105 protein-coding genes (2 of these 105 running past the window's edge) are annotated in these 112,694 nt (G+C 67.6%); 41 read left to right on the top strand and 64 right to left on the bottom strand.

From position 1 onward, the window contains the following. The 29 genes from ACZ5Z2_RS06400 to tssB all read right to left on the bottom strand — a co-directional run. A protein-coding gene (locus ACZ5Z2_RS06400; protein ID WP_464761118.1) for a filamentous hemagglutinin N-terminal domain-containing protein crosses the window boundary here: on the bottom strand, window positions 1-2,166 show its start. The gene continues 9,969 nt to the left of window position 1, outside the view; only the first 2,166 of its 12,135 coding nucleotides appear in the window; its start codon is at window positions 2,164-2,166; the stop codon falls past the left edge of the window. 12 nt (window positions 2,167-2,178) lie between these two features. Continuing rightward, the gene (locus ACZ5Z2_RS06395) at window positions 2,179-4,224 is read right to left on the bottom strand and encodes a ShlB/FhaC/HecB family hemolysin secretion/activation protein (protein WP_464761117.1); all 2,046 of its coding nucleotides are present in this window, start codon (window positions 4,222-4,224) and stop codon (window positions 2,179-2,181) included. A 308-nt stretch (window positions 4,225-4,532) separates the two neighbouring features. Continuing rightward, the gene (locus ACZ5Z2_RS06390) at window positions 4,533-4,856 is read right to left on the bottom strand and encodes a hypothetical protein (protein ID WP_464761116.1); all 324 of its coding nucleotides are present in this window, start codon (window positions 4,854-4,856) and stop codon (window positions 4,533-4,535) included. Further along, window positions 4,853-8,554 carry a protein kinase domain-containing protein gene (locus tag ACZ5Z2_RS06385; protein WP_464761115.1) on the bottom strand — a complete coding sequence of 1,234 codons (3,702 nt, stop codon included), beginning with the start codon at window positions 8,552-8,554 and terminating at the stop codon, window positions 4,853-4,855. The genes ACZ5Z2_RS06390 and ACZ5Z2_RS06385 overlap by 4 nt, the downstream gene beginning before the upstream one ends. A gap of 15 nt (window positions 8,555-8,569) precedes the next feature. Next, window positions 8,570-9,286 carry a PP2C family protein-serine/threonine phosphatase gene (locus ACZ5Z2_RS06380; protein WP_464761114.1) on the bottom strand — a complete coding sequence of 239 codons (717 nt, stop codon included), beginning with the start codon at window positions 9,284-9,286 and terminating at the stop codon, window positions 8,570-8,572. Further along, the gene (tagF, locus tag ACZ5Z2_RS06375; RefSeq protein ID WP_464761113.1) at window positions 9,283-10,809 is read right to left on the bottom strand and encodes a type VI secretion system-associated protein TagF; all 1,527 of its coding nucleotides are present in this window, start codon (window positions 10,807-10,809) and stop codon (window positions 9,283-9,285) included. Before tagF ends, ACZ5Z2_RS06380 begins: the two co-directional genes overlap by 4 nt. Before the next feature lie 4 nt (window positions 10,810-10,813). After that, window positions 10,814-14,305 (bottom strand): type VI secretion system membrane subunit TssM, encoded by a 3,492-nt coding sequence (gene tssM, locus ACZ5Z2_RS06370; protein ID WP_464761673.1) that lies wholly within the window; start codon window positions 14,303-14,305, stop codon window positions 10,814-10,816. A gap of 22 nt (window positions 14,306-14,327) precedes the next feature. Beyond that, the gene (gene icmH, locus ACZ5Z2_RS06365) at window positions 14,328-15,665 is read right to left on the bottom strand and encodes a type IVB secretion system protein IcmH/DotU (RefSeq protein ID WP_464761672.1); all 1,338 of its coding nucleotides are present in this window, start codon (window positions 15,663-15,665) and stop codon (window positions 14,328-14,330) included. 37 nt (window positions 15,666-15,702) lie between these two features. After that, the gene (tssK, locus tag ACZ5Z2_RS06360) at window positions 15,703-17,043 is read right to left on the bottom strand and encodes a type VI secretion system baseplate subunit TssK (RefSeq protein WP_464761112.1); all 1,341 of its coding nucleotides are present in this window, start codon (window positions 17,041-17,043) and stop codon (window positions 15,703-15,705) included. A gap of 39 nt (window positions 17,044-17,082) precedes the next feature. Next, window positions 17,083-18,402 carry a type VI secretion system-associated FHA domain protein TagH gene (tagH, locus tag ACZ5Z2_RS06355; RefSeq protein WP_464761111.1) on the bottom strand — a complete coding sequence of 440 codons (1,320 nt, stop codon included), beginning with the start codon at window positions 18,400-18,402 and terminating at the stop codon, window positions 17,083-17,085. A 2-nt stretch (window positions 18,403-18,404) separates the two neighbouring features. Further along, a complete protein-coding gene (locus ACZ5Z2_RS06350; protein WP_464761110.1) occupies window positions 18,405-18,962 on the bottom strand; it encodes a DUF6931 family protein in 558 nt (185 codons plus the stop codon). A gap of 11 nt (window positions 18,963-18,973) precedes the next feature. Next, window positions 18,974-21,118 carry a type VI secretion system Vgr family protein gene (locus ACZ5Z2_RS06345; protein WP_464761109.1) on the bottom strand — a complete coding sequence of 715 codons (2,145 nt, stop codon included), beginning with the start codon at window positions 21,116-21,118 and terminating at the stop codon, window positions 18,974-18,976. Window positions 21,119-21,484: 366 nt separating this feature from the next. Then, on the bottom strand, window positions 21,485-22,429 hold the full coding sequence (locus tag ACZ5Z2_RS06340) for a hypothetical protein (RefSeq protein WP_464761108.1): 945 nt from the start codon (window positions 22,427-22,429) through the stop codon (window positions 21,485-21,487). Then, window positions 22,426-22,938 (bottom strand): hypothetical protein, encoded by a 513-nt coding sequence (locus ACZ5Z2_RS06335; protein ID WP_464761107.1) that lies wholly within the window; start codon window positions 22,936-22,938, stop codon window positions 22,426-22,428. Before ACZ5Z2_RS06335 ends, ACZ5Z2_RS06340 begins: the two co-directional genes overlap by 4 nt. 86 nt (window positions 22,939-23,024) lie before the next feature. After that, a complete protein-coding gene (locus tag ACZ5Z2_RS06330) occupies window positions 23,025-24,362 on the bottom strand; it encodes a tetratricopeptide repeat protein (protein ID WP_464761106.1) in 1,338 nt (445 codons plus the stop codon). 62 nt (window positions 24,363-24,424) lie between these two features. Continuing rightward, window positions 24,425-24,712 carry a PAAR domain-containing protein gene (locus tag ACZ5Z2_RS06325; protein ID WP_464761105.1) on the bottom strand — a complete coding sequence of 96 codons (288 nt, stop codon included), beginning with the start codon at window positions 24,710-24,712 and terminating at the stop codon, window positions 24,425-24,427. A 93-nt stretch (window positions 24,713-24,805) separates the two neighbouring features. Continuing rightward, on the bottom strand, window positions 24,806-25,819 hold the full coding sequence (locus ACZ5Z2_RS06320) for a hypothetical protein (protein ID WP_464761104.1): 1,014 nt from the start codon (window positions 25,817-25,819) through the stop codon (window positions 24,806-24,808). A gap of 271 nt (window positions 25,820-26,090) precedes the next feature. Continuing rightward, complete coding sequence (locus ACZ5Z2_RS06315) at window positions 26,091-26,351, bottom strand: hypothetical protein (protein WP_464761103.1); 261 nt, start codon at window positions 26,349-26,351, stop codon at window positions 26,091-26,093. A 258-nt stretch (window positions 26,352-26,609) separates the two neighbouring features. Beyond that, the gene (locus ACZ5Z2_RS06310) at window positions 26,610-26,846 is read right to left on the bottom strand and encodes a hypothetical protein (protein WP_464761102.1); all 237 of its coding nucleotides are present in this window, start codon (window positions 26,844-26,846) and stop codon (window positions 26,610-26,612) included. A 20-nt stretch (window positions 26,847-26,866) separates the two neighbouring features. Then, window positions 26,867-27,385 carry a hypothetical protein gene (locus ACZ5Z2_RS06305; protein ID WP_464761101.1) on the bottom strand — a complete coding sequence of 173 codons (519 nt, stop codon included), beginning with the start codon at window positions 27,383-27,385 and terminating at the stop codon, window positions 26,867-26,869. A gap of 128 nt (window positions 27,386-27,513) precedes the next feature. Next, window positions 27,514-28,098, bottom strand: coding sequence for a hypothetical protein (locus ACZ5Z2_RS06300; RefSeq protein WP_464761100.1), 585 nt, complete (start codon window positions 28,096-28,098; stop codon window positions 27,514-27,516). A 62-nt stretch (window positions 28,099-28,160) separates the two neighbouring features. Beyond that, complete coding sequence (gene tssH / locus ACZ5Z2_RS06295; RefSeq protein ID WP_464761099.1) at window positions 28,161-30,902, bottom strand: type VI secretion system ATPase TssH; 2,742 nt, start codon at window positions 30,900-30,902, stop codon at window positions 28,161-28,163. Between the two features lie 86 nt (window positions 30,903-30,988). Next, window positions 30,989-32,011 carry a type VI secretion system baseplate subunit TssG gene (gene tssG, locus ACZ5Z2_RS06290; RefSeq protein WP_464761098.1) on the bottom strand — a complete coding sequence of 341 codons (1,023 nt, stop codon included), beginning with the start codon at window positions 32,009-32,011 and terminating at the stop codon, window positions 30,989-30,991. Next, window positions 31,975-33,858, bottom strand: coding sequence for a type VI secretion system baseplate subunit TssF (tssF, locus tag ACZ5Z2_RS06285; RefSeq protein WP_464761097.1), 1,884 nt, complete (start codon window positions 33,856-33,858; stop codon window positions 31,975-31,977). The genes tssG and tssF overlap by 37 nt, the downstream gene beginning before the upstream one ends. A 69-nt stretch (window positions 33,859-33,927) precedes the next feature. Further along, window positions 33,928-34,431, bottom strand: coding sequence for a type VI secretion system baseplate subunit TssE (gene tssE / locus ACZ5Z2_RS06280; protein ID WP_464761096.1), 504 nt, complete (start codon window positions 34,429-34,431; stop codon window positions 33,928-33,930). Between the two features lie 16 nt (window positions 34,432-34,447). Beyond that, on the bottom strand, window positions 34,448-35,245 hold the full coding sequence (locus ACZ5Z2_RS06275; protein WP_464761095.1) for a type VI secretion system accessory protein TagJ: 798 nt from the start codon (window positions 35,243-35,245) through the stop codon (window positions 34,448-34,450). A gap of 54 nt (window positions 35,246-35,299) precedes the next feature. Further along, a complete protein-coding gene (locus tag ACZ5Z2_RS06270) occupies window positions 35,300-35,803 on the bottom strand; it encodes an Hcp family type VI secretion system effector (RefSeq protein ID WP_464761094.1) in 504 nt (167 codons plus the stop codon). A gap of 210 nt (window positions 35,804-36,013) precedes the next feature. Continuing rightward, window positions 36,014-37,507: a type VI secretion system contractile sheath large subunit gene (gene tssC, locus ACZ5Z2_RS06265; protein ID WP_464761093.1), complete on the bottom strand. Its 1,494-nt coding sequence runs from the start codon at window positions 37,505-37,507 to the stop codon at window positions 36,014-36,016. Window positions 37,508-37,509: 2 nt separating this feature from the next. Continuing rightward, window positions 37,510-38,028, bottom strand: coding sequence for a type VI secretion system contractile sheath small subunit (gene tssB / locus ACZ5Z2_RS06260; RefSeq protein ID WP_464761092.1), 519 nt, complete (start codon window positions 38,026-38,028; stop codon window positions 37,510-37,512). A gap of 425 nt (window positions 38,029-38,453) precedes the next feature. Here tssB and ACZ5Z2_RS06255 point away from each other — a divergent pair, with 425 nt between their 5' ends. The 19 genes from ACZ5Z2_RS06255 to ACZ5Z2_RS06165 all read left to right on the top strand — a co-directional run bounded on the left by ACZ5Z2_RS06255 (window position 38,454) and on the right by ACZ5Z2_RS06165 (window position 54,737). Further along, entirely contained in the window at window positions 38,454-39,557 is a 1,104-nt protein-coding gene (locus tag ACZ5Z2_RS06255; RefSeq protein ID WP_464761091.1) for a Glu/Leu/Phe/Val dehydrogenase dimerization domain-containing protein, read from the top strand. 266 nt (window positions 39,558-39,823) lie between these two features. Next, the gene (locus ACZ5Z2_RS06250; protein ID WP_464761090.1) at window positions 39,824-40,093 is read left to right on the top strand and encodes an acyl carrier protein; all 270 of its coding nucleotides are present in this window, start codon (window positions 39,824-39,826) and stop codon (window positions 40,091-40,093) included. A gap of 8 nt (window positions 40,094-40,101) precedes the next feature. Continuing rightward, the gene (locus ACZ5Z2_RS06245) at window positions 40,102-40,875 is read left to right on the top strand and encodes a glycosyltransferase family 2 protein (RefSeq protein WP_464761089.1); all 774 of its coding nucleotides are present in this window, start codon (window positions 40,102-40,104) and stop codon (window positions 40,873-40,875) included. After that, the gene (locus tag ACZ5Z2_RS06240) at window positions 40,863-41,474 is read left to right on the top strand and encodes a LolA family protein (protein WP_464761088.1); all 612 of its coding nucleotides are present in this window, start codon (window positions 40,863-40,865) and stop codon (window positions 41,472-41,474) included. The genes ACZ5Z2_RS06245 and ACZ5Z2_RS06240 overlap by 13 nt, the downstream gene beginning before the upstream one ends. Further along, window positions 41,471-43,900, top strand: coding sequence for an MMPL family transporter (locus ACZ5Z2_RS06235; protein ID WP_464761087.1), 2,430 nt, complete (start codon window positions 41,471-41,473; stop codon window positions 43,898-43,900). Before ACZ5Z2_RS06240 ends, ACZ5Z2_RS06235 begins: the two co-directional genes overlap by 4 nt. 448 nt (window positions 43,901-44,348) lie before the next feature. Further along, on the top strand, window positions 44,349-45,572 hold the full coding sequence (locus tag ACZ5Z2_RS06230) for a beta-ketoacyl-ACP synthase (protein WP_464761086.1): 1,224 nt from the start codon (window positions 44,349-44,351) through the stop codon (window positions 45,570-45,572). Beyond that, on the top strand, window positions 45,572-46,819 hold the full coding sequence (locus ACZ5Z2_RS06225; protein ID WP_464761085.1) for a beta-ketoacyl-[acyl-carrier-protein] synthase family protein: 1,248 nt from the start codon (window positions 45,572-45,574) through the stop codon (window positions 46,817-46,819). The genes ACZ5Z2_RS06230 and ACZ5Z2_RS06225 overlap by 1 nt, the downstream gene beginning before the upstream one ends. Next, the gene (locus tag ACZ5Z2_RS06220; protein ID WP_464761084.1) at window positions 46,816-47,562 is read left to right on the top strand and encodes a beta-ketoacyl synthase chain length factor; all 747 of its coding nucleotides are present in this window, start codon (window positions 46,816-46,818) and stop codon (window positions 47,560-47,562) included. Before ACZ5Z2_RS06225 ends, ACZ5Z2_RS06220 begins: the two co-directional genes overlap by 4 nt. Next, complete coding sequence (locus ACZ5Z2_RS06215) at window positions 47,538-48,332, top strand: lysophospholipid acyltransferase family protein (RefSeq protein WP_464761083.1); 795 nt, start codon at window positions 47,538-47,540, stop codon at window positions 48,330-48,332. The genes ACZ5Z2_RS06220 and ACZ5Z2_RS06215 overlap by 25 nt, the downstream gene beginning before the upstream one ends. Then, window positions 48,329-48,613: a phosphopantetheine-binding protein gene (locus tag ACZ5Z2_RS06210; RefSeq protein ID WP_464761082.1), complete on the top strand. Its 285-nt coding sequence runs from the start codon at window positions 48,329-48,331 to the stop codon at window positions 48,611-48,613. The genes ACZ5Z2_RS06215 and ACZ5Z2_RS06210 overlap by 4 nt, the downstream gene beginning before the upstream one ends. Further along, window positions 48,601-49,146 (top strand): COG4648 family protein, encoded by a 546-nt coding sequence (locus tag ACZ5Z2_RS06205; RefSeq protein WP_464761081.1) that lies wholly within the window; start codon window positions 48,601-48,603, stop codon window positions 49,144-49,146. The genes ACZ5Z2_RS06210 and ACZ5Z2_RS06205 overlap by 13 nt, the downstream gene beginning before the upstream one ends. Continuing rightward, entirely contained in the window at window positions 49,143-49,499 is a 357-nt protein-coding gene (locus ACZ5Z2_RS06200) for a 3-hydroxyacyl-ACP dehydratase FabZ family protein (protein WP_464761080.1), read from the top strand. The genes ACZ5Z2_RS06205 and ACZ5Z2_RS06200 overlap by 4 nt, the downstream gene beginning before the upstream one ends. After that, window positions 49,496-50,449: an LpxL/LpxP family acyltransferase gene (locus ACZ5Z2_RS06195; protein ID WP_464761079.1), complete on the top strand. Its 954-nt coding sequence runs from the start codon at window positions 49,496-49,498 to the stop codon at window positions 50,447-50,449. The genes ACZ5Z2_RS06200 and ACZ5Z2_RS06195 overlap by 4 nt, the downstream gene beginning before the upstream one ends. After that, window positions 50,442-50,903: an acyl-CoA thioesterase gene (locus ACZ5Z2_RS06190; RefSeq protein WP_464761078.1), complete on the top strand. Its 462-nt coding sequence runs from the start codon at window positions 50,442-50,444 to the stop codon at window positions 50,901-50,903. The genes ACZ5Z2_RS06195 and ACZ5Z2_RS06190 overlap by 8 nt, the downstream gene beginning before the upstream one ends. A 195-nt stretch (window positions 50,904-51,098) precedes the next feature. Further along, window positions 51,099-51,818, top strand: coding sequence for a class I SAM-dependent methyltransferase (locus ACZ5Z2_RS06185; RefSeq protein WP_464761077.1), 720 nt, complete (start codon window positions 51,099-51,101; stop codon window positions 51,816-51,818). After that, complete coding sequence (locus tag ACZ5Z2_RS06180) at window positions 51,815-52,996, top strand: beta-ketoacyl-ACP synthase (RefSeq protein WP_464761076.1); 1,182 nt, start codon at window positions 51,815-51,817, stop codon at window positions 52,994-52,996. The genes ACZ5Z2_RS06185 and ACZ5Z2_RS06180 overlap by 4 nt, the downstream gene beginning before the upstream one ends. Continuing rightward, window positions 52,993-53,460, top strand: coding sequence for a hotdog family protein (locus tag ACZ5Z2_RS06175; RefSeq protein WP_464761075.1), 468 nt, complete (start codon window positions 52,993-52,995; stop codon window positions 53,458-53,460). Before ACZ5Z2_RS06180 ends, ACZ5Z2_RS06175 begins: the two co-directional genes overlap by 4 nt. Further along, a complete protein-coding gene (fabG, locus tag ACZ5Z2_RS06170) occupies window positions 53,453-54,181 on the top strand; it encodes a 3-oxoacyl-ACP reductase FabG (protein ID WP_464761074.1) in 729 nt (242 codons plus the stop codon). The genes ACZ5Z2_RS06175 and fabG overlap by 8 nt, the downstream gene beginning before the upstream one ends. Before the next feature lie 121 nt (window positions 54,182-54,302). After that, window positions 54,303-54,737: an excinuclease gene (locus ACZ5Z2_RS06165; protein ID WP_464761073.1), complete on the top strand. Its 435-nt coding sequence runs from the start codon at window positions 54,303-54,305 to the stop codon at window positions 54,735-54,737. An 80-nt stretch (window positions 54,738-54,817) separates the two neighbouring features. Here ACZ5Z2_RS06165 and ACZ5Z2_RS06160 read toward each other — a convergent pair whose 3' ends face one another. Together ACZ5Z2_RS06160 and ACZ5Z2_RS06155 are read right to left on the bottom strand one after the other, a co-directional pair. Then, entirely contained in the window at window positions 54,818-55,321 is a 504-nt protein-coding gene (locus ACZ5Z2_RS06160) for a hypothetical protein (protein WP_464761072.1), read from the bottom strand. A 332-nt stretch (window positions 55,322-55,653) separates the two neighbouring features. Continuing rightward, window positions 55,654-56,583, bottom strand: a complete 930-nt coding sequence (locus ACZ5Z2_RS06155; protein ID WP_464761071.1) for a hypothetical protein — start codon at window positions 56,581-56,583, stop codon at window positions 55,654-55,656. Between the two features lie 295 nt (window positions 56,584-56,878). On the opposite strand from ACZ5Z2_RS06155, the gene ACZ5Z2_RS06150 reads away from it, so the two are divergent. Then, window positions 56,879-58,036 (top strand): isovaleryl-CoA dehydrogenase, encoded by a 1,158-nt coding sequence (locus ACZ5Z2_RS06150; protein ID WP_464761070.1) that lies wholly within the window; start codon window positions 56,879-56,881, stop codon window positions 58,034-58,036. A 17-nt stretch (window positions 58,037-58,053) separates the two neighbouring features. Here the strand turns inward: ACZ5Z2_RS06150 and ACZ5Z2_RS06145 are convergent, their stop codons facing one another. The 9 genes from ACZ5Z2_RS06145 to ACZ5Z2_RS06105 all read right to left on the bottom strand — a co-directional run bounded on the left by ACZ5Z2_RS06145 (window position 58,054) and on the right by ACZ5Z2_RS06105 (window position 62,276). Then, entirely contained in the window at window positions 58,054-58,719 is a 666-nt protein-coding gene (locus tag ACZ5Z2_RS06145; protein ID WP_464761069.1) for a hypothetical protein, read from the bottom strand. 35 nt (window positions 58,720-58,754) lie between these two features. Beyond that, entirely contained in the window at window positions 58,755-58,979 is a 225-nt protein-coding gene (locus tag ACZ5Z2_RS06140) for a hypothetical protein (protein WP_464761068.1), read from the bottom strand. 1 nt (window position 58,980) lies between these two features. Next, the gene (locus ACZ5Z2_RS06135) at window positions 58,981-59,184 is read right to left on the bottom strand and encodes a Ras family protein (RefSeq protein WP_464761067.1); all 204 of its coding nucleotides are present in this window, start codon (window positions 59,182-59,184) and stop codon (window positions 58,981-58,983) included. A 281-nt stretch (window positions 59,185-59,465) separates the two neighbouring features. Then, complete coding sequence (locus tag ACZ5Z2_RS06130) at window positions 59,466-60,137, bottom strand: endonuclease/exonuclease/phosphatase family protein (RefSeq protein ID WP_464761066.1); 672 nt, start codon at window positions 60,135-60,137, stop codon at window positions 59,466-59,468. 113 nt (window positions 60,138-60,250) lie between these two features. Beyond that, window positions 60,251-60,517, bottom strand: a complete 267-nt coding sequence (locus tag ACZ5Z2_RS06125) for a hypothetical protein (protein ID WP_464761065.1) — start codon at window positions 60,515-60,517, stop codon at window positions 60,251-60,253. Window positions 60,518-60,571: 54 nt separating this feature from the next. Next, on the bottom strand, window positions 60,572-60,919 hold the full coding sequence (locus ACZ5Z2_RS06120) for a hypothetical protein (protein WP_464761064.1): 348 nt from the start codon (window positions 60,917-60,919) through the stop codon (window positions 60,572-60,574). A 63-nt stretch (window positions 60,920-60,982) separates the two neighbouring features. Next, window positions 60,983-61,471, bottom strand: a complete 489-nt coding sequence (locus ACZ5Z2_RS06115) for a hypothetical protein (RefSeq protein ID WP_464761063.1) — start codon at window positions 61,469-61,471, stop codon at window positions 60,983-60,985. Between the two features lie 37 nt (window positions 61,472-61,508). Further along, window positions 61,509-61,826 (bottom strand): R body protein, encoded by a 318-nt coding sequence (locus ACZ5Z2_RS06110; protein WP_464761062.1) that lies wholly within the window; start codon window positions 61,824-61,826, stop codon window positions 61,509-61,511. 141 nt (window positions 61,827-61,967) lie between these two features. Then, the gene (locus ACZ5Z2_RS06105; RefSeq protein ID WP_464761061.1) at window positions 61,968-62,276 is read right to left on the bottom strand and encodes an FAD-binding monooxygenase; all 309 of its coding nucleotides are present in this window, start codon (window positions 62,274-62,276) and stop codon (window positions 61,968-61,970) included. 748 nt (window positions 62,277-63,024) lie between these two features. Here ACZ5Z2_RS06105 and ACZ5Z2_RS06100 point away from each other — a divergent pair. Then, entirely contained in the window at window positions 63,025-63,834 is an 810-nt protein-coding gene (locus ACZ5Z2_RS06100; protein WP_464761060.1) for a hypothetical protein, read from the top strand. Window positions 63,835-64,202: 368 nt separating this feature from the next. Here ACZ5Z2_RS06100 and ACZ5Z2_RS06095 read toward each other — a convergent pair whose 3' ends face one another. From ACZ5Z2_RS06095 to ACZ5Z2_RS06075, 5 genes are read right to left on the bottom strand one after another with little or no spacing between them, the layout of a single operon-like run. Further along, the gene (locus ACZ5Z2_RS06095; protein WP_464761059.1) at window positions 64,203-66,059 is read right to left on the bottom strand and encodes a beta-galactosidase; all 1,857 of its coding nucleotides are present in this window, start codon (window positions 66,057-66,059) and stop codon (window positions 64,203-64,205) included. 34 nt (window positions 66,060-66,093) lie between these two features. Next, window positions 66,094-68,157, bottom strand: a complete 2,064-nt coding sequence (locus ACZ5Z2_RS06090) for an alpha-galactosidase (protein WP_464761058.1) — start codon at window positions 68,155-68,157, stop codon at window positions 66,094-66,096. A gap of 2 nt (window positions 68,158-68,159) precedes the next feature. Beyond that, a complete protein-coding gene (locus ACZ5Z2_RS06085; protein ID WP_464761057.1) occupies window positions 68,160-69,122 on the bottom strand; it encodes a 1-phosphofructokinase family hexose kinase in 963 nt (320 codons plus the stop codon). Next, window positions 69,119-70,045 (bottom strand): carbohydrate kinase family protein, encoded by a 927-nt coding sequence (locus ACZ5Z2_RS06080; RefSeq protein ID WP_464761056.1) that lies wholly within the window; start codon window positions 70,043-70,045, stop codon window positions 69,119-69,121. Before ACZ5Z2_RS06080 ends, ACZ5Z2_RS06085 begins: the two co-directional genes overlap by 4 nt. After that, a complete protein-coding gene (locus ACZ5Z2_RS06075) occupies window positions 70,042-71,244 on the bottom strand; it encodes an SIS domain-containing protein (RefSeq protein WP_464761055.1) in 1,203 nt (400 codons plus the stop codon). Before ACZ5Z2_RS06075 ends, ACZ5Z2_RS06080 begins: the two co-directional genes overlap by 4 nt. A gap of 56 nt (window positions 71,245-71,300) precedes the next feature. On the opposite strand from ACZ5Z2_RS06075, the gene ACZ5Z2_RS06070 reads away from it, so the two are divergent. The 4 genes from ACZ5Z2_RS06070 to ACZ5Z2_RS06055 all read left to right on the top strand — a co-directional run bounded on the left by ACZ5Z2_RS06070 (window position 71,301) and on the right by ACZ5Z2_RS06055 (window position 75,349). Further along, a complete protein-coding gene (locus tag ACZ5Z2_RS06070) occupies window positions 71,301-72,218 on the top strand; it encodes a class I fructose-bisphosphate aldolase (protein ID WP_464761054.1) in 918 nt (305 codons plus the stop codon). A gap of 155 nt (window positions 72,219-72,373) precedes the next feature. Continuing rightward, window positions 72,374-73,591, top strand: coding sequence for an amidohydrolase family protein (locus ACZ5Z2_RS06065; protein WP_464761053.1), 1,218 nt, complete (start codon window positions 72,374-72,376; stop codon window positions 73,589-73,591). Next, window positions 73,588-74,391 (top strand): transcriptional repressor AgaR, encoded by an 804-nt coding sequence (agaR, locus tag ACZ5Z2_RS06060; protein WP_464761052.1) that lies wholly within the window; start codon window positions 73,588-73,590, stop codon window positions 74,389-74,391. Before ACZ5Z2_RS06065 ends, agaR begins: the two co-directional genes overlap by 4 nt. A gap of 112 nt (window positions 74,392-74,503) precedes the next feature. Further along, window positions 74,504-75,349 (top strand): DoxX family membrane protein, encoded by an 846-nt coding sequence (locus ACZ5Z2_RS06055; RefSeq protein ID WP_464761051.1) that lies wholly within the window; start codon window positions 74,504-74,506, stop codon window positions 75,347-75,349. A gap of 73 nt (window positions 75,350-75,422) precedes the next feature. Here ACZ5Z2_RS06055 and ACZ5Z2_RS06050 read toward each other — a convergent pair whose 3' ends face one another. Continuing rightward, window positions 75,423-78,242: a S8 family serine peptidase gene (locus ACZ5Z2_RS06050; RefSeq protein WP_464761050.1), complete on the bottom strand. Its 2,820-nt coding sequence runs from the start codon at window positions 78,240-78,242 to the stop codon at window positions 75,423-75,425. Between the two features lie 209 nt (window positions 78,243-78,451). Between ACZ5Z2_RS06050 and ACZ5Z2_RS06045 the strand changes: the two genes are divergently transcribed. From ACZ5Z2_RS06045 to ACZ5Z2_RS06035, 3 genes are all read left to right on the top strand, one after another. Then, window positions 78,452-79,636, top strand: coding sequence for a thiolase family protein (locus ACZ5Z2_RS06045; protein ID WP_464761049.1), 1,185 nt, complete (start codon window positions 78,452-78,454; stop codon window positions 79,634-79,636). Between the two features lie 131 nt (window positions 79,637-79,767). Beyond that, window positions 79,768-80,139, top strand: a complete 372-nt coding sequence (locus ACZ5Z2_RS06040; protein WP_464761048.1) for a hypothetical protein — start codon at window positions 79,768-79,770, stop codon at window positions 80,137-80,139. A gap of 216 nt (window positions 80,140-80,355) precedes the next feature. Next, the gene (locus tag ACZ5Z2_RS06035; RefSeq protein ID WP_464761047.1) at window positions 80,356-81,963 is read left to right on the top strand and encodes a carboxyl transferase domain-containing protein; all 1,608 of its coding nucleotides are present in this window, start codon (window positions 80,356-80,358) and stop codon (window positions 81,961-81,963) included. 4 nt (window positions 81,964-81,967) lie between these two features. Here the strand turns inward: ACZ5Z2_RS06035 and ACZ5Z2_RS06030 are convergent, their stop codons facing one another. From ACZ5Z2_RS06030 to ACZ5Z2_RS06020, 3 genes are read right to left on the bottom strand one after another with little or no spacing between them, the layout of a single operon-like run. Next, entirely contained in the window at window positions 81,968-82,312 is a 345-nt protein-coding gene (locus ACZ5Z2_RS06030) for a DUF6587 family protein (protein ID WP_464761046.1), read from the bottom strand. Then, window positions 82,309-84,144, bottom strand: a complete 1,836-nt coding sequence (gene feoB, locus ACZ5Z2_RS06025; RefSeq protein WP_464761045.1) for a ferrous iron transporter B — start codon at window positions 84,142-84,144, stop codon at window positions 82,309-82,311. The genes ACZ5Z2_RS06030 and feoB overlap by 4 nt, the downstream gene beginning before the upstream one ends. After that, the gene (locus ACZ5Z2_RS06020; protein WP_464761044.1) at window positions 84,141-84,383 is read right to left on the bottom strand and encodes a FeoA family protein; all 243 of its coding nucleotides are present in this window, start codon (window positions 84,381-84,383) and stop codon (window positions 84,141-84,143) included. The genes feoB and ACZ5Z2_RS06020 overlap by 4 nt, the downstream gene beginning before the upstream one ends. 121 nt (window positions 84,384-84,504) lie before the next feature. On the opposite strand from ACZ5Z2_RS06020, the gene ACZ5Z2_RS06015 reads away from it, so the two are divergent. The 3 genes from ACZ5Z2_RS06015 to ACZ5Z2_RS06005 all read left to right on the top strand — a co-directional run bounded on the left by ACZ5Z2_RS06015 (window position 84,505) and on the right by ACZ5Z2_RS06005 (window position 88,408). Beyond that, window positions 84,505-85,296 (top strand): enoyl-CoA hydratase-related protein, encoded by a 792-nt coding sequence (locus ACZ5Z2_RS06015; RefSeq protein WP_464761043.1) that lies wholly within the window; start codon window positions 84,505-84,507, stop codon window positions 85,294-85,296. A gap of 89 nt (window positions 85,297-85,385) precedes the next feature. Continuing rightward, window positions 85,386-87,374 carry an acetyl/propionyl/methylcrotonyl-CoA carboxylase subunit alpha gene (locus ACZ5Z2_RS06010; RefSeq protein WP_464761042.1) on the top strand — a complete coding sequence of 663 codons (1,989 nt, stop codon included), beginning with the start codon at window positions 85,386-85,388 and terminating at the stop codon, window positions 87,372-87,374. A 134-nt stretch (window positions 87,375-87,508) separates the two neighbouring features. Continuing rightward, a complete protein-coding gene (locus tag ACZ5Z2_RS06005; protein ID WP_464761041.1) occupies window positions 87,509-88,408 on the top strand; it encodes a hydroxymethylglutaryl-CoA lyase in 900 nt (299 codons plus the stop codon). A 19-nt stretch (window positions 88,409-88,427) separates the two neighbouring features. On the opposite strand, the gene ACZ5Z2_RS06000 is transcribed toward ACZ5Z2_RS06005, so the two are convergent. From ACZ5Z2_RS06000 to ACZ5Z2_RS05980, 5 genes are all read right to left on the bottom strand, one after another. Continuing rightward, window positions 88,428-88,751, bottom strand: a complete 324-nt coding sequence (locus ACZ5Z2_RS06000; protein WP_464761040.1) for a hypothetical protein — start codon at window positions 88,749-88,751, stop codon at window positions 88,428-88,430. Then, window positions 88,748-89,320: an RNA polymerase sigma factor gene (locus ACZ5Z2_RS05995; protein WP_464761039.1), complete on the bottom strand. Its 573-nt coding sequence runs from the start codon at window positions 89,318-89,320 to the stop codon at window positions 88,748-88,750. The genes ACZ5Z2_RS06000 and ACZ5Z2_RS05995 overlap by 4 nt, the downstream gene beginning before the upstream one ends. Then, window positions 89,313-89,681 (bottom strand): DUF6249 domain-containing protein, encoded by a 369-nt coding sequence (locus tag ACZ5Z2_RS05990; RefSeq protein ID WP_464761038.1) that lies wholly within the window; start codon window positions 89,679-89,681, stop codon window positions 89,313-89,315. Before ACZ5Z2_RS05990 ends, ACZ5Z2_RS05995 begins: the two co-directional genes overlap by 8 nt. A 30-nt stretch (window positions 89,682-89,711) precedes the next feature. Further along, complete coding sequence (locus ACZ5Z2_RS05985) at window positions 89,712-91,223, bottom strand: serine hydrolase domain-containing protein (RefSeq protein WP_464761037.1); 1,512 nt, start codon at window positions 91,221-91,223, stop codon at window positions 89,712-89,714. Between the two features lie 118 nt (window positions 91,224-91,341). Further along, window positions 91,342-92,904 carry a serine hydrolase domain-containing protein gene (locus ACZ5Z2_RS05980; protein WP_464761036.1) on the bottom strand — a complete coding sequence of 521 codons (1,563 nt, stop codon included), beginning with the start codon at window positions 92,902-92,904 and terminating at the stop codon, window positions 91,342-91,344. A gap of 148 nt (window positions 92,905-93,052) precedes the next feature. Between ACZ5Z2_RS05980 and ACZ5Z2_RS05975 the strand changes: the two genes are divergently transcribed. From ACZ5Z2_RS05975 to ACZ5Z2_RS05945, 7 genes are all read left to right on the top strand, one after another. Then, the gene (locus ACZ5Z2_RS05975) at window positions 93,053-93,547 is read left to right on the top strand and encodes a GNAT family N-acetyltransferase (protein ID WP_464761035.1); all 495 of its coding nucleotides are present in this window, start codon (window positions 93,053-93,055) and stop codon (window positions 93,545-93,547) included. Next, on the top strand, window positions 93,544-94,116 hold the full coding sequence (locus ACZ5Z2_RS05970; protein ID WP_464761034.1) for an N-acetyltransferase family protein: 573 nt from the start codon (window positions 93,544-93,546) through the stop codon (window positions 94,114-94,116). Before ACZ5Z2_RS05975 ends, ACZ5Z2_RS05970 begins: the two co-directional genes overlap by 4 nt. A 145-nt stretch (window positions 94,117-94,261) precedes the next feature. Next, window positions 94,262-95,029, top strand: coding sequence for an SDR family NAD(P)-dependent oxidoreductase (locus ACZ5Z2_RS05965; RefSeq protein ID WP_464761033.1), 768 nt, complete (start codon window positions 94,262-94,264; stop codon window positions 95,027-95,029). A gap of 107 nt (window positions 95,030-95,136) precedes the next feature. Then, on the top strand, window positions 95,137-95,619 hold the full coding sequence (locus ACZ5Z2_RS05960; protein ID WP_464761032.1) for a hypothetical protein: 483 nt from the start codon (window positions 95,137-95,139) through the stop codon (window positions 95,617-95,619). Next, window positions 95,616-95,822: a hypothetical protein gene (locus ACZ5Z2_RS05955; protein ID WP_464761031.1), complete on the top strand. Its 207-nt coding sequence runs from the start codon at window positions 95,616-95,618 to the stop codon at window positions 95,820-95,822. Before ACZ5Z2_RS05960 ends, ACZ5Z2_RS05955 begins: the two co-directional genes overlap by 4 nt. Window positions 95,823-96,072: 250 nt before the next feature. Next, window positions 96,073-96,636 (top strand): elongation factor P-like protein EfpL, encoded by a 564-nt coding sequence (efpL, locus tag ACZ5Z2_RS05950; protein WP_464761030.1) that lies wholly within the window; start codon window positions 96,073-96,075, stop codon window positions 96,634-96,636. 78 nt (window positions 96,637-96,714) lie between these two features. Beyond that, on the top strand, window positions 96,715-98,754 hold the full coding sequence (locus ACZ5Z2_RS05945; protein WP_464761029.1) for an FUSC family protein: 2,040 nt from the start codon (window positions 96,715-96,717) through the stop codon (window positions 98,752-98,754). A 54-nt stretch (window positions 98,755-98,808) separates the two neighbouring features. Here the strand turns inward: ACZ5Z2_RS05945 and ACZ5Z2_RS05940 are convergent, their stop codons facing one another. Next, entirely contained in the window at window positions 98,809-99,369 is a 561-nt protein-coding gene (locus ACZ5Z2_RS05940) for an ECF-type sigma factor (RefSeq protein ID WP_464761028.1), read from the bottom strand. Beyond that, window positions 99,366-102,098: a protein kinase domain-containing protein gene (locus ACZ5Z2_RS05935; RefSeq protein WP_464761027.1), complete on the bottom strand. Its 2,733-nt coding sequence runs from the start codon at window positions 102,096-102,098 to the stop codon at window positions 99,366-99,368. Before ACZ5Z2_RS05935 ends, ACZ5Z2_RS05940 begins: the two co-directional genes overlap by 4 nt. Before the next feature lie 189 nt (window positions 102,099-102,287). Between ACZ5Z2_RS05935 and ACZ5Z2_RS05930 the strand changes: the two genes are divergently transcribed. The 3 genes from ACZ5Z2_RS05930 to kynU all read left to right on the top strand — a co-directional run bounded on the left by ACZ5Z2_RS05930 (window position 102,288) and on the right by kynU (window position 105,192). Further along, window positions 102,288-103,310, top strand: coding sequence for an amidohydrolase family protein (locus ACZ5Z2_RS05930; RefSeq protein ID WP_464761026.1), 1,023 nt, complete (start codon window positions 102,288-102,290; stop codon window positions 103,308-103,310). A 9-nt stretch (window positions 103,311-103,319) separates the two neighbouring features. Continuing rightward, window positions 103,320-103,838: a hypothetical protein gene (locus ACZ5Z2_RS05925; RefSeq protein ID WP_464761025.1), complete on the top strand. Its 519-nt coding sequence runs from the start codon at window positions 103,320-103,322 to the stop codon at window positions 103,836-103,838. Window positions 103,839-103,917: 79 nt separating this feature from the next. Beyond that, window positions 103,918-105,192 carry a kynureninase gene (gene kynU, locus ACZ5Z2_RS05920; RefSeq protein ID WP_464761024.1) on the top strand — a complete coding sequence of 425 codons (1,275 nt, stop codon included), beginning with the start codon at window positions 103,918-103,920 and terminating at the stop codon, window positions 105,190-105,192. Window positions 105,193-105,207: 15 nt separating this feature from the next. Here the strand turns inward: kynU and ACZ5Z2_RS05915 are convergent, their stop codons facing one another. The 8 genes from ACZ5Z2_RS05915 to ACZ5Z2_RS05880 form a co-directional block, all read right to left on the bottom strand. Then, on the bottom strand, window positions 105,208-105,564 hold the full coding sequence (locus ACZ5Z2_RS05915) for a nuclear transport factor 2 family protein (protein WP_464761023.1): 357 nt from the start codon (window positions 105,562-105,564) through the stop codon (window positions 105,208-105,210). Further along, complete coding sequence (locus ACZ5Z2_RS05910; protein WP_464761022.1) at window positions 105,561-106,829, bottom strand: glutamate-5-semialdehyde dehydrogenase; 1,269 nt, start codon at window positions 106,827-106,829, stop codon at window positions 105,561-105,563. Before ACZ5Z2_RS05910 ends, ACZ5Z2_RS05915 begins: the two co-directional genes overlap by 4 nt. Further along, window positions 106,826-107,977 carry a glutamate 5-kinase gene (gene proB / locus ACZ5Z2_RS05905; RefSeq protein ID WP_464761021.1) on the bottom strand — a complete coding sequence of 384 codons (1,152 nt, stop codon included), beginning with the start codon at window positions 107,975-107,977 and terminating at the stop codon, window positions 106,826-106,828. Before proB ends, ACZ5Z2_RS05910 begins: the two co-directional genes overlap by 4 nt. Then, window positions 107,974-108,333: a cupin domain-containing protein gene (locus ACZ5Z2_RS05900; protein ID WP_464761020.1), complete on the bottom strand. Its 360-nt coding sequence runs from the start codon at window positions 108,331-108,333 to the stop codon at window positions 107,974-107,976. Before ACZ5Z2_RS05900 ends, proB begins: the two co-directional genes overlap by 4 nt. A 12-nt stretch (window positions 108,334-108,345) precedes the next feature. Then, window positions 108,346-109,641, bottom strand: a complete 1,296-nt coding sequence (locus ACZ5Z2_RS05895) for an argininosuccinate lyase (protein ID WP_464761019.1) — start codon at window positions 109,639-109,641, stop codon at window positions 108,346-108,348. 122 nt (window positions 109,642-109,763) lie between these two features. Continuing rightward, window positions 109,764-110,732: an N-acetyl-gamma-glutamyl-phosphate reductase gene (gene argC, locus ACZ5Z2_RS05890; protein ID WP_464761018.1), complete on the bottom strand. Its 969-nt coding sequence runs from the start codon at window positions 110,730-110,732 to the stop codon at window positions 109,764-109,766. Between the two features lie 7 nt (window positions 110,733-110,739). Beyond that, entirely contained in the window at window positions 110,740-112,074 is a 1,335-nt protein-coding gene (locus ACZ5Z2_RS05885) for an acetylglutamate kinase (protein WP_464761017.1), read from the bottom strand. Between the two features lie 15 nt (window positions 112,075-112,089). Further along, window positions 112,090-112,694 carry the 3' portion of an acetylornithine deacetylase gene (locus ACZ5Z2_RS05880; RefSeq protein WP_464761016.1) on the bottom strand. The gene runs 550 nt beyond the window's last position, so 605 of the gene's 1,155 nt are visible here — the last part of the coding sequence; the start codon falls outside the window, past its right edge; its stop codon occupies window positions 112,090-112,092.

Here is a 112,694-nt window from a genome sequence, read left to right as displayed (position 1 = left end):
CGTCACGTTGCCCGTTACGCTGCCGCCCGTACCGAAGCTCACCGTGCCCGTCGTGTCATCGATGTTTCCGAACGACGTCCAGCTCACGCTACCGCTGCTGCCTTTGTCCGCCGTGCTGTTGTCCAGCGTGTAGGTCTGGCCACTGCCCGTGAGCGTCGCGCTGGCACTGCTGCCCGCAACGTTGGTCACATCGGCGAAAGTGATCCCGTTGGCGACCTTGGTGGACACGTCGAAGCTGGGCGCCCCCGTGACCGTTGTCGCATCAGCCGAAGTGAATCCACTGAAACCGATGCCGCCAGCCGTACCCGCGGTTGGGCCTGTCAGGGCGAATGTCGTGGTGCTCAGCCCCGTGATCGCACCGCTGCCAGAGATGGATCCCGCACCAGTTGGGCCCACACCCGAGAATGCAATTCCACTCAGCCCGGAAAGAGCACCATCCACTGTGATGCTGGTGCCAGAATCGATCGAAAGGCTCCCGCCATTGGCGGCAAAGCCAGAGCCAGTAGCGAACGTCACACCGCCCGTGCCGGTAAGAACACCACTGAGCGAGCCGGTACCCGTGGCCGAGACAACGGCACCGTTGTCGAACGACAAAGTACCACCGGCATCCAATGTCAGTGTGCGGTTGACGCTACCCGTGTAGGTGATGGCTTTCTGGACGTCAATATTTCCAGCCGCGGTGATATCGACGTTGCTGCTGTTCAATTGATTCAGCAGCGTACTGACCTTGATATTTGAATTGGGGTCGGCTGCCCCTTCATTGAAAACGCCACCGGCACCAAAAGCGTTGCCTGAATCTGCCGAAGTACTGATGGTGACATCGCCCGGATCGAGCAACAGCGTGCCCCAATGACCGGTGTCGGCGCGCAGGTCGGCGTTGCCGTCAAACTGCAGGTAGCCATGGCTCGAAACTTCCGCTTGGCCGCCATCACCCTCCCCTGCTCCGCCACGCGCCGATATGTTTCCGAAAAAACCGGTCGCCCTGTCGGACCAGACCACAACTGATCCGCCTTGGCCCGATTGCGTTGCATCGGCATCAAGCACGGCATTCGCACCCACATAGGTGACCTGCGCCGTGGTCAGTCCCTCCCCGCCATGCCAGCCACCACCCACCCGAATACTGCCACCGCCGAGTGCACCGGAAGCATCCACGCTGCCGCTGACGTTCACTTCCTGATCAGACAGCACCTGCACGCTGCCGCCGTGCACGCCGCTGGCGTCGATACTGCCGCTGTCGACGGTGTTTCCGCCCGCGCCGATCAGCCGCACCACGCCGCCATCGGTACTGATGCCATGGGCATCGATGACGCCGCTGTTGTTCACGAGGTTGGTGAACAGGTCTTCCGCGGCGGAAGCCTGCAGCACCACGGTACCGCCTTCGGCCTGCAGCGTGCCCTTGTTCGCCACCGCGGCTTCGTCGGCGGAAAGCCGCCGCTGCAGGGCACCGGTGATCTGCACGCCCACCAGGCCGTCGCCGTCGAAATCCAGCACGGCCTTGTCCGCGCCGTCGAGGTTGATGCTGCCAAGGTTGGCAACGATCAGGCCGTCGTTTTCCACCTTGCCGCCGATCAGGTTCACCGAACCGCCGCTGGCGGCTTCGATGGTGCCGTGGTTGACGATGCCGGCGCTGCCGCCGTGGGCGTCGAGGTTGAAATGGTTGGAGAGGAAATCGTCGGGCGTGAGATCCAGCGTGCTCGCCACCAGGCCGCCCACGTTCAGCTGCGCGCTGCTGCCGAAGATGATGCCGTGGGTGTTGATCAGGAACACCTGGCCGTTGGAATTGATGTGGCCAAAGATCTGGCTGGGGTTCTGGTCGAAGATGCGGTTGAGCGCGATCGCGCTGTGCGAGGGCTGGTTGAACAGCACCGAGGCATCCTTGCCCAGGTTGAAGCTCTGCCAGTTCAACGCCAGCAGCGCGGACTGCTGGTTGACCACGGTGCTGGCGCCGCTCTGCGTGATCGAACCTACGCCGCCCACTATCACGCCGCCCACCGGCATGGTGGTAGCCGCCACGCCGCCGGCGGCCGCGGCCAGCGCGCCGCCGCAGAACGCCATCGAACCGAGCGCCAGCGCCAGGCTCAGCGCCAGCCGCTGCTGCCGCAGCTGCGGCAAGTCCTTCGCCGGCCGACGGGACGCGCGCTGGGTGGTGCGGAAAATCGTGTTCATGGTCGTTGTCCGTCAGAACGTGAGGCCAAACCGGGCGTAGACGTGGTAGCCGTGCTTGTCCGAAGCATCCTGGCTACCCAGCGGCACGGCGCCGTCGAAATGGAATTCGAGGTGGTGCCAGAACGGCAGGCGGAAGATGAAGCCCGCGCCCACGCCGCTGTAGGTCACCGGCTTGAGGCCGCTGGCGCGCTCCTGCGCCACCGGGAAGCCGCGCGCGTAGTCCAGGAAGGTTTCCACCTCCAGCAACTCGCGCCACGGCCGGCCGTGGAACGGCGACGGCTTGGCGCTGAAGCCCGGCGCGTCCACGTGGTATTCCAGCGAGGTGTAATAGCCGCGCGCGCTCAGCGCATCGGCGATCGGGTAGGCGCGCACGCTGTCCGGGCCGCCGATGGCGAACTGCTCCAGCGGCGCCAGCACGTCCTTGCTGTATTGCCCGTTGAACTTGAAGTACAACCGCTGCGTCTTGGTGAGGAACTGCAGGCGGGTATACGAGAAGCGCTCGGACAGGAAGCTGGTGGAATGATCCGGGCTGACCAGGTCAGGCTGCTTGGAGTCGTCGCTGATCGACTTGCGCACGCTCACCTGCAGCAGATCCACGCCGTTGAAGCGCTTGTCGGTGTGCTCCATGCCGAAGCCCAGCTCGGCCAGCTTGAAGCGCTCGTCGGACAGCGGGAAGTTGAAGCCGCCCAGTTCCAGCTTCGATTCCTCGCGGATCAGGTGCAGCGACCCGAGCATCTTCAGGTCGGTGTTGTTGACGAATTTCCAGTCGGCGCCGCCGAAGTAGGACGTGCTCGGCCCCTTCACGTGCAGGTTGGCGAACGCGCCGGAATTGATCTGCAGTTCGCTGCGCGTGGCGCCCAGCACGCCGCTCAGGCCGGGCACCACCACCGTGGGCGCGCGGTAGCTCAGCGAGCCGAATACGTTCTGGCTCGGATCCAGCGCGTAATCGACGTTGGCGGCCAGGCTGTCGCCTATGCCCAGCGGGTTGTTCCAGGTGATGCCGGCCTGCGCGCGGTAGCGGCCGGTCAGCTCGGTGCCGTAATTGTTCGCGCCCAGCGTAATGGTGTAGGGCTTGGTTTCGCGCGCCACCATGATGAGGTCGGTGGCGCCGGTCGTTTCGCCGGGCTGGAAGGTGGCGCTGACCGACACGCCCGGCAAGTCGCGGTCGTACAGCAGCGCCGTGCTCACTGCGCTGTTCTGCAGCGCCTTGCCGCGCAGCTTCTCGGCCGGCGCCGCAATGACGCTGGCGCGGTAATGCTTGTTGCCCTTGACGATGATGCGGCCGATCTCGCCTTCCAGCACGTGGATGTGCACCACGCGGTCTTCGCCCACCGTCTGCGCAGGCAGGTAGGCAGTGGCCAGGACGAAACCCGCGGCGCGGATGCGCTTGGTGATGACGTCGGCCACGCCCTGCAGCTGGTCGAAGCCGAGCTTGACCGGCTGCGTCGCGCTGCCGCCCAGCTTGCTGAACTGCGCGTCGGCCAGCGCCTGGATGCTGGCCGGGGTGATGCCGTCTTTCTTGTGCTGGCCGACGCCGTCCACGCGAAAGCCGCTCACGACAATCTGCTGGGTCTGCGCGCTGCCTTCGTCGCGATCCCGCAGTGGCGGCACCACGCGATCGGGCGGCGGTGGCGGCGGCGGCGGCGGGATCACTGCAGGCTGCACCTCGACAGGCGCGGCCGCCACGTTGTTCGCCGCTCCCGGCACGTGCATGGTGTAGGCCACCACCTGCTCCGGCAGGTAGGCATGCGCATCGGCAAAACCGGCCTTGTGCAGCGCCTCGGTGATCCGCGCCGTCAGCACCTGCAGTTGCGCCGCATTCAGCGCGACGCCTTTCCCGGCCGACGCCATCGCCTGCTGGTATTCGTGGTCGATGATGCCTTGCACGGTGGACTGCGCCGCCGGCCCGGCATTGGCCGGCACGCCACTGACGAGGATCTGCGGCGGGCTGCCGCCCGCCGCCTGAGCCCACGCTTCCCCGGTTCCCAGAATCAGCGCCAACGCGGCTGCCAGACAAACCCTGCGCACGGCAATCCCCTTCACGTAATCGAAAGTCACAAAACCGGACTATCCCTGGCTTGCAATGCGCAAAACGGCGCGATTTCCGGTCACGGCGGAAAGCCCGGCAACCGATGCGCGCAGCGTTTTCCCTCTCCTCCGAGCGCCCTGGAATGGATAGCGACCCCAAGTCGGGCTAGCATGTTCCACCAGAAATCGATGTGACTAGCATCACGTTTTAGGATGTCTGGCGATATGTCCTCTTGACCTGCCCTGCCTGCCGTCCATCGCCCGATTGTCCCCAGCGCCGGGAATGGCCCGGCTGGCGATCCGCCGCGCCCCACCTTGCCCGCCTGCAAGCCAGCGGATCAGTTCACCCGCATCAGCCAGTACAGCAGCAGCAGGCAGGCCAGCAGGCCGCAGGCAAAGGCGAGCAGCGGTTTCCAAGCCACGGCACGGCGAACGGCGGAAGCGGGCGGCAAGGGGGTTGCCGGCGCGGCGGCGATGCGCACGCCCTGCTGGGTGGTGCGGGTGCGCAGGGTATTGCGGGCTGTGACGCCGTGGCTGTCGCACAGCGAGCCAAGCAACTGGCGGCGCCGCTTGCGGTATTCCTCGCGGCTGATGCGCCCGCTGTAATGGGCCTCGTCCAGCACGCGAAGGCCCTGGTTGACCCGCTGCTCACGCTCGCTCATTTCAGCTCCCGCAATACCCGGAACCCGACGTCTTTCTGCGCGCTGCCGCTGTCGCTGCGGCTGGCGTCCACCGTGCAATCGGACCAATAGCTGTTGTAGCTGGCGCCACGCACCATCACGCCGCCGCCGCTGGTCGTCCACTCCCAGACGTTGCCGGACATGTTCACCAGGCCCCAGGGATTGGCTTCGCGGCCCAGTGCGGAAATCGGGCTGCCGCCGCTGCTGTCGTCGCTGCCGGGTGGGATGCAGTTGCTATCCTGCGCCTGCTTCCAGCCGCTGCCGGCATGCGCCGCATGCGTCCATTCGGCATCGCTCGGCAGGCGGTAGGTGTAGCCGCTGGCGCTGCTCAGCCACTGCGCATAGGCCTTGGCCTGGGCGAGGCTGATGTTGCTGATCGGCAGGCCGGCCGCGTCGCGGTCGCCCGGCGAGGTTTCGCTGCAGGCATGGGTGGCGCGGCAGTAGCGGTTGAATTCGCCGATGGTGACTTCGGTGCGCGACATCGCATACGGCTTGCCGCCGCTGATGCCCGGCACCACCACCAGCGCCGGGCCGCGCCCGTTGCTGCCCAGGGTGTCCACGCAGGCGCGGCCCTTGCCGACCAGTTCGGGACGCGCGCAGGGATCGTTGCCGGCGGCGGCGCCGGCGTTTGCGTTGGCCGCCGCGGGGGCCGCCGTACCGGTGGCACCCGCCTCGGGCTTGGTGGTGGCGACGGTGCCGGCGGCGGGCTTGTTGGCCGCCGTCGGCGTTGTCGGCGCCTGCGCGGGCGCGGTGGGCGTCGCCGGTGGCGGTGCGGCCGGCGTGGCGGCCGCCGCCGTGGCACTGGGCTTGAGGCTGTCGAGCAGGCTGGACAGGTCGCCTTGCGGCAAGCGGCCGTGCTGCTTGAGCGCGGATTCCAGATCGGCCAGCCCTTGCGCATCGGCCTTGCGCGCCGCGGCCAACTGGCCGCGCAGGCGCTGGTAATCGGCCTCGACCAGCGGGCGGCCGTTGGCCTTCAGCAGCGCGGCGGCCAGTTCGTAGCGCGCCTGCGCGTTGCGCAGGTCGCTGCGGCTGCCCAGATCCTTCTGCGCCTGCGCCAGCACGTTCGACGCGGCGGTGTACCGGCCGCGCTGGAACTGCGCATCGGCCTGGCCCAGATAGGCCTGCGCCACCAGTTGCGGGCCTTCCTTGGCGAGGAAGGGATTGTCCGGCTGCAGGGTGCGGATGCGGGCCAGCGATTCCAACGCCTTGGCGCTGTCGTTGGCGGCGGCCGCCTGGCGTACCGACTCGATGCGCGACTCCACCTCGGCCGTGGCTGCCTCGCGATCCAGCTCGGCCTGCGCCTGGGTCTGCAGGGCGGCGAGCTTGTCGCGCTGGGCGAGCAGCGGCGCCGACTGCGGCGCGTACTGCAGGCCGAAGTTCACCAGCGCCAGATCCTGCGGCAGGTGCATGGCATCGGTCTGCTGGCCGGCGACGCCCGCGATGGCCGTGCCCAGCCCATCCACCAGCTTGCGCGTTTCCGGCGACTGGTCGCCATGCAGCGCGACCATGGCGGCGGCCACCGACTGCTGCCACTGCGCATTGGCCGAGGGCGCGGCCAGCAACGCGGCCAGCGCGCTGCGCGCCTGCGGGATGCTCTGCACCGCCGCGCCGGGCGCCGGCGCGGCAGGTGCCGCGGCGGCGGCGAGCGCCGCCAGTTGCGCCGCGCGCTGCTTGAGGCGCGCCGAATCGGGGAACAGGCGGGTGGCCAGCGCGAGCTGCTTGCCCGCTTCGTCGGCATGGCCGGCGCCGATCGACTGGCCGATGGCGATGTCGTACTTCAGCTCCAGCTCGGCGTTGTGCAGCAGCGCGCTGTGCGGGTCGATGGCGCGGATGCGGTCAAGCGTGGACACCGCGTTGTCAGGCTGGTTCTCGAAGATCGCGCCGGCGGCGATGCGCTGCGACAGCTCGGTATCCAGCGAATTGAGCAGGTCGTTCTTCTGCTGGGTGACCTCGGTACGCCGCGCGTCCAGCTTGGGCGAATACAGCTTGAGCTGGTCGCGCAGCTCGAACACGTGCTGCGCGCCGGCGAAGTCGTAGCGGTTCTTCGACGGATCCCAGTAGGTGTCGATGCGCGCGAGCAGGAAGTCCTGGATCGCCTCGCCCTGGCTCAGCACCAGCCGACTGCGGTCGTCCTCGTCGAGGCCGTCCAGCGCCTTGATCGCCTCGTTCTCGTTGGCGTAGCGGTGCGCGTCGGTGGGCGCGAAGCGCGCGATCACCCGCGTGATGTGGTGCTTGTGCAGGTAGCTGACGGTTCCCCACGTGCCGCCGGCGACGACCGCGGCGACGACCGCGCCGTAGCCCAGCCAGGGCACCAGCCGCTCGCGCAGGCTGATGTCGCGCAGGCCCTCGATCAGTTCGGCGGCGCTCTGCAGGCGCTGTTCGCCGTGGAAGGCCACGGCGTCGCACAGCGCCTTGTACTGGCGCTTGGTCAGGCCCGGCACCGGCGGCGGCTTGCGGCCCTCCTTCAACGCCACTTCGGCGCTGACCTTGTCGAACGGGTGCTTGCCGGTGAGCAGCTCGAAGGTGACGCAGCCCAGCGCGTAGATGTCGTCGGCGGGCGAAGGCTCCTTGCCCTGGATCATCTCTAGGCTGGCGTAGGCCGGCGTGAGCGCGCCCAGCGTGCCGGCGTCGAACACGGTCTCCTCGCCGGTGGCCTCGTTCAGGTGCTTGCCGGCGCGCGCGATGCCGAAGTCGAACACCTTGGGCACGCCGTCGCGCGTGACCATCACGTTGCCGGGCTTGAAGTCGGAGTGCACGATGCCGGCCGAGTGCGCGCGCTTCAGCGCCCAGCCCATGCCCTCGATCAGCGGGCGCGCCTGCGCCAACGGCATGCCGTTGTAGGCGCGCTCGCGGATCAGCGTGCGCAGGTCGGTGCCGTCGATGTATTCCATCGTCATGAAGACGATGGTGCGATCCTTGTCGAAGTCGTAGACGCGCACGATGTTGTCGTGCGCCAGCAGCTGCGCGCGGCGCGATTCGCGCTGCAGCGCGATCAGCGAATCGGGATGGCGGCGGAACTCGTCGTTCAGCACCTTCACCGCGACGTAGGGATCGCGGTCGCGCGCCTCCACCTTGCGTTCGTCGCGGGCGACGTAGACCACGCCCATGCCGCCGCGGCCGATCTCGCGCTCGAGCAGGAAGCGGCCCTTGAGCAGCATGCCCACGCTGGCGAACTCGCCGCCTTCGGCGCCGGCCACCTTTTCCCAGCTGGAGCGGTTGAAGCTGCTGCTGGAGGCCGTGCCCTGGGTGCCGGTGACGGCGGTGTTCTGCGGTGCTTCCGGCGCGGGACGGTGCGAGGCGGGCGCGACCACGGTGGCGTCCGCCTCGCCGGAGGACGCGGCCGGGCGCGAGGTCGGCTGCACCATGGTCATGTCGCCGTCGGCGGGCGGCGCGGGCGGCTGCGGCGTCACGCTCACCCGGGTCGCGTCGTCGTCCGTGGCGGGCGCGGGCGCCGCCACAGGCGGCACGACGGACGGATGCAGGCTGCGCAACTTGGCGGCCAGCGCACGCGCCAGCATGGGCTCGAGGCGGCCATCGGCCAGCATGGCATCCAGCAGCGCGTGCTCCTCGCGCATGGTGTCGTCCGGCACGTCGCCGCGCGCGGCGAGCGCGTCGAACAATCCGGGCAGCGTGATCCGCTTGGTTTCGTAATCGGCGATCAGTTCGGCAAGAGAAGTCATGAAGATTAAGTCTGGTCAGTCCTGGAGGCGCACGATCACGGCGGAGATGTTGTCGCGGGCGGCGCGCTGCAGCGACAGATCGAACAGGCGCGTCAGCAGGGCCTGCGGTTCGGGGTGCCGACTGCACTCGAGGTCGAGTTCGTCGTCGGCCATTTCCTTGTTGATGCCGTCGGAACACAGCAGGAACTGCGTGCCGGGGCGATTGCTGGCCACCACCCAGTCCATGAACAGGCGTTCCTCGGCGCCCACCGCGCGGCTGAGCACCCCCGCCCCGGCCTGCGGCGCGGATCCGCCGCCGAACTGGGTGACGTCGTCCTTGGCGCCATGCACGTGGTCGCGGGTGATCTGGCGCAGTTGGCCTCCCTCGCTGCAGTAGGCGCGGCTGTCGCCCACCCAGCCGCACAGCATGAAGTCCTTGTCGTGCACCAGCACCACCACGGTGGAACCGATGATGTCGCTGCCGCGCTCCAGCGCGGTGGCCACCAGGTCGGCGTTGGTCTGCTGCAGGCTGTCCTCGATGGATTCGATGAAGTCGAACACGTTGCCGTTGCGCGAGAGGCGGCCGAGGCGCTCGACGATCATCTGGCTGGCGTAGTCGCCCGCGGCATGCCCGCCGAGGCCATCGGCGACCGCCCACAGGCCGACGTCGTCGCGCACCAGGATCGAGTCCTCGTTGTGCCGGCGCACCTTGCCGGTTTCGGTGCGGCCCGCGGATTGGTAATGCAGTGTCATGGCTGCACCTCGATCACGGCCAGCGGCCAGCCCGCCGCATGGGAACCCAGTCTGGCGGCGGCGGCGATGTGCGCGCACGCGGCGTCCGGCGACGGCAGCGCCAGCGCTTCGGACAGCAGCTGCGGCGGCAGTTCCGCCAGCTTGCGCGTGGCCAGCAGCAGCAGGCGGTCGCCGGGCTCGATCTCGCGGACGATCTCGTCGCAGATCGGTTGCGCGGGAGCGCCCAGCCCCGGCGCCACCGGCGAGGTGCGGCTGAACAGCAGGTCGTCCAGCTCGCCGCCCAGGCCCGCATCGCCGGCCGGCGGCTCGCTGCCGGCGAACACCGGATGCAACTGCCCTGCCCGCCAATGCCACGCGTTGGCGGTGCCCACGCGCAACAGGTCGGCCCAGCGCCCGGTGACGCGCACGGCGATCACCGCGCCATCCTCCTGCACCGGTTCGGCGTGCTCGGCGGCGAGCTGGCGCAGGCGCGGGTGCAGCACCAGCAGGCGCGTGCGCAATGCCTGCATGCCAGCGACGAAATCGCTGGGCACGAAGCGTTCGATCAGTTCGCTCACCGCGGCGGCGGCCTGACGGCGCGGGTCGGGCGCTCCGTCGTCGGCCACCACCATGGTCAGCGCGCAGTCGTAGCGGTGCAGAACGCGCGCGCCGCCCACGTCGACGGCGCGCTGGGTGATCTCCGAGGCGTCGGGCTCGCTCGCCGACGGCACGATGGCGTCGAGGCGCGGCGCGAGGTCGGCGAACAGCTCGGAAAGGTCGTCGGGCAGGCGCACCGGCGTCGGCGCCGGCTCCGCGGACGATGCCGCCGCGGCGGCCGGCGGCATGGCCGGTGGGCACGGCAGGTCGGCGTGCGCCGCGTCGAGCATGCCGGCATGCGCGGACGGCTCCGGCAGGCCGCGCGTCACCAGCACGCCGGCCGGCATGCGCGGCGCCCCCAGCGTCCACCACAGCGCATGGCCGGGCGGCAGCTCCGCCCACAGGGCGCACAGCGTGTCCACGTCGGCCACCAGCGCAAGCGGCAGGCGCCACAGGCCGGCGCTGCGCCAGTCCAGCGAAGGCACCACGGCATGCGCGGCCAGCGCCGGCACGAGCGGATCGGGCAGCGCGACGACGCGCGCGTCGAACGCATCGACGCCCTCGCCGCTGGCCTGCGCCTCGCGGTGCACGCGTTCGGCGGCGGCGAACCACGCATCGTTACGCAGGGCCGCACCGGCGGCGCCAGCGTCGGCCAGCGGCGCCACGATGGCCATGGGGAAACAACGCCCCACCCGGTCGCTGGCCGCGCCGGTCACGCCGGCCCAGGCCTGCTCGCCGCAGATGCCCGGCGCCAGCACGAAACGCCACACCGCGGCGTCGTGCCAGGCCTGCGCCCAGTCGTCGCCCAGTCGCGCGCGGCTGGCGCTTACCGCCTGCTCGAAATGGCGATCCCACACATCCACGAAGGACGCCGGCAAACGCCGCTGCACGAAATCCCCGGTACCGGGAAGCTTGCCGAAGAATCCCACCCCTGTCGGATTCGGCATGCGCTTACCCCCCGCACCGGAAACGTTGCACTTCGGTGTTTAGGAACGGGTTCTTCAGGTTGCCGGCCTGGATCACCAGCTTGGCCGTGCGCCCGCCGAAATTGAACGTGGCGAGGAAGCGCAGATCCGACTGCTTCTGCAGGTGCGCCGCCTGCAGCGCGCGGAAGAACGCCCAGTCGCCCTGGTAGTCGAAGGTGCTGAGCAGGGTGCCCGAGGCGTCCCATGCCGACACCGTGACGTGGCCCGGCTGCGGCCCCGGCCACTTCATCGCCATGCTGCTGGCGCTGCCGGGCTGGTAGCTGAACTTCTGGCCGTCCACGTCGAATTCCAGCTTGGCGATGCCGGCGTCGAGCTGCGGCGCCATCACGGTGAAATCCACCTCGGGCACGTTGCCGGCGCGGAAATACATCTGGCGGATGTCGTCGGCCATCTGCGCCTGCGCCAGCAGGCCGGGCGGGCCGGCCACCGCGCCAGGGCCGGTCTTCCACTGCCAGGTGCTGCCGCTGGCGTCGACCAGCTTGGCCAGCGTCTGCTTGTTGAACGCGTCGAAGCTGCCGCCGTTGCCGAACAGCTCGCCGAAGTTCTGCAGCGGGATCTCGGTGCGGCTGTCCGGCGAGAACGGATAGCGCCCGCGCACGAAGCTGGCGCAGTCCTTGCCCACCGCCTGCTGGAACTGGTCGCCCAGCGCGCCCTTGGTGCCGCTGGCCACCAGCGACTCGCTCTTGCCGGTGAGCGAGGCCACCCAGCCGGACACCGGCGGCGGCAGCTGCGCGGCCTGCTGCTGCGCCAACAACAGCTGCGGATTGGGCTGGCCGGCGGCGTTGCTGAAGTCGGTCATGGTCAGCAGGGTCTTGCCCAGCTGATCCAGCGCCTGCAGCGTCTGGTCGATGGGCGCGGCGCCCGGCGCGCCGGCGCTCAGCTGATCCAGCGTGGCGAAGTGCGCGGCAATCGCGGCGCCCGGCAGTTCCGCGGGCGCGGCAGCGCCCGACGATGCCAGCGCGCGGGCCAGCGCGTTCTGCGTGAGCTTCTGCTCCGCCTTCTTCTCCGCGGCCTTCTGCGCGCCGGCCAGCGCCTTGTCCCCGGCGTCCTGCGCCGGCGCCTTCATCATGTCGCTGGTGTTGTCGCGCACCACGTTGAGCAGCGCCTTCAGCGGCGAGCTGGGGCCGGATAGCTTGGCGGCGATCGCGCTGGCGTCCTGGATGCTGGCGACCGGCTGCAGTTCGAGGTCGGCGAGCAGGCCGTCCCAGGCCTTGATGTAGTCCTGCTCGTACAGCGCGATCACCTGCTGGGCGAGGCGGGCCTTCTGCAGCGAGTCGATCTTGGTGGCGCCGAACACCCAGTCGTCCTTGGCGAACTGATCCACCGCCTGCGCCACGCCCTTGCTGGCCTCGTACTGGAACATCGGCTGCGTGTACAGCGCCGGGATCGGCTCGGACAGCGCCGCGCCGCTCTTGCGCAGGAACACGTTGCCGAGCAGGCCCAGCGACTTGTCCAGCTGCAGCGGCGGATAGTCCGTGTTGCTGCCGGCGCCCAGCTTGAGGTTGCCGTAGATCAGGGTAGGCAGGTCGGCGGTGCGCAGCGTGTTGCGCGCCTGATCCACCAGGGTGGGATCCAGGCTCAGCGCGCGCAGCCGGCCCGGCTCCGAAACCAGCGCGTGGAAGTGCTTGGACAGCGCCTGCTGCAGCACCGTATCGCCCGGGAACACCTTGCGCCACTCGATGTCGGTGAGCGCCACCAGCTCGTCGGCATTCTGGTGCTTGGGCTCGCCCAGCATCAGGTAGCCCTTGAGGTAGTAGTACAGTGCCTGCGGATCGCCGGCATTGCCGGTGAGCCCGCTGCGGAACTGCGCGGCCACGCCGGGCAGCAGCAGGCCGTTGAGCTCGCGCAGGTAGGCGTCGTGCACCTCCTCGCCCACCGCGCTGCCCTGGTACAGGCCGAAGCGCATGCCGAACGGCACGGCGTCCTTGTACTTGTTCGCCGCGTCCTGCACGGTGGACAGGCCTTCCAGCCGCGCGAGCACGCGGGCGAAGTATTCCTTCTGCGTGGTCGCCGCATCCACGTCGCTCTGCGCCGGATATGCCTGCAGCGCGGCCTGCACCTGCGCGAGGTAGTCGCGGTTGTGGCCGAAGCTGGTGAAAAAGCCCGCCACCAGCAGCACCGTCAGCAGCAGCACGCCGGCATAGGAGGCCACCTGCAGCAGCACCTTCTGCCGCTCCAGCGCGGGATTGGTGCCGGCGAAGCCGGACTCGCCGAACAGCACCTCTTTCAGCAGTCGCTCGACGAAGAAGGTGCGCCGCTGCGCGCCGGGCGCATGCAGTTGCTCCGCGCTCACGCCGAAGGTGCGCGCCACCGCGCCCATCATGCGGTCGATCGGCGTACCTTCCTGCGTGCCCGAGGTGAGGTAGACGCCGCGCAGCAGCGGCGGCGCGGCGTAGGCGTGGCCGGTGAACACGCCTTCCACGAAACGCCTGGCGATGTCGCGCAGCGCGGACAGCTGCTGCGGGAACGAGAGGATGGCCGCGCGCCGGTTGCGGTCGCGCTCGGCATGCAGGCGGTCGAGGATGCGCGTATCGAGCTGGCGCAGCAGCAGGTCGAATTCCTCGCCGAAACGCTGGGCCGCGCTGCCGTCCATGGTGGCGTCGATCGGGAACGAGAAACCCCACACCTGGCTGCGCAGTTCCGGGCTGAGGTCGTCGAAGAACTCGCCGAAGCCCGCGACCAGGTCGCACTTGGTGAAGCTCAGGTACACCGGCACGCCGATGCGCAGGTGGGTGGCCAGCTCCTCCAGGCGGCGGCGGATCGCCTGGATGTGCTCGGCCAGCCCGGTTTCGTCCAGCGTGAGCAGGTCGGACATGCTCATCGCGATCACCACGCCGTTGATCGGCCGGCGCTTGCGGTACTTGCGCAGCAGCTTGAGGAACTCCGCCCAGGCCGAGGCATCGGCGTCGCGGTCGGAATCCTGCAGGGTATAGCGGCCGGCGGTGTCGAGGAACACCGCCTCGTCGGTGAACCACCAGTCGCAGTTGCGCGTGCCGCCGACGCCGCGCAGCGCTTCCTTGCCGAAGCGCTCGGACAGCGGGAAGTTGAGCCCGGAGTTCTGCAGCAGGGTGCTCTTGCCCGAGCCCGGCGGGCCGATCACCACGTACCACGGCAGCGCGTAGAGGTTGCTGCCGCGGCGCGTCTTGCGCAGGGTGTCCACCGCCTCCTGGAAGCGTGCCTGCAACTGGTTGCGCTCGGCGCTGCTGCGGTCGTCGGCCTGCGCGCCCTGCCCGGCCAGCTCGCCGGACATCTGCTGCGCCTTGCCGCGCGCGCGCCACGCGCGGATCTGCAGGATCGCCAGCCACACCACCACGATCAGCACGATCAGCAGCAGGCGCGCGGCCATGCTGGTGAGCGGCTGCGAGGAACCGAAGCCGAGGTAGGGGCCGCCCACCCAGATCAGCACCGCCAGCAGCAGGATGCCGACGAGGGTGATGAACCAGCCGCTTTTCAACATGCTGAGAAACTTGGCCACAGGCTCAACCCTCGGGGATGTACATCAGTTCCACGCGCCGGTTGCGCGCGCGGTTGGCCGGCAGGTTCGGCGGCAGCGCGATGGGCTTGGAGTCGCCCGCGCCGCTGGCTTCGAGCCGGCCCGGGTTGTCCAGGCCGTCGCCCAGCACCTTGAGCACCGCATTCGCGCGCGCCGCGGAGAGCGCGAAGTTGTCCTTGAACTGCAGCGAATGGATCGGCTGGTCGTCGGTATGCCCCACCACGATCACCCGCCCCGGCACCTGGTTCAGTGCCGCGGTGATCTTGTGCAGCAGTGGCAGTTCGGTATCGGCCACCTCCACACCGCCGGAGGCGAACATGCCGGTGGCGGAGAGCCGCACCAGTTCGCGGCCGTTGCCCTGCTCGATGATGGCAAGCTGGCCGGCCTGCTCCTCCGGCGCCAGCAACTGCTTGAGCGTGGGATGCGCGGGCGGCGGGTGCGCCTGATCCAGTTGCTGCGCCGCGGGCGGCGTGGCGCTCTCCAGGCCGATCTGCGCCAGCTGCGCGCTGACCGGTGCGGACAGCGTGTTCAGCCGCGTGTGGAAATACACGAAGCTGCCCAGCAGAACGCAGGCCGCCGCGGCCACGATCACCCACAGCGGCACGTAGCGGATCAGCGGATTGCGCTTGTCCTGGATGCCGCGCCAGTGCGGCGCCAGCTCCTGCGCCGCCGGTGCGCGCTGCGCGCGGATGCGCCGGTACAGGTCTTCCTGGATGTCGGCCAGCTTGGCGCGGCCGCCCGATTCGATCAGGTAGCGTCCGCCGAAACCCAGCGCGAGGCAGATGTACATCAGCTCGATCAGGTCGAGATGCTTGGAGAAGTCCGCGCTCAGGCGTTCGAGGATCTGGAAGAACTTCGCGCCGCCGTAGGACTCGCCGTGGAACACCACCAGCAGGGTCTGTTGCGCCCAGCCGCTCTGCTCGCCCCAGGGCGAGTTGAGCACGGCCTCGTCCAGCATGGCGCACAGCACGTAGCGCGCAGCCATCACGGTCTGCTGCGGAACATTGGCCTGTTGCGCATGCGCCTCGAACTTGCGCACCTGCGACACCGTCTGCTCGCGCAGGCGGGCCGCATCGGGCGGCGTGGCGCTGTGGCGTAGTTGCACCGAGAGCAGCAGCAGCGGGCTGGCCGCCTGCACCAGCGGGTTCATGCCGCCGCCGAGGAAGGCGCTGATCTCGGCCGGCGCGGCTTGCGCTGCCGCGCGAGGAGCCGGCGCCGGTGCATAGGCGGGCGCTGCCGGCGGCGGCGCGTACGGGGCCGGCGCAGATGCGGGCGTCGCCGCGGGTGTGGCGCCGCGCGGACGCACCACGGTGGCGTCGCGCATCGCGTCATCGTCGAACGGGCCTTTCGGAGTGTTCACGTCAGCCTCCCCTGATCGCCCAGAGCTGCAAGTCCAGCCCTGCGAAGCCACTGCCGAAATGGAAGGCGATGCCGCCGGAAGTCTTCAGCTCGCGCCACATCGCCGCGTGGCGGTCGAACTCGAAATACAGGTAACCGGCGTTGTACGGGATCTGCCGCGGCGCCACCGGCATCGGCGACACCGGGATGCCCGGCAGCTGCAGGTTCACCAGGTCGCGGATCTTCTCCACCGGGCCGATCTTCGACTGCGCGGGCAGTTGCCGGCGCAGTTCCTCGGATTTCACGTCGGCCTTCGCCGCCAGCACGAAGGCGGCGTTGTCCAGCAGGGTGAGGTCGGGCACCACCGCCACCCACACGCCGAACTTGCGTTCCTGCAGCGGGATCGGCGTGGCGGTCTGCTCCATCACCGCGCTGAGGCTGGCGCGCAGCGCGGCGATCAGCGGCTCGAAGCTCTCGCGCAGCGCCTCGTGGCGATACGGCGGCAACGCGCCCGGGCGCTTGCCCGGCGCGGTGAACGTGGCCAGTTCGCCGGCCATCGTCACCAGCGTGCGGTACAGCTCCTCGGGATGCAGCAGCGGCGCTTCGGCCAGGTGCGCGATCAAGGGCTGGCAGCGGTTCACCACCTGCAGCAGCAGGAAGTCGGCGATCTCCGCCGCGCCGCCGCGGTCGGTCAGCGCCACCCGGCTAGCCAGCGCCTCGCCGCGCTGGTGCAGCAGGCCCAGCAGCTCGGTGAGAAAGGTCACCAGCCGCGGCACCGCCTGGGTGGAAAGGCCGGTGGGCATGAAGGCGTCGTCCAGCATCACGCGACGATCGGTGCGGCATTCCACGATGCGCGCCAGCGGCATGCGGGTGAGCCCTTCCATCGGCTGCGACTGCGGCAACAGGCGGCCGCTCATGCCGCCCACTTCCAGCGGCGTGGTGCCGTCGGTGCTGCCGGAGGCATCGCGCACCTCGGCCTCGCGCACGCGGAAGCGGAACAGCTTTTCCGCCGGCGCTTCCGGCCGCCCGCTGTCGGGCTGGGTGGGCGAGCGCAGCGGCAGGGTGAGGTAGACGGTCTGGTCGCGGCAGTTCGCGTCCACGTCCAGCGGCGGCGGCAGCGGATCGTCGCCGGGCATCGCGAACGGCGTGCCGTCGGGGAACACGCCGCGCGCCTGCCGGATGCCGAGCTTGCCGATGGCCAGCAGGTCGGTTTCCAGCTCCAGCTCGTGGAAGCCCCAGGCGTGCGGGCGCAGGTTGCCGGCGCGCAATTCCACGAAGCGCTCCAGGTAGCGCTCCTGCTGCTGCAGGTGCTGCGGCCGGAGGAACAGGCCTTCGCTCCATACCACCTTGTTGTTCTGCGTCATTCGTTCGCTCGCTTGTCGTTGTACTCGTCGGCCCGCGGATTACGGGCGCCGCGGCCCTGCCCGCAGCGCCGATTTCAGCCGCGCCAGCTGCTCCTCATAGGCGCGCGCGAATTCGTCGCCGAACAGCCGGCGGAAACATTCGTCGGGATTGCCCATCAGTTCCTCGAAGTGCTCGCGGTAGCGATCCCAGTAGCGGCCCTTGCCGCCGAAAGCCGCGCGCTTGGCGCCGCCGTCGGCCTCGTGCTCGAAACGGTCGGGGTTGAAGTGCACCAGCAGCGACTCGAACGCCGCGCGCACGCCGGCCAGCATCGCCATCTGGTGGCAGCGGATGTCCTCAAAGGCGTCCTGGAACGCCGCGCTGCCGGACAGGAAGGCCGGCCCGGTGGGCGCGAGGATGCGCTGCACCGCCTCGTCCGGCGTGGGCGCGAACTTCAGCGGGTTGTTCTCCGAGCGCTGGATGATGGTCACCGGCAGACGGAAGGTGTTCTTGATCTCGGCGCGCGCGCGCAGCACGTCCATCACGCCGTCGGCCACCACGTGCAGGATCTGCTCCAGCTCCGGCGGCAGGCCGGTGGCGGCCATGGGCGCGGCGGTGGGGGCTGCGAACGACGCAGCCGGCGGCGGGGCGACGGGTGCCGCGACCGGCGGCGCCACGGGCGCGACCGGTTCCGCCTTGGGCGCGAAATCGCCCATCGTCAGATCCCAGTTTTCCGGCAGCATCTGTGCCTGGCGCTGCACGTCGGTGATCGGCGGACGGAAATGGTCGGCCATGCCCGCGCTGTGGTTCCAGCTGGGAATCGGCTCCGGTATCGCCGGCGCGGGCGCCGCGGCCGGCGGCGCATAGGGCGCATCGAGGAAACTCAGCGGGTCGAGGTCGCCGCCGATCGCGCCGGCGGCGTCGGGTATCAGGCTGGGGCCGGCGGCGGCGGATGGCGCGCCCACGGGCGCGAGCAGGTCGGACAGGCCGAAGTCCGCCAACGGATCGCTGGCCACGGGCGCCGGTGCGGCAACCGGTGCGGCAACCGGTGCAGGCGCGGCGGGCGCCAATACCTGCACCGAAATCTCGAAGGTGTCGATCTGCAGGCGGTCGCCGTTCTTCAGCGCGGAGGGTTCGCCCTTGGCCAGCGGCGCACCGTTGAGCAGCATGCCGTTGGTGCTGCGATCCTCGATGAAATAGATGCCGTTGAGGCAACGCACCATGGCGTGGATGCGCGACACGCCAGGCGCGGCCAGCACCCAGTCGCAATCTTCGGAACGGCCCACGCTGCCGCCGCTGCCTTGGAAGGATTTCTGGCTGCGGCTGCCGAATTGCGCGGCCTGCTGGCCGAGTACCTCCAATGTCAGTGTCTGCATCGGCACGCTCACGCTCCCCTGGCGCCCGCAGCGGCGGCATCCCCGGTGCCGAGCAGGCTGAGGGCGCGGGCGACGAACTCCGCGCGGCGCGCGGCGAAGCGTTCGGCCACCAGCGCCGCCATCATGTTGACCGCCGCCACCGTGGCGCAGGCGGTGAGGTGTTCCGGCGGCGGCACCGGCGTTTCCTGCGCGGCCGGCGCCAGGCTGCCGCCGGACCAGCCGGCCGCCGCGGCCAGCCATGCGCCCAGCGACTTGTAGCCGCCGGAGTTGGCGAACTCGAATGCGGCGCGTCGGTTGCTTTCGGTGGGCTCGCGCACCCATTTCTCCGCCAGCGAGGCGCCGGCCTTGTCCTCCAGCTCCAGCGGCTGATCGCGCGCGCACTGGCACAGCCACGCCACCGCGTAGCGCTTGGGCAGCAGCCGCGCCAGGAGCTTCAGCGCATCCTGCGATTCGCCGGCGTCCAGCAGCGACTGCACCGCCGCCTGCGAGGTCATCTCCGGGCGCAGCTGCGCGCTGCCCTCGGGCGAAAGATCCATCTGCATGGCTGCTTGCATGATTTCGGACATGAACCGCCCCCTCAACCGATCATCGTGATGCCGCCGCCCAACTTTGCCATGCCCGAGCCGGTGAGCTGAAGCATCGCCCCCTTCACCGTGGTCATCGCGCCGCCCTGCATCTCCAGCATGGCGTCGGAATGCACCTTCAACTCCACGCCCGCGCCCACGTCCATCTTCATGCCGGCCTTGAGGCCGACTTCCATGCCGCCTTCCAGCTTCACCGACATGCTGCCGTTGATCTTGATGTTGACGCCCTTGATCTCGATGTCGCCCGAGCTGGTGAGCTTGATGCTCGCGGCGCCGCAGACCAGGTCGATCTCGGTGCCGGCGTCGAGCTTGAACTTCTGGCCGATGCTGGTGGAGCCGTTGCTGGTGACGCTGAGGCTGTCGTCGTTCTGCACCGTGACGCTGCGGTTGTTCTTCACCGTCTCGGTCTGGTCGTTGTCGACGGTGAGCGTCTGGTTGTTCTTCACCGTGGCGGTCTGGTTGTTGTCCACGGTGAGCGTCTGGTCGTGCTTCACCTCGGTGGTCTGGTCGTTCTCCACCGTAAGCTTCTGGTCGTGCTTGACCGTGGTGGTCTGGTCGTTCTTGACGGTGATCGTCTCGTCGTGGTCGATGGCCACCACGTGGTCGTTCTCCACCTCTTCGTGCATGTCCTTCTGTGCGTGCATGAAGAAGTCTTCGCTGCCCTTCTTGTCCTCGAAGCGCAGCTCGTTGAAGTCGTCGGTGCCGCCGAGCAGGCTGCGGCTCTTGATGCCGCTCTGGGTCTTGTTGTCGGGCAGGCCGTAGGGCACGGTGTTGGCGGCGTTGTAGACGCTGCCGATGATGAGCGGGCGATCCGGATCGCCTTCAAGGAAGCTCACCACCACTTCCTGGCCCACGCGCGGGATGCTCACCGCGCCCCAGGCCTTGCCTGCCCACGGCGAAGCCACACGTACGGGGCAAGAGCACTTGGCGTTCGGCTTGTCCGGCATGTTCCAGTGGAAGTTCACCCGCACCCGACCGTACTTGTCGACAGCGATATCCTCGTCAGTCTCGCTGCCGGTAACGATGGCGGTTTGCAAACCGTCGATCTTCGGCTTCGCCGTGGTGAGCGCCTTGCGGAACGGAATTTTGCTGGGGATAGCCCAGAACCGGCACTGGAATTCAAGGTGACCGCCGCTGCCCGAGGCGCGGCCGCCGCTATACAGATAGCTCTGGGTGGCCGTCAGCAGATATTCCTGATTGAGCTCCTTGCGCTGATAATTGCTCAAGGTGAACAGGTTGCCGGCCTCCACGCCGCAGGCGTCGGTGGTGCCGTGACAACTCGAACGCGCAGCGGTCAGCGCCTCGGCCCGCACGCTGGCGTAGTGTTGGCCCACGCCAGCATCTCCGTGCGCACCGGGAAAATCGAAGCTGCTATGAGTCGGCGTCGGTTGGTTGCCGTCACTGGTGTGCGTTGAAAGCAACGAAGCCTTGGGCGTGAGCGGGTTGTAGTCGGTGAGTTTGACCGTCGCGCCATCCACCCCGCGCATCGACCCAAACGTGGCAATCGTCGCCTCTCGACCCAGCGCCCCGCCCGCACCCGCCGAAAACGGCACATTCCTGAATGTGGCGGTGGCTGCATGTGCGCCCACGCCGTCGGCCAGCACCATGGTGTGCTTGCTGCTGTCGTGGGTGAAGTAGTAGTAGATGCCTTCCTGCTCCATCAGGCGGTGGATGAAGGTCAGGCAATCCTCCCGGTACTGCACACAGTAGTCGCGTTTGGCATAGTCGCCGGTGAGGCTGTTCTTGACGTCGGTATAGCCGGATTCCTCCAGCAGCTTCTGGATGATCGCGGGCACGGTCATCTCGGTGAAGATGCGGCAGTCGACCAACTGCCCAAGCAGCCACGGCTTGGGCACCAGGGTAACTGCATACTGCGCGTACACCAGCGTGTCGATGGTGGCCACGCCGGTCTGCGACGCCTCACACACCATGCCGTTGAAATGCCGCTCGAAGCCATTTTCCAGCGACAGCGTCACGGTCATCGGCGTGCCTAGCAGCGCGGTCAAGTCGATGCCGGAATCTTCGCTTTCGAACTTCAGATCAAGCCGAAACAGCTCGCCCAGCTCTTCGCTCGCGCTCATCCCGATAAAGAACAAGTTGTCGCATTGGCTGGAAGTGATGGTAACGGGGTCGCTCATGCGCCATTGCTCCCGGGGAATGTCAAGGGATGGCCACAGTGGCCCTTCATGAAGGAAGCACCGGGCGGCATGCCCCCCCCGCCGCCCCGCGAACACGCTGGTGCGGACAACAGGCAGACAGATTGTCGGTACAAGCAGGTCGCAGGCGGCATAGTGACTCCTTTCCTACTTGTAATGCGCAATCGGCCGCCGCTTCGAGTCATCGGTCGTGAATTTCGCCGATCACGCCGCCAAGTGACTGACCTTCCTGGCTTTTCGCCCCCGCCTGCCACTGGCTCGATCAAAGCGAACTACCCGCTAACGCCCTCACTGGCGCCGACAAGCCGGAACCAGCCTGTAGCAATAGCCGCCACATCAGCCTGACAACTAGCGAATGGCAAGGATATGTATGACTCCCCTTGAATCCGTCCGTGCTGCCGACACGTCGCTGGTTCGACCCATCACCGCACGCCCATCGCTGCCGCAAAAGGCTATCAAGGCTGGCCGGGCCTTGGGCTTGCCTGATGCCGTAACACTGACGCGCACCTTCGCCACCGGCTTGTTGTCGACGCCCACCGGCACCGCATATTGCCGAACCTCGAACGAGCGATCGGCAGCCGAGCGTCCGAGCACCTGCGCAAGCATGGCCGTGGAAAGGCAGTACGAAGCCAGCGGAAGCTTCGTGGCCAATTGCCGGAAAGGTATCAGCGCGTAAGCCGGTCGCGCCGTATAAGTCAATGCCAACAAGTGTTGACCGCCCCCGCCCAGCGTCACTTCGATATCGCGAGCCGCCTCCCATTGGGCCAGGTTGCCATCGTCGGACTTCTGGATGCCACCCAGCGCAGCCAGTTGGTTGAAGGCGATTTCATGCCCCGCAACCACGCTGACAAAAGGTGGCGTTTGCGCGATCACGAAAGGGTCGAGTCGCGCATCGCGAAGGAGCGCGCTGATATCGGTTGACCCCACGAATGCCGAGAAATGGCTGGTCACGGCCACGGGCGTGCCGTCGACTGCGGCCTGCAATTCGGGAAATTGTCGCTCGGGATATGGCTCGGCCTCACCCAGCCAACCGAATCGCGGCCCGTGAATGACGATACGACCGAGGTCGCCGGGTGTCACATCCGTCGTCACCGATACGGCTATCGTGTCCGCACGCAACACGACGCGAGCCGCCATCACGCGGATACTGCCTGACGGAGACGATTGCATGCCGGGCAGCATGACGCCGTTGCTCGCATCGTTCGCCAACGCTTGAGGCAGCAACCAGGGCAAGCCTGCGAAAAGCAGAGCCACACGAACTGCATGGAGATATTGCCGCAGCTTGCCGCTCACTTTACGTACCTGAAAACACGTGGTGCATCGGGTCGCCAAAAACGCAATTCAGCCGGCCCGTAAACCTGGCCGCCAGGGTGGGACGCCGTCCACATGTCGTTTTTCTGCGTCCATGCATGATGTTGTTTGTTGATACGCGGCGTGGTGGCATCAGCCTGATCCATCGCGAAAGTCGAGTAGATCGCCATGTGGTTAGGCCAGTACAGGATGTCGCCGTCTTGCCGGCGTTCATTGGCACCCAGTTCACGAAACCGCCCGGTCTTGCGCACGTAGGCAAGAAACGTTCCGGTGGCCTGGTACTCATAAGGAAAGCCGGCTGCGGCATATATGAGCCAGGTCGAGCCACTGCAGTCGCCGCCTACACCTCTAACCGAATGCGCACCGACCAACGAATACTGCGTTCCCTTCCACGCCGCAGCGGCCTTCGTGATCCGAAACCCGTCAGCAACCGAGATGTCCTGGGCCTTGGTTTCACTCGACGTCGAGCTACCCGTGGTCGTTGCAGCCATCAGAACGTCCTCCACGATAAGTTTGTGCCCCGCCGACGCCCCCCCCCCGCGTTGAGTAGCGGGTCGGTTTAGAGTCCGGAACTACTTTAACTGCTTCGCGTAGGCGGCAGCCCGCCGCCACGCCGCGCCAGCACCACCCAGCTTCGAACCGGCTGGCCGAATTCCTTGCGCAAGCTGTCTTCCGCGATGCGGATGTCGCCAAAACCGGCGCGTTCCAGCGCATTGGCCACGTGGCTGCGCGAGTGGCGGTAGCGGCCGCTGGCGGTGAGCGTGGCGCGGTCGTCCTCGCTTTCGTCCGCCTCCAGCGAGAACGCCACCCGGCCGCCCGGCCGCAGGGCGTCGTGGGCCGCGGCCAGCACCGTGCCTAGCTCGCCGAAATACACCAGGGTGTCGGCGGACAGCACCACATCCCAGGATTGCCGCTGCTGTTGCAGATAAACCGTCAGCTCGGCCACTTCCAGCGCATCGTAGCCGCCGCGCAGGCGCGCCTTCTTCACCATGCCGCCCGACAGATCCACGCCGACCAGTTGCCGCGCGTGCGGGCGCAGCAGCGGCGCGCACAGGCCGGTGCCGCAACCGGCGTCGAGGATGTCCAGCGACGCCGCCGGCGCAGGCAACACCGAGGCCAGCGCGGCGGTGAGCACCTCGGGCGCGCGGTAGTCCAGGTTCTTGAGCAGTTGCTCGTCGAAGCTTTCGGCAAAGCCGTCGAACGTGTCGCGCACGTAGTCGTCGCCCGCGCGCACGGGCGCTTCGGCGCCCCCACTGGCGGCCAACATGTGACGCGGGACGGGGTTGTCCGGCTCGCGCTCGAGCCAGTCGCGATAGGCCTGCCTGGCCTCGTCCTTCCGACCCAGCGTGTAGAGCGACACGCTCAGCGCCTCCAGCGCCCGCACGAAGCGCGGCTCCAGTACGTAGGCCTCGCGGAAGCAGTCCACCGATTGCTCGATGTGCTCGAAGCACTGCGCGTTGTTGCGCAGGAAAAGCCCCATCAGGTAATAGCCTTGCGCGAAACGCGGGGCCAGTTTCAGCAGTTTCTCGAAGGCCTCGAAGGCTTCCTGCGGACGCTGCTGCGCCTCCAGCACCACGGCCAGGTTGCTCAGCGCGTTGTGGTGCTGAGGGCCGTATTCCAGCGCCTTGCGGTAGCACGCCTCCGCCTCGCGCAGGCGACCGCATTCCTTGTGGATGTTGCCGAGATTGTTGTGCGCGTCCGGGTGTTTCGGCGTGATCCGCAGCGCGGTGCGAATCAGCTCTACGCCCTCGTCGCTGCGGCCATCCTGGTGGCACAGCACACCGAGATAATGCAGCGCATCGGGCTGCGCCACGCGCAGATCCAGCACCTCGCGGTATAGCCGCTCGGCCGTATCGAGGTCGTCGGCCTGGTGCGCCTGCATGGCGTTCTGCAACGCGGCGCGCCATGCGGGCATCGCAGCCAGCGTGGCCGGCGGGCGAACGGGGACGGGGGACGGATTCCGCTTCGCAGGCTTCCTCACGCAATCAGCACCGTGAAGCAACCCAACACGATGGTGCCGCCATGCGCGCAGGAGTCGCCTAGGCGCGCGGCCGGCATGCCGCCGATCAAGACCGTGGGCGAGCCCATGACGATGCTGTCCGGCGGCCCCACGCACACCGCCATGTCGCTTATCCGGGCGGCAGGCAGGCCACCGATCAGCACGGTGGGCGCGCCCGGCCCCGAGATCGGGCCGCCGACGTGGGGCACCACGCCGGTAACCATGGGGCAGACGTGCATATCGGTCAGGCGTGCTGCGGGTTGCATAGGGACTCCTCTACCTTGGCAATGCGTAATCGTCCGGCGATTCGTATCAGGCGCCATTCCATACCGCAAGCCATGCCCACCGGCGAAGGGCGCTCAGGACAGCCCCAACTGCTTGATCGCCTTGCTCTTGACGCTGGCGAAGAAGCCTTTCTTGACGTGCGTGCCCTTGTCGGAAGCCAGCCCCTCCAACTGCAGCCGCGAACTGCTGATGTTCTTGCTGGCGATCTTGAGCAGCGGATCCATCTGCTTCTTCTTCATCGCCTCGACCCGATCCATCCAGCCGGGCAGCCCGATGTCGGCGATGAACATGTTGGCCACCGCCGAAGTGTCGGCGCAGGTCAGCAGGTAGCAACCGAGCACCGGGCAATCGTTGAACACGGTGAGATCCAACGAATTGGGCTGCGCCAGCCGCTTATTGCCGGCACGCATGTCCTTGATGTCCAGCCCCAGCGAGAACAATTGCAGGCCGATGCTGGCCAGCGTGTTGGCCACGCCAATGGCCGCGGTAGTGGCGGTGCCGAAGTCTGCGAACAGGCCGCCGATCTTGGCACCGGTGGCGGCGGCCTGCTGCGCCAGCTTCACCGAATGCTGGGCCAGATCGCGCTTGATGATGACCTGGATCGCCTCGGCCGCCGCATACGGATCGCCCATGCGGAAGCCACGCTTGTAGTCGTCGCTCTTGTAGAGGTGGTAGCCATCCTCCGCCACCGCCTTGCCCGCCTTGGCGAGCTTCACCGAACTGGTGACCACGCCGAGGAAAGGCGTCACCTCCGCCACCAGCTCGTGCATCGCCTCGCTGCCGATCGCCTCGATCACTTCGTGGATGTTGTCCACGTCGGCGCACTCGACCATGAAATTCTGGAACGCCTCCTTCATGCCCGGCACGCTGGCCACCTTGCTCGCCGTACTGCCGCCCTTGGCCAGCTTGCTGACCCCCGACTTCAGCGACCTCCCGGAGGACAGCAGCGACTTGCCCGACGACAGCACGCTGGTGGTGCCGAACTTGAGCTTGGTGCCGTTGAACATGTTCACCATCAACTGGCGGCGGGCCTTGGCGAGCTCGCCGAGGGCGGTGAATTCGGCGCGACTAAGAGGTGTGGATGGCATGGTCTTGGTTCCGATTCGTCAACAGGGATTCATGTAGTCAGCTCCGCATACCAGACAGGCTGCACGGGACTCATGTACGTGGAAGCGCTCCCTGCCAGCGGCGGCCTCGCCCCGCATAGATTTAATCCTCCTCGATCCTTGCACCAACAGGAAGCAAACCCGACTCATTTTTCGGGAGTTGGCGTTTCAACAGATACGCTCCGCTTCTTTCGCAGCCAATGCCAAGGCCTTGCTGATCCGGCTTCGCCCCGCAGCCGCTTTCATGACCGCGTCAGTGCACCTTGCCGTCGGCAACACCAACGCGATATGTCCGTCCTTTCTCGTCCTCGATCACCAGCACACCATCCTTGGCATCGAGGCGCATGCTCTTGAAGAAAGTGTTCTGCACATCGGCCTCGATGTTCGGGTTGACCGGCGACTCGTAAAGCCGGCTGATCCACAGCCGCTTGCCGGATTCGACATCCGTTGCGACCACGTAGCCGCCCAGCGGCAAACCCTCGGCCGATGCGCTCTTGAGCTGTTCGTAACGCACGCCCTTGTGAACCACCGGAGGTACCAGTGGGGCACGCCCACGGCTGGCGGAAACAGTCGGGCGTCCGTCGGATGGCAATCTTGTATTCACCCGAGAAGTTGTACGTCATGTCAGCCCCCCGAATTCATTTAGCTCCGCACTTGGAGTAGTGGCCTTCCGTCATCGGACGAAAGGTCACAGAAACAGGAGTAAGAGTCACTTTTAGAAACCAGAGCAGGGAAGATCATTTCTCGAAAAGTCCACTCTGACCCTTAGGTTTTAGCCGAACCAGCCCTCGACATCGAACATCGACGTGCCGCCGCCGGTCTGAACCTCGCCGGACACCACGTTGACGTCAGCTGGGCTGGTCTTCTGCTCGCCCTTGCCATCGACATAGGTCGAAGGCTCGAACCGTGGATACAGCAGCCCGGTCACCGGTTCGCCATCGACGACGAACGGGCCGTCCATCGAGCCGTTGATGATGGCGCGATAAAGGTTTGCGTCGGTTTTCGGCATGCGGCCTCCCGGTTTTCGCATCAGGCACTCGGATGGGCGGCCACGGCGGCCCCTGCGTTCATGTACGAGATCTCGATGATCTGCAGATGGCCCTCGACATCCTGACCCACGTACATGTGGAAGCACTTGCCGGCCACGTCACGCGCGTCGAAATGCAGCTTGAAGCCGCCGCCATGGCGGTCTTCCGCCTGGTGCGTGCCCTGGTCGATCACGATCTCCGGCGTCAACGCGACCATGTTCGACAGCAGGCTGTTGACCGCGGGCTCGTGCTTGAACAGCGTCTGCGACTTCTGCACCGCGGCGCGCACGCTGGCCTCACCGAAGAAGGTCAGGAAAACCTGATCCGCTTCGCGCAGGGCATTGTTCTTTTTCGCGTACTCGATCTGATTCGGGTGAATACCCTGGTTCTTTTGCTGAGTGCCACTGAGGCCGGTGCGGCGCGTGGCCAGGTCGGCATCGCTGGGAATGACGGTCAACTTCGGCTTTTCCCAACCAGGTACGAATCTCATGCTCATGCAAGGCTCCTGGAATAAATGCACGTCAAAAACGAAAGGATGAAACGTGAATCAGGCGAGCCGCCGTGCCGCGCAAGGCTCGCCTCGACCTGCCCGACGCCCCGACACACGGGTGCGCCCCACCCCGACGCGGCACGAGCCGCGCCCGTGGATCAGGAGGTCTTTGTCTTTTTTCTCGCCGGCTCCATCTGCCTGCCAAAGGTGTGGCTGCGCACACGCTTCTTGTAATTCACCACCGGTGCCTGGTGGTTCAGCTGGGCGAAATAATGGACAAACCAGTTGTCCGGATCGGCCGTGAGCCAGGCATTGCAGTTACCGCAGGGAATCAGATCCACGTAAATGTGGTGATGCCCACCGCACGCCATGAATGCCAGGCCTTGCGCCCTTGCCACGGTAATCGCCGTCTGTTCGGCATGCTCGCCTAGGAACGAACTGGAAAACGGCCGCCCTGGAGCGGCGGGGTGGATGGCATTGAAGTCCGGATCCAGGCCCGAATAGAGGCGTGACGACCCGTACACGACGGAAAAGCCGCCGGCGACGTTGACGTTGTTGTAGGCCGCGCTCTGCGCCACCGCGACGGCGGCATTGCAGGAGTTGTAGGAGAACCCCAAGGCGGGCTGGCCGAGAAACTGCGCAAAATGGTTCATCGAACTGAAAAACAACGCCTGCCCAATCTGGTCTTCCAGATCGGCCGGAGGCACCGCGATATTTATCTGCCTCAAACCAACGATCGCCATCGAATTTACCCTCCTCTGCCCGGACAACGGGCCGCAAGCGCCCGTAGCGGTGCGGCACATGGTCAAAATGCGTAGTCGAATTCCCCGTCCCTCACGCTCACGCCCACCCGCTCGATCGGCTTGCCCGCAATCATTCGGTTCAGGAACTCCCGCGACACATCCGGCAGCATGCTGTTGGTCAGGATCGCGTCGATCATGCGGCCACCCGACTCGCTCTCGGTGCAGCGCTCAACCACCAGCTTGACCACGTCGTCGCCGTACTCGAACGGAATTTTGTAGCGCGCCTCGATGCGCTTCTTGATGCGGTTGAGCTGCAGCTTGACGATCTCGCCGAGCATGGCCGGGCTGAGCGGGTAGTACGGGATGGTGACCAGGCGGCCGAGCAGCGCGGGCGGGAAGATCTTCAGCAACGGCTCGCGCAGCGCCTTGGCCATGCCTTCGGGTTCCGGCATCAGCTCCGGATCCTTGCACAGGCCGGCAATCATCTCGGTGCCGGCATTGGTAGTGAGCAGGATCAGGGTGTTCTTGAAGTCGATCCGGCGGCCCTCGCCGTCCTCCATCACGCCCTTGTCGAACACCTGGAAGAAGATCTCGTGCACGTCCGGGTGGGCCTTCTCCACCTCGTCCAGCAGCACCACGGAGTACGGCTTGCGACGCACCGCCTCGGTGAGCACGCCGCCTTCGCCGTAGCCCACGTAACCGGGAGGCGCGCCCTTGAGCGTAGAGACGGTGTGTGCTTCCTGGAACTCGCTCATGTTGATGGTGATGACGTTCTGCTCGCCGCCGTACAGCGCCTCGGCCAGCGCCAGCGCGGTTTCGGTCTTGCCCACGCCCGAGGTGCCGGCCAGCATGAACACGCCGATCGGTTTGTTGGGGTTGTCGAGGCCCGCGCGACTGGTCTGGATGCGCTTGGCGATCATCTCCATCGCGTGATCCTGGCCGATCACGCGCTGCCCCATCAGCTTGGCCAGGTTCATCACGGTCTCGAGTTCGCTCTTGACCATGCGGCCGACCGGGATACCGGTCCAGTCGGACACCACCGACCCCACCGCCACGTAGTCGACGGTGGGCAGGATCAGCGGGCTCTCGCCCTGCAGTTCGGCCAGTTGCGCCTGCAGGCTCTTGAGCTGCTCCAGTGCGCTGGCGCGCTCGTCGTCGCTGAGTCCCACCGGTGTTTCCGGGGCAGCCTCCGCTTCGGCCTTGGCGTTGGCGGCCTCCTCCAGCTTGCTGCCGGTGCCTTCCACCGGCGCGGCGTCGCCGCGCAGCTTGGCGCGCAGGGCAAGGATCTGCTCGACCAGCACCCTCTCGGCCTGCCAGTCGGCTTCCAGCTTTTCGAGCCGAACCTTCTGCACGGCCAGCTTCTCGTTGACGGAGGCCTCGCGTTCGGCCACGTCCACGCCCACGGTCTTCTCGCGGTGGATGATCGCCAGTTCGGTTTCCAGCGCCTCGATGCGCTTGCGGGTGTCGTCCACTTCCGCGGGCACGGCGTGCTGGCTCACCGCCACGCGGGCGCAGGCGGTGTCGAGCAGGCTCACGGCCTTGTCGGGCAGTTGGCGCGCGGGGATGTAGCGATGCGACAGCTTCACGGCGGCTTCCAGCGCCTCGTCGAGGATCTGCACGCGGTGGTGTTTCTCCATCGTGCTGGCGACGCCGCGCATCATCAGGATGCCCTTCTCCTCGCTGGGCTCGTCGACCTGCACGGTCTGGAAGCGGCGGGTGAGCGCAGGATCCTTCTCGATGTGCTTCTTGTATTCGGCGAAGGTGGTGGCGCCGATGGTGCGCAGGGTGCCGCGCGCCAGCGCCGGCTTGAGCAGGTTGGCCGCGTCGCCGGTGCCCGCCGCGCCGCCGGCGCCGACCAGGGTGTGGGTTTCGTCGACGAACAGGATGATCGGCTTCGGGCTGGCCTGCACTTCCTCGATCACCGAGCGCAGGCGCTGCTCGAACTCGCCCTTCATGCTGGCGCCGGCCTGCAGCAGGCCCACGTCCAGCACGCGCAGCTCCACGTCCTTGAGCGAGGGCGGCACGTCGCCGCGCACGATGCGCTGGGCGAAACCTTCCACCACCGCGGTCTTGCCCACGCCCGCCTCGCCGACCAGGATCGGATTGTTCTGCCGGCGCCGCATCAGGATATCCACCACCTGGCGGATCTCGTCGTCGCGGCCCACGATGGGATCGAGCTTGCCGCTGCGCGCCTGCTCGGTGAGGTCGACCGTGAACTGCCTGAGCGCCTCCTGCTTGCCCATCTGCGCCGGGCTCATCGCCCCGCTCGCCTCGCCCGGCGCACCCGCGCCACCCAGCTTGAAGCCGTCGCTGGCGCTCTGGCCGTCCTCGGGCGAACCGGCCACCACCTCGGCGAACTTCTCCACCAGGGTCTCGGGCTTGACCTTCTCGAACTCCTTCGACACGGCCAGCAGCGTGTTGCGCAGATGGCGCATGCGCAGCACGCCCACCATGAGGTAACCGGTGCGTACCTGTACCTCGCCGAACATCAAGGTGGCGAACACCCAGCCACGCTCGACGGCTTCCTCGACGTCGCTGGAAAGGTCGGAGATGCTGGTGGAGCCGCGCGGCAGGCGATCCAGCGCGTCGGTGACGTCTCGCGCCAGGTTCGACGGGTTGAGATTGAACTGCTTGACGATGCGGTGCAGATCCGAGTCCTGCAACTGCAGGATCTGGTGAACCCAGTGCACCAGCTCCACGTACGGGTTGCCCCGCAGTTTGCAGAACACGGTGGCGCTCTCGATGCCCCGGTAGGCCAGCTTGTTGAGCTTGCCGAACAGTGCGCTGCGACTGATCTCTGCCATGGATCTACCCCTGTAGTGGCCCCGATGATCGCGTTGGCGCGACATCGGCAGATTGGAATTCCAAGAAAACGACGCCGGTCGCCGCCCTAGCCGACCGGCCGCAAAATCACGTGATCCGCGTCGATGTCCCGCTGTGGCTCGCCCAGCCAGGTGGTGAGCCCCATGCGCCCGCCCAGACCAAGCTTGGTGCCCGGCACCTCGGCGCGCTTGAGCACCAGTTGCACGTCCCAGGCTTTTTCCTCGCCGACGTAGGTTTTCACCGCCGCCACCAGCTGGCGCAGCGCCTCCCCGCCGGGCAGGAAGTTGTTGAACTGCACGCGCGTCAACGGCCCCAGCCGCAGTCGGAAGCGTTGCTGCGAGCCCCACACGTATTCGCCCGTTACCGCGGTGCGGCCCAGGCCGGCCACCTCGGGCGAGCGCCCCAGGCGCAGGTGCGCTTCGTCCGGCAGGCGCATCCAGCTCGCCACGAACTCGACCACGCGCACCGGGACGCGAAAGAAGTGCACCAGCAGGCTGCGCAGCCCTTCGGCGTTGCGCGCCTGCGCCTGCAGGCGGCCCGCGAAGAAGCGCTTGTACTGGTCGGGCAGCGCATCGCGCGCGCTCAACCCGCGCGTGGAAAGCCCCACCAGCGCGCCCATGTACAGGTTGAAGCGATCCTCGTCCGGGCGGTCGAGCTGCACGGTGGGCTGTGCGCTGGCCCATGCGCGGTAGAACAGGCTCAACATGCGGTGATGGAAAATGTCGGCAAACGCGATCAGGGTGGAATCCTTCGCGTTGCGCTGGCGATCCATGGCGTATTCGGTGAGATGTAGCGGCAACGGCGCGTTCGGCCCGAACAGGCCGAAGAACAGGCCGTGCAAGCGCGCCGGCTTGCCCCCGGTGGCTGCTTCGTAACGATCCACCGCGCGCGGCGGAAACGCCAGCGACGGCGTGTGGCACAGGCGCACGGGATCTTCGGACGGCTTGGCCGATTCGCCCAGCCGCGGCCGCTCCGGGTACGCGCATTCGAGCCGGCGCAGCGCCTCGAAGAACTCGAAGCCCTCCGGCTGCTCCCGCAGCGCGCGCTCCAGCGCTACAGGATCTGGCGCTTGCCGAGCCGTGCCGGCCATCGGGCCACCTCGTTGCGTTCCAGGGTGCGCAGCACGGTCTCGGTGAAGGAGTTCACCGAGACGTGCCGCGCGAAGAAGTGCTGCATCACCGCGCCGAGCAGGAAGGCGCCGGTACCCTCGAAGGCGCCGTCGTCGCAGGTCAGCGTGATCTCCAGCCCGCGGCCGAAACTGATCGGCCCCGGCACCGGGATGCGCCGCACCACCGGCTGCGCGGCCACCGTCTTGACGCCTTCGATCTGCCGGCGCGCGCCGGCATCGAACTCATCGGAGTACAGCGTGAGCATCTCGCGCAGAGCTGCCGCGCCGTCCTCGCCGCTGTCGCCCAGCAGCGAGACGTAGTTCAGCTGCAGGTGACTGATCAACCGCCATGCGGTTTCGCCGGTTGCCGTGGGCGCGCGCGGCTTGGTCGGGCCCGCCACGCAGCGGATCGACGCCACCGGCGCGCCGGTATCCATGGTGAAATCGGTGTGCGACTTGCCCACCGGCATCTGCAGCGGCAGGTCGCGGTTGGTGCACAGCAGGCGCATGCCCAACTGCCGCAGCTGCGTGCCATACGGCGCATCGTTGGCGTCCACCAGCGAGATGAAAACCTCGCTGCCCACATAACTGGAACGCGCACCGTGCAGACGCTGGCGCGAGGACAGCAGGCGGGGTTCCCGGCGCAAGGTATAGAACGCCGCGGCGCGGCTATGCCAAGTGCGCTCGTCGCTGCCGTAGAACGGCTGGAAGCGCTGCTCCGGCTCCTGGCTGTCGCCGAAGCCCTCGACGTTCGAGATGCTGTGAATCTCGAAGTCCATCGGCCGCGTGCGGTCGGCCAGGATGTGGTATTCGGTGCGCCCCTGCTGCAGGTGGATGCGATCGGCCCGGCGCGGAAACAGGTTGATCGCCGGCGTGCAGAACAGGCGGAAGTTGCCCGCGTCCACCGCGTTGTGCAGCCGGCTCACGCTGCGGTCGAACAATGTGACGATCTCGAACTCGCAGGCCTGCGAGCGTGCAAGCACCGAACGCAGACCGGTGAACACCGCAAAGAGGAAACGTTCGGGGCAGGCGAAATATTCCTGCAGCAGGCGATAGCCGCTGAACGAGCGGTCGGTATAGGGCAGCAGGGCTTCGTCTTCGGCAAAACCCTTGTCGCGGATGCGATTGCCGTCGAAGAATTCGCTGACCAGCCCGCCTGCGCCCTGCGTACGCACCAGGTAGCCGACCGCGTTGCCCAGCAGTTGTTCGTACAGGCGCTTGGGCAATTCGTCGGTGCCGGCGATGAACAGCGGCAACTCGTCCAGCGCCAGCATGTTCGCCTGCGCACCGGCGGTGACGGTGAACTTCAGCCGCAGGCCCGCGCGCACGCTGCGATCCGCGGGCAGTGGGATGCCGGCGGCGGCCAACGCGGCGGGCGTCTCGAAATACTTGGCTTCGGCCAATTCCAGCGGCCACAGCGTGACGTCGTGCGCGGTGCGGTATTCGCAGGCGGTACGCTCGTCGTGACCGGTAAGCCCGCGCAAGGCGGTTTGCCGCGCCACCACCGGGCCGGCGGCCAGCGCGCTTTCCTTGATGTCGGGGTTCAGTTGCACCACAGCCATCGAAGGCACCGGCGCGAGGTAGTGCGGGTAGATCATCTCCAGCAGGTGTTGGGTGAACACCGGGTGCTGCGCATCGAGCTTGAGCTGGATGCGCGCGGCGAGGAAGGCGAAGCCCTCCAGCAACCGCTCCACGTAGGGATCCGCGCACTCGAAGCCCTCCAGGCCGAGGCGGCCGGCGATCTTGGGGTATTCGCGCGCGAACTCGCCGCCCATCTCGCGGACGTGCTGCAACTCGCGGTTGTAGTAGCGGAGCAGGCGCGGATCCATGATCAGGGCCTACCCATGAATCCATCGGGGCTTGGGATGACGGGATATGCGGAGATCATGGGCAGGCTCTCAGCCGAAGCTCTCCGACACATTGAAGCGGCCCGTCTCCAGATCCACCTCGGTCTTGAGGTAGAGATTCAGCGGAATCGGCTGCGCCCACATCTCCGAGGAAATGTTGAACACCAGCGACTGGCGATCCATGCGCTTGGTGTCCGATTGCACGGTGACGTTCAGGGTGCCGGGCGTCAGCCGCGGTTCGAACGCGAGGATGGCGTCGCGCACCTGGCGTTGCAGCACGTCGGCCTTGATGCCGGAAAGCGCCGCGCCGGTGAGGTCGGGGATGCCGAAATTGAGCACGGAACTCGCCACTTCCGGATAGTCGGCCAGCTCGTCGTCGGCGCGCAGGTTCACGCAGTTAAGCAGCCAGGACATGTCGCGCGTCACGCAGTCGCGCAGGCGCGTGGCCGAGATCACCCGCTTCTCGCGGCTCTCATCGGCCTTGCCCGGCTCGTCGTCGGTGAGGCGATCGAGCAGCGAAGGCTGCAGGCGCTCCTGGGTGGTGAGTTCGGCCATGGCGAAGGGATTCCGCTCAGGCCGCGTTGAACGTGATACTGCGGATGTCCAGCAGCGGGTAATCGCCAGCGTCGGTGGTCAGCATGCGCTGGCCGCAGCCGGCATAGCATTCGTTGCCGAGGTCGAGCCAGTCGGTGCGCCGCGCCAGCACCAGCTCGCCGTCCTGCGCGCGCTCGGTGCCGGGATAGCGGCACGGCACGAAGCCCACCGCCTGGCCGCCGTTGCTCCAGGTCACCTGCACCGGCATCCACACCTTGTCGCGCAGGTCGCTCGGCGCCTCGAACACCAGTTGCTTCAGGCGCGTGAACGGCACCCAGGCATAGCCGCCGTTGACGATCATCTCCAGGCACGGCCCGAAGCGCGAATCGGCGTCGGCGATCCACTCGAACGGCACGCCGTCGATCTCGCCGCTCGCCGCCTCGGCCTGCTCGAAGGCCTGCTCGCGCAGCGGTTGCGCCTGCGCATGCCGGTCTTCCGCCTGCAGTTTCAATGCCTGCAACAGCAGCGCCAGCCACTGCGCGGGCTCGCCGATCACCATGGGCGAACGCGCGCCGGCCATCACCTGCTGCCGATCGAGCTCGCCGGCCAAGGCCCGGCTGTAGGCCTCCACCATCAGCGTGTTGAGCGGGTCGAGCTCGCCGCTCACCTTCAGCTGGTTTTGCGCACGCTCCCACTGCCCCAGCACCGCCAGCAACTGGAACAGGAACACCCGCGGCTTGGCGTCCGCGGGATTTGTACGCACCTGTGCGGTCAAGCCTTGCAGCGCCTCGTCCAATCGACCTTCTTTGAGCAAGTTTTCCGGAGCCATTTCCACTTTCCGTGCTTGAGGGGTCGATGAAACGAGGCGGCTGCAAGTAGCCGGTCAGGCTCAGGCGGCGGCGACCTTCTGGATGTCGAAGGTGAAGTCCTTCGTACCGCCGTCCTTGCCGCCCTTGTCGTCCTGCGGCTGGAACGAGTACTTGAACTTGCCGAAGTGCAGGGTGATGTTCTCGGTGAGCTTGTCCTCGCCGCCGCTGCCGCCGGTGGACACCGAAGTGATCAGGATGCCTTCGCTCAGCTCGATGGTGAGGAAGTCGGTCTGCTCGCCGGTAGCGTTGGTGACGTACAGCCAGGCCTGATCCACGCGCCCGCCGGTGCAGCAGGCATTGATCAGTGCGTTGGAACAGCCGTCCACGTACTTGGTGATGGAGATGTCCTGCACGTGCGCCTTGCCGCCGCTGGCCGCGCCCGCGCCGGTGTGCAGGTCGCCGGTGTTGCTGACGCCCCACGACCACGCGAGAATCGGCACCTCGCCCTTGTGCTTCTTGTGGTTGGACGCGCCCTCGATCTTGACCTTGCCCGAGCCGAACTTGATGTGCATGTCGAATGCCATGAACCTTCTCCTCGATCGCCTGTTGATGAATTGATCCGCCCGACCGGGGTCACTCCCTGGCCGGTTGCCACACGCCCGTCGCCGCCTTCATCGCGATGTCGCGCAGACGATGCCCGGTGTTTGCCGATGCCATGGCATCGGCCTTCCCTCTCTCGAACCCGACACGGGTGCGTCCGCATGCCGCGATCACGCCCACGCCAGTCGCTTGCCTCAGCCCTTGGCCGCCGACGGCAGCCGCGACACCAGCCGCAGCGACACCGTGAGGCCTTCCAACTGGTAGTGCGGCTTGAGGAAGAACTTCGAGGTGTAGTACCCCGGCGCGCCTTCCACTTCCTCCACCACCACTTCGGCGGCCGACAACGGCTTGCGCGCCTTGGTCTCCTCGCTGGAGTTGGTCGGGTCGCCGTCGACGTACTGCATCACCCAGTTGGTCAGCCAGTTCTGCATCTGCTCGCGGTCGCTGAACGAGCCGATCTTGTCGCGCACGATGCACTTCAGATAGTGCGCGAAGCGGCAGCAGGCGAACATGTACGGCAGGCGGCAGCTCAGCGCGGCATTGGCGGTGGCGTCCGGGTTTTCGTACTCTTCCGGCTTGGCCAGCGACTGCGCGCCGATGAAGGCGGCCATGTCCGAGTTCTTGCGATGCACCAGCGGCATCATGCCCATCTTGTCCAGCTCGGCCGAACGGCGGTCGGTGATGGCGATCTCGGTGGGGCACTTCATGTCCACGCCGCCATCGTCGCTGGGGAAGGTGTGCACCGGCAGGCCTTCCACCGCGCCGCCCGACTCGATGCCGCGAATGCGCGAGCACCAGCCGTATTCCTTGAACGAGCGGTTGATGTTCACCGCCATCGCGTAGGCGGCGTTCTGCCAGGTGTACTTGGACGAGTCGGCGCCCGAGGTGTCTTCCTCGAAATCGAACTCGTCCACCGGGGCGGTGTTGGCGCCATAGGGCAGGCGCGCCAGCGTGCGCGGCATGGTCAGCGCCAGGTACTTGGCGTCGTCCGATTCGCGCAGCGAACGCCACGAGGCGTATTCCGGCGTGGAGAAGATCTTGGCCAGATCGCGCGGATTGGCCAGCTCGCTCCAGCTGTCCATGCCCATCAGGGTGTGGTTGGCCGAGGCGATGAACGGCGCGTGCGCGGCCGCGGCCACCTGGCCGATGCCGGCCAGCAGCTCCACGTCGGGCGGGCTGTGGTCGAAGTAGTAGTCGCCGATCAGGCAGCCGTAGGGCTCGCCGCCGAGCTGGCCGTACTCTTCTTCGTACATTTTCTTGAAGATCGGGCTCTGATCCCACGCCGTGCCCTTGTAGCGCTTCAGCGTCTTGCCCAGTTCCTTCTTGGAAATGTTCATCACGCGGATCTTGAGCTGCTGATCCGTCTCGGTGTTGTTGACCAGGTAATGCAGGCCGCGCCAGGCGCTTTCCAGCTTCTGGAAATCGGCATGGTGCATGACGAGGTTGAGCTGTTCGCTGATCTTGCGATCAAGCTCGGCCACGTAGGCGTTGATGGTCTGGGTGACATCGTCGGAGACGATGTCGGCCTTGTTCAGCACCTGCTCGGCGAGCGTGCGGACGGCGGATTCCACTTCTTCTTTCGCGCGATCGCTCTTGGGCTTGAATTCCTTGCTGAGCAGCGCGGCGAAATCGTCGGGCACCAGGGTCTGGGTTGCGCCGCCCTGTTCGGCCAGTTTCTCGGTTGCCATGGTTATTCCCCGTCCTTGCCGGCGTCGCCGGGCTTGGCTGCGGACACCAGCGACTGCAGCAGCGCCGGATCGTTGATGGCCTGCGCGATCAGCTTCTCGGCGCCGGCCTTGCCATCCATGTAGGTGCCGAGGTTGGCGAGCTGGGTGCGCGCCTCCAGCAGCTTGGCCACCGCGCCGACTTTGCGGGCCACGGCGGCGGGCGAGAAGTCGTCCATGCTCTCGAAGGTGATGTCCACGTTGAGGTTGCCCTCGCCGGTGAGCGTGTTGGGCACGGCAAAGGAGACGCGCGGCTTCATCGACTGCAGGCGGCTGTCGAAGTTGTCCACGTCGATTTCCAGCGCCTTGCGATCCTCGATGGCCGGCAGCTCGGCGTTGTTCACGCCGGACAGGTCGGACATCACGCCCATCACGAACGGCACCTGCACCTTCTTCTGCGCGCCGTAGACCTCGACGTCGTACTCGATCTGCACCCGCGGCGCGCGGTTGCGCGCGATGAACTTCTGACTGCTCTGCTTGGCCATGCGTTGTCTCCCGGATGTAGGTACTGGTGTCGGTTTCCGTGCACGCGGTTGCTGCGGGGAAAACGAAGGCGCGCGATGGCCTCGCGCGCACCCGGATTCCCATCGAGCCCGGCTATCCCGCACGGCGCAAAACACGCCGCCGGGAATGCCTCTCAATGTCCCAATGCGCAACCGCTCCTGAAACACGTGCACACCGGCCAGATTCATTCATCTTTCATTCATGTTAAGACGGCACCACCGGAACCCGGCTTGCTGCGTCGCGGCACGGCCCGCGCAGGCCGGCGTACTAGAATGATCGACTTGGCTCGTCGAACTACCCCGATCCGGGGCGACGCGGCCGCTTCGTTGTTGTCCCCCGGCGGCCATCGCTGCGATGCCGCCATTCCTGGATGCCCGCGGGCACCTCCCATGGAGTCGCCGTTCCAATGATTTTCGAAACCATCGCCAAGACCGGTCACGAAGAAGTCGTCTTCTGCCACAACCAGGACGCCGGCCTGAAGGCCATCATCGCGATCCACAACACGGTGCTGGGCCCCGCGCTCGGCGGCCTGCGCATGTGGCCGTACAAGACCGAGCAGGAAGCCGTGAACGACGTGCTGCGCCTGTCGCGCGGCATGACCTTCAAGAACGCCGTGGCCGGCCTGAACCTGGGCGGCGGCAAGGCGGTGATCATCGGCGATCCCTCCAAGGACAAGTCCGAGGCGCTGTTCCGCGCGTTCGGCCGCTTCGTCAACTCGCTCAACGGCCGCTACATCACGGCCGAGGACGTGGGCATCGACGTCAACGACATGGAATACGTGTTCCGCGAGACGGAATACGTCACCGGCGTGCACCAGGTGCACGGCGGCTCGGGCGACCCCTCGCCGTTCACCGCGTTCGGCACCCTGCAGGGCCTGATGGCCGCACTGAACTTCAAGCACGGCAACGAGGACGTGGGCAAGTACAGCTTCGCCGTGCAGGGCTGCGGCCACGTGGGCAGCGAGTTCATCAAGCTGCTGCGCGAACAGGGCGCCAAGGTGTTCGTCACCGACATCAACAAGGACGCCGTGCAGCGCTGCGTGGACGAGCTGGGCTGCGAAGCGGTGGGCCTGGACGAGATCTACGACGTCGACGCCGACGTGTACTCGCCGTGCGCGCTGGGCGGCACCGTCAATGCGCAGACCATCGACCGCATCAAGGCGAAGATCATCTGCGGCGCCGCCAACAACCAGCTGGCCACCGACGAGATCGGCGACGAGCTGCAGCGCCGCGGCGTGCTGTACGCGCCGGACTACGCGGTGAACGCGGGCGGCGTGATGAACGTGTCGCTGGAGATCGACGGCTACAACCGTGAGCGCGCCATGCGCATGATGCGCACGATCTACTACAACCTGGGCCGCATCTTCGAGATCAGCAAGACCCAGGGCGTGCCCACCTATAAGGCCGCCGACCGCCTCGCCGAGGAGCGCATCAACGCGATCGGCAAGATCAAGCTGCCGCACATGGGCAACGGCGGCACCCGTTTCCAGGGCCGCATGCGCGGCCAGTAAGCCCGGCCCAGCCGCGGTTCCAGCGAGAGGCCGCCGCGAGGCGGCCTTTTCGTTGCCGGCATCCTCGCCCGGTTCCGGACGGGGCTCTGCTACACTCGCGGACGCGACAGACGCCAGTTCAGCTTGCGTCCATCGCGCAGGGGAACCATCACGTCGAAGCAGGTCACGGCCCTGGCCGACCACCGCCGGCGCCCGGCCGTACCGCAGGGAACAGCCACCCCGGAAGGCATCACGACACGCACGGAACAACGAGAACAGAGCGCGATATGAGCACCATCCTGGCCGCCGACATCAGCAACACGGACATCCTCGAACGCCTGCGCGAGGTGCTGCACGACACCTTCGAGATCGAACCGGCGCGCGTCGTGCCGTCCGCCCACCTGTTCACCGACCTCGGCCTGGACAGCATCGACGCGGTGGATCTGGCGATCCAGGTGCAGGAAATGACCGGCATGCGCATCAAGCCGGAAGACTTCAAGAACGTGCGTACCGTGGGCGACGTGGTCAGCACGGTGCGCGGCCTGCTCGAACGCTGAGCCCGGCCATGCCGGACGCCCACGGCCGCTTCCTCCCCTGCGCGCTGATCCCGATCTACAACCACGGCAGCACCATTGCGCGCACCGTGCATGCCCTGCGCGCGCGCGGATTGCCCGTGCTGGTCGTGGACGACGGCAGCGACGAGCCCACCCGCAGCGTGCTCGACGCGCTGGCGCGCGACACCGACGAGGTGCTCCTGCTGCGCCTGTCGCACAACCAGGGCAAGGGCCGCGCCATCGGCACCGGCCTGCTCGCCGCGCGCGAGGCCGGCTACAGCCACGCGCTGCAGATCGACGCCGACGGCCAGCACGACACCGATGACGCGCCGCGCTTCCTCGACGTCGGCCGCGCGCATCCGCGCGCGCTGGTCTGCGGCGCCCCCGTCTACGACGCCAGCGTGCCGCGGGCGCGCCTGTACGGGCGCTACGTCACCCACGTCTGCGTCTGGCTGGAAACGCTGTCGCTGGCGATCCGCGATTCGATGTGCGGCTACCGCCTGTATCCGCTGGAAGCCGCCTGCGCGGAGATCGAACGCAAGCCGCCGCCCGCGCGCATGGATTTCGACACCGAGATCGCCGTGCGGCTGGCCTGGCGTGGCGTGCCGGTGGCCAACCTGCCGACCCGCGTGACCTATCCGGAGAATGGGCTGTCCCACTTCCGCATGTTCCGCGACAACCTGCGCATCTCGGCGATGCACACCCGGTTGTTGCTTGGCATGCTGCCCCGGGCGCCGCGGCTGTTGTGGCGCCGCCTTCGTGGAGAACGCCCATGCGTCGCCTGATGTTCCCGCTGTTGCTCTGCCTGCTGGCGCCATTCGCCCGCGCGCAGGCCGACGATGCCCTGCTGCAAAACGTATTGGCCGAACTGGGCCGACACACGGCGGTGCGCGCCGACTTCACCCAGACCCGCAGCAATCCCGCGCTGGACAAGCCCCAGGTGAGCCAGGGCCAGCTGCTATTCGTGCTCGGCCACGGCATGCTGTGGCAAACCGCGTCGCCCTACCGGGAAACGCTGGCGCTCACCGGCAACCGCAGCGCGCGCATCGACGCGGACGGCAACGCCACGGCCATGCGCAGCGACCGCGGCGTCAGCCAGGTCTCGCAGATGCTGCAGGGCATGCTGGGCGGCAAGCTGGACGAGGCGCGACGCCAGTTCGCGGTGGAAGCCGACGGCACGCCGGCGCAATGGACACTGCGCTTCGTGCCGAAACAGGCGCGCATGGCGCGCGTGCTGGGCAGCATCACCCTGCACGGCAACGACTACCTGCAGGGCATCGCCATCGACATGCAGGACGGCAGCCGCACCGACATCCTGTTCGACCACACGCGCGACGCCGGCCCGCTCAACGCGCCGGAAAAGCGCGCGCTCGGCCTGCCATGACGCCGCGTTCGCTGAAGCTGCGCGCCGGCCTGTTCGCCGTCGCCGCGCTGCTCACCGCCGCATTGGGGGCATGGCTGCTGTTCGGGCGCGGGCGCCTGCCGATCCAGACCGACCTGCTGGCGATGCTGCCCGCCACCGAGCAGCAGCCGCTGGCCGAAGCCGCGGTGCAGCGGCTGGCCCACGCCAACGGCGATCGCATCGCGCTGCTGGTGGAGAACGCCGACGACGACCGCGCCAAGGCCGCGGCCCGCGCGCTGGGTAAGGCGCTGGCGCCGCACAAGGTGTTCGCCTCGGTGCTGGCCGAGCTGCCGCCGTTCGACCTCAAGCAGATGGTCGCGCCGTACCTGGCGCATCGTTTCTTCCTGCTCTCCGACGCCGACCGCGCCGCCCTGGCCGCGCCCGGCTACGACCCGGCGCAGGCGCTGGCGCAGCGGCTCAACGCGCCGCTGCTCGACGGCGTGGGCACCACGCTGCAGGACGATCCGTTCGGCTGGCTGCAGCACTGGTTCGACCAGCAGCCGTGGAGCCGTTCGTCACTGATGCCCGAGGACGACCTGCTGGTCGCGCACCGCGACGGCCGCACCTGCGTGCTGGTCACCGCCACCCTCGCCGGCTCGTCCTACGACGATGCCGTGCAGCGGCGCGTGCTAGCGGCGGTGGACGATGCGGTGCGCCAGGTCGAACGCGGCCAGCCCGGCACCCGCGTGCTGCGCACGGGCGCGGTGTTCTACGCCGCCGCCGCGCGCGCCGGCGCCGAGCACGATGTCCACCTGGTCGGCTGGATCTCCACGCTGGGCATCGCCCTGCTGCTGATCGGCATGTTCCGCTCGCCCGGCCCGCTGCTGCTGGCCTTCCTGTCGACCGCGGCGGGCGTGTTGTTCGCCACCGTGGCCAGCCTGCTGGTGTTCGGCCAGATCTACCTGCTGACCCTGGTGTTCGGTGCCGCGCTGCTGGGCGAGGCGGTGGACTATTCGATCCAGTACCTCACCGCGCGCGCCAATGCAGGTGCGCAGTGGCAGGCCGCCGCCGGCCTGCGCCAGGTGCGCCCGGCCCTGCTGCTGGCGCTGGCCACCTCGCTGCTGGGCTACGCCCTGCTCGGCCTGGTGCCGTTCCCCGCGCTGCGCCAGATGGCGGTATTCGCGATGAGCGGCATGCTGGCCGCCTGCCTCAGCGTGTTCTGGCTGCTGCCGGCCTTGCTGCAACGCCCGGCCAGGCCGCTGTCGGCAGCACCAGTGCGCTGGGCGCTGGCGCTGCAGCGCGGCGTGGGTCGCGCCAGCCATGGCCGGCACGGATGGCTGTTGATCGCGCTGTTGCTGCTGCTTGCGCTGCCCGGCTGGTGGCGCCTCGGCCACGACGACGACGTGCACCTGCTGATCTCGCCGCCCGCCTCGCTGGTGACGCAGGAACACCGCATCCGCGAGATCACCGGCCTCGGCAACGGCAGCCAGTTCTATCTGGTGCAGGGCGCCAACACCGAACAGACCCTGCAGCGCGAGGAACGGCTGGAGCAGCGGCTGCAGGCGCTGGTGCGCGAGGGCCGCCTCGCCGACTGGATCGGCCTGGCCCGCATGACGCCCTCACAAGCGCGCCAGATGGCCGATCACACGCTGATCGCGCGCAGCCTGCATGCGTCCGGCATGGTTTCCATGTCGGACACCCAGCCCGTCGCACCCGTGCAACAAGTGCAGACGCTCGCCGACCGCGCCCGCCTGCATGCCCTGCTCGTCGCCGGCGGACTGCGCAGCGCTGCCGCAACCGCCTACGCCGATGCCTGGCCCGGCACGCCGCTGGACTTCAAGGCCTGGCTGGACACGCCGATGGCCACGCCGTTCCGCTACCTGTGGATGGGCTGCGATGCGCACGGTTGCGGCTCCATCGTGCTGCCGCAAGGCGGCGACGACGATGCGCTGCTGCGCCGCGCCGACGACGGCCTGCCCGGCGTCACCCTGGTCGACAAGACCGCCAGCGTGTCGCAGCTGTTCGGCCGCTATCGCCGCTACGCCAGCGTGTGGCTGCTCGCGGCCATGCTCTTGATCGTGCCAGTGTTCGGCTGGCGCTACGGCTGGCGGCGCATGCCGCGCGTGCTGGCGCCGCCGGTGCTGGGCATCGCGTTGACGCTGGCCGCGCTGGGCTACCTCGGCCAGCCGCTGACGCTGTTCCACTGGATGGCGCTGATGCTGGTGCTGGGCGTGGGCGCGAACTACGCGGTGTTCCTGCACGAAGGCGAACCGCACACCGCCGACAAGCCCGGCGCGATGTATGCCAGCGTGCTGCTCTCCGCGCTCACCGCCCTGCTCTCCTTCGGCCTGCTGTCGCTGAGCTCGATGCCGGCGCTGCGCGACTTCGGGTTGACGTTGCTGCTTGGCATCGCGTTCACCGCGTTGCTAGTGCCGGCGAGCCGGGCCAACGAGGATGGTGCGCGTTGAACTCCGGTCGACTCATTGCAAGTTGCCGACCTGCGGCCGGGGTTTCGTCCCCCTGCCGGGGGCCGAGTCACTTTTCGGAAAAGCCCTCGCAAGAACACACGCAACCCGTTGCGAGCGGCACGCTTTTGTCTTTTCGCCGCACAGCGGCGATCCGAGTGCGCGCAGGATGCGCGCCGCTCTACCGGGGGCCCCTCGGACGCGGCGGGTGGATGGAGGATCAGCCCGCAGGGTGGCCGACAGGAGGTCGGCCAGTTTTTCGCCAGCACAGGATGTGCTGTCGAAAAACCCCGGAATCCGCCCGCGCACCCGCAGGGCAGGATGCCCGGAGGGCGCGTCCGCGGGGTGCCGTTTCTCTTGGTTACTTCTCTTTGGGCAAGCAAAGAGAAGTAACTCGGCCGCCGGCAGGCGGTCGAAACACTCGGCCCATGCGGGCCAAGGAGCCATCTGCATGAAACGCGTCGTCGTCACCGGCATGGGCGGCATCACGCCGCTGGGCCACGACTGGGCCAGTATCGCCACGCGCCTGCGCGGGCGCCGCAACGCGGTGCGTCGCATGCACGAGTGGGATTACTTCGACGCGCTGAACGGCCGCCTCGGCTGCCCGGTGGACGACTTCGCGCTGCCACCGTGGCCGCGCCAGAAGATCCGCTCGATGGGCCGCGTCGCGCAGTTCGCCGTAGCCGCCAGCGAGCATGCGCTGCGCGACGCCGGCCTGATCGACGACGCGTCGATCCGCGACGGCCGCATGGGCGTGGCCTATGGCTCCTCCGGCGGCAGCGTGGAACCGGTGCGCGTGATGGGGCGCATGCTGGACACCGGCTCCATGCAGGGCGTCACCGCCACCAGCTACATCCAGATGATGGGCCACACCACGGCGGTGAACGTGGGCGTGTTCTTCGGCCTGAAGGGCCGCGTCATTCCCACCTCCAGCGCCTGCACCTCGGGCAGCCAGGCAATCGGCTACGGCTACGAGGCGATCCGCTGCGGCAGGCAGAAGCTGATGCTGTGCGGCGGCGCGGAGGAACTCTCCGGCCCCGGCGCCGCGGTGTTCGACACGCTGTTCGCCACCAGTACGCGCAACGACGAGCCGCAGCTCACGCCGCGCCCGTTCGACGCGAAGCGCGACGGCCTCGTCGTCGGCGAAGGCGCCACCACCCTGGTGCTGGAGGAATACGAACACGCCAAGGCGCGCGGCGCCACGATGTACGCCGAGGTGGTCGGCTTCGGCTGCAACTCCGACGGCGCCCACATCACCCAGCCCACCGCCGAGACGATGGCGGTGGCGATGCGCCTCGCGCTGGAGGATGCGCAACTGCCGGCCGGCGCCATCGGCTACGTCAGCGCCCACGGCACCGCCACCGACCGCGGCGACGCGGCCGAAAGCCACGCCACCGCCGAAGTGCTGGGCGCGCGCGTGCCGGTCAGCGCGATGAAGAGCTACGTTGGCCACACGCTGGGCGCCTGCGGCGCGCTGGAATCGTGGTGGGCCATCGAGATGATGCGTGCGGGCTGGTTCGCGCCCACGCTCAACCTCGACCAGCGCGCCGACGACTGCGCCGAGCTGGACTACCTCACCGGCGACGGTCGCGCCATTGCCACCGACGTGGTGATGAACAACAACTTCGCGTTCGGCGGCATCAACACCTCGCTGATCTTCAAGGCAGTCGACTGATGCGGCTGCGCGACGCCAGCGGCCTGCCGCGCGTGGTGGTCACCGGCATGGGCGCGGTGAGCTGCGTGGGCGCGGGCGTGCCCGCACTGCTGGACGCGCTGCGCGAACGCCGCCACGGCCTGCGCCGCATGGAGGCCTTCGCCGCGCTGGCCATGCGCGGCCAGGTCGGCGGCCCGGTGGATGCGGACGCGCTGCAGCCGGAGCCGCCGCGCAAGCTGCGCCGCTTCCTGCCCGCGCCGGCGCGCTACGCATGGCACGCCGCGAACGAGGCGCTCGCGCAGGCGGCCCTGTCGCCCGAACGACTCGCCAGCGCCGACTGCGGACTGGTGCTGGGCGGCGGCGCCGCGCTCAGCGAGCACGAGGAAGCGCTGGACAACCATCGCGTCCGCGGCATCGCCAAGGTCTCGCCCTTCACCGTGCCGCGCGGCATGAGCAGCGCGCTGTCCGCCAGCCTGGCGCAGGCCTTCGGCATCGGCGGCGCCAGCTACACGGTCAGCTCGGCCTGCACCAGCGGCGCGCACGCGATCGGCCACGCGATGGAGCTGATCCAGCTCGGCCGCCAGCACGTGGTGCTCGCCGGCGGCGCGGAGGAACTGCACCCCAGCACCGCGATGTGGTTCGACGCCATGGGCGCGCTGTCGCCGCAGGCCGATCCGGCGCGGGCCTCGCGTCCGTTCCACCGCGAACGCGACGGCTTCGCGCTGGCCGCGGGCGCTGGCGTGCTGGTGCTGGAATCGCTGGAACACGCGCAGGCACGCGGTGCGCACGTGCTGGCGGAACTCGCCGGCTACGGCTGCACCACCGACGCCGCCAGCATGGTCGGCCCCGGCGCCGAAGGCGTCGCGCGCGCGCTGGGCCAGGCACTGGATCGCGCCGGCACGCTGCCCGACTACGTCAACGCGCACGCCTGCGGCACGCAGGGCGACCTCGCCGAATGGCAGGCCATCCGCAGCGTGTTCGCCGCGCGCGGCGCGCCAGTGCCGCCGCTGTCCTCGATCAAGGGCCTGATCGGCCACGCGCCCGGCGCCGCCGGCGCGCTGGACGCCATCGCCTGCCTGCTGATGCTGCAGCACGATTTCCTCGCCGCCGGCGCGACGCTGGGCGAGGTCGATCCGGATTTCGCCGACGCGCCGCTGCTGGCGGCGAACCGCGAACAACGCATCCGCTCCGCACTCAGCAGCAGCTACGGCTTCGGCGGCAGTTGCGCCGCGTTGCTGTTCCGCCGCTTCGACGGGGCAGCCGCATGACCGCGTTCCGCCTCGAAGGCTGGCGCGCATGGGCGCCGGGACTGGAAACCGCCGAAGACTGGCAGGCCTGGGCGCAATCGCCTCGCGACGTGGCCGACGACGCGCAGGCGCAGCCGTCCTGCGCCTTCCTGCCCGCGCTGCAGCGCCGCCGCTTGAGCCGGCTGGCGCGGATGACGCTGGAGACGGCATGGCCGCTGTGCGGCGACGGCGAACAGTTGCCCTTCGTGTTCGGCTCGCGCCATGGCGAGACCCCGCAGACGCTGGCGCTGCTTTCGGACATCGCCGACGGGCAGCCGCTGTCGCCCACTCGCTTCGGCCTGTCGGTGCACAACGCCATCGCGGGCCAGTGGTCGATCCTGCGCGGCCAGCGCGGCGAGTCCGCGGCCATCGCCAGCGAGGCCGACACTTTCGAGCACGCCGTGCTGGAAGGCCTGCTGCAGCTCGCGGCGGGCGCGCCGGTGGCGCTGGTGGTGGTGGCCGAGGAGCTGCCTCCGCCCGCCTACGCGCCGTGGATCGCGGACGTGCCGTTCTCCTATGCTGTAGCGCTGCGACTGGGGAAGCACGACGCAAGCATGGACACGCCCGCCCACGGCGACTGGCAACTGCAACTCGACCGCGCCAGCGGCGACGCGCCCTGCGCGCAGCCGCATGCGCTGGATTTCCTGCGCGCCCTGCTTGCGCGCGAAACCTCGTTCCAACACACCTGGAAGGCGCGCCGATGGAACTGGCAACGCAAGCGTTGAACCCGCCGCGCCGCGACTTCTGGGCATGGCGCCTCGCGGCCACCGGCGCCAGCTTCGTGCTGTTCGGCCTGGGCGGCCTGCTGCTGCGCGTACTGATCCTGCCGCTGCTTCGCTGCATTCCCGGCGACGCGCTCGACAAGCGCCGCCGCGCGCGCGCCGCGATCAGCCGAGCGTTCTGGCTGCACGTGCAGTTCATGTACCGCACGCGCGTGCTGGATTTCGTGATCGACGGCGCCGAGCGGCTGGGCCGCCCCGGCCAGTTGGTGGTGGCGAACCACCCTTCGCTGATCGACGTGGTGTTCCTGATCTCGCAGATCCGCGACGCGAACTGCGTGGTGAAGCAGGGGCTGTTCGGCAACCCCTGCACCCGCGGCCCGGTGCGCACCGCGCAGTACATCGGCAACGACGGCAGCGTGGAGATGCTGGAGCGCGCCGCCGACGTGCTGCGCGAAGGCCAGTGCCTGATCGTGTTTCCCGAGGGCACGCGCACCGTGCCCGGCCAGCCGCCGCGCTTTCACCGCGGCGCGGCGGCCATCGCGCTGCGCGGCGCGCGCACGGTGACGCCGGTGTTCATCGACATCGACCCGCCCACCCTCACCAAGGGCGTGCCGTGGCACCGCATCCCGCACTGCCGCTTCCGCGCGCGGCTGCGCGTGGGCGCGGACATCGACCCCGCGCCGTTCATCGCCGACGCGCCCATGCCGATCGCCTCGCGCCGCCTCAACGACCACCTGCACCAACTCTTCCTCAGGGAGCTCGCCGCCTCGTGAACGCCTCGACCCATACCGCGCTGGAGCAGGAGATCGCCCAGCTCGTCATCGACACGCTGAACCTGGAAGACCTGCAGGCTGCAGACATCCCGCCGCAACAGCCGCTGTTCGGCGAGGGGCTGGGGCTGGACTCGGTCGACGCGCTGGAACTGGCGCTGGCGCTGCAGAAGCGCTACGGCATCCACATCGCCTCGGACGACAAGGACGCGCGCCGGCATTTCGCCACCGTGTCCAGCCTCGCCGCCTTCGTCGCCAGCCAGCAGGCCGCATGCGCAAACTGATCAACATCCTGCTGCCGCTGATCGGCGTCCTGTATCCGTTCCTGGTCTACTTCGGGATGGAGACGGTGCCGCCGCACGTGTTCGCGCTGGCGCTGGCGGCGGCGTGGCTGCTGCGCGCGCCGTTCCTGCTGCGCGAACCGGGCGGACGCTGGATGCTGATCGTGGCGCTGGCGTATTGCGCGCTGCTGGGCGTCAGCGGCGAATCCTCGCTGCTGCGCTGGTATCCCACCCTGATCAGCCTGTTCCTGCTGCTCACCTTCGGGCTCAGCCTGGTCTACGGCCCGCCGGTGGTGGAGCGCATCGCGCGCGTGCGCGAGCCGGATCTCCCTGACGCGGCCATTCCCTACACGCGCAAGGTCACCTGGGTGTGGGTGGGCTTCTTCGTGTTCAACGCCGCGATGTCGGCCGCGCTCACGCTGTGGGCCCCGCTGAAGTGGTGGACGCTGTACAACGGCCTGATCGTGTACTTCATCATGGGCCCGCTGTTCGTGGGCGAATGGCTGCTGCGCAAGCGGCTGCGGGTGAACGCATGAGCGCACGCACCGCCCCGGCGATCCTCGGCGAGCAGCGCAGCGGCGACGAATGCACCCTGCATCTCCTGGTGCCCGTGGATCTGGACTACTTCCCCGGCCACTTCCCGCAGGCACCGGTGCTACCCGGCGCGGTGCAGATCGGCTGGGCGCTGCAACTGGCCGCGTCGCGCCTCGGCACCTCGCCGCGATGCCGCGAGATGGAAGCACTGAAATTCCAGCGCCTGCTGCAACCGGGCAACACCGTGACGCTGGCGCTGCGCCTCGACCGCGCGCGCGGCAAGCTGCACTTCGCCTATCGCGAAGGCGAGGCGGCGTATTCCTCCGGCCGCCTCGTGCTGGAGCCGCGCGCATGAGCGAGGCGCAGTTGTCCACGCCACGCCACTGGTCGGCGCAGCGCGAGCGCGGCAGCCTGCTGCTGATGCGCTTCACCGCCCTGGTGGCGCGTCGCTGCGGGCGTCGCCTGCTGTCGCCGCTGCTGCACCTGATCGTGCTGTACTTCTTCCTCACCGGGCGCGCCGCGCGGCGCAGCATCCGCGAATACCTTGAACGCCTCGCCACCTGGAGCGGCCGCGCCGAACTGCGTCCCACGCCACGCCGCGTGTTCGCGCAGTTCATGGCCTTTGCCGACTGCCTGCTGGATCGCCTCGACGTGTGGCGCGGCGCGCTGCGGCTGGAGCAGGTGCGCCTGCTCGATCCCGACGGCATACGCGCACAACTGCTGGCCAGCCGCCACAACGGCCGCGGCCAACTGCTGGTGGGCACCCATCTCGGCAATCTCGACGTCTGCCGCGCGCTGGCCGAACTGGGCGAGCAGGTGCCGCTCAACGTGCTGGTGCATACGCACCACGTCGCCCACCTCAACCGCCTGCTAGGCGAGGCGGGCGAACAGCGCATGCGGCTGATCCAGGTGAGCGAGCTGGACGCCGCGCTGATGCTCGACCTGTCGCAGCGCCTGGAGCGCGGCGAGTGGCTGGCAATGGCCGGCGACCGCGTGCCGCTGCATGACGGCCGCCGCGTATCGGTGGATTTCCTCGGCCAACCCGCCGCGTTCGCGCAGGGGCCGTGGCTGCTGGCCGGGCTGCTCGGCTGCCCGGTGAACCTGATGTGCTGCATCAAGCGCGAGGGTCGTTACGAGATCCGGCTGGAACGCTTCCTCGACGCGCCGACGTGGCAGCGCGGCCAGCGCGACGACGCCATCGCCGGCTGGACGCAGCGCTACGCCGACCGTCTTGCCGAGTGGTGCCTGCTGGCGCCGCAGCAATGGTTCAATTTCTATCCGTACTGGAATGCCGCCGATGCGTAGCCCGGGCGTGCTGCACGCGGATATCGAAGTCGTGGTGCCGTTCTTCGACATCGATTCCATGGACGTGGTGTGGCACGGCCACTACGTGAAGTACCTGGAAATCGCCCGCTGCGCCCTGCTCGACCGCATCGGCCACAACTACGTGCAGATGAAGGCGGCCGGCTACGTGTGGCCGGTGATCGACGTGCAGTTGCGCTACGCACAGGCCGCACGCTTCGGCCAGCGCCTCGCGGTGCGCGCCGGACTGGTGGAATGGGAGAACCGCCTGAAGATCCACTACCTCATCAACGACGCCGCCAGCGGCGAGCGCATCACCCGCGCCAGCACCGTGCAGGTGGCGGTGAGTCTTGCCGATGGGGCGATGCAGTTGGTTTCACCCACCTGTTTCGTTGAAGCCGTGGAGAGGTGCATCGCCGACACGCAGACACAAACTCACACCCACTCGCATGGCTGACAACGCCATGGCAACCGTTCATGCTGAGCGTAGCTTGCGCAAGCAAGCGGAGTCGAAGCACCGCTGCCCGGTTCCTTCGACTTCCTCGCTCCCCAAAGCCGTAGCCATCCATGGCAACTCCCCGCGTGCGGCGCTACGCGCCTACGCTCAGGACGAACGGAGTTGCCGAATACAGCCTCAACGCCCAGTAACCCCATGACCTACGCCAGCCCCACCTACGTCGAGGAAACCCGCATCGGTTTCCGCTTCCTCGCCACGCACACCTGGCAGCATCACGTGCTGCGCGTGGCGATCAACGACCTGAAGCGCCTGATCGGCGAACCGTTGCCGCGCGGCGGCGTGCTGCTGGACGCCGGCTGCGGCCAGGGCAAGTCGTTCCGCCTGCTGCGCGAGGCCTTCGCGCCGGATCGGCTAATCGGGCTGGACGCCGACCCGCACAGCCTGCGCTGCGCCAGTGCCGAGGCCCGACGCGAGAACATCGCCGCCGATTTCGTGACTGCCGACTGCGCGCGCATCGACCTGCCCGATGCCAGCGTGGACGTGCTGTTCTGCCACCAGACCTTCCATCACCTGGTCGAGCAGGAACAGGCGCTGGCCGAGTTCTGGCGCGTGCTGAAACCCGGCGGCTGGCTGCTGTTCGCCGAATCCACCAAGGCCTACATCGACACCTGGGTGATCCGCTGGTTCTTCCGCCACCCGATGCACGTGCAGAAGAGCGCCGAGGGCTACCTCGACATGCTGCGCGCGCAGGGCTTCGTGTTCGGCGACGCCAACGTGTCGCTGCCTTACCTGTGGTGGAGCCGCTCGAAGGATTTCGGCCTGCTCGAACGCTGGGGCCTGCGCGCCGCGCCCCCGCCCGGCCAGCGCGAGGAAACGCTGGTGAACGTGGCGGCGCGCAAGCCGGCGCTGGCATGAGCGAGGCCTTCCTCAACGCGCTTGGCGTGGTCTGCGCGTTGGGCGCGGGCAAGGCCGCGGTGGCCGAGGCGCTGTTCGGCGGCGAGGCGCATGGCCTGCACGCCGAAGCCGGCTGGATCCCCGGCCATGCGCCACCGCTGGGCACCGTGCGCACGCCGCTGCCCGGCATCCCCGCAACGCTGGCCGCCACCCGCGACAACCGCTGCAACCGCCTGCTGCTGGCCGCAGCGCAGGAAATCGAAACGGACGTCCGGACGGCCATTTCGAGGTACGGAAGCGAACGCGTCGGCGTGGTGCTCGGCACCAGCACCGGCGGCATCGAGGAAGCCACCGACGGCCTCGCCGCGCAACGCCGCGACGGCGCGTGGCCGGCGGACTATCGCTATGCGCACCAGGAACTGGCCGGCCCGGCCGAGTTCCTCGCCGAGTGGCTGGGCCTGGCCGGCCCCTGCTACGCGATCTCCACCGCCTGCACCGCCGGTGCGCGCGCCCTCATCAGTGCGCAGCGCCTGCTGCAGGCCGGCCTTTGCGATGCGGTGGTCTGCGGCGGCGTGGACACGCTGGCGCGGCTGCCGCTCAACGGCTTCCACGCGCTGGGCGCGATGGATGCCGCACCGTGCAATCCGTTCTCCCGCGAGCGGCGCGGCATCAACATCGGCGAGGCCGCCGCGCTGTTCCTGATGACGCGCGAGCGCGGTGCCGTGCAGTTGCTTGGCACGGGTTCCAGTTCGGACGCGCACCACATGTCCTCGCCCGACCCCAAGGGCCGCGGCGCCACCGCGGCCATGCGCCGTGCGCTGGCCGACGCCCAGCTCGACGCCGCGCAGATCGACTACCTCAACCTGCACGGCACCGCCACCACGCACAACGACGCGATGGAGGCTCCGGCGGTAGCCACGGTGTTCCCGCAGGGCGTGCCGTGCTCGTCCACCAAGTCGCTGACCGGCCATACGCTGGCCGCCGCCGGCGCGCTGGAAGCGGCGTTCTGCTGGCTGAGCCTGCGCGATGGCCGGCTGCCGCCGCAACGCTGGGACGGCCAGGCCGACCCCGAGTTGCCCACGCTGCCTTTCGTCGAAGCCGGCGCACGCCTGCCGGCCACGCAACCACGCCGGCTGATGAGCAGTTCCTTCGCCTTCGGCGGCAACAACGCCTGCCTGATCCTGGGGGACGCCACATGACGCCGTGGCCCATCGCGGAACTGCTGCCACACGCCGGCGAGATGATCCTGCTCGACGCCGTGCTGGAGCACGGCCCCGAGCACGCGCTGTGCAGCCGGCGCGTGCCGGCCGGCGGCCTGTTCCACGACGCCGGCGGCTCGCTGCCCGCGTGGATGGGCGTGGAGCTGATGGCGCAGGCCATCGCCGCGTGGGCCGGCTGTCAGGCCAAGCAAGCCGGCGAACCGGTGCGGCTGGGCTTCCTGCTCGGCACGCGCCATTACGCCTGCAACGTGGCCGCGTTCGCACCAGGCAGCGAGCTGCGTGTCGAGGCGCGGCGCGATTTCCACGACGACAACGGCATGGGCGTATTCGCCTGCCGCATCGAAGCACCCGGCGTGCTGGCGGAGGCGCGGCTCACCGTGTTCAGCCCGCCCGACGCCGCCGCGCTGTTCCAGCCGCCCGCAACGGAGCCCGCCCATGGCTGACTGCATCCTCGTCACCGGTTCCAGCCGCGGCATCGGCCGCGCCATCGCGCTGCGGTTGGCGCAGGCCGGCTACGACATCGCCCTGCATTGCCGCTCGAAGCGCGACGAGGCGGAAGCCGTGCGCGCCGAGATCGAAGGCATGGGTCGCGCCGCGCGGGTGCTGCAGTTCGACGTTGCCGACCGCGCCGCCTGCCGCGCCGCATTGGAGACGGACGTGGCACAACACGGCGCGCCCTACGGCGTGGTGTGCAACGCCGGCCTCGCGCGCGACGGCGCCTTCCCCGCGCTGTCCGACGAGGACTGGGACAGCGTGCTGCGCACCAACCTCGACGGCTTCTACAACGTGCTGCATCCGCTGATGATGCCGATGATCCGCCGCCGCGCGCCGGGACGCATCGTGTGCATCACGTCGGTGTCCGGCCTGATCGGCAACCGCGGCCAGGTCAACTACAGCGCCTCGAAGGCCGGCGTGATCGGCGCAGCGAAAGCGCTGGCGGTGGAGCTGGCCAAGCGCCGCATCACCGTGAACTGCGTGGCGCCCGGCCTGATCGACACCGACATGCTCGACGCCGACGTGCCGGTGGAAGAGATCCTCAAGGCCATCCCCGCGCAGCGCGCGGGCACGCCGGAGGAAGTGGCCGCCGCGGTGGCCTTCCTGATGGGCGCCGAAGCCGCCTACATCACCCGCCAGGTGCTCGCCGTCAACGGCGGCCTGTGCTGACGCCGCCGGCCGTGGCAGCATGCGGGATCGACGCACGGCCCAAGACTCCCGCACGACCGTTGTCCATCCCGAACGATCCAGCAGACCCACCCAACCCGTCCACCCAAGGAGACAGAACCGCATGAAAGCACTCACCCTCGGCCTCACCGCCTTGCTTCTTGCCGCCCCGGCCGCCGCCATGGCCAGCGACAAGGTGATCCACCTGTCGTTCGAGAACGGCGTGGCTGCCGCCCAGAAGGCCGGCCTGATCGACGGCAGCGTGAAGTTCTACCTGGCCGGCACCGGCCCGCACGGCACGGTGGTCAACGACAACGTCACCATCAACCGCAAGACCAATGCCTTCGGCAAGAGCGAAGAGGAAACCTGCAACCACGTGCTCGCCACCGACCTCATCTACCTGCAGAGCGAGGCCAAGCAGGCTGGCGCCAATGCGGTGACCGACATCGTCAGCAACTACAACGGCACCGAATACCGCGACAGCCAGAACTACGAATGCCACAAGGGCTTCCTGATGTCCGGCGTCGCGCTGAAGGCCAAGCTGGTCAAGCTGCCCTGAGCATGAGCAGGGCGGCCTGATGAAACGACAATGCCCCGGTAATGCCGGGGCATTGTCGCTTGGCGCATCTGACAAAGGCTCTAATCGAAAGAATTTTGCTTCACGTGGCTTTTTATCCATACGTCGTACTCGGCTCTGCTGATGATGAAAGCACGTATCTGTTCAGAGGCAGCGCCAGCATCTTCTTCGAGCAACGCGTACAACTCTGGCGTCAGCCAAATTGCTTTGCGCGAAACATTGATGGTTGCCCCATACAGAGTCGGATTATCAATCTCGTTATTGATGATCGGTGCAACATCAGCTTTACCGGTAAAGTCACTGGAAATTTCGGAGAAATCGCCACCATCGAAATCAATATCGATCCGAAACAGAGCGCCATTCTTGAAATACCAAGTAAGCGGGCGCGGCTCACTATCCGGCAACGACTGAATGAGCATGGGCGAAGAAGAAGGCGGCGCAATCAAAGCCAGCAACGAATGACATGCAGCGACCACATCTGGTATTCGCTTGTCGATATGCCCCCCTGCCCAGCAAGCCTTTCCAAATCGTTTCGAGAGGGCATTCGTTTTAATTTTATCTGGCACTCAGAATCAGTTGATTTCACAACAGACTGGCACACCTGCAATATCAGCCATTCGACATCTTGTCCTGAAAGTCTGTGAATCTACTCCGGCGTCAGTGGCCCGGGTTCATCCGCACGGCAGGAAGTTATTCTACCCTGGAGAACCGGCCCTTCGGCAAGAAACTGAGAAACGCCCTCTCCAATGTGATGACCCATGATGACCGTTTGTGAGAACGCTGGAGCCACCACGAAAAGTGCAAAAAAACGACTTTGGAAGTGAACATAAATTCGGCACTCCTTTAAATAGCCACCCGTGAAACCACCTTGAACATCCCACAGGCGGCCCTCCTTCCGCTATTTTTCAAAGTGGCAGTCAAGGTAAAGGGTTCCAGCATCCCGATTCGCAACAACCTGCGTAACTTTGCCGATGACAGTGGCGTAATCGCCATTGCGCAATGCCATGAAACGACCCAACTGACTGGGGTCGGTATGGCAGATAACATTACCGTGAAAAGCCAAGCCATTACCCCTTAAAAGACCAGACTTCACTTGCGACGTGTTGTATGTAATGGTGAGTGACTTATTGCCTGATTGAATCTGTAGTGCACGATTATAATTTTCCATCGGGCTGGTAATGGAAACTTGACCATCAATACGAAAAACCTTACCCGTATACTCATTCTGGAGGTCGTCCTGATTGAGCCCTTTCAGATCCCATGCGCGCCGGGTCAGTTTCTGCGCCAGCTCAGTCGCGGTGGTGTTGATGATCTCATCGCTATGGGTCTGGGCATGGGCGGCAGCTGCGTTCGCGGCACCGGCGCCATCCATCGTGACATGGTACGCCATGCCACACAGGAGGGTCTGTGCATCCTTGGCCTGCATGACCTGTCCCTGATTGAGCTGAAGTGCCATGATCAATCGGTTGTCCGCCTTCTGGGCTTTCGCCATGATGGGGAAACCCTGCTGAGAATGAAATAGACCGACTTTATCCTTTTTGAAGAGGATGATGGTTCCCGTGTCCCCCTCATAGTTCTCGGCACCAGGAGAAAGACCAGCATCGAGGCCCATCTTCTGTATCTGCCCAAGAGCACTATGAATGTCGAGGTTCGGAATGGTGATGTAAGTTACATAACCAGCCCCATTGCGGGGATCGCCTTTGACCGTGAAGTGTGCCGCGCATTCGTTCTGCGCAAAGCCTGTTTTGGCAAAAAGCAAAAATGGCAAAGCGAAAAATAGAGCCGCATGCCGACTCTTGCAACGAACCATCGTTAGTGTGAGCTTCATCCCTTCTCTCCGTTTTGGACACAACCATCCACTTAGGTAGCAACCCGCCAACTTCCACCTACCTCGATAACAGTTTGCAAGAAATTTTCCCAAGAAGCACGACTTCAGAATGAATATCAGAAAAAACTGACATCACCAACCATTCCAATGAGTGCCCGCACGACATGTTCATCGCGTCGACTTTGCCCCATCACCCGTCAGCGGCTCCATCGCCCCCCGTTTGCTGCACACCACCAAGCCCCGCCGCACACGCGCACGCTATCATCCGTGTTCCGTTCACCCAGGAATGCCGTCCATGCGCCCCTTCCCGCTCGGCGAAGAAATCGACCTGCTGCGCGACACCGTGCATGCCTTCGCCGAGAAGGAGATCGCGCCGCGCGCCACCCAGATCGACCACGACAACCTGTTCCCGGCCGACCTGTGGCGCAAGTTCGGTGACCTGGGCCTGCTCGGCATGACGATACCCACCGAGTACGGCGGCACCGGCATGGGCTACCTCGCGCACATGGTGGCGATGGAGGAGATCTCGCGCGCCTCGGGCTCGGTGGGCCTGTCCTACGGCGCGCACTCCAACCTGTGCGTCAACAACATCTTCCACAACGGCAACGAGGCGCAGCGCAAGAAGTACATCCCCAAGCTGTGCTCGGGCGAATACGTGGGCGCGCTGGCGATGAGCGAGCCGGGCGCCGGCTCCGACGTGGTCGGCTCGATGAGCTGCAAGGCCGAGCTGAAGGGCGACGTGTGGGTCGCCAACGGCTCGAAGATGTGGATCACCAACGGCCCCGACGCCGACGTGCTGCTGGTCTACATGCGCACCGCGCCGCGCGCCGCGGGCAGCCGCTGCATGACCGCCTTCATCGTCGAGAAAGGCATGAAGGGCTTCTCCACCGCGCAGAAGCTGGACAAGCTCGGCATGCGCGGCTCCAACACCTGCGAGCTGGTGTTCGAGGACTGCGAGATCCCCGCCGGGAACATCGTGGGCGAGGTCAACGAAGGCGTGCGCGTGCTGATGAGCGGCCTGGACACCGAGCGGCTGGTGCTCTCCGGCGGCCCGATCGGCCTGATGCAGGCGGCGATGGATCTCACCCTGCCCTACGTGCGCGAGCGCAAGCAGTTCAACGCGCCCATCGGCACCTTCGAGATCATGCAGGCCAAGGTCGCCGACATGTACACCGCGCTGCAAAGCTCGCGCGGCTTCGCCTACATGGTGGCGCAGCAGTTCGACGGCGGCGTGAAGTCGCGCATCGACCCGGCCGCCTGCCTACTCAACGCCTCCAGCAACGCGGTGAAGGTGGCGCTGGAGGCGATCCAGTCGCTGGGCGGCAACGGCTACATCAACGAATTTCCCGCCGGCCGCCTGCTGCGCGACGCCAAGCTCTACGAGATCGGCGCCGGAACCAACGAGATCCGCCGCATGCTGATCGGGCGGGAGCTGTTCCACGGCAAGGCGTGATGAAGTCGCGGGTGGCATCACGCTCCCGCCTGTTTGATCAGCCAATAGATTTCCTTGATGGTCTGCAGGGCGATGGTTTGATCCTCGGCGGCGATGCCCGCGAGCGGCAAGCCCTGCGAAACCGCCACGCCCGGCACGATGACGATGGGCACGCCGTTGGTATCGGTAGAGAGAGGCTTGGGCTCGGGAGCCGTGAAGGCGTGCCGGAGCGCCGATACGGCAAACCCCAGGGCAAGGATGGCGAGGACGGCAACCACCATCACGACAAGTTTGATGGGAGGTACGGGAATCTTCTTGATCAGATCGGCGATGAACGTGATCGCGATCAGGCAGTCGATGTTCAACGGGCAATTCAGCGTTCCCACCAACTGGGTCTGCACCAGCTCGCCCGGCTGTTGCAAGAACATCACCGAATAGCGATTTCCCCGCACCACCACGGGAACCGGAATACGACGCACGCTGCGTGTGTTGTCGGTGGCAAGGTATGGCACCTGGCTAAGCCCTGGGGCCAGGGCGACTGCCGGCGAAAGTGTCAGCCAATCGATGACAGGGCTCGGCAGAACGATGTCTTGGCTGTCGGCCTGGACGACAAAGAAATCGCCTGCAGGCGACGGCAAGTCGCTCGGCCACGCCACCTGGCCATAGGCCGAGGGAAATGCCACCACGACAACCAGCTCCGGCACGGGACGCCAACCAGGTGTGCCACGGGCCATGCTCGTTACCGGCAATTACCGGCGATGGCCATCACCGCCTGATACATGGCCAACCCTTCGGCAATCGCCGTGGCGCTCAAGCCCAGGGAACCGAAGATGAGTGGCGTGGCGTTGTTTCCGAGAATCTCCATCATGAACATGTAGCCGGCTTCGGCGCTGGGGAGAGCCACGGCATTCAAGGCCGCCGCCGCGGCAAGGGGGCCCTCGACGATGGCGCCGCTGGCCGCCATGCTAGCTCTCGGGCGCGACAGGCAGGTTGTACAGCTGCCGGATGCGATTGAGCACCTTGTTGTTTTCTTCGGTGATGATCCGCATCTGCTCGTCGGCATCGCCCTGAACGCCGAGCATCGCGATATTTGTCGCGACGATCGTCATCGAGTCGGCAATCTGCTCGACGACCCTGCCCAATTGCTGCATCGATTCCGGCTTGCTCATTTCCTCAACCTCTCGAACATTTCATGACCATCGGGCCTGCCTCGCCTGCGGCATTGCGAAAACTTCGATCCAGCCGAAGAGAGTTGATTCGCCGCAACAAGCAGGCAAATATCGATTGGAGGAATCGAGGCCGGCATATGCCGGCCTTCCAGATCCGGATACCTTCCGGTCGGTGGCCTCCGATATCCCCAGCGATCGACTCGACACGGAAACTCGATTTGGTGTTTGCTTCACAAAATCCGGGCCAGCCCTGATGAGGCAAGACCGCCAACAAAAAAGCATCAATAGTTGAAATCTTGCGGAAAATGATCCGATGCCCCCAGCAGGATTCCCACCGCAGAGTACGTGTAGCCCGCGCCTGCGTTGGTAATGCTGTAGTCCAGCAAACCACCGCCCTGCTGGGTCGCATGGTTGCCACGCACCACGGCGCCAGCTGGCGGAACGACAAATGCGCTGCTCGTAGGATCGGCATTGAAATCGCCCACCACGGACCACGTCCCGCCAAGGCCACTTATCGCGGCAATCTGCGGATTGTTGTAGCTCGCGGCATTGGCCGTGCCCGCGGACGGCCCATGATAGGAATAGATGGTAATCAGGTTGCCGCCTTCATTTACCGTCATCCAAGGCAGATTGCGGGGATTTCCAGGCTGATATCCGGGCGGAGGCACTGCCACCGGCACACGGATGCCGTAGGCGGTTATGGTGATGCGACTCATGATCGCCAGACTGTTGCGCGGATTGGCATCGACGTTGTTGTACCAGAACATGACGCTGTAGATATTCATGCCATTCTGATAGATACCGACCAGCGAGTTTGGAAACCCGAAAACGCCAACCGCGTTCTGCAACAGATGGGTCATATCGCCGCATTCCTGCAGGCAGATCACGTCGGGATTGTTCTGAGCAATCAGCGTCCGAGGTATACCTGCTGGGTACTGCCCTGCATATTCCAAGTCGTGATTCTCATGATGGTTATCCTTGAATTGTGCGACTGAAGTCGGCGAATCCAGTTACGGATGGCATCTCGAAGGCCCGAAACCAGCGATGCAAGCCCAGGTGATGGCTTTCAAGATTTACTTGCCCGGGACGTCCCGGTTCCGGCCGCCATCCGGGTGACAAGATTGCCATTGACGTATTCAATGCATGCCGCAAACGATTGCGGCCCGAAAACGATGTCGTGCTGGTCGCTTACCGTCGTGGAGGCCAGCACCGAAAGGACGCCATCGACCCCGACCCTGATCACGCAATAGCCGCCGGCCCGCAAGTTGGCGTCGAAACCGCGCTTCAATTGATCGTTGATCTGGTCGATGAGTGTGCGGTTGTAGCTTTCCATGGGCGAATCCGCAGTCGATTGCTCAGCCATGATGTGCTCGCATGCAACAGGTCTTCACGGTTTCGAGACAAAGGCTTCGACGGCGGCCTTGAGATCAGCAATCTCTTGCGCCATGGCGTTCGAAGTCAACGTGGCCACGGCGGCCCGGGCCGCGGTTGGCCCGAGGGCCTGGACTCGTGTCACGGCATCGGCCAGGATCGTCTGACGCAGACGATTCATCGCATCCTGATTGGCGACTTGCGACTTCGCACCCAGGTCATTGCTGCTCACCTGATTGGCATACACCAAGTCGCTGAGGGCCGAGGATTGCTGCGCCATCACTATGCTATTCAGCGCAAGCGCGGCAACCACGGGATCGCCCGACGGCTCGTCTTCTCCAACGATGATCTCGATCGTTTCCATGTCCCTCATCCCCAAGTGAAGATGGAGGCTGCAAGCGCCTCCACCTTCATCGCCTTGCAGTGATTATGCGCGTTCCGACACCCTGATGGTTATGCGCCCTTCATTGACCGTGACTCTGACGTCCTCATGACGGATACCCTCGGGAATCAGGAAGGTCGCACCCGGCGGAAGGATCAGCAGTTCGCCCTTCGGGCTGACTCTCAGGCCAAAGCCCGCCAACCGCTTGAGCCAATGCCTACCGTGAGGTGCAGCAAACGCGTCCACGGCGGATTTCAGATCGGCAATGGTCTGGGCCAACTCGTTGTTGCTCAACACATCCACTGCTGACCGAGCCGCCAGCGGCCCCGTATTGCTGATGGTGTTGGTGGCCTTGGCCACCAGTGGCACGCCCAGCTGGTTGCCGGCCTGCTGGTTTGATACCGCATTCTGTTGCCCGAGGTTATTGGTGGAAACCACATTCGAGTAGGCGAGATTGGACAACATGGCTGGTTGTTCCGAAATCGCCTTGAGATTGCCTGTCGCCACCGCGTTGAGTACCTGTTCGTCAAGCATGTTTTGCTCTCCAGGTTAGCGCCCGATCCGCCGGATCTTATTGCTTGGTGAAGGCCTGCAACGTGGCCTTCATGTCGGCGATGGTCTGTGCCAATTCGTCATTGGTCAGGATATCCACGGCAGAACGCGCCTCCAACGGCCCGAGGTTGCTGACAGTGTTGGAAGCCTTGGCGACGATGGAAATACCCAATTCGTTCATGGCCTGCTGGTTGGCCACCGCGTTCTGCTGCGACAAATTGGTATTAGCCACCGTATTGGAGTAGGCCAGGTTGGACAGCATTGCCGGCTGCTCCGAAATCGCCTTGAGGTTGCCGATTGCAACAGCGGTAACAACTTCTGCGGGTAAATCAGCCATGGTGATTCTCCTTGATGACAGTGATTGTTGATGGAACAGACCTTACTGCTTCGCCCATGTTCAGGGCATCCAATGCATTCATGATGAATGCAGATAGATTCGATCCACGCGGATGCACTCACCCTATCATTTTCCAGAAAGCTACGACGAGGCCTTCCCTCTGCCTATTTCCTTGATGATTTTCTCAATATCCTTGACCATCTGATCAATGGTCGCCTGGTTTTTGCATCCACCGGCGCTTTCGATCATGGTGACGCACTTTGCCGCAGCAGCCATCTGAACCTGGTTCATGGCCTGCTGCTGGCTGAGGCTGATCTGCTGCTGCATATTCTGATTGAATATTTGCTGGGCAAGCGCAAGATTCGCCAATATCGCAGGCTGCTCACCAATCGATTTCGCGTTAGATATTGCGATTGCCTGAACGATATCTTCTGGTAGTTGACCAGCCATTCGCCCCTCCGATGGATTAGCCGCCCCTGAGCCGAAAGACAATCTAATTGATGAAATCAGCCTAGAACAACACAAATACCATTCACAAGTATCATTACCGTAACCATGCAAATTTGTTACGGTAACAAATAAGACTTTTGATGCAACAATGGAGCTTTATCAAGGAGACGCCTGCAACCAAGCCTCACTCCCAACACGGATCGCGCAGAACAGAAATGGATCTTTCATCGGAAGTATTCCGACCACACCCCGCTTGCGGACGCAGGAGGCGCCGACACGTGGCACCTCTTCGCCCGTGCCCGGCCCGAGAGCACCCGACGACCGACCGGACTTCCACACTGGACGACCGCGTCTGTCCCGCATCCAGGCACCCGAGGCCAAGCTCAAGTCATGCAAAGCGCAAGTTTCGCTATGAAGAAGGACTGACAGCCACCACTCTTGCAGATCCTTGCATTTCGCGCCCGGGCACTTTTTCACCTCACCGCTCTCAATCTGCTCCAATGTCGCAGGAAACATCCGACGACGACAATTTCTTGCGCCTTGAATTCAAGAGATATAGGCGTGTGCCGGACGACTGAACAATGGAAGCTTTCATCGCCGAACATATAGGATCGTCATTAACAGAGCGGCTGCCTTAAGGGGCAGCTGGCCTGGAACACTACTTCTGATCATGCACTTCCAATTACAGGAACGCCACGTAATTGACGCGAGGCTATCCTCAATAAGGAAGGCAAGCCAAGGGGGCGCCGTGGAGAACAAGGTCGATGTAGCCGAAACAATCACCGATGAAGAGGTTCGATCCGCTTGTGATTTGATCTTGGGCAGCAAGCACTTCGTGAAAGCCCATCGCATGCGGCGCCTGCTGCGCTTTCTAATCGAACAAGCACTGGCCGGAAAAAATGGAAACACCAGCGAATACGTTATCGGTATAGAAGTTTTTGATAGAAATCCGAAGGATTACGTTTCCGAAGATCCCGCTGTCAGGGTTCAGGTGGGACGCTTGCGGCAGCGCCTCGCCTCCTATTACAGGGAACAAGTGCCATGCGACGGCATCATGATAAGCATACCTGTAGGTCAACACATGCCCGTCTTGCACCGCATGAGTCGACCAGAGCGAAGCTCGACCCAGAGCGGCTGTCTTGTTGTACGCCCAATTCGGCATATCGCCGAGAGCGGTGAAGGGCAGTCTTTTGCCATCGGATTGTACGAGGAACTACTCAATCAGCTTTATTTTTCATTCGGTGAAATTTTGACTAGGGCCACGCTTCCGATGGCGTCAATTTCAAGGAATGACACCCATCAGATCGATATGCAGGCGAAACTTCATCACCTGATCGAGGGGAGTGTACGCGTCGACTCCGAGCGCATACGCGCGTCGATCCGCCTGGTGGATTTTTCATTGAGCCGTATCACCTGGGCAAGGCATTTTGACCGATCGGTACAGTTTGGCATTCGTGAGCAAGAAGAGCTGGCAACATCCATTTGCGATGCGTTGAAGGAAGTTGTCCTTCGTTTTCAGGCTCCGCTTACACCATCAGGAAAGCTATCTCAATGCTGAGCCGATTTAAGATACGGCCGATCAAGGTACTCCATGCAGCACCCCGGGGATGCGGACATAGGATCTAAACCGACCGTCGCCTCATGAGACGATTTAGCCCCCCCCCCCCTTGGCCCCTCGATACTGGAATCACCGTGATCATCGCCCGCGAGCACACCCCGATGGCGCTGCACGACTCAATGACGCATGCAGTTCCTCCACGTCTGCACGGGCCACAGTCGTGCAGCTCATGCACAACTATGGATTCGATGGACATCGGAACCGCACTCCTCCACTAAGTCGGTCGGACAAGCCCTCCTGGCCAGCAAAGCCGCCCTGGCCGAAGATCATTGGATCTGGAGATACACCGCCCGAAGCCACCCGGCTCATCAGGCCTGCAATGACGCCGCACAGCGGATCACTGCCGGCTTAGTGTGGTGCATGTCGAGCACCAGCACCTCGTTGTCGCTGGCGCGCAGCCACGGCGCGGGGCAGTACAGCCGCCGCTGCGGGCCGAGGTTCCAGTAGCGGCCCAGCAGGCGGCCGTTGATCCACAGGTAGCCCTTGGCCCAGTCCGCCATGTCGAGGTAGCAGTCGCCCGCTCCCTGCAGTGGGAAGCTGCCCTTGAAGAACACACCCGGCCGCGAGGGCTGGCCGCGCAAGGGGCGCAGCGACGCCAGCCAACGATCGTCCAGCGGCAAGCTCATCGCCTCCCAGCCCTCCAGCGGCCGGCCGTCCAATCGCACTTCGCCGACGATGCCCTTGCGGTCGGCCATCGCCTGGCCGAAGCCGACATGGCCAAAGCTGTCGACCAGGATTTCCAGCGACGCTTCGCCCTTCGTCGCCGACAGTTGCAGCTTGTCGCCTGCACACAGTTTCGGATGCTCGACGCGCGAGAGATAGCCGACGTAGCGGCCGCCGTGGAATACCGTGGCGTAGTCGCGCACGCCGTCGATGGCCAGTTCGCTGCCGCCCTGCACCGGCCGGCGATACAGCACCATGCCGTGATCCTGGCCGAACAGCAGCTCGTTGGGTTGCGGTTGCCGCACCTGCTTCGCGGGCGGCAGGTTGTCCCACAATGCGGCGTGCGGCTGCGGCGTGAACGGCGCGAAGTCCACCATGGGCGGCGTGGCAGGTATTTCTGGCAGCGGCTGCTTCGCATGCGAAGCGAGCAGTTTGCGGAAAGCGTGATAGTCCGCCGTGGGTGCACCGTGCTCGTCGATGGGCGCGCCATAGTCGTAGCTGGTGATCACCGGCTGGAAGTTCGAATAGTCGTTGTTCGCGTTGGCGCCCGCGCCGAAGCCGAAGTTGCTGCCGCCATGCACGACGTACAGGTTGAACGAGCAGCCTTCGGCCAGCAGCGTGGCCAGCGTGTCGGCGAAATCGCCGCGCGCGAAATCCCGGTCGCCCCAGTGGGTGATCCAGCCGGGGTAGCCCTCGCCCATCCACACCGGCAGTTCGCCCGCGATGGCCTGCGCGCCCACGAAATCGGTGTCGCCGTCCAGGCCCAGCGCAGCTCCCGCCAGGTACGTCTTCGCCTCGCGCACCTGGGCCAGTCCGTCGGAGATCGAGAACGGCCCGTGCACGCCATGCTGCTCCCACAGTGCGCGGATCGCTTCGAGATAGCCGAGGTCGTGGCCGAACGAGGCGTACTCGTTCTCCACCTGCACCATCAGGATCGGCCCGCCGTTCGCCGCCAGCAGCGGCCTCACCACCGGCGCGACGGTGGCGATGTAGCGGCGCACCGCGGCCATGTAGCCTGCGTCGCCCTTGTCGCGCACGCGCACGTGCGGGTCGCGCAGTAGGTACGGCGGCAGGCCACCGAAATCCCATTCGCCGCAGACGTAGGGGCCGGGGCGCAGGTACACCCACATGCCCTCTGCCTGGCAGAGGCGGATGAACTTCGCGAAGTCGCGGCTGCCGGTCTCGAGGTCGAACACGCCGGGCTCGGACTCCAGTGCGTTCCACATCAGGTAGATCGCGATGGTGTTGAGCCCCATCGCCTTGGCCATGCGGATGCGATGGCGCCAGTGCTCGGCGGGGATGCGGATCGGGTGCATCTCGCCGCTCATGATGCGGAACGGCTTGCCGTCGAGCAGGAAGTGCCGCGCGGAAAGCTCGAAGCGATGCGGCCTGCCATCGGGCACGGCCGCAGGCTCGCGGCCGGCCAGCGCTTCCGCCCACGCAGGCAAGGCCGAAAGGCACGGCACCAGCAAGGACAGCTTCAGGAAGTCACGGCGTTGCATCGCATCTCCCGTCGCGGTGCCTGCGCGGCGGCGCTCAGTGCGTCTCCGGCGTCAGTTCCAGCGTCAGCACCTCGAACGGCGCCAGCGTGATCGTACCCGCGCGGTCGGCATCCAGCACCTTCGGCACGTCGGCGCCGCCGCTCTTCCACACGTCGCGCACGCTGAAACGCTTCGCCGCGCCCGGCGGCAGCTGCAACTGGCGCTGCAGGTCGACCACCGCGAGCTGCGGCTTGTCGTCGGGATTGCGGAAGGTGACGATGGCCTTCTGCGGCGACCACGCGGCCCAACCGTAGACGTCGAGCCGGCCGGGATCGCCGCCGATCCAGTGCACGTCGCGCAGCACGCTGGCATTGGCGCGCGACCATTTCGCCGCATCGGCCAGCGTGTCCCAGTCCTGCGGCGTGAGCAGCGAGGGCGTGATGTACATCTCCTGCAGCTCGGTGCCGGTGGCGAAGTAGGAGTGCACCTCGTTGGCGAAGTCGTGGCCCGGGTCGGTGTTGAGGCGCGGGTTCTTCTGCGCGTAGATGATGCCGTGGAGCATCAGCGAATCGATCGGGAACAGCGGGCCCTTCAGCACGATGTTCTGGTAGGTCTGCTGGTCGCGGTAGGTGATCCACTGCTCGCGCATCGTGCCCACGCCGGCGTACCAGTCGTCCTCGCCGTCGCGCCAGATGGTGTCGGCGTAGCGCAGCCAGAACGGCGAGGCCCAGGTGCCGGTGGTGAGGTTGATGAAGGTGTTGGGCTTGTCCTTGCGGATGTCGCTGATCAGCTGGATCGCCGCGGCGAAGTCGCTGTCGAAGCGGCTGCCGGGGAACACGCTGCTGACGTTGCCGGTGCCGTCGAACTTGAACTGGTTGATGCCCTGCTTGTCGAGCATGTCCATCACCACCTGATGGAAGCGCAGGTAGTACTTCGGCCCGGACAGCGCGAGCCCGTCGTCGATGATCTCGTAGCCGGCGGCCTTGCCGTTCTTGATGCGCTCGTCGTGGGGCTTGCCGTAGCCGCCCCACGGCGACAGCCAGATGCCTGGCGCGGCGCCGTACTTCGCGGCCGCATCGCGCAAAGGCACGAAACCGTGCGGGAAATCCTTGCTGAAGTTCCACGCGCCGCTGCGGTCGTCCCAGCCGTCGTCGAACAGGAACGAGTCCAGCTTCACGCCGCGCTTGACGTGCAATTCCTCGCCGAAGGTGTTGATGCGATCCAGCGCCTCCGCCTCGGTGTAGGGGGTGAAGTAGCCGATGTCGTACCAGGAGTTGTAGTGCAGGAAGGTGCGGTACGGATGCGCGCGCTCGCGTTCGACGTAGCTGTTGAAGTCGCGGCGCAACTGGCCGTCGCGCACCACGCCCACCACCGCCGAGTATTCCACCGTCTTGCCCTGCTCCAGCGGCAGCGTGCGCGACAACGTGAGCTGCGCCAGGTTGTGGTAGGCCGTGCTCTCGGACAGCGGGTTCTCGAAGCCGAGATAGACGTCGCCGTCGACGATGGGCGAACCGTTCACCGTGCCCATCACCTCGGGGGCATCCGCCTTCGATTGCAGCAGCGACACCTTGGCGATCTTCTCGTCTTGCTTAAGTGCCGTGATGCTCACCTCCTCGCGCAGGTAGGGCGAGCCGTCGCGCTGCACCAGTTTCCAGGCTATGCGGAAACGGCCGCCGGCATCGGCGAAGCTGGCTTCCACCGCCTTGCCGGGAAGCCGCTCGGAAAACCGCGAAGCCTGCGCGTCCACCGGCAGCGCCACCATCTTCGGCGGCGATCGCAGATCCATGTCGGTGGCCTTGATCGTGCTGCCGTCGGCCAGCACCAGCGCGAACGGCGCGGGCACCGCGAACGTGCGGCCGTGCACGCGGTCGGTCACCGTCATCTCGACGAGATGCTTGCCGTCCAGCTTCCAGCGTGCCTCGATGGCGGCGTTGCCGAAGCTCTCCGCGCCCTGCCGGTCGGCGAAGGCAGCCGCGCCGGGAGCGAGCACCCGCTTACCGGTGGCGACGCTGTCTTCGGCGCACGCCAGACCGCAGGCGGACAGGCAAGCGGCAAGCGCCGTGGCGCGCAACGCGTGGCGAATGACGCGGCAGGAGGACGGAAACGACGGTCGCGACATGGCTACCTCTCTGGTTTGGAATTGTTCGATGACCGGGCATCCAGCGATCGCAACTGCACTTTTTCGAGCTGCGCATCGACCTCGCGTCGCTCCACGCAACCCGTTTCCTCGCCCACGGCGTTGGCGCCGCCGCAGGCCACCGCCAGCCGCAGCGCCTCGCGCAGCGGCTCGCCGCGCGCGATCGCCACGGCCATGCCGGCCAGGAAGCAGTCGCCGGAACCGACGGTGTTGCGCACCTGTTCCAGCTCGACCGAGGCATGCCACGCGCCGTCGCCGTCCATGCCCACCGCGCCCAACGCGCCCAGGCTCAGCACGGGCATCGCCACGCCACGCGCATGGAGTTCGCGCAGCGCGGCGACCGCGGCTTCCACGCCGTCGATGACGCGGCCGAACAGGGCCTCGGCCTCGTCGCGGTTGGGCTTCAGCAGGAAGGGCCGCGCCGCCACCACCTGCCGCAGCGCCTCGCCGCTGGCATCGACCAGGCAGCGCTTGCCGGCGGCGTGAACCTGCTCCGCCAGTTCGGCGTAGGTGCCGTCGGCGAGGCCGCGCGGCAGGCTGCCGGAGAGCACCACCAGGTCGCTTTCCTCCAGCGCGCGGCGGAAGGCGCGCTGCAGGGCCCCGCGGTCGCGCTCGCCCAGTTGCGGCCCCTGCCCCAGCACTTCGGTGATCTGCCCGCGCGCGTCCCGCAACGCGATGCAATGGCGCAGCGGCGCGTCGATCTCCACGCCGTGGAACAGCACGCCGCGTTCGCTGAGGTGGCGCGCGGTGAGATTGCGGTGCGCGGCGTCGATCAGGCCGATCAGCTGCACCGGCTCGCCCAGCGCAGCGACGGTCTGCGCCACGTGCAGGCCCTTGCCGCCCGGCAGCACCTGCTCGTGCGCCGCGCGATTGACTTCGCCCAGGCGCAGTTCGTCCACCTGCATCAGATGATCGATGGCGGTGTTGATGCCGAGCACGGCAATCACGTTGCGGCTTCCAGCAAGGCCCTCGCCTCGTCCGCGTCGGCCTGCTGCGCCGTGCCGCCCAGGCCGCGCGTGGAAAGCACGCCGCAGGCGTTGCCCCAGCGCATGGCTTCCACCAGCGGGTAGCCATCGAGCCAGGCGTGCAGGAAACCGGCGTCGAAGGAATCGCCAGCGCCGGTGCTGTCCACCGCGTCCAGCGCGAAGGCCGGCGATTCGAGCAGGCTGCCGTCTCGATCCAGCGCGACGCAGCCCTGGCGGCCACGCTTCACCACGGTGCAGGTGCGGCCGTTGTCCAGCGCGCGCAGGCCGTCGAGCAGCGAGTCGCAACCACTGATGCCGGCAAACTCCACGTCGTTGGGCAGGAACAGGTCGACTTCGGCAAGCAGGCAGGGCCATTCGTTGCCCCAGCGCTGCTCGGGATCGAAGCCCGGGTCGAGCGAGGTAGTCAGTCCAAGCGCACGCGCGCGCGCGAACAGCGACTTGATATCCGGCCGCAGCGCGCTCTGCAGGTAATACGACGACACATGCAGGTGATCGGCGCCCGCCAGCAACGCATCGCCGATGTCGTCCGCACGCAATGCGCCGATCGCGCCGACGAAGGTGACCAGCGCACGGTCGCTGCGCGTGGAGAACGAGGCGGTGATGCCGGTACGCAGCTTGGCGTCGCGGCGCACCGCGCCCACGTCGATGCCTGCATCCTGCAGGGCCGATACGCAGAAGCCGCCCCAGCCGTCCGCGCCCACCTTGCCGGCGAAGGCCACCGGATTGCCCAGGCGCGCCAGCCCCATCGCGCAGATCATCGAGGAACTGCCCGGAACCATCCGGGCGTCCTCGGCCAGCACCTCGTGGCCGGGCACGGGATACGACTGGCAATCCCGGAACACCAGGTCGACGTTCATCTCGCCCGCGACCAGTACGCGCTTCATGCGATGTCTCCCGGATGCAATGCAAAGGCTTCGACCACGCGGGTGAGCACGCCCTGCGCAGGCGCGTCCGGCCTGCCACCCAGGGCGAGGCAGCGGAAGAGCGCCAGCAGTTGGCCCACGGCCACGTCGGCCAGCAGCGGCAAGGCGTCGTCGCAGGCCTGCAGGCCCTGCAGATCCACCGCCACGTCCTGCGCGCCGACCACGTCGTCGGCGATGCCCTCGCCCACCAGCACGCGCAGCATGCCCAGCCGTTTGCGGGCGAGTTCGCGCAGCAGATCGTATTCGTAGGCACGCACCGTGGGATCTGGAGAAAGATACGCCACCACCAGGCTGTCCTCGTCGAGGCTGGACATCGGGCCATGCCGCAAACCGAGGAAGGTTTCGGCCATCGTGGCCACGCGGCCGCCGGTCATCTCCAGCATCTTCAGCGCGGCTTCGCGCGCGGCACCCAGCGCGCCGCCGCTGCCGAGGTACACGGCCCGGCCGAAGCTGCGACGGGCGATGGCGGCCAGCGCATCGGACTGGTGGTCGAACACGCGCTGCACGCAGTCGGCCACGCGCCGCACGCCGGCCTGCCATTCGGCGTCATCGGCACGGCCGCCGAGGGCGCTACCGGCCAGCACCAGGTTAGTGAAGCTGCTGGTCATCACCAGGCTGCGGTCGTTGGTGCGCCCGTCCAGCACCAGCGAGCCGTAGCGCGATTCATTGCCGTACTGCGTGGCCAGCTTGCCGCTGGCGTTGCAGGTGATCGCGAGATGGCGCCAATCCGGCGCATGCGCCAGCAACTGGTCGATCACGCCGGCGCTCTCCGGGCTGTCGCCCGAGCGTGCGATCGAGATCAGCAGGCCGCCGCCAGGCGGCAGCGCCTTGCGATGCGTGAGCAGGGTGCCCGCGGGAATCGCCAGCGCCGGCACGCCCAGCGTCCGCTGCAGATCCGGCGCGATGCACTCGCCGGCATAGATCGAGCTGCCCGAGCCGGTCAGCACCACGTGCGCGGGGCGCGGCGCCAGCGCGGCCTGCAGCTGCGCACGCACCGAAGGCTCGCGCAGCAGCGCCGCCGTGGTCAGCCAGGTCGCCGGCTGCTGCAGGATCTCGCGCAGGGTGTCGGCATAGCCGTGCTCGCGCTGCGCCGCCGGGCCGGCAGCCTTCAGCACGGCAAGACTATCGAATTCTTTCGTTTTGTTTTCGAGTGTTGACATTTGATTCATTTCGTCCGAATGTGAAGCCATTCGTCCACCAGTGCAGCCTAGGCGAAATGAATCAGAACTTACAAGTCCCTTCGCAAGCTTCCGAAAAGTTCTCCAGACTGCCGCTCTCGCACGGCAAGCGCACGCGCCTGTGGCGCCTTCTGTACGGCCACGGCCCGAAGAACGGCAGCCTGCTGGTGCTGCCGCTGGATCAGGGCCTGGAGCACGGCCCCACCGATTTCTTTCCCCATCCGCCCGCCGTGGATCCCGGCTACCAATTCGAGATGGCCGCAGCGGGCGGCTTTTCCGCCATCGCGCTGGGCATCGGCCTGGCCGAGAAGTACATGACCGAGTACTGCGGCCGCGTGCCGCTGATCCTCAAGCTCAACGGCAAGACCAACATCCCCAGCGACGCCGAGGCCACCTCGCCGCTGTTCGCCTCGGTGGAGGACGCGGTGCGCCTCGGCGCCGACGCCGTGGGCTACACCATGTACGTGGGCTCGCCGCGCCAGGACGACGAGTTCCGCCAGTTCGGGAAGGTGCGCCAGGATTGCGAGCGCTACGGCATGCCGCTGGTGGTGTGGTCGTACCCGCGCGGCAGCGCGGTCAACGCTAAGGGCGGCACCAATACGCTCTATGCGCAGGACTACGCCGCGCGCGTGGCGCTGGAAATGGGCGCCGACCTGGTGAAGCTGCACGAACCGAACGACAGCGTGGCCAACGTGCCGGCGCCGTACGACAAGCTGCAGGAAGACTCCGCCGCCCGCTGCGCCCGCGTGGTGCGCTCGGCCGGCAGCACCATGGTGCTGTTCTCCGGCGGCGAGAAGAACGACGACGACGCGGCCGTGCTGCGCAAGGTGGAGCACTACATGCAGAGCGGCGCCACTGGCGTGATGTTCGGCCGCAACATGTGGCTGCGCCCGTTCGACCAGGCGGTGAACCTGGTACGCCAAGTGCACGGCATCATGGCGAAGTATCCGCGCTGAGCCTTGAACTCCCTCTCCCCTCCGGGGAGAGGGCTGGGGTGAGGGGCCGGACTTGAGGTGCGCTTCCGACGAAACGGCTTGCACTAGCATCGTCTCTCGCAAGCCCCGCCCCTCACCTCGATCCTCTCCCCGGAGGGGAGAGGAAGATGAAAAACATGCCCCATCAGAAATCCTGCCTCTGCTGCGCTCCGCCCACCGGCGCCGGTACCGTGCGCATCGAAGGCAGCGGCAAGAACCCGCTGCGGACGGCGCGCGACGACAGCAAGGGCGAGCTGCGCCTCAGGGATTTCAAGCCGCGCAGCATGCTGCGCGTGCCGCAGACGCGCGTCGAGCGCCCGCGCTTCCCGGTGATCGACGTGCATGCCCACCTCACCTGGTCGAAGAACGTGCGCAGCGGCGTGTCGGTGGGTGAGGAGATCACCGTATTCGCCACGCCGGAGGAACTGCTGCCGGTGATGGATCGCAAGGGCGTACGCACCCTGGTGAACCTCACCGGCGGCGTCGGCAAGGGGCTGGAGGAAAGCATCCGGCTGTTCGACCAGGCCGCGCCCGGGCGCTTCCTCACGCTCACCGAACCCTCGTTCGCGCTGTTCCCCGAAGCGGACTACCCGCAACGCCAGGCCGACGCGATCGCACACGCGCATCGTGCGGGCGCACGTGGGCTGAAGCTGCTGAAGACGCTGGGCCTGTACCTGCGCGAAGGCATCGACGAAGGCCCGCTGGTTGGCGTGGACGACCGCCGCTTCGACCTGATGTGGGAAGCCTGTGCTGGCCTTGATATGCCAGTTTTTCTGCACGTCTCCGACCCCGAGGCATTCTTCCTGCCCACCGACGGCGAGAACGAACGCTATGAGGAACTGGCCAACCACCCGGACTGGTCATTCTACGGCCCCGAGTTCCCCAGCCATGCGGAACTGATCGCCGCGCGCGACCGCATGATCGCGCGCCACCCGAACACCACCTTCGTGCTTCTGCACGTGGGCAACAACGCGGAGAACCTGGCCGCCGTCGAATCCTGCCTGGCGCGCTTCCCCAACACGATGGTGGACATCAGCGCGCGCATCGGCGAGCTGGGCCGCCAGCCGCGCATCGCGCAGCGCTTCTTTGACCGCTGGCAGGACCGCATCCTGTTCGGCACCGACGCGGTGCCTTCGCCGTGGGGCGACGACGTGCCGCAGCAGCTGTTCGGCGATGCGCTGTACGAGACCTACTACCGCTTCCTCGAAACCGAGGACGAATACTTCGACTACGCGCCCGCGGACGTGCCGCCGCAGGGGCGCTGGTCGATCTACGGCCTGAAGCTGCCGGACGCGGTGCTGCGCAAGGTCTACCATGACAACGCCGCCCGACTCCTGCAGATTCCCGCCGCATGAGCAAAGCATCCGCCGCCAAGCCCCGCCACCGCCTGCTGCTCGGCGAACGCCGCCGCCTGATCGTGGAACACGTGGAGGAACACGGCCGCGCCACGGTGGAGGAACTGGCGAAGAAGTTCCACACCTCCGCCGTCACCATCCGCGCCGACCTCGAGGCCTTGGCCAACGCCTCGGCCATCGTGCGCTCGCACGGCGGCGCGCTGCCGGTGGTGCCGGTGAGCAGCGACATCCCGCTCAACATCAAGGAAACCCGCCACCACGCACAGAAGCTGCGCATCGGACAGGCGGCGGCGGCGATGATCCGCGACGGCGAGACCATCATCCTCGATTCCGGCTCCACCACGGTGGAGATCGCACGGCAGATCCGCCAGCGCAAGTTCGAATCGCTTACCGTGATCACCAACGCGCTGAACATCGCGCTGGAGCTGTCGGGCCTGCCCAACGTCCGCGTGATGATGCTGGGCGGCCTGCTGCGCCAGACCTCCTACTCGCTGGTCGGCCCCGATGCGGAGCACGCGCTGGCCAAGCTCTCCGCCGACCGGCTGTTCCTCGGCGTGGACGGCCTCGATCCCGAGGTGGGCGTGACCACGCCCGACCCGCTGGAATCCGCGCTCAACGCGCTGATGATCCGGGTGGCGCGGCAGACCGTCGCCGTCTGCGACTCCAGCAAGCTGGGCCAGCGCAGCCTGTCGGTGATCGCGCCGGTGCGCCAGTTGCACAAGGTGATCAGCGACAACGGCGCGCCAGCCGAGACGGTCGAAGCGTTGCGCAACGCCGGCGTGCAGGTCGAGCTGGCGTAGCAGCCGGCCTCCCCTTGCGCGCGCGGTTGTCCGGGCGGGGCAGCCCGACTACGCTCGGCAGCTTGTGCTCGCGCAGCTCGGCAAGGGGTTGATGATGGACGCAGCATCCGTTGTGAACGGTACGAGCGCACGCGTGCGGCTGGCGGCCTGCCTTGCCGTCGGCGCCAGCGGCGCCATTGCGCGCAGGGCCGGCCCCGGCCGGGTGCTGCTGGGACTGGTCATGATCGCGCTGGGTCTGCGCGGACTGGCGTTCGGCGATTTCGCCGGCGTCTGGCAACGCATCCCGATCGCCCATCTGCCCGCGCACGACGCCTTCGTCTACCTCGCGGCGCTGGTCGAGTTGGCGACCGGCCTGGGCATCCTGGTTCCCCGCGTCGCCAAGGCTTCCGCAGCCACGATGTCGGCGTTCGCGCTGCTGTGGATGGTGCTGCTGAAATTCCCGGCCATCCTCTACGCGCCCTCGATGGAGGCCGTCTGGCTGGGCGCGGGCGAGATCGCGGTGATCCTGGCCGGCGCGTGGATCGTCTTCGCCAGCTTGTCAGCCCCCGGTGGGCGCTTCCTTGCGGGTCGCAACGGCATCCGCAACGCACGGCTGCTATTCGTGCTGGCGCTGCCGACCATCGGCCTTTCGCATTTCGTCTATGCCGACATCACGGCGGGGTTCGTGCCGGCGTGGCTGCCGTGGCGGCACGGCTGGGCCTACCTCACCGGCGCGGGCAGCCTTGCCGCGGCCATCGGCATCCTGCTCGCATTGTGGCCGCGCCTGGCCGCCACGCTGGAAGCGGCGATGCTCGGCGTCATCACCCTGCTGGTGTGGCTGCCGCCGCTGCTGGCGCATCCGCACGACAGCGACGCGTGGTCGGCCTTCCTGATGTCCAGCGCGATCGCGGCGGGCGCCGCGGCGGTGGCGGATTCGTATCGCGGCATCGGCTGGACGGCGCGCGGCCCGCGCGCTTGAGATCGTCCATGGCGAGCGGCTGCCGGCCGGCGACGGCGATGCCGCACGGCATCGCCGCCTGGCTTCGCACGACTCAGAACGACCAGCTGTAGTTCAGCGTGGCCATCGTCGCCTGCCGGCCCTGGCCGAAATACTGGTCGTAGCCCAGCGACAGGCTGCTGCGCGGATTCATGCTCCAGTCCAGCGAAGTGCCGACCATGCCGCCGTAGCGCGACAGGCCGACGCCGCCCAGCGGCGCCCACTGGTTCACGCCGGTGAAACTGGCGTCGAACGCTTCGCCACGCAGGCCGAAGGACTGCTGCCACGCCATCCGCCCCTGCAATGCGAGGCTGCCGGCGCGGCCGAGGTGCCAGTGCCGGCTGGCGCGCAGGCCCACGCCGGCCTGCCAGCGCGCCGTGGTGAGCGCGCCGGCTTTCAGGCCGAAGCCGTCGCCGCCCACCTCGTCGAAGCCGTCGCGCTGGATCTGCGCGTACTCCAGGCTCGCATACGGCGTGATGCGCGCGCCGCCCAGCGAGAACCGGTAGCCGCTCTCGCCATAGGCCACGCCATAACGGCCGCGGCTGTCGCTGCCCACCCCGGCGTACTGGCTGCCGAGCTGCAGCTGGCGGTGCATGGTTTCCTGGTAGCTGCCGATGCCGAAGCGGCCCATCGCATACCAGTTGCCGCGCACGGTTCCGCCGTAGAGCATGCCTTCCACCGCATGGCTGAAGCCCTGGTCGGCGCTTTCGGTCAGCCGTCCCAGCCCCTGGGTGCGGCCCAGGGCGAAGCCGGCCACGCCGCTGCCGGCCACGCGGAAATCCTGTCCCACCAGCCAGCCGCTGAGGTCGTAGCCCACATTGGCGTAGCCGCTGCGCGACATGTCGCCGTGGTAGCCCAGGCCCTGCGTCCACGCGCCGATCTTCGGCGCGTCCAGCAACTGGTCGAAGCGGTTGGACAAGGCGCGCGTGCCGGCGTCGATCGCCTCGAAGGTCATCGCCGCGCTGGCCGCGTGCAGCTGGCCGGACAGGCTTTCCAGCGACTGCTGCAGGTTGGCCAGCGTAGCGGTCTGCTGCAGGGCGGCGGCGCCTTCGATGAAGCTGCTGGCGGCCGGCGAGCCGGATGCCGCGGCATGGGACAGTTGCGTGTCGATCTGCCCGAAGGCCGCATCCACGCGCTGTGCCGCGCCGTAGGAGGCCACGCTGTAGCTGGTGCCCTGCACCGCGCTCGCCTGCACCTGCTGCACGTCGAGCCAAGCCGAGGTCGCGTCGTAATTCAGCGTGGCGGTGAGCAAGGTCACGTTCGAGGCCTGGGTCAGGGCGGCAAAGGTGCCGCTGAGCCCGCCCTGGGCGACCAGCACGTCGGTATGCGAGTTCGCGGTGTAGCCCGAATTGGTGCCGGTCACGCGCAGGTTGCCCGCAATCGACGCGGTACCGGCCACGTTGAGCGTGGAGCCCAGCGACAGCGACAGCTGCGCGCCGGCCTGCTGCGTGTAGTTGCCGCCCACGCTGACGCTGCTGGTACCGATGGCCAGCGTGCCCGCGTTGGCGACGTTGCCGCCGATGGACGACATGCCGCTGAGGATGGCGCCGCTGCTGATGCTCGCCGCGCCAGCCAGCGACTTGGCGGTGAGCGTGCCGGCCTGCACCTGGGTCAGGCCGGTGTAGCTGGACGGCTGAGTGAGATTGAGCGTGCCGTCGCCCTGCTTGATGAGGCCGCCCGCACCGGAGATCGGGTTGTTCCAGTTCGAGCTGCCGCTGAAGCTGACGGTGACGTCGCCCCAGTTGAACTGCATCGGGCCGTTCACCGCGCGGCCCACGTCCAGTTCGCCGTAGCCGAAGGTGGGGTTGGGCTGCGAACCGCCCAGCGGGTCGGCCGTGCCCAACAGGGTCTGCCGCACCAGGTCGTTGCTGAAGTAGGGATAGGCCTGCCACACCAGCGCCGCCGCACCGGATACCTCCGGCGCGGCGAACGAGGTGCCTTCCACGATGTAGTAGGTGGGGTTGGCGGTGCTGGCGGTGGCATCCTTGTCCAGCACGATCACGTCGCCGGGCGCGGCGAGGCAGTAGTCCATCGCCGCGCCGCACTTGTTGGAATAGCCTTCCAGTTGGGTGGGGTCGTTGCTGTTGACCGCCACCGCCACCAGCCAGCCCTTGGCGAGATCCGGCGCCACGTTGGGCAGCATCGCGATGGTGCTGGGGTTGGCTTCCGAATCGTTGCCGGCGGCGAACACCACCAGGCCGCCCTGCTGGTTCACGAACGGGCTGTAGGCCTGGTCGAAGGCCTGGTTGACGCTGGTGTCGGAGGTGTCCCAGGTGATGCCGCCCCAGGAGTTGTTCATCACCTGGACGCCGGCGGCGATCAGGTCGCTGTTGACCTGGCCGAAGAACTGCGCGTCGCTGACCGTGACCGTCGACGGCGGCGTGGAGCCGTTGTCGTCCGGCGAGCTGTCCGAGATGATGCGCGCCGAAACCAGATCCGCGCCCGGCGCGATGCCGCCGGCAAATTTGTCGTATGCCGAGCCCGCGGCGATCTCCGACACCCAGGTGCCGTGGCCGACCACGTCGTCGATGTTGGTGTTGTTGCTCGACGGGTCGACGTAGATCAGCTCCTTGCTCACGCGCCCGGCCAGCGCCGGATTGCTGCGCATGATGCCGCTGTCCACGACGCCGATGGTCACGCCCGCGCCGGTGTAGCCGGCAGCGTGCGCTGCATAGGTATTGGTGAGCGAAAGCTGGGCATCCACCGGCGGCTGCGGCACGGTGCTGGACGAAGGCGGATTGGAGCCGCCCGAACCGCCGGAGCTGACCGGCGTCGGCTTGGTTCCCCCGCCGCCTCCGCAGGCGCTCAACGCCAGCGCGATCGCCACGAACAAGGCAGCCTCGCGGCAGCCGGCCCCATGCAAGTCCCTCTTCATCGTCGATGTCCCCAAGGCTGATCCGATCCGTGGCCCGGCGCGGCATCGCGGCTCGATGCGGCCGGCGCTCTGCGCGAGTTTGGCACAAGCGTACGGCGGCGGATCATGCAAGAACGTACGTCGGATCGTTTGCCGGCCCGGGGCGGGGACTGCGATAATCCCCGTTCTACCTCGGGCCATTCATGCCCACACGTTCAGTGGAGATCCCCATGTCCGACGTCAGTGTCGTCATCGCCGGTGCCAAGCGCACCGCCATCGGTTCCTTCCTCGGCCAGTTCACCGGCGTGCCCACGCCCAAGCTGGGCGCCACGGCGATCCGCGCCGCGCTGGAACAGTCCGGCGTGGCGCCCGCCGACGTCGACGAAGTCATCATGGGTTGCGTGCTGCCGGCCGGCCTCGGCCAGGCGCCGGCCCGCCAGGCTTCGCTGGACGCCGACCTGCCGAAGTCCGCCGGCTGCACCACCATCAACAAGGTGTGCGGCTCGGGCATGAAGGCGATCATGCTGGGCCACGACCTCATCAAGGCCGGTTCCGTCCACGTGGTGGTGGCCGGCGGCATGGAGTCGATGACCAACGCCCCGCACCTGGTCAACGCCCGCACCGGCATCCGCTACGGCGACGGCAAGCTGGTCGACCACATGGCCTGGGACGGCCTGACCAACCCCTACGACGGCAAGGCCATGGGCGTGTTCGGCGAGCTGTGCGCCGACAAGTACCACTTCAGCCGCGAGGAGCAGGATGCGTTCGCGACCGAATCGGTGAAACGCGCCCTGGCCGCGCAGCAGTCCGGCGCGTTCGCCGGCGAGATCGTTCCGGTGACCGTGGCCGGCCGCAAGGGCGACGTGGTGGTGGATTCCGACGAGCAGCCCGGCCGCTCCGACATCGCCAAGATCCCCTCGCTGAAGCCCGCCTTCCGCAAGGAGAACGGCACCATCACCGCCGCCAGTTCCTCCAGCATCTCCGACGGCGCCGCCGCCGTGGTGCTGCTGTCGGCCGACGACGCGCACAAGCGCGGCCTCAAGCCGCTGGCGCGCATCGTCGCCCACGCCACCCACTCGCAGGAGCCGGAGTGGTTCACCACCGCGCCGGTGGCCGCGATCCAGAAGGTGCTGGACAAGGCCGGCTGGAAGGTCGCTGACGTCGACCTGTTCGAGGTCAACGAGGCGTTTGCGGTGGTGGCGATGGCCCCCATCAAGGAACTGGGCATCCCGCACGACAAGCTCAACGTCAACGGCGGCGCCTGCGCGCTGGGCCACCCGATCGGCGCCAGCGGCGCCCGCCTGGTGGTGACCCTGCTCAACGCGCTGAAAACCCGCGGCCTCAAGCGCGGCGTCGCCAGCCTGTGCATCGGCGGCGGCGAGGCCACCGCCATCGCGGTGGAACGCCTCGACTGACACCCGCTGAAAGCGCGTTGAACCCGCTGCCAACAGCGCCTGAAGCGGCGCAGCGAAAGTTATGGCGTACAACGCGGGAAAGCGCTAATAATAATCCGCCATTCGGCATTCCACGGCTAAGGAGATCCACCATGAAGTTTACGCGTACCCTTCTCGCCTCCGCGCTCGTCGCGCTGCTGGCGGCTTGCAGCAACGGCGCGCAGGATTCCGCGCAGAACGCCCAGTCGAGCGACCAGGCCCAGCAGGCATCTGCTGACCAGGCTCAGCAGGCTGCCGCCTCCACCGCTGCCGCTCCGGCTGCTGCCCCGGCCTCCACCGCCGCTGCTCCGGCTGCCGCCCCGGCCTCCACCGCCGCTGCCGCCCCCAGCGCTCCGGCCGCTGCTGCCAGCGCCGCCAGCGACGCCGCTGCCGCCGCCGGCAAGGCTGCCGACGCTGCCAAGGACGCTGCCGGCGCCGCCAAGGATGCCGCCAACAAGGCCAAGGACGCGATGAAGGGTCACTGATCCCCGTTCCGCAGTCCGGAAAAACGGCCGCCTCGCGCGGCCGTTTTTTTGTTGTGCACAATCAGTGCGTTCGTCCATGAACGCGAAAACCGAATGGACGGCCATCCTTGGCAGCACTCTTCAAGTAGAGCCGCTCCGAACCTGTTTTTGCTCACGTGGGCTCACTGCGGGGCGCTACCGGTATCATTCACCGGATCATTCCGACGGCAGCCCCGCATGAGTGTCATCGTCTCGCAGATCGACCCGCGTTCCCCCGAATTCCACGCCAGCAGCACACGCCTGCGCATACTGGCCGACGAACTGCGCAGCGAACTGGCCCGCAGCGCCGAAGGCGGCGGCGCCAAGGCGCGCGAGAAACACGTCGCCCGCGGCAAGCTGCTGCCGCGCGAGCGCATCCGCGCCCTGCTCGATCCCGGTTCGCCGTTCCTGGAGCTCTCGCCGCTGGCCGCGCACGGCATGTACGACGATGCCGCGCCGGCCGCCGGCATCATCACCGGCATCGGCCTCGTCAACGGCATCGAGGTGATGGTGGTCGCCAACGATGCCACGGTGAAGGGCGGCACCTATTTCCCGATGACGGTGAAGAAGCACCTGCGCGCACAGGAAGTGGCGCTGGAAAACCGTCTGCCTTGCGTCTATCTGGTCGATTCCGGCGGCGCCTTCCTGCCGCTGCAGGACGAGGTGTTCCCGGACAAGGAGCACTTCGGCCGCATCTTCTACAACCAGGCGCGCATGTCGGGCCTGGGCATCCCGCAGATCGCGGTGGTGATGGGCTCATGCACCGCCGGCGGCGCCTACGTGCCGGCGATGAGCGACGAGACCATCATCGTGCGCGAACAGGGCACCATCTTCCTGGGCGGCCCGCCGCTGGTGAAGGCCGCCACCGGCGAGGTGGTCGATGCGGAAACGCTGGGCGGCGCGGACGTCCATACGTCCATCTCCGGCGTGGCGGATCATTACGCCGAGAACGATGCCCACGCGCTGAGCATCGCGCGCGACATCGTCGCCAGCCTCAACCGGAAGAAAACCATGCCGCTGGCGCTGCGCGAACCGGCGGAGCCGAAGTACCCCGCCGAGGAACTGTACGGCGTGATCCCGGAGGACACCCGCCGCCCGTTCGACATCCGCGAGGTGATCGCGCGCATCGTCGACGGCTCCGAGTTCCACGAGTTCAAGGCGCGCTACGGCAAGACCCTGGTCTGCGGCTTCGCGCACATCCACGGCTACCCGGTGGGCATCGTCGCCAACAACGGCATCCTGTTTGCCGAGAGCGCGCTGAAGGGCGCGCACTTCATCGAGCTGTGCAACCAGCGCAACGTGCCGCTGGTGTTCCTGCAGAACATCACCGGCTTCATGGTGGGCAAGAAGTACGAGCAGGCCGGCATCGCCAAGGACGGCGCGAAGATGGTCACCGCCGTCGCCTGCTCGCACGTGCCCAAGTTCACCGTGGTGATCGGCGGCAGCTTCGGCGCCGGCAACTACGCGATGTGCGGCCGCGCCTACGGCGCCCGCTTCCTGTGGATGTGGCCGAACGCGCGGATCAGCGTGATGGGCGGCGAGCAGGCCGCCTCGGTGCTGGCCACGGTGAAGCGCGACGGCATCGAGGCCGCCGGCAAGTCGTGGAGCGCGCAAGAAGAGGATGCCTTCAAGGCGCCGATCCGCGAGCAGTACGAGCGCCAGGGCCACCCTTACTACGCCAGCGCGCGGCTGTGGGACGACGGTATCATCGATCCGACCGACACCCGCCGCGTGCTGGGCTTGGCGATCTCGGCCTCGATGAACGCGCCGATCGAGCCGCAACGCTACGGCGTGTTCCGGATGTAGTGAATCAGCGTCCGCGCGGGCGGAAGTGCAGCGGCATGGGCTCCACGGCCATGCGTGCCTGCCCGGACGAATCCGGCCCTTTCGGCGTAATCGAAACCGTCATCGGCTTCTTCGGCCCGCAAGCGCCGCAGGTGCTGCAGCCGTCACTGCAATCGCCGGTGCCCTGCTTCGGCTGTACCCGTCGCGCCAGCGCCTTCAGCACGCGCGAGTCGCTACGCGACAAACGGATCGAGGCCGCCGCCAGCCAGCGGCTGGTGAGCTGCGGCGCCAGCTTGCGGAACACCACCAGCACGCTGATCGCCACGACCAGGGCGAGCACGATGTACTGGATCAGCAGGCCCATGCTCATGCCAGTGCGCTCGCGAGCTGGTAGACGAGGAAGGATGCCGCGTAGGCCATCACGAACTGGTAGCCGAACGAAACCACCACGTTGCGCCATTCCCCGGTCTCGCGCTTGATCACCGCCAGCGTGGACATGCACTGCGGCGCGTAGGCGAACCACACCAGCAACGACAGCGCCGAAGCCAGCGACACGTGCGACGCCAATGCCGGCGCGAGCTGGCCCGCGTCGCCACCTACCGCGTACACCGTGGCCAGCGCGGCCACCGCCGTTTCGCGCGCGGCGAAGGCGGGGATCAGCGCCAGGCTCATCTGCCAGTTGAAGCCGATCGGCGCGAACGGATACGCCAGCCAATGGCCGAGGTGGCCGGCGAAGCTGTAGTCGATCGCCGGCCCGGTGGCGCCCGCCGGTGGCGCAGGGAAGCTGGACAGCGCCCACATCAGCACGGTCAGCGCGAGGATCACGCCGGTCAGCCGCTTCAGGAAGATCATACCGCGCTCGTACAGGCCGATCGCCACGTCACGCGCCTTGGGCAGCCGGTACGAGGGCAGTTCCATCAGCAGCGCGTGGTCGCCCTGGTCGCGGCGGATGCGCTTCATCACCCAGCCCACCAGCATGGCGCCGAGGATGCCCGCGAGGTACAGCGCGAACAGCACCAGCCCCTGCAGGTTGAACAGGCCGAACACGCGGTGCGCCGGGATGAAGGCGCCGATCAGCAAGGCATACACCGGCAGGCGCGCCGAGCAGGTCATCAGCGGCGCCACCAGGATGGTGGCGAGGCGGTCGCGCGGATCGGTGATCGAACGCGTGCCCATGATGCCGGGGATGGCGCAGGCGAAGCTGGACAGCAGCGGGATGAAGGAGCGCCCGGTCAGCCCCACCGACAGCATCAGCCGATCCAGCAGGAAGGCCGCGCGCGGCAGGTAGCCGGACTCCTCCAGCACGAGGATGAAGAAGAACAGCACCAGGATCTCGGGCATGAAGCCAAGCACCGTGCCCAGGCCGGTGAAGATGCCGTCGTTGATCAGCCCCTGCAGCGGCCCCGCCGGCAGCGATGCGGCGACATGTTCGCCGAGCCAGCCGAAGCCGTCGCCGATCAGGTCGGTCATCGGCTTGCCGGCCGCATACACCGCCTGGAACACCAGGAACATCACCACCGCGAGGATGACCAGGCCGAACACCGGATGCAGCGCCCAGTGGTCAAGCGTGTCGTCCAGCGCCGCCGTCTGGCGCGGCATGCGTACGGTGTCGGCGAGCAATGCACGCACTTCCGCATGCAGGTCGGCGCGGCTCGCGGCATCGTCGGGCTGCGCCGGAGCGGGCAGCGGCAGTTCGCCGTCCACGCGCTCCACCAATGCCTGCGCGCCGCCGCGCTTCACCGCGACGGTCTCCACCACCGGCAGGCCGAGTCGGCGCGACAGCTCCGGCACGTCGATGGCGATGCCGCGGCGGCGCGCCGCATCCATCATGTTCAGCGCCAGCACCACCGGGCGGCCCAGCCGGCGCACCTCCAGCAGGAAGCGCAGGTGCAGGCGCAGGTTGGTGGCGTCGGCCACGCAGACGATCAGGTCGGGCGCGGCCTCGCCGGGATAGTTGCCCTGCAGCACGTCGCGGGTGATCTGCTCGTCGGGGCTGACCGCGTCGAAGCTGTACGCGCCGGGCAGGTCGAGTATCTGCAGCATGCGCCCCGACGGCGCCACGAAGCGTCCTTCCTTGCGCTCGATGGTGACGCCGGCGTAGTTGGCCACCTTCTGCCGGCCGCCGGTGAGCAGGTTGAACAGCGCGGTCTTGCCGCAGTTCGGGTTGCCCACGAGGGCGATGCGCAGGGCGTCGGCGCTCATGCCGCCTCCGGGCGCACGTTGACGCGCGCGGCTTCGACACGGCGCAAGGCGAAGCGCGTGAAGCCGATCTGGATCAGCAGCGGGTCGGCGCCCAGCGGCGCACGCGCCACCACGCGCACCGGCTCGCCGTCGACGAAACCGAGGTCGCGCAGGCGCTGCGCCACCACATCGTCCGCGTGCGCGTCGTCCACGCGATCCACCACGGCGGGGGTACCCTTCGGCAAGTCGGACAAGCGCACGTTCGATCCGAACCAAATAAGAATTGTTCGCATTGTAGCCACATTCCGCCGGCACTGCAGCTTGACGTCCCCGATGCCGTGCGGGATTTAAGATGCGGACATTTCCGCGAAGGACACCCCGATGACAGCCCTGGTGCAGATCACCGACCACGCCGGCGTGCGCACGCTCGCCATGCACCGCCCCGAAGTGCACAACGCATTCCACGACGCGCTGATCGCCGAGCTGGCCGCGGCCATCGAGGTCGCCGGCCAGGATCGCGCCGTGCACGCCGTGGTGCTCACCGGCAGCGGCGCCAGCTTCTCCGCGGGCGCCGATCTCAACTGGATGCGCGGCATGGCCAAGGCCAGCAAGCTGGCGAACCGCGACGATTCGCTGCGCCTGGCGCGCCTGATGCGCAGCCTGCAGTTCTGCCCCAAGCCCACCGTGGCGCGCGTCAACGGCTCGGCCTACGGCGGCGGCCTGGGCCTGATCGCCTGCTGCGACATCGCCATCGGCACCGACGGCGCGAAGTTCGGCTTCACCGAAGTGAAGATGGGCCTGGTGCCCGCCGTGATCTCGCCCTACGTGATCGCCGCCATCGGCCTGCGCCAGGCGCGCCGGCTGTTCCTCACCGGCGAGCTGTTCGACGCCGCCGAGGCGCAGCGCATCGGCCTGCTGCACAAGGTCGTCGCGCCGGACGACCTGGACGAAGCGGTGGCGTTCACGCTGAAGATGCTGTCCAAGGCCGGCCCCGAGGCGCTGCGCGAAGCCAAGCGTCTCGCCTTCCGCGTGGGCGGGCTGGACGAGCATGCCGCCGAGCACACCGACCAGCGCAACGCCGAGCTGATCGCCCAGTTGCGCGTGTCGCCGGAAGGCCAGGAAGGGCTCACCGCCTTCCTCGACAAGCGGCCGCCCGCATGGAGCGCGGGCTGACCCGCCATGCTGCGCTGCGCATCGGCGCGCGGCGGCGCATCTGCTAATTTTCCGAGGCTTTGCATCGCCATCCGGGCCAAGGAAACCGCATGTTCGAACGCGTACTGATCGCCAACCGCGGCGAGATCGCCTGCCGCGTGATCCGCACCTGCCGCCGGTTGGGCATCCGCAGCATCGCCGTGTACTCGGAGGCGGATCGCGACGCGCAGCACGTGCGCCTCGCCGACGAAGCCTGGCCGATCGGCGGCCCGCGCCCATCGGAGTCCTACCTGCGCATCGATGCCATCCTCGACGCGGCGAAGCAGAGCGGCGCGCAGGCCATCCATCCCGGCTACGGCTTCCTGTCCGAGAACACCGCGTTCTCGCGCGCCTGCAAGGAAGCCGGCATCGTGTTCATCGGCCCCGATCCCGAAAGCATCGAGGCGATGGGCTCCAAGTCCGCCGCCAAGCAGCTGATGGCGAAGCACGCCGTGCCGCTGGTGCCCGGCTACAGCGGCGACAACCAGGACAACGCCTTCCTCGCCGGACAGGCGCACGCCATCGGCTATCCGCTGATCATCAAGCCCTCGGCGGGCGGCGGCGGCAAGGGCATGCAGATCGTGCGCAGCGACGCGGAATTTCCCGAAGCGCTCGCCACCGCGCAGCGCGTGGCGCAGGCCGCGTTCGGCGACGCCAGCATGCTGCTGGAGCGCTACGTCGAGCACCCGCGCCACATCGAGTTCCAGGTCTTCGGCGACCGCCACGGCCACGTGATCCACCTCGACGAACGCGAATGCTCGGCGCAGCGCCGCTACCAGAAGGTGCTGGAGGAAACGCCCTCGCCCTTCCTCACCCCCGAGACGCGCGCCGCGATGGGCGCCGCCGCGGTGGCCGCGGCCAGGGCGGTGAACTACGTGGGCGCGGGCACGGTGGAATTCATCGTGGGGCCGCAGGGCGATTTCCACTTCATGGAGATGAACACGCGCCTCCAGGTGGAGCACCCGGTCACCGAACTCACCCACGACATCGACCTGGTCGAATGGCAACTGCGCATCGCAGACGGCGAAGCGCTGCCGCTCACGCAGGAACAGGTCGCCTCGCACGGCCACGCCATCGAGGTGCGCCTGTACGCGGAAGACCCCGAGCAGAACTTCCTGCCCGGCTCCGGCAAGCTGCACATGCTGCGCCTGCCCGCGCCCTCGCGCCACGTGCGCATCGACGGCGGCGTGGCGCAGGGCGACACGGTGACGATCTTCTACGACCCGATGATCGCCAAGCTGATCGTGTGGGACGCTGATCGCCCGCAGGCCCTGCAGCGCCTGCGCGAGGCGCTGGCCGAATGCGAGATCGAAGGCCCGAAATCCAACGTCGCCTTCCTCGAACGGCTGGCACGGCATCCGGCCATCGTCGAGGCGCACATCGACACCGGCTACCTCGACCGCCACCTCGACGAGTTCGTCACCGGCCACGGCGAACCCGACGCACGCACGCTGTTCGCCGCCGCCACCGCCGCACTGCTGCACAACGAGGCACACGTCGCGGCGAACCCCGCCGATCCGCATTCGCCGTGGGCCAGTGCCGATGCGTGGCGCGTGGGCCATGCCGGCAAGCGCCTCGTGGCGCTGGCGCGTGGCGAGGCGCGCTACGAAATCGAGGCCCACGGCCACGCCGGCGACTACCGCCTGCGGTGCGGCGACGACACTTGTGAAGTGCGCGGCGCACGCCTCGACGGCGACGCGCTCAGCGCCCGCTTCGATGGCGAAGCCGTCCGCTTCGCGCTGCGCGGCAACGCCCATCGCGTGCTGCTGCACGACGCCGACGGCCGCCGCTGGCGCCTCGACCGCGCGGCCGCCTACGCCTGGGCGTCGAAGGACAGCGCCGGCGGCAACCAGGTCGTCGCGCCGATGCCAGGCCGCATCGTGCTGGTGAAGGCCAAGGCCGGCGACAGCGTCGAGGAAGGCCAGGAACTGCTGGTGATGGAGGCGATGAAGATGGAGCTGGCCTTGAAGGCGCCGCGCGCCGGCACCATCGAGAGCGTCAACGCCAGCCAGGGCGACTTCGTCGAAGCCGACGCCGTACTGGTGCGCTTCGCCGACTGACGCTCGAAGCCCCTCTCCCTCCGGGAGAGGGGGTGGGGTGAGGGTTCGGCTGAAACGCAACGCTTCGCCCGCACCTTCATCCACCCTTCGGACACCGTCTCCCGGAGGGAGAAGGAAATCCACTGGAGCCTGCCATGACCGCATCCAACCACGTCCGCATCGTCGAAGTCGGCGCCCGCGACGGCCTGCAGAACGAGAAGACCCTGCTGCCGGCCGAGGTGAAGATCGCGCTGATCGATCGGCTCTCCTCCACCGGCCTTGCGACCATCGAGGCCACCAGCTTCGTCAGCCCGAAATGGGTGCCGCAGCTCGCCGACGCGGCGGAGGTGTTCCACGGCATCCGCAAGGTGCCGGGCGTGAGCTATCCGGTGCTGGTGCCGAATCTGCAGGGCTACGAACGCGCGCGCGAAGTCGGCGCCGGCGAGGTCGCCGTGTTCACCGCCGCCAGCGAGGCGTTCAACCGCAAGAACATCAACGCCAGCATCGACGAATCCATCGAGCGCTTCGTGCCGGTGCTGGAGCGCGCGAAGGCCGACGGCGTGGCGGTGCGCGGCTACGTCTCAACCGTGCTCGGCTGCCCCTACCAGGGCGAAGTGCCGGTACGCGACGTGGTGCGCGTGGCGCAGCGGCTGCACGCGCTCGGCTGCCACGAGATCTCGCTGGGCGACACCATCGGCGTGGGCACGCCCGCGAAGGCGCGCGCGATGCTGCACGCGGTGGCGCAGGAAGTGCCGATGGCGGCGCTGGCCGTGCATTTCCACGACACCTACGGCCAGGCGCTGGCGAACATCCTCGCCTGCCTCGAGGAAGGCGTGCGCGTGGTGGACAGCGCCGTCTCCGGCACCGGCGGCTGTCCGTATGCGAAAGGGGCGACGGGCAACGTGGCCAGCGAGGACGTGGTCTACATGCTGCACGGCATGGGCATGGAGACGGGCGTCGACCTCGACCTGCTCATCGCCACCGGCGCCTGGCTGGCCGCGCAGTTGCACAAGGACACCGCCAGCCGCGTCACGCGGGCGCGCACGGCGGCGTGACGCGCGGCCTGACGGCAGTTCAACGTTCGCCGGCTTCGAACACGCCCCACCCGCAGGCCAGCAGCGACATGCCGGCCACCGCCAGCAACAGCACGACCGCCGGCGCCGACCAGTCGCCGCGCAGCCAGTCGTGCCAGCCGGCATGCAGCAGCGGCGAACGCAGCAGGCTCAACGAGCCGGCGACCGCCCCGGCCAGGAAGCCGCCCCACAGCGGCCAGGCGACGCGGCGCCGGCGTGGCGGCAGCCGCCGCATCACCCGTTCGCTGAAACCCGCGTCGGGCACCGGCCCGTCGAAGCCCCGGCGCAGCAGCGCCTCGATTTGGTCGTCGTGCACGTCATTCATGATGCCCGCTCCTCCGCGTTGGTTTGCCACGCCGCCAGCCACGTCTTGAGTTTCGCCTTGCCGCGCAGCGCGTGCGTCTTCACCGTGCCCAGCGGCATCGCCAGCACATAGGCCGTCTCTTCGTGGCTCAGGCCCAGTTGCACGCAATGCAGCAGCACCGCCTGCTCGGCGGCGGACAGGCGCCGCATCGCGCGCTCGACGTCCAGTTGCAGGTCGACCGGCTGCGGCGATGCCGGAAACTGTTCGAGTTCGCCCTCGCCGGTTTCGGCGGCGGCCAAGGGCCGCTTGCGCCATGCCTGCAGGAAACAACTGTAGGCGATGCGGTAGAGCCAGGTCGAAAAGCGCGACTCGCCGCGGAACTGGTCGAGCTTGCGCCATGCCAGCAGGAAGGTTTCCTGCGCCAGGTCGTCGGCCGTGGCCTCGTCGCCGCGCAGCAGCCGGCGCAGTTGCGCGCGCACCATGCCCTGATGGCGGCGCAGCAACTGCTCGAACGCCCTGCGGTCGTTGTCCAGCAGGGCGCGCGCCACCAGTGCCCGGTCGACGCGCGCCTCGGCGTCGCCGTCAGCCACGCGGGTCTTCCCGCCGGTTCAACCACCAGCTGGCGAGGTAGCCCAGGCCGGTCATCAGCGGCAGCAGGCCCAGCCCCCACAGGCTGCCGATGCTGCGTCCGCTGTCGAGCTGCCCGGGCAGCGCAAGCAGCATCGCCATCAGCCCGAGCCCGACGCCGATCAGCACCAGCGCGCGACGCCGTTCGCAATAGGCCACCTGCGGCTCCACCAGCAGCTGCGGCGGCAGCTCCACGCCCTTGTCGGCCAGTTGCATCAGGGTGCGGTAGCGCGCCTGCGTCTGCAGATAGCGGTAGCGCAGCAGGATCAGCGCGATCAGCACCGGTGCCAGCATCACGACGAGGGGGATGAAGATGAATTCCATGGGTATGCTCCTGAAGAAATGGGTCGTGGATCAGGGTGACCGGGCCGGCACGCCGGCAACCCTGGGTGAGGCGTCTTCCGCCGCCAGCAGGTCGGCGATGCGTTCGGCCAGCATCCAATGCTCCGATGGCCCCTGGTTGCTGGTCAGCGCCACGGCGGCTCCAGTCTCCCAGACCATCTGCAGGTTCGCCGTCGTGCCCGCGTCGCCGCCCGCATGACCGCGGATGTGGCGGCCGTGCGAAACGCGGTCGCCGAACCCGGCCGCGTAGGCGCCCGGCCCCGCCGGGACTTCGCCGTCGAACATCTTCGCCAGGGTCGCCGGCTTGACCAGCCTGCCTTCGCGCAGCGCCCTGGCGAAGCGCAGCAGGTCGGCGTTGGTGGAATAGCCGCAGCCATCCGGGCTGCCATGGAAGATGACCTTCATCCAGTCCGCTTTCCAGTCGCTGGAAAACGCGCCGTCGCGGAAGTAGCCGACCGCCAGTTTCGGGGTGACGTCCTGCAGGCTGTCGAAACCGCTGGCGTCCATGCCGGCCGGGACGAAGACATGGCGCCGAACGTAGTCGAAATAGCCTTCGCCCGAGGCCTTCTCGACGATGCGGCCGAGCAGGACGTAGCCGGCATTGCTGTAGTTCCAGTCGCCACCCGGCTTGCCCAGCCTGGGCTGGCGGGCGATGAGGCCGAGGTAGTCGGCCGGGTCGACGAAGCGTTCGCGATGCCGGAAATACGCCGGAACCAGGTAGTCGCCCAGCCCCGAGGTGTGGTGCAGCAGCTGCCAGACGGTGATCTTCCCCGCCGCGCGATCCGGGTACTCGGGGATCAGCTTGGCCAGCGTGTCGTCCCATGCCAGCTTGCCGGCCTCGACGAGCTGCGCGATGGCGACGGCGGTGAACATCTTGTCGATCGAGGCGACGCGGAATTTCGTCTGTCCGTCCAGCGGCACGCCGAAGCGCCGCTCGGCCAAGCCACGGCACTCGTCGAACACCGTGGCGCCGCCATCTTCCACGCTCAGGCAGCCGGAGAAATCCTCGGTGCGCACCAGCCGATCCAGCGTGGCATGGATCAACCACCTCAGCTCGGCATGGGACACCGCGCCCGTGGGCCAGCCCGCATAGAGCGCCGGATCTTCCATGGGCACCAGATCGGCCTGCCCCAGCCTGCCGGGACGGGCCGGATCGGCGGCCAGCAGCAGCAAGCCCCGCCGGCCGCCACGGCGCGCCTTCACGGCCACCTGCAGCAGGTCGGGCTGGTGCGGGTCGATGCGCACGTCGAACACCTCCAGGCCGCCGCCGTCGCGCGCCGCCGAGACCAGGCCATCGACGAAATCCGCCCGCTCGTCCCGCGCGACGGCGGGCGACAGCACGCCGCTGGCCCAGTCACGGATCTTCGTGGGACTGTCGGTATCCACGTGGCGGATCAGCTCGGCGGCGAGCTTCCCGGCGGGCGTGCCGGGCAGCACCGTCGTGGACGCCGATGCCGCAGCCGCGCCGCAACAGGTGACGCAGGCAAGGCAGCAGACAAGGCCATGGCGGAAGATGGCGGACACGGCGGTTCCGGCAAGCTTGCGCAGCGGCGACGCTCCACGGCAGGACGACTGGATGAGGCGAGCCGGACGGGCGCTCGCCGGGGCGACAGCGCTCCCGTGGACGCAAGGCGGCATGCCGTCATTCACCGGTCGGCTCCTGCCGCGATTTGCCTGCCGCGGATCCGCCAGCCGGCTGCGCGCCTTCGGCGGCGAGCAGGTCGGCGATGTGTTCGGCGAACAACCAGGACTGGCCCTGCCCTTCGTTGCTGGTCAGCACCACCGCCGCGCCGGTTTCCCAGACCATCGCCAGATCCGCGTCCGTGCCTTCGATGCCGCCCGCATGGCCGCGGATGTGGCGGCCGTGCGAGAGCCGGTCGCCGAATCCCGCCGCGTAGCCGCCCGGGCCGGCCGGCACTTCGCCGTCGAACATCTTCGCCAGCGTGGCGGGCTTGACCAGCCGGCCTTCGCGCAGTGCCGCGGCGAAGCGCAGCAGGTCGGCGGTGGTGGAGTAGCCGCCGCCCGCCGGGCCGCCCTTGTAAGGGATCTTCATCCAGTCGGCCTTCCAGTCGCTGGAGAACGGGCCCTCGTGGTAGTAGCCGACCGACAACTTCGGGGTCACCTCGTCGAGGGCGTCGAAGCCGCTGGCGTCCATGTGCGCGGGGGCGAAGACGTGGCGCTGGATGTAGTCGAAGTAGTTCTCGCCCGAGACGTTCTCGATGATGCGGCCGAGCAGCGCATAGCCGGCGTTGCTGTAGTTCCAGTCGCCGCCCGGCTTGCCCACCCTGGGCTGGCGGGCGATGAGGCCGAGGTAGTCGGCCGGATCGACGAACTTTTCCCGATGCTCGAAGAACTCGGGGACGAGGAAATCGCCCAGCCCCGAGGTGTGGTGCAGCAGTTGCCAGACGGTGATCTGCTTCGCCGCCGCCTGGTCGGGATACTCCGGAACCCGCATCGCCAGCGTGTCGTCCCACGACAGCTTGCCCGCCTCAACCAGTTGCGCAATGGCGACCGCGGTGAACATCTTGTCGATCGAGCCGACGTGGAACTTCGTCTGGTGGTCGACCGGCACGCCGAAGCTGCGCTCGGCCAGGCCGCGGCATTCGTCGAAGATCGTGCGGCCGCCGTCCGAGACCGTCACGCAGCCGGAGAAATCCTCCGTGCGCACGAGCCGATCCAGCGCGGCATGGATCAGCCTGCCCAGCGCCGCATGCGACACCGCGCCCTTCGGCCAACCGGCATAGAGCGCCGGGTCGTCCATGGGAACCAGGTCGGCCTGTCCGAGCCGGTCGGGATGTGCAGCATCGGCGGCCAGGACGAACAAGGCCCGCTGCCCGCCGCGCCGCGCCCGCACCGCCACTTCGAGCAGGCCCGGCTGACGCGGATCGGTGCGCACGTCGAACACGTCCAGGCCGCCGCTGTCGCGCGCCGCCGAGGCCAGCACGTCCACGAACGCCGCCCTGTCGCCCGCGGCGACGGACGCCGCCAGGACGCCGGGAGCCCACTGCCGGATCTTCGCCGGACTGTCGGCATCGATATGCCGGATCAGCGCACCGGCCAGCCTGCCGACGGGCGTGTCGGGCAAGCTCGCATGCGCCGGCAGGGCCGCTGTCGCCGATACGGGAATGCTTGCCGCGAGCGCCAGCGCGCAGGCCAACAGGCGTCGGCGCATCTTGGGCAGGGTGACAGGGCTGGGTGGGTTCATCGTTGCGATCTCCGGATGGGTTCGTCGGCCGCGTAAGCGCGGATCTCGAAGCCTTGGATGCAGCGAACCGCACCGTTGGATTCAAAGCGGCACTGACGCCCGTGCCGCGGAATGGAATAATCGGGCGTCCCCGCGCCGCGAAGCCGCCATGCCGCCCTTCCTGATCCGCTCCATCGAGCCGCGCGACGATGTCGCCGTCGCCGCCATCATCCGCGCGGTGATGCCCGAGTTCGGTGCCGACGGCCCCGGCTTCGCGATCCATGACGCCGAGGTGGACGCGATGTGCGCGGCCTACGCGCAACCGCGCTGCAGCTACTTCGTGGTCGAACGCGGCAGCCGGGTGATCGGCGGCGCCGGCGTGGCGCCGCTGGCGAGCGGCGAACCTGACGTGTGCGAGCTGCGCAAGATGTATTTCCTGCCGGAAGCGCGCGGCATCGGCGCGGGCCGCGCGATGATGGCCCGTTGCCTCGACGCGGCGCGTGCGCACGGCTTCCGCCGCTGCTACCTGGAAACGCTCACCGGCATGGACGCGGCGCAGGCGCTGTACCTCGCCAGCGGCTTCGTTCGGATCGGGCAGCCGATGGGCGGCACCGGGCACTTCAGCTGCGACCGCTTCTTCATCCGCGAACTGCAGGCGCCATGACCATACGAATCGCGCGCGAGGCGGATGCCGCCGCCGTCCACGCCATCTACGCGCCGCACGTCACCGACGGCGTCGCCACTTTCGAAACCGTGTTGCCCGGCGTGGATGCCATGCGCGAACGCATCCGCGCACGGCTGCCGCAGTATCCGTGGCTGGTGTGGGAAGAAGGCGGCGACGTGCTGGCCTATGCCTACGCCTATCGCTTCCGCGAGCGCGCGGCCTACGACTGGATCGCCGAGACGTCGATCTACGTGCATCCGGCCGCACAAGGCCGCGGCATCGCACGACGGCTCTACGGCTGCCTGTTCGAGGCGATGCGCCTGCAGGGCCTCACGCAGGCCGTCGGCGTCATCACCCTGCCCGGCACGGCCAGCGTGGCGTTGCACGAAGCGATGGGCTTCGCACCGGCCGGCACGTGGCGGCGGAGCGGCTGGAAGCTGGGACAGTGGTGGGACGTCGGCGTATGGCAGAAAGAGCTGCTGCCTGCGAGCGTGCCGCCGCCGTCGCTGACGCCGTTTTCCGTCCTGGCGTCGACGGCCGCGCTCCGGAAGATCCTGGATCGGGCCTGAGAGCCTGTTCAGCGGCACCGCATGGCCCGCGATCTGCCTGCCTCCCCCGGCACTGCGCCGATCCCCGTTGCGCGCCGACCGCCCGCCTGCGCCGGAGGGCGTCGCTGCTAAAATGGTCGTTTCGTCATCCACGGGATACCCCGACATGCAGCTCGATCAGGTCAAGGCGATCATCACCGGCGGCGCCTCCGGTCTCGGCCACGCGGTGGCGCAGCACCTCGTCGCCCACGGCGGCCAGGTGGCGCTGTTCGACGTCAACGAGGAAAAGGGCCAGGCCGCCGCCAGGGCGCTGGGCGACGTCGCCCGCTTCTACAAGACCGACGTCACCAGCGAGGACGGCGTGGCCGCCAACGTGGCCACCGCGCGCGAGGCGATGGGCGGGCTCAACGTGGTGATGAACTGCGCCGGCATCCTCGGCGCGGGCCGCGTGCTGGGCAAGGAAGGCCCGATGCCGCTCTCCACCTTCGCCAGCACGGTGATGGTGAACCTGGTCGGCAGCTTCAACGTGTCCAAGGCCGCCGCCGCGGTGATGCAGCACAACGAGGCGGGCGAGGACGGCGAGCGCGGCGTGATCGTCAACACCGCTTCCGTCGCCGCCTACGAAGGCCAGATCGGCCAGGCCGCCTACTCGGCCTCGAAGGGCGGCGTGGTCGGCATGACCCTGCCGATGGCGCGCGAACTGTCGCGCTTCGGCATCCGCGTGGCCACCATCGCGCCGGGCATCTTCTGGACGCCGATGGTGGACGGCATGCCGCCGCAGGTGCAGGAGTCGCTGTCCGCCTCGATCCCATTCCCCTCGCGCCTCGGCAAGCCGGAGGAGTTCGCGCAGACCGTGGCCTTCATCCTCGGCAACCGCTACATCAACGGCGAGACGATCCGCCTCGACGGTGCGGTGCGCCTGGCCGCGAAGTAATCTTCATTCATTAGCCGAAGTCTGCTGCACGCGGCAACCCTCAAGCCAGGCAATCTCAAGGTAATTCGCCAGATCAACAGCAGCCCGAAGGGCATCAAGGAACGATCATGCAGAGCGAAGAAGATTTCCCCGCCCCTGGAACAATCCTATGGGCCATCGATGTCGACCTTGAGAAAGCCGTCTTCCGAAAAGGCGCAGCATCAAAAGCGGGCGTCGATTTTTTACGGTTTATCGACCTTGACATCCACGACCAATCCGGTCGGATTGAAGGCGACTTGGCCGACAAATATGTCGTGTCGCCAGGCCAAGGAGTCTCGCTGTATTTGAAAAAGATGATTCCGGATGGCATGGTCGCGCTCGACGATTCGCTTCGCAAGACGATCGACAAGAGCCGCCAGGTCAAAGTCCACTGGTGGTCGATCGAACTCGGCCAAACGATCCCATCTGGCCTGATCTTGAAATACGACGGCGTACCGCCAGGCCATTGCACGCTGACTGTAGACAGGCCAAAAACCGTGCGAGCCTTTCTGGAACTTGTAGCGTTAGTCAACTTCAAGCCGCTCGGTCACGAGTTTTACGGCGCCCCATGAATCCGGAGAAGATCATGATTTCAATGACCCTAACCGCAAAAGAGATAACTTATCTCATCGTCGCCATGAGAACCTATCAAGGCAAGCTCCGCGAAACCATTGACGAAGAAATGGGCGATGAATACGACGACCTTCTGATGGCAGACTATTTGTTGAAACGCCTCACTGAAGCAAAAACCGCCGCAGAAACCGCGAATGACTAGCAGACCATCGGGAACAACGCCTGGCTAGGGCGGCCAGCCGCGGCATGCCCATGTCTCAAGACGAAAGCATCCTCGGCAACCGGATATTCGATGCCACCGCCAAGCTCCGCAAGAATATTCGCCGCGCCATGCAGAACCCAAGAGGGCCTATGCTGCAACACGCAATTCCGCGCCGGATCCATCTCTCACGATGAGCTGATCGCGCCACGATAATGCAAGCTCTTTTCACACCACCAACGACTTCAAACCCATGAAAGCTTCCGACGTCAAGAAAGGCAACGTGGTAGAGCACGAAGGCACCGTGTACCAGGTGCGCGACATCGAACGCAGCTCGCCCACCGCGCGCGGCGGCAACGTCACCTTCCGCTTCACCCTCTACTCCATCCCCGGTGGCCGCAAGTTCGACCTCAGCCTGCGCGCCGACGACGACCTGAAGGAGATGGATCTGGTGCGCCGCGCCGCCAATTTCTCCTACAAGGACGGCGAGGCCTTTGTGTTCATGGACGCTGAGGACTACACCCAGTACCTGCTCGGCCCGGAACTGGTGGGCGACAACGCCGGCTACATCGTGGAAGACGTGGAGGGCTTCCACGTGCAGCTGATCGACGATGCTCCGGTGGGCCTGCAGGTGCCCACCAGCGTGGTGCTCACCGTGGTGGACACCGCGCCGGAACTGAAGGGCGCCAGCGCCACCAAGCGCACCAAGCCGGCCAAGCTCAACACCGGCGTGGAGATCCAGGTGCCCGAATACATCACCAACGACGAGAAGGTGTGGGTGAACACGTTGACTGGCGAGTTCGCCGGCAGGGCCTGATCGCAACGAGCGAAACCCGGGAGTGAGCCGCGGGCAGTTTTGCCATACTCGCCACTCCCCGGCCATCCCGCATTGCCCATGCCAGCCAGCGGCTATTCCCTGCGCGCCCAGTTCGTCGAGACGCTGACGCACATCAAGCGGCCCGACGTGCCGCTGTGGGTGGTGCTGCGCAATACCCTCGCGGTAATCCTGCCGTTGGGCGCAGGGCTGGCCACGGGGTATCCGGAAGTCGGCCTGGGCGTGGGCGCCGGCGCGCTGGACACGATGTTCTCCGACCAACCCGGCCCCTATCGCCAGCGCATGCGCCGGCTGCTGCTGGCGGCGCTGGCGGCCGGGCTGGCCGCGCTGCTGGGCTTCACCATCGGCGGCCAGTTGCTGCCGATGCTGCTGGCCACCGCCGCGTTCGGCTTCTGCGGCGGCATGCTGGTGGTGTTCGGCACGGATGCCGCGCGCGTGGGCATGACCAGCATGATCCTGCTGGTGATCGCCGCCGCCACGCCGATCGACCCCAGGAACGCCCTGCTCGCCGCCCTGCTGATCGCCTGCGGCGGCCTGCTGCTCACGCTGTTCGCGGTGGCGGCGTGGCCGCTGCAGCGCTATCGCCCGGAACGCCACGCGCTGGCAGGTGTGTACGCGGGCCTCGCCGCACTGGCGCGCCAGCCGGGCGACGACGAAAACGCGAACCCCGCGCTCACCGACGCCATGACGTCGTTGCAGCACACCCTGCTCGGCCGCTACCGCGCGCATGGCCGCGCGATGGAAGCGTTCACCGTACTGCTGGAACTGGCCGAACGCATCCGGCTGGAACTGACCGCGATTTCCGCGCTGCATGCCGACCCCGCCGCGCACGCGCGCTACCGCGAAGATGCCGCAGGCGTGCTGGAGGCCATTTCGCGTGCGCTGGAAGCCGCCGAACCGCCGCAACAGGCGGAACGCGCGCTGCAAACCTTGCGCAACGACGCCCGCTCCGCGCCCGATCGCCTGGACTCGCACCTGCGCGCGCTGGACGGCCAGCTGGCCGCCGCCGTGCGCAACACGAACTGGGCCGGCAGCCGCGGCGAACTGCGCGCGGCGGCGGAGGAAACGCAATTGCCGCGCACGCTGCAAAGCAGTTCGGCATGGGCCGCGTTGCGCGCCAACCTCACGCCGCGCTCGGTGGCCTTCCGCCATGCCGTGCGCACCGCGGTCTGCCTGAGCGCGGCGCTGCTGGCATCGCGCCTGCTCAGGCTGCCGCACGGCTACTGGCTGCCGATGACCACCGCCATCGTGCTGCGCGCGGACTTTGCCGCCACCTTCAACTTCGGCCTGTTGCGCGTGGTGGGCACCGTGCTGGGCCTGGTGCTGACCACGGTTCTGCTGCATCTCACGCCGGCGTCGCCATGGGCGCACCTCGCGCTGATGGCGCTGCTGTGCATGCTGTTCCGCTGGCTGGCCAACGCCCACTACGGCATCGCCGTGGCCGCGCTCACCGGCACCGTGGTGATCCTGCTCTCGTACGAGGGCGTCGACTCCGGCGTGGCCGTGGCCGACCGCGTGATCAACACCGTGCTGGGCTGCGGCATGGCGATGGCCGCCTACCTGATGTGGCCGACCTGGGAGCGCGGCCGCGCGCGCGGCGCTTTCGCCGAAATGCTCGAGGCCTACGCCGGCTACCTGCGCGCGTTGGCCACGCCGGAACGGCGCGAGGCCCAGCGCGAAACGCGCAGCCTGGCGCGCACCGCCCGCAGCAACGCCGCCGCCTCGCTCGAACGCATGCGCACCGAGCCGGGCACGCCGCAGGCGCTGCTGGAACTGGCGCGCGCCCTGTTCGCCAACGGCAACCGGCTGGCGCGCACCGCGATGGCGCTGGAAGCCCTGGGCGACGGGGCCTGCCCGCGCGCCACCGCCTTCAACGGTTTCGTCGCCACCTGCGCGGATGCCGTGCAGTCCACCGCCACGGCCCTGCGCGAACAGCGCACCCCCGACAACCTGCCCGACCTGCGTGCCCTGCAGCAGGCCTTGTCCGCCGGACTGGAACCGTCCGGCGCACCGGGCCACGGCGAGGCGCTCGTCCAGCTCAGCGACCGCCTGACCAACAACATCAACACCCTGGCCCACGTGCTGCGGCGACAAGGGTAGAACCGGATCGGGCCGTTTGCCGGATCGCGCTTCCGGCAGGCGCCCGAGGCTTCCTCACCCCACCAGTTCGCGCTGCAGCCAGGCCCGCGCCAGCCGCCATTCGCGCTGCACGGTGCTGGTGGAGATCTCCATGGCCAGCGCGATCTGCTCCACGCTCATGCCCATGAAGAAGCGCATCGCGACGATGTCCGCCTGGCGGCGATCCAGCGTGGCCAGCATGTCCAGGCATTCGACCAGGGCGCTGTAGTCCACGCCGTCGGACAGCTCCATCGAGATTTCGGTGAGCTGCAGGCGGTCGGCTTCGCGCGGGCGCTTGGCGGCGTTGCGCCGGCGCGCGGAATCCACCAGCACCTCGCGCATCGCGCGCGCCGCCACGCCCAGCAGGTGGCGGCGGCTCGCCCAGTCCGGCGGCTTGGTGCCGCCGAACACCTTGAGGTAGGCCTCGTTGACCAGCGCGGTGGCGCTGAGCGTGCGCTCCATCTGCTCGTTGCCGAGCTGCGCCCGCGCGATGCCGCGCAGCGCGTCGTACATCTGGCGCAGGGCTTCGTTCAGTGCGTCGGGATCGCCGGCCTGCGCGTCGCGCAGCAGCCGGGTCACCTCCACCGTGTCGTTCAATGCTTCGCTCCCGATTCGCCTGCCGCCTGCTCGGCGGCGCCCTCCGGCACATCGTGACACGGCGACGACGGCGAATCGACTGCCAGCGCCTCGCCGCGGCAATGGCCACCCGGCTGCGGCGCCCCGCGCGCCGGCCCGGCAAGTTCGGCCACCGCGGCTGTTCCGCCTTGCGCCTGGCGCAACCTGGCGTCCAGCAGGGTGGCCTCGACCAGGCCCGGATCGGTCGGCGCGACCCGGCGCGTGCGGTTGAAATCCACCAGCTGCGCCAGCCACTGCGCCGCCTGTTTCGTGTTGCGCTCAAGCAGTGCGGCGTCGCCCAGGCCGGCCAGCGCGCGCCCCCAGGCATTGGGCATCTCGTGCGGGCCCTGGGTGCCCATCTGGGTCAACGCCGCGCCGAATCGCTGCGCGGCCTCGGCTGCGCTGCCGCGCGCCAGCGCCGCTTCGCCCAGCACCACCAGGGCGTTGCTGCGGTTGTCCCTGGCCCAGGCCAGGCCGGTGCGCGCGCGTTGATCCAGTTGCGCCAGCTGCGGCTGCAGCAGGACATCGGCATCGACGGTGCGCCCCAACTGCACGTACACCTTGGCCAGTTCGGTCAGCGTGTACAACTGGAAATCGGGCGACACCCGCGCAAAGGCCTCCGTGAGCCTGGCCGAGCGCTCCAGCGCATCGCGCGCATCCGGCAGGTCGCCGCCCTGGGCCAGCGCCACGCCGAAATAGGTGAGCATGCCGGACATGCCCGGGCCGACCGAGCCGACCTGCCTGTCGTAGTCGGCGATCGAGCGGCGGTACAGCTGCAGCGCGCCCGCGGGATCGTGCCGCATCGAGACCAGCGCCAGCACGAAGCGGTAGTAGACCAGCGCCGGATCGTCCTTGGCGTACAGGCGCTGCGCCTCGCCCAGCGCGTCCCGCGCGCTGGCGACCGCGTCGGCGGATTCATCCATCGCGCCCTGGGCCATGGCCAGCACGGCGCGGGCCTGCAGGTGCAGTTCGCGATCCGACGCCGGGTTCGCCGCGAGCCGGGCAAGTATCTGGCGCGTCTCGCGCGCGATGGCCGCGGCGCCCATCTGCGTGCCGCCGAGCTGGTTGTACAGCAGGTTGATGCGCACGCGCAGGATCTCGTCGGCATGATCGCCGGGCGCCTGTGCCAGCAACGCCATGGCCTCGCGATCCAGCGGCACCGCCGCGGCCAGGTTGATCACCGCGGAATAGGCGCGCCCCAGCGCGGCCAGCACCCGCCCGCGCTCCAGCACGGTGGCGTCGTAGGAGGCCTGCAGCTTGCGCGCCTCCTCCAGCAGCGGGATCGCCTGCCCGCCCAGGCCCAACTGGTTGTAGGCGCGCCCCATCGACAGCAGCAGGCTGACCCGCACCGGCGCGGCGATGTCCTTGCGCGCCATCAGCGTGGCCGCACCGCGATCCAGCACGGCGCGCACCGTGAGGTTGCTGCCGTGCGCGTGGGTGGGATCGGCGTTCTCGAACAGGTTCTGCAGGAAGCCGGCGATGGCGGCGGTCTTGTCGCGTTCCAGCTCGAGCCGCCGCAGTTGCTGCATGCGCTGCACCGCGAAGGTCGCCAGCAGCGCCAGCACCAGCGCCGCCGCGCCCATGGCCAGCGCATGCCGGCGCAGGTATAGCCGCGCGCGATACCAGACCGCGCCGTGCCGCGCGCGCACCGGTCGCGCGGCCAGGAAGCGCCGCAGGTCGTCGGCCAGCGCGTCCACGCCGGCATAGCGCTCGCACGGGTCGCGCCGCAGCGCCTTCATCACGATGGCGTCAATGTCCGCCGACACCTCGCGCCGCTGCGGCGCGGCGCCGGCCTGGCGCAGGCGCCGGCTCGGCGACAGCAGCTTGCCGGTGTCGATGGCCTGCGACAGGCTCACCGGCGACACCTCGTCGTCGTCGCCGAACGGGCGCACGCCGCATACCAGTTGGTACAGCACCACGCCCAGCGACCACACGTCGGCGCCGGTGCCCAGCGGCCGGCCGCGCAACTGCTCGGGGCTGGCATAGGCCAGGGTGAGCGCGCGCATGTCGGTGCGCGTCTGCGTGGCGGCCACGCCGCCCACGTGGTCGAGCAGCCGGGCGATGCCGAAATCCAGCAGCTTGGGTTCGCCCTCGTCGGTCACCAGGATGTTGCCCGGCTTGAGGTCGCGGTGGATCACCAGCCGCTGGTGCGCGTAATGCACTGCCGCGCACACCTTGAGGAACAGCTCCACGCGCTCGCGCAGCGGCAGTTGCTTGTGCTCGCACCAGCGGTCGATGCGCTCGCCCTGCACGTATTCCAGCGCGAGGAACGAGCGGCCGTCGCGGGTGGTGCCGCCGTCGATCAGGTGCGCGATGTTGGGATGGTTGAGCGTGGCGAGGATGCGCCGCTCCTCCGCGAAGCGCCGCAGCGGCTCGCAGCCGGGGGAGGCCTTGGTATGCAGGAACTTGATCGCCACCTGCTGGCGCAGCTCGTCCGGCGTGCCTTCGCCCAGCGAGCGCTCGGCCAGGTAGACCACGCCGCCGCCGCCCTCGCCCAACTGGCGTAGGATGCGGTAGCCGCTGTTGCCTGCCGCGTTGATCGTGGTGCCCACCACCTCGGGCACCACGGCGAGCCGCGGCAGGGTGGTGCCCACAGTCGCCTCGGCGGCCTCCAGCATCCAGCGCACTTCGTTGCGCAGGGTGTCGTCATCGCCGCAGTTCGCGGCAACGTAGTGCTCACGCTCCGGCTCGACCAGATCCAGCGCCGCCAATGCGATCGGTTTCGCGCGGAGGTAACGTATTCGACGCTCCTCGTCCACTGCCGCCCCCTGCTTGCATCGCTCCGTGACGCAGTTCACAGATTGGGAATTATAGGCCAGAGCCGGAGACCTGTGCGTGCACCGCCGCACGATGTGCGCCTGCCGCACGACGCCCATGCCGCAAAGCCCTAAACTGGGCGGATGCTCAAGATCGACACCCACGCGCACATCCTGCCCAAGGACTGGCCGAACCTCGCCGCCAGGTTCGGCGACGAGCGTTTCCCGGTGATGACGCACACCGACGGCCGCCACCGCATCTACAAGGACGGCAAGTTCTTCCGCGAAGTGTGGGACTCCGCCTTCGACCCACAGACCCGCATCGACGACTACGCCCGCTTCGGCGTGGACGTCCAGGTGATCTCCACCGTGCCGGTGCTGTTCTCCTACTGGGCGCCGGGGCACCAGGCGCTGGAGCTGCACCGGCACCTCAACGACCACATGGCCGGCATCTGCCGGGACTTTCCGCGCCACTACGCGGGCATCGGCACCGTGCCGCTGCAGGCGCCCGAACTCGCCGTGCGCGAGCTGGAGCGCTGCATCGACGAGCTGGGCCTGCAGGGCGTGCAGATCGGCTCGCACTGCAACGACTGGAACCTCGACGCGCCGGAGCTGTTCCCATTCTTCGAGGCCGCCGCCGACCTCGGCGCCGCGGTGCTGGTGCACCCCTGGGACATGATGGGCATGGCCAGCATGCCGAAATACTGGCTGCCGTGGCTGGTCGGCATGCCCGCCGAGCAGGCGCGCGCCGCCTGCTGCCTCGCCTTCGGCGGCGTGCTGGAGCGGCTGCCGAAGCTGCGCGTGATGCTGGCCCACGGCGGCGGCAGCTTCCCGTGGACGATCGGCCGCATCGAGCACGGCTTCAAGATGCGCCCTGACCTGGTGGCCACCGACAACCCGCGCAACCCGCGCGAGTACCTCCAGCGCTTCTATTTCGACTCCTGCGTGCACGACGACCGGGCGCTGCGCTGGCTGCTGGATGTGACGGGCGTCCGCCAGGTGATGCTGGGCACCGACTATCCTTTCCCGCTGGGCGAACAGGTGCCCGGCGAGAGCATCGAGGCCCTGGGGCTGGACGATGCCGACCGCGCCCGCCTGTTCCACGGCACCGCGCTGGAATGGCTGGGCCTGCCCCTGCACCGCTTCGCGCCCGCTATCACCGCTTGAGGATTTCGCATGGATTTTCCGCGCAACGCCGTTGCCGCCCTCGTGTTCGCCATCGGCCTGTTCGCCGCCGCGCCCGCACCTGCCGCCGCCGTCAGCATGGCCAACGGCAGCGTGAACTTCAGCACGCCGGACGGCTGGATGGAGATCCTGGAAACCGACGGCGACCCGGAAGTGCGCGCGTTCGAGGTGCCCGATCCCTCGCCCACCGGCCAGGCCGTGCTGGCGCGCGTCACGGTGACGGTGAAGCAGGTGGGCAACCTCGCCGATTTCCGCGCCTACCAGAGCGAAGCCACCGCCAAGGCCACGACGCTGACGGGCTACAAGGCCGGCGCCGGCACCGACCCGGGCAACCTCAGCTACACCGCGCAGGAAGCCGGCGTCGCCTCCAGCTATCGCGAGCGCTACTGGTTCAAGGGCAACTACGCGATCCAGCTGCGCTGCGTGCGTCCCCAGCAGAGCCAGGCCGGCGCCGCCTGGATCGCCGCCTTCGACCGCGGCTGCGAGGCCGTCGCCGCGCAGCTGAAATAAACCCCTCCCTGCCTGCGGGGAAGGGCCGCGAGAGGGCTGCGCCGGCACGCGGCAACCCTCGACGTACACAGGATTTCCGATGTCTTCCGATTGCCAAGCCAGTGCCGAATGGGCGCAAGCCGCCGATGCCGCCGACCCGCTGCGCGCGTTCCGCGATGAATTCCTGATCCCGCCGCATGAGGGCCGCGACAGCGCGTACTTCTGCGGCAACTCGCTGGGCCTGCAGCCGCGCGCGGTGCGCGCCGCGCTCGCCGCCGAGCTGGACGACTGGGCGCAGCTCGGCGTGGAAGGCCACTTCAAGGGCCGCCTGCCGTGGATGGACTACCACGAGTTCGTGCGCGACCACCTCGCCGAAGTGGTCGGCGCGCAGCCGTCCGAAGTGGTGGCGATGAACACGCTGGGCGTGAACCTGCACCTGATGATGGTGAGCTTCTACCGTCCCACTGCCGAACGCCCCGCGATCCTGATGGAGGCCGGCGCCTTTCCCACCGACCGCTACGCGCTGGAATCGCAGGTGCGCTTCCACGGCTTCGACCCGGCCACCGCGCTGATCGAACTGCAGCCCGACGAGCCGAACGGCACGTTGTCGATGGCGGCGATCGAACGCGCGCTGGCCGAGCACGGTTCGCGCATCGCGCTGGTGATGCTGCCCGGCGTGCAGTACCGCACCGGCCAGGCCTTCGACCTCAAGGCGATCACCGAACTGGGCCACCGGCACGGTTGCACCGTGGGCTTCGACCTCGCCCACGCCGTGGGCAACCTGCCGCTGCAACTGCACGACAGCGGCGCCGACTTCGCGATCTGGTGCAGCTACAAGTACCTGAACTCCGGCCCCGGCGCGGTGGGCGGCGCCTTCGTGCACGAGCGCCATGCGCGCGCAGCGCTGCCGCGCTTCGCCGGATGGTGGGGGCACGACAAGTCGTCGCGTTTCCTGATGGGCCCCGAGTTCGTGCCCACGCCCGGTGCCGACGGCTGGCAGCTCAGCAATCCGCCGATCCTCGCGCTGGCGCCGCTGCGCGTCTCGCTGGAGATCTTTCACCGCGCCGGCATGGCGCGGCTGCGCGAGAAGTCGCTGAAGCTCACCGGCTACCTGGAATGGCTGGTGCAGAGCCAGCTCGCCGACGTGCTGGACGTGGTGACGCCCGCTGATCCCGCGCGCCGCGGCGCCCAGCTCTCGATCCGCGTGCTCGGCGGCCGCGAGCGCGGCCGCGCGCTGTTCGAGCACCTGATGGAACACGGCGTGATCGGCGACTGGCGCGAGCCCGACGTGATCCGCATCTCGCCCGCGCCGCTGTACAACCGCCACGCCGATTGCCTGAGGTTCGCGGAAGCGGTGCGTGACTGGGCGCGCTGAAAACCGGAGCGCGGGTCAGACGAGGTGCGGCTCGCCCAGCCTGAACCAGGCCCGCGCGATCCGGCCCGCCTCGACCTCGTAGATCGCCATCACCTCGACTTCGCCGCGTCCGTCGGGAAAGTTGCGCACGACCCGTTCGTGATCCACCACCATGGATCCGAGAGTCATGCGCTGCAGCAGCAGCCCGTGCAGATCCGGCTCCCGGAAACGCTCGGCGTGGCGCGCCCGCACCTGTTCGCGCCCTTCCGCCAGCAAGGTGTAGGGGAAGGCGTAGTAGCGGCAATCCGGCGCCCAGCAGCGCATGAAACGCTCGATGTCGCGCGCGTTGTAGGCGTCCAGCTGTTCCTGCACCACCGCTTCGGCGGCGCTCATGCGCCGGCCCTGCTGGCCGCGTGCCGCACCTGCCCCTCGCCGCGCACCACGAAGCGTTCGATGGTAAGCGACTCGGCTCCCATCGGCCCGTAAGCGTGCAGCCGCGTGGTGGAGATGCCGATCTCCGCGCCGAGTCCCAGCTCGCCGCCGTCGCTGAAGCGCGAGGAGGCGTTGACCATCACCACGGCGGAGCGGATCGCCTGCACGAAACGCCGCGCGGTGGCCTCGTCGCGGGTGGCGATGACCTCGGTGTGGTCGGAGCCGTTGCGGCGGATATGGGCGATGGCGGCGTCGAGGTCGTCCACCACGCGCACGGCGAGGATCAGGTCGAGGAACTCGGCGGCGTAGTCGTCGTCGGTGGCGGGCTTCGCATCAGGCACCCGTTCGCGGGTGTACGCATCGCCGCGCAGTTCCACGCCGCGCTCGCGCAACGCCTGCGCGGCGCGCGGCAGGAAGGCGGCGGCCGCGTCGCGATGCACCAGCAGCGTCTCCAGCGCGTTGCACACGCCGGGGCGCGAGGTCTTGCCGTCGATCAGCAGATCCAGCGCGAGGTCGAGGTCGGCGCCGCGATCCACGTAGAGGTGGCACACGCCCTTGTAGTGCTTGATCACCGGCACGCGCGCGTGCTCGGCGACGAAGCGGATCAGCCCTTCGCCGCCGCGCGGTATGGCGAGGTCGACGATGTCCGCCAGTTGCAGCAGCTCGACCATGGCTTCGCGGCGCAGGTCTTCCACCAGCGTTACCGCCGCCGTCGGCAGGCCGTGCGCGCGCAAGGCGTCGTGCAGCGCGGCGGCGATGGCGGCGTTGGAATGGATCGCCTCGGAACCGCCACGCAGGATCACCGCGTTGCCGGCCTTGAGGCACAGCGCGGCGGCGTCGGCGGTGACGTTGGGGCGCGCCTCGTAGATCATCGCCACCACGCCGAGCGGGATGCGCACGCGTTCCACCACGAGGCCGTTGGGCCGCGTCTCGCGGCGCGTGACCTGGCCGACGGGATCGGGCAATTCGGCCACCTCGCGCAGTGCGTCGGCGATGCCAGCCACGCGCGCCGGGTCCAGTCGCAAACGATCCAGCATCGCGCCCTGCACGCCCTTGGCGGCGGCCTGCGCCATGTCCCGCGCGTTCGCGGCGAGCACCTCGGCGCAGCGCGCTTCCAATGCCGCCGCCATGTCGCGCAACAACGCGGACTTGGCGTCGCCGTCCAGCGCGGCGATGGCCGGCGCCGCGTCGCGGCAGGCCGATGCAAGGGAACGGATCTCGCTCATGCCGCCATGCCTCCCGTGGTTTCGACCGCGACGAGGTCGTCGCGGTGCACCACCTCGCTGCCGTAGCTGTAGCCGAGCACCACTTCGATGTCGCGGCTGTGTCGGCCGGCGAGCCGGCGCACCTCGCTCGCGGCGTACTGGCTGAGGCCGCGCGCCACCGCCCGGCCGCCGGCATCGACGATCTCCACCAGGTCGCCGCGCTGAAACTCGCCCTGCGCGCCGGTGACGCCGCCCGGCAGCAGCGAGGCACGGCCACCGGCCAGCGCGCGCGCCGCGCCGTCGTCCACGCCGATGCTGCCCGCCGCGGCCGGCGCATGGCGCAGCCAGTACTTGCGCGCCTGCATGCGCGTGGTGGCGGCGTCGACCAGGGTGCCGCGCAGGCGGCCGTGGCCCATCGCATCCACCGTCGCCGCGTCGCGGCCGCTGAACAGCGCGGTGGGAATGCCCGCCGCCGCCGCCTTGGCAGCCGCCTCCAGCTTGGTGCGCATGCCGCCGGTGCCGACCGCGCTGCCGCTGCCGCCGGCCATCGCCAGCACTTCGGGCGTGAGCGCCTCGACCCGGTGGATCGGCGTCGCCCGCGGGTCGCGGCGCGGATCGGCGCTGTACAGCGCGTCGATGTCCGAGGCGATCAGCAGCAGATCGGCATCGACCAGCGCGGCGACGATGGCGGCGAGGTTGTCGTTGTCGCCCAGCTTCAGCTCGTCCACCGCCACGGTGTCGTTCTCGTTCACCACCGGCAACACGTCCAGCGCAAGCAGGCTGCCCAGCGTGGCGCGTGCGTTGAGGTAGCGGCGGCGGTTGCGCAGGTCGTCGTGGGTGAGCAGCACCTGCGCCACCGGCCGCGCGGCGAGCGACTGCCACAACGCGATCATCGGCGCCTGGCCCAGCGCGGCCAGCGCCTGCCGAGCGGCGAGATCGCCCGCGGCGGGCGCGTGCTCGCGCAACAGGGCACGCCCCGCGGCCACCGCGCCGGAGGAAACCAGCACCACCTGCCGGCCCGCGGCATGGCTGGCCGCCACGAAGCCGGCCAGCGCCGTGGCATAGCGCTCCGTCAGGCCACCGCCATCCGCGGCCAGCAGGTTGCTGCCGACCTTGAGCACGGCACGCCGCCAGTTCGGCAATGCCTGTTCCGGCAGGGGAGCGCTCATGGTGCCGTCTCCAGCGGTGCATCGATGCGGTCGCCATGGCTCTTCGGCGCCGACACCACCAGGAAGCGCGCGTCGGCGCCGCCCGCGTTGCGCATCTGGTGCGCCGCGCCTGGCGGCACATGCAGGCCCTCGCCGCGGCGCAGCCGGTGCAGCACGCCCTCCAGCTCCAGCACCGCCTCGCCTTCCAGCACGTAGAAGAACTGCCGCGCGTGCACATGCCGATGGCGCCGCTCGCTCGTGCCGGGCGGCATGCGCTCCTCGATCACGCTGAGGTCGTCGCCCTCAAGCAGGTGCCAGCCGTCGCAACCCTGCCCCCAGTGATAGTGCCCGGCATTGTGCGCACCGACCGCCGCCATGCTTTTCTCCGTTTAGACGTCCAGACGTCCAAGCCTAGCATGCAATTCATGCAGGCGAAGATCGTGCCCGGCACCCGGCGAGGTACGCTGCGCGAGGCTGGACTCGGGCGTGCGCCCCTGTCCTGCCGAAGCCGCCGTTTCGGCGGCGGCGCGGTACGCGTCGCGGAACGGCACGCCGGCGGCGGCCTGCTCGATCGCCACGTCGGTGGCGTACATCGCCGGCTCGATCGCCGCGCGCATCGCGGCCTCGTTCCATTCCATGCGGGCCAGCAGGTCGGGCACCAGCTCCAGCGCCATCAGGCCGTGGCGCACGCCGTGGAAGATCGAGCCCTTGGAGAACTGCAGGTCGCGCTGGTAGCCGGAGGGCAGCGACAGCAGCTGCTCGATCTCGGTGCGCGCGGCGGCCACGCTGGCGTAGCTGGCGCGCAGCAGCTCCACCACGTCCGGGTTGCGCTTGTTCGGCATGATCGAGCTGCCGGTGGTGTACTCGGCCGGCAGCTTCACGAAATCGAATTCGGCGGTGGTGAACAGCGACAGATCCCAGGCCAGCCGGCGCACGTCGAGCAGCCCGCCGGCGATGGCTTCCAATACCGCCATCTCGTACTTGCCGCGCGAAAGCTGGGCATAGACCGGCGACACCTGCATGCGCATGAAGCCGAGCGCGGCCGTGGTGTGCTCGCGGTCGAGCTTGAGGTTGACGCCGTAGCCGGCAGCGGTGCCCAGCGGATTGGCGTCGATCAGCTCGCGCGTGCCGCGGGCGCGGAAAGCATTGTCGATGAAACCCTCGGCGAAGCCCGCAAACCACATGCCGGTGGACGACACCACCGCGCGCTGCAGGTGGGTGTAGCCCGGCAGCGGGATCGCCGGCTGCGCGGCGCGTTCGAGGCAGACCCGTGCGATGGCGCGGCAATGCGCTTCCAGCGCTTCGAGCTTTTCCTTCAGCCACAGCCGCGTGGCGACCAGGATCTGGTCGTTGCGGCTGCGTCCCGTGTGCACGCGGCGGCCGGCGTCGCCCAGTCGTTCGGTGAGGCGCGCCTCGATGGCGGAGTGGCAGTCCTCGTAGCGCTCGTCCAGCACGAAGGTGCCGCTGCTGAAATCCTCCGCCAGCGCATCGAGCTCGCGCTTCAGCGCAGCCGCTTCGTCCATGCTCACCACGCCGATGTTCGCCAGCCCCTCCACGTGCGCCTTGCTGGCCGTGATGTCGTGCAGGAAGAACTCGCGATCCAGGATCACGTCGTCGCCGGCGAGGAAACGCATGATCCTGGCGTCGATCTGGACGCCGGATTTTTGCCAGAGGGGTTGGGTCATGGGTTTCGTGCCTGGAAAATGCGTTGCTGTCTCGAATCGTCATTCCGGCGAAAGCCGGAATCCAGTGACTTTGGTGGAGGGCACTGGATCCCAGCTTTCGCTGGGATGACGGCCATGAGGAATCAGAGCGGAATGGCGGTGTATTCGTCCACGCCGATCGCGCGGTTGACGTTCTGCATCGCCTGCGTGGCGGCGCCCTTGAGCAGGTTGTCCAGCGTCGCCACCACCACCACGCGCCTGCCGTCGGCCGACAACGCGAAGCCGCCGATCTCGGCGTGGTGCCGGTGCGCGATGCGGCTGACCCACGGCGCCTCGTCCAGCACGCGCACCAGCTTCTCGCCGCCATAGGCATGATGAAACCGCGCCAGTATCTCCTCGCGTTTCGCCGGCTTGGCCAGGTACAGGTTGGTGGTGACGGTGAGGCCACGGAAGTGCGGTGCCACGTGCGGCATGAACTCCACCGGCAGGCCGAGCTGGAAGCTGACTTCCTTCTCGTGCGTGTGGCCGGTGAGCGCGTACGGCATCAGGTTGTCGCGCAGCTTCTCGGGGTCGTTCTTGTCCGAGGGCGTGGTGCCCGCGCCGGAATAGCCGGAGACGCCGAAGCACCCCGGCGGTGCGGCCAGCAAATCCTTCAGCGGCGCGATGGAGAGTTCCATCGCGGTGGCGTAGCAGCCGGGGTTGCTGATGCGCCTGCTTTGATAGGTACCGTCACCTCGCCATTTGTCGCGGGTGAGTTCGGGCAGGCCGTAGTACCAGGCCTGGTCGAAGCGGTAGTCGGCGGAGAGGTCGACCACCAGCGTATCGGGCGCATCCTTGTCGATGGCCTCCACGTAGGGCGCGGCCTTGCCGTTGGGCAGGGCGAGGATCACCACGTCGGCGCGCTTGGCCGCCACCGCGGCAGGGTCGAGGTTCTCGTAGCGCAGTTCACCCGCGTAGGCGTCGCTGTGTTCGCTCACGCGCAGGCCGTCCAGCTCGCGCGAGGAGACGAAGGCCAGTTCCAGCACCGGGTGCGCCGCGATCAGGCGGATCAGCTCCGCGCCGGTGTGGCCGCGGGCACCGACGATGCCGATACTTTTTTTCTGCTGCGTCATATTGCTCTCATCCAATCAACGTCGGTTGCCGCTGCGCGCAATGCGCCACGCAGCGGGCGATGGTGTCGAAGTTGCCGTCGAGGCCGTACCAGAACACCTTCCACTTCTCCTGCTTGAAGCAACCTTCGGATTCGGCGTAGTAGAAGATGTTGACCTGGTTGCCGTGGCGCGAACGCCAGAACAGCTGCGGGTTTTCCTCGCGCATCACCTGCCACACCGCGCGGCCAAGTCCTTCGCCCTGCGCATCGTCGAGCACGGCGAACTTGTCGAGATAAGGCAGGCCCTGCCCTTCATCGGCATGTTCCATGGTGAGGATCATCGCGGCGCGGTAGTTCTCGCTCACGTAGATGCGGTACGGCGTGGTGCGCTCGAAGTAGTCGGGCACCAGGCCGCGGCCGAAGCTGGATTCGATCAATTCGCGCATGCGCGTCCGGTCGATGCCTTGCCACGAATCGAAGCGCAGCACCTTCTCGCCACGCCGCACCAGCGTGCCCGAGCCCTTGTGGGTGAACAGTTCCTTGGCCAGTTCGGCAGGACGCGTGATCGACACCGACGAGGTGAGCGGCAAGCCGTTCAGCAGGTCGGCGATCTGCTCGATCTTCAGGCGCATGCCGCCGTTGATCCACGGCTGCGCCATCAGGTGTTCGTACTCGGTGCTGAGGTTGATCGAATCGATCAGCTTGCCTTCGCCGTCGAGCAGGCCACCCGTGCCGGTGAGGAACACGATCTTGTACGGCTGCAGCATGCGCACCAGTTCGTTGGCGGCGACGTCGGCGTTGATGTTGAGGATCTGCCCCTCGTCGGTCTCGCCCAGGCTGGCGATCACCGGGATCGAGTTCGCGCGCAGGCTGGCCTCGATCGGCGCGAGGTTGATGCCCTCCACCTTGCCCACCATGCCCAGCGCCTCGCGGTCGAGATAGCTCGCGGTGAACACGCCCGAAGGAACCGCGGTGGCGCGCGTGTCCATCGCCTGCAGCGCCTCGACCAGCTTGAGGTTCTGCTGCATGAACACCTTGCGCACGATGCCCAACGCCTTCGGCGAGGTGACGCGCAGGCCGTTCACCGTCTGCTTGACGATGCCGGCGGCGGACAGCTCCTCGTCCAGCTGCGGGCCGGCGCCGTGCAGCACGATGGGCGTGAGGCCCACCTGCTGCAGGAAGGTGAGCGAGGAGGCGAGATCCTGCAGCTCGTCGCGCAGCACCGCGCCGCCCACCTTCACCACGGCGAAGCGCTTGGAATCCAGCTCGGAGAAACGCTTGAGGTACTGCTGGATTTCCTTCGCGCTGCCCATGCTCGACAGCAGGCGGACGATGGTTTTCCGTGTATGCGTATGGGTTTCCATGGTCATCCTTTGCGCTCATCCATGATCGCGAGAATCAAGAAGCGGCCTTCCATGACCGCACTTCTCAATGATGCGGTGGATGGTTTCGGCGTAATGCTGCAATTGCTCCAGCGCGACCCACTCGTCGGCGGTGTGCGCCTGCGCGATGTCGCCGGGGCCGTAGACGAAGGCGATGTAGCCGGCGGCGGAAAACAGCGAGGCCTCGGTCCAGAAATCCACGGCGTTGCCCACGGGGATTTCCAGCTCGTCGGCGAGATCGCGCGCGGCCAGCCGGCGCGCCTCGGCGGTGGCGGTGTCGCCCGCCGGCAGCGAGGGGCCGCGGAAGGTTTCCTCGAAATGCGCGGGCGCGGGTTCGACGAGCGTGCGGAAGCGTTCCAGCAGGCCGTCGGGATGCATCGTCGGCAACGGCCGCATGCCGAAGCGCACCTCGGCACTGGGCGCGATCATGTTGGCCTTGATGCCGCCTTCGATGCGGCCGATGTTGAAGCGCAGGCCGGTGAGCCCGCCGAAACGCTCGTGCGACTGCGCCGCCACGAAGTCCAGCGCGGCATCACCCCAGCGCACCGCCTGGTGCAGCGCGCTGTCGCTGGGCTTCTGCTCGCCCGAGGCGTGCCCGGCGT

Source organism: Rhodanobacter sp. G1 (assembly GCF_055397855.1).
Note: the sequence above shows the minus strand (reverse complement) of the source record. Positions and strands in the feature narration are given on the sequence as shown.

Bases quoted from the DNA above. Each gene is read 5' to 3' on its own strand.
- ACZ5Z2_RS06155 (WP_464761071.1), bottom strand. From the start codon at position 56,583: ATGAAGCTCACACTAACGATGGTTCGTTGCAAGAGTCGGCATGCGGCT.
- ACZ5Z2_RS06385 (WP_464761115.1), bottom strand. From the start codon at position 8,554: ATGACTTCTCTTGCCGAACTGATCGCCGATTACGAAACCAAGCGGATC.
- ACZ5Z2_RS06175 (WP_464761075.1), top strand. From the start codon at position 52,993: ATGACGCCGTGGCCCATCGCGGAACTGCTGCCACACGCCGGCGAGATG.
- icmH (WP_464761672.1), bottom strand. From the start codon at position 15,665: ATGCGCGACGCCACCGTGGTGCGTCCGCGCGGCGCCACACCCGCGGCG.
- ACZ5Z2_RS05900 (WP_464761020.1), bottom strand. From the start codon at position 108,333: ATGGCGGCGGTCGGTGCGCACAATGCCGGGCACTATCACTGGGGGCAG.
- fabG (WP_464761074.1), top strand. From the start codon at position 53,453: ATGGCTGACTGCATCCTCGTCACCGGTTCCAGCCGCGGCATCGGCCGC.
- ACZ5Z2_RS06065 (WP_464761053.1), top strand. From the start codon at position 72,374: ATGCCCCATCAGAAATCCTGCCTCTGCTGCGCTCCGCCCACCGGCGCC.
- proB (WP_464761021.1), bottom strand. From the start codon at position 107,977: ATGAGCGCTCCCCTGCCGGAACAGGCATTGCCGAACTGGCGGCGTGCC.
- ACZ5Z2_RS06080 (WP_464761056.1), bottom strand. From the start codon at position 70,045: ATGAAGCGCGTACTGGTCGCGGGCGAGATGAACGTCGACCTGGTGTTC.
- ACZ5Z2_RS06255 (WP_464761091.1), top strand. From the start codon at position 38,454: ATGATTTTCGAAACCATCGCCAAGACCGGTCACGAAGAAGTCGTCTTC.
- ACZ5Z2_RS06105 (WP_464761061.1), bottom strand. From the start codon at position 62,276: ATGGCTGGTCAACTACCAGAAGATATCGTTCAGGCAATCGCAATATCT.
- ACZ5Z2_RS06245 (WP_464761089.1), top strand. From the start codon at position 40,102: ATGCCGGACGCCCACGGCCGCTTCCTCCCCTGCGCGCTGATCCCGATC.
- ACZ5Z2_RS06345 (WP_464761109.1), bottom strand. From the start codon at position 21,118: ATGAGCGACCCCGTTACCATCACTTCCAGCCAATGCGACAACTTGTTC.
- tssK (WP_464761112.1), bottom strand. From the start codon at position 17,043: ATGACGCAGAACAACAAGGTGGTATGGAGCGAAGGCCTGTTCCTCCGG.
- ACZ5Z2_RS06115 (WP_464761063.1), bottom strand. From the start codon at position 61,471: ATGCTTGACGAACAGGTACTCAACGCGGTGGCGACAGGCAATCTCAAG.
- agaR (WP_464761052.1), top strand. From the start codon at position 73,588: ATGAGCAAAGCATCCGCCGCCAAGCCCCGCCACCGCCTGCTGCTCGGC.
- ACZ5Z2_RS05895 (WP_464761019.1), bottom strand. From the start codon at position 109,641: ATGACCCAACCCCTCTGGCAAAAATCCGGCGTCCAGATCGACGCCAGG.
- ACZ5Z2_RS06070 (WP_464761054.1), top strand. From the start codon at position 71,301: ATGAATCAGAACTTACAAGTCCCTTCGCAAGCTTCCGAAAAGTTCTCC.
- ACZ5Z2_RS06235 (WP_464761087.1), top strand. From the start codon at position 41,471: ATGACGCCGCGTTCGCTGAAGCTGCGCGCCGGCCTGTTCGCCGTCGCC.
- ACZ5Z2_RS06250 (WP_464761090.1), top strand. From the start codon at position 39,824: ATGAGCACCATCCTGGCCGCCGACATCAGCAACACGGACATCCTCGAA.
- ACZ5Z2_RS06195 (WP_464761079.1), top strand. From the start codon at position 49,496: ATGAGCGAGGCGCAGTTGTCCACGCCACGCCACTGGTCGGCGCAGCGC.
- ACZ5Z2_RS06135 (WP_464761067.1), bottom strand. From the start codon at position 59,184: ATGAGCAAGCCGGAATCGATGCAGCAATTGGGCAGGGTCGTCGAGCAG.
- ACZ5Z2_RS05930 (WP_464761026.1), top strand. From the start codon at position 102,288: ATGCTCAAGATCGACACCCACGCGCACATCCTGCCCAAGGACTGGCCG.
- tssE (WP_464761096.1), bottom strand. From the start codon at position 34,431: ATGGCCGAACTCACCACCCAGGAGCGCCTGCAGCCTTCGCTGCTCGAT.
- ACZ5Z2_RS06180 (WP_464761076.1), top strand. From the start codon at position 51,815: ATGAGCGAGGCCTTCCTCAACGCGCTTGGCGTGGTCTGCGCGTTGGGC.
- tssB (WP_464761092.1), bottom strand. From the start codon at position 38,028: ATGGCCAAGCAGAGCAGTCAGAAGTTCATCGCGCGCAACCGCGCGCCG.
- ACZ5Z2_RS06185 (WP_464761077.1), top strand. From the start codon at position 51,099: ATGACCTACGCCAGCCCCACCTACGTCGAGGAAACCCGCATCGGTTTC.
- ACZ5Z2_RS06300 (WP_464761100.1), bottom strand. From the start codon at position 28,098: ATGGCGATCGTTGGTTTGAGGCAGATAAATATCGCGGTGCCTCCGGCC.
- ACZ5Z2_RS05965 (WP_464761033.1), top strand. From the start codon at position 94,262: ATGCAGCTCGATCAGGTCAAGGCGATCATCACCGGCGGCGCCTCCGGT.
- ACZ5Z2_RS06190 (WP_464761078.1), top strand. From the start codon at position 50,442: ATGCGTAGCCCGGGCGTGCTGCACGCGGATATCGAAGTCGTGGTGCCG.
- ACZ5Z2_RS05990 (WP_464761038.1), bottom strand. From the start codon at position 89,681: ATGGAATTCATCTTCATCCCCCTCGTCGTGATGCTGGCACCGGTGCTG.
- ACZ5Z2_RS06330 (WP_464761106.1), bottom strand. From the start codon at position 24,362: ATGCCCGCATGGCGCGCCGCGTTGCAGAACGCCATGCAGGCGCACCAG.
- ACZ5Z2_RS05925 (WP_464761025.1), top strand. From the start codon at position 103,320: ATGGATTTTCCGCGCAACGCCGTTGCCGCCCTCGTGTTCGCCATCGGC.
- ACZ5Z2_RS06205 (WP_464761081.1), top strand. From the start codon at position 48,601: ATGCGCAAACTGATCAACATCCTGCTGCCGCTGATCGGCGTCCTGTAT.
- efpL (WP_464761030.1), top strand. From the start codon at position 96,073: ATGAAAGCTTCCGACGTCAAGAAAGGCAACGTGGTAGAGCACGAAGGC.
- ACZ5Z2_RS06045 (WP_464761049.1), top strand. From the start codon at position 78,452: ATGTCCGACGTCAGTGTCGTCATCGCCGGTGCCAAGCGCACCGCCATC.
- ACZ5Z2_RS06040 (WP_464761048.1), top strand. From the start codon at position 79,768: ATGAAGTTTACGCGTACCCTTCTCGCCTCCGCGCTCGTCGCGCTGCTG.
- ACZ5Z2_RS06150 (WP_464761070.1), top strand. From the start codon at position 56,879: ATGCGCCCCTTCCCGCTCGGCGAAGAAATCGACCTGCTGCGCGACACC.
- ACZ5Z2_RS06220 (WP_464761084.1), top strand. From the start codon at position 46,816: ATGACCGCGTTCCGCCTCGAAGGCTGGCGCGCATGGGCGCCGGGACTG.
- ACZ5Z2_RS05955 (WP_464761031.1), top strand. From the start codon at position 95,616: ATGAATCCGGAGAAGATCATGATTTCAATGACCCTAACCGCAAAAGAG.
- ACZ5Z2_RS06005 (WP_464761041.1), top strand. From the start codon at position 87,509: ATGACCGCATCCAACCACGTCCGCATCGTCGAAGTCGGCGCCCGCGAC.
- ACZ5Z2_RS06200 (WP_464761080.1), top strand. From the start codon at position 49,143: ATGAGCGCACGCACCGCCCCGGCGATCCTCGGCGAGCAGCGCAGCGGC.
- ACZ5Z2_RS05910 (WP_464761022.1), bottom strand. From the start codon at position 106,829: ATGAGCGAGATCCGTTCCCTTGCATCGGCCTGCCGCGACGCGGCGCCG.
- ACZ5Z2_RS06240 (WP_464761088.1), top strand. From the start codon at position 40,863: ATGCGTCGCCTGATGTTCCCGCTGTTGCTCTGCCTGCTGGCGCCATTC.
- ACZ5Z2_RS06225 (WP_464761085.1), top strand. From the start codon at position 45,572: ATGCGGCTGCGCGACGCCAGCGGCCTGCCGCGCGTGGTGGTCACCGGC.
- ACZ5Z2_RS06270 (WP_464761094.1), bottom strand. From the start codon at position 35,803: ATGGCATTCGACATGCACATCAAGTTCGGCTCGGGCAAGGTCAAGATC.
- ACZ5Z2_RS06050 (WP_464761050.1), bottom strand. From the start codon at position 78,242: ATGAAGAGGGACTTGCATGGGGCCGGCTGCCGCGAGGCTGCCTTGTTC.
- ACZ5Z2_RS06095 (WP_464761059.1), bottom strand. From the start codon at position 66,059: ATGCAACGCCGTGACTTCCTGAAGCTGTCCTTGCTGGTGCCGTGCCTT.
- ACZ5Z2_RS06310 (WP_464761102.1), bottom strand. From the start codon at position 26,846: ATGCCGAAAACCGACGCAAACCTTTATCGCGCCATCATCAACGGCTCG.
- feoB (WP_464761045.1), bottom strand. From the start codon at position 84,144: ATGAGCGCCGACGCCCTGCGCATCGCCCTCGTGGGCAACCCGAACTGC.
- ACZ5Z2_RS06390 (WP_464761116.1), bottom strand. From the start codon at position 4,856: ATGAGCGAGCGTGAGCAGCGGGTCAACCAGGGCCTTCGCGTGCTGGAC.
- ACZ5Z2_RS06075 (WP_464761055.1), bottom strand. From the start codon at position 71,244: ATGTCAACACTCGAAAACAAAACGAAAGAATTCGATAGTCTTGCCGTG.
- ACZ5Z2_RS06000 (WP_464761040.1), bottom strand. From the start codon at position 88,751: ATGAATGACGTGCACGACGACCAAATCGAGGCGCTGCTGCGCCGGGGC.
- argC (WP_464761018.1), bottom strand. From the start codon at position 110,732: ATGACGCAGCAGAAAAAAAGTATCGGCATCGTCGGTGCCCGCGGCCAC.
- ACZ5Z2_RS05885 (WP_464761017.1), bottom strand. From the start codon at position 112,074: ATGGAAACCCATACGCATACACGGAAAACCATCGTCCGCCTGCTGTCG.
- ACZ5Z2_RS06335 (WP_464761107.1), bottom strand. From the start codon at position 22,938: ATGGCTGCAACGACCACGGGTAGCTCGACGTCGAGTGAAACCAAGGCC.
- ACZ5Z2_RS06120 (WP_464761064.1), bottom strand. From the start codon at position 60,919: ATGGAAACGATCGAGATCATCGTTGGAGAAGACGAGCCGTCGGGCGAT.
- tssC (WP_464761093.1), bottom strand. From the start codon at position 37,507: ATGGCAACCGAGAAACTGGCCGAACAGGGCGGCGCAACCCAGACCCTG.
- ACZ5Z2_RS06325 (WP_464761105.1), bottom strand. From the start codon at position 24,712: ATGCAACCCGCAGCACGCCTGACCGATATGCACGTCTGCCCCATGGTT.
- ACZ5Z2_RS06350 (WP_464761110.1), bottom strand. From the start codon at position 18,962: ATGTCCGAAATCATGCAAGCAGCCATGCAGATGGATCTTTCGCCCGAG.
- ACZ5Z2_RS05960 (WP_464761032.1), top strand. From the start codon at position 95,137: ATGCAGAGCGAAGAAGATTTCCCCGCCCCTGGAACAATCCTATGGGCC.
- ACZ5Z2_RS06320 (WP_464761104.1), bottom strand. From the start codon at position 25,819: ATGCCATCCACACCTCTTAGTCGCGCCGAATTCACCGCCCTCGGCGAG.
- ACZ5Z2_RS06030 (WP_464761046.1), bottom strand. From the start codon at position 82,312: ATGAGCATGGGCCTGCTGATCCAGTACATCGTGCTCGCCCTGGTCGTG.
- ACZ5Z2_RS05970 (WP_464761034.1), top strand. From the start codon at position 93,544: ATGACCATACGAATCGCGCGCGAGGCGGATGCCGCCGCCGTCCACGCC.
- kynU (WP_464761024.1), top strand. From the start codon at position 103,918: ATGTCTTCCGATTGCCAAGCCAGTGCCGAATGGGCGCAAGCCGCCGAT.
- ACZ5Z2_RS06230 (WP_464761086.1), top strand. From the start codon at position 44,349: ATGAAACGCGTCGTCGTCACCGGCATGGGCGGCATCACGCCGCTGGGC.
- ACZ5Z2_RS06010 (WP_464761042.1), top strand. From the start codon at position 85,386: ATGTTCGAACGCGTACTGATCGCCAACCGCGGCGAGATCGCCTGCCGC.
- ACZ5Z2_RS05980 (WP_464761036.1), bottom strand. From the start codon at position 92,904: ATGAACCCACCCAGCCCTGTCACCCTGCCCAAGATGCGCCGACGCCTG.
- ACZ5Z2_RS06035 (WP_464761047.1), top strand. From the start codon at position 80,356: ATGAGTGTCATCGTCTCGCAGATCGACCCGCGTTCCCCCGAATTCCAC.
- ACZ5Z2_RS05915 (WP_464761023.1), bottom strand. From the start codon at position 105,564: ATGAGCGCCGCCGAAGCGGTGGTGCAGGAACAGCTGGACGCCTACAAC.
- tssF (WP_464761097.1), bottom strand. From the start codon at position 33,858: ATGGATCCGCGCCTGCTCCGCTACTACAACCGCGAGTTGCAGCACGTC.
- ACZ5Z2_RS06125 (WP_464761065.1), bottom strand. From the start codon at position 60,517: ATGGAAAGCTACAACCGCACACTCATCGACCAGATCAACGATCAATTG.
- ACZ5Z2_RS06215 (WP_464761083.1), top strand. From the start codon at position 47,538: ATGGAACTGGCAACGCAAGCGTTGAACCCGCCGCGCCGCGACTTCTGG.
- ACZ5Z2_RS06015 (WP_464761043.1), top strand. From the start codon at position 84,505: ATGACAGCCCTGGTGCAGATCACCGACCACGCCGGCGTGCGCACGCTC.
- tssM (WP_464761673.1), bottom strand. From the start codon at position 14,305: ATGTTGAAAAGCGGCTGGTTCATCACCCTCGTCGGCATCCTGCTGCTG.
- tagF (WP_464761113.1), bottom strand. From the start codon at position 10,809: ATGCCGAATCCGACAGGGGTGGGATTCTTCGGCAAGCTTCCCGGTACC.
- ACZ5Z2_RS06380 (WP_464761114.1), bottom strand. From the start codon at position 9,286: ATGACACTGCATTACCAATCCGCGGGCCGCACCGAAACCGGCAAGGTG.
- ACZ5Z2_RS05945 (WP_464761029.1), top strand. From the start codon at position 96,715: ATGCCAGCCAGCGGCTATTCCCTGCGCGCCCAGTTCGTCGAGACGCTG.
- ACZ5Z2_RS05975 (WP_464761035.1), top strand. From the start codon at position 93,053: ATGCCGCCCTTCCTGATCCGCTCCATCGAGCCGCGCGACGATGTCGCC.
- ACZ5Z2_RS06140 (WP_464761068.1), bottom strand. From the start codon at position 58,979: ATGGCGGCCAGCGGCGCCATCGTCGAGGGCCCCCTTGCCGCGGCGGCG.
- ACZ5Z2_RS06165 (WP_464761073.1), top strand. From the start codon at position 54,303: ATGAAAGCACTCACCCTCGGCCTCACCGCCTTGCTTCTTGCCGCCCCG.
- tssH (WP_464761099.1), bottom strand. From the start codon at position 30,902: ATGGCAGAGATCAGTCGCAGCGCACTGTTCGGCAAGCTCAACAAGCTG.
- tssG (WP_464761098.1), bottom strand. From the start codon at position 32,011: ATGGCCGGCACGGCTCGGCAAGCGCCAGATCCTGTAGCGCTGGAGCGC.
- ACZ5Z2_RS06110 (WP_464761062.1), bottom strand. From the start codon at position 61,826: ATGGCTGATTTACCCGCAGAAGTTGTTACCGCTGTTGCAATCGGCAAC.
- ACZ5Z2_RS06090 (WP_464761058.1), bottom strand. From the start codon at position 68,157: ATGTCGCGACCGTCGTTTCCGTCCTCCTGCCGCGTCATTCGCCACGCG.